This is a genomic window from Ewingella americana ATCC 33852 (assembly GCF_000735345.1).
GTDB classification, from domain to species: domain Bacteria; phylum Pseudomonadota; class Gammaproteobacteria; order Enterobacterales; family Enterobacteriaceae; genus Ewingella; species Ewingella americana.
Genome location: NZ_JMPJ01000017.1, coordinates 115,344 through 230,686, shown reverse-complemented (window position 1 = coordinate 230,686; position 115,343 = coordinate 115,344). Strand labels below are relative to the sequence as shown.

At 52.4% G+C, this 115,343-nt stretch carries 97 protein-coding genes, 4 tRNA genes and 1 other annotated feature (2 of these 102 cut by a window edge); of the genes, 46 read left to right on the top strand and 55 right to left on the bottom strand.

All coding sequences use genetic code 11. The features are described 5' to 3' along the window. The 5 genes from fkpB to GEAM_RS23525 all read right to left on the bottom strand — a co-directional run. Positions 1–248, bottom strand: the 5' portion of a protein-coding gene (gene fkpB / locus GEAM_RS01120) for an FKBP-type peptidyl-prolyl cis-trans isomerase (RefSeq protein WP_034787062.1). It extends 223 nt beyond the left edge of the window; only the first 248 of its 471 coding nucleotides appear in the window; the start codon lies at positions 246–248; its stop codon lies beyond the left edge, outside the window. Between the two features lie 3 nt (positions 249–251). Next, positions 252–758 (bottom strand): signal peptidase II, encoded by a 507-nt coding sequence (lspA, locus tag GEAM_RS01115; protein WP_034787059.1) that lies wholly within the window; start codon positions 756–758, stop codon positions 252–254. Further along, the gene (gene ileS, locus GEAM_RS01110) at positions 758–3,574 is read right to left on the bottom strand and encodes an isoleucine--tRNA ligase (protein WP_034787056.1); all 2,817 of its coding nucleotides are present in this window, start codon (positions 3,572–3,574) and stop codon (positions 758–760) included. Before ileS ends, lspA begins: the two co-directional genes overlap by 1 nt. Positions 3,575–3,645: 71 nt before the next feature. Further along, complete coding sequence (gene ribF, locus GEAM_RS01105; protein WP_034787054.1) at positions 3,646–4,584, bottom strand: bifunctional riboflavin kinase/FAD synthetase; 939 nt, start codon at positions 4,582–4,584, stop codon at positions 3,646–3,648. A gap of 83 nt (positions 4,585–4,667) precedes the next feature. Further along, positions 4,668–4,790: a hypothetical protein gene (locus GEAM_RS23525; RefSeq protein WP_256594635.1), complete on the bottom strand. Its 123-nt coding sequence runs from the start codon at positions 4,788–4,790 to the stop codon at positions 4,668–4,670. A gap of 303 nt (positions 4,791–5,093) precedes the next feature. Between GEAM_RS23525 and rpsT the strand changes: the two genes are divergently transcribed. Then, positions 5,094–5,357: a 30S ribosomal protein S20 gene (gene rpsT / locus GEAM_RS01100; protein WP_034787052.1), complete on the top strand. Its 264-nt coding sequence runs from the start codon at positions 5,094–5,096 to the stop codon at positions 5,355–5,357. A gap of 110 nt (positions 5,358–5,467) precedes the next feature. Here the strand turns inward: rpsT and nhaR are convergent, their stop codons facing one another. The 4 genes from nhaR to dnaK all read right to left on the bottom strand — a co-directional run bounded on the left by nhaR (position 5,468) and on the right by dnaK (position 10,978). After that, positions 5,468–6,358: a transcriptional activator NhaR gene (gene nhaR / locus GEAM_RS01095; protein ID WP_034787049.1), complete on the bottom strand. Its 891-nt coding sequence runs from the start codon at positions 6,356–6,358 to the stop codon at positions 5,468–5,470. Between the two features lie 64 nt (positions 6,359–6,422). Next, positions 6,423–7,604, bottom strand: a complete 1,182-nt coding sequence (nhaA, locus tag GEAM_RS01090; protein WP_034787047.1) for a Na+/H+ antiporter NhaA — start codon at positions 7,602–7,604, stop codon at positions 6,423–6,425. Positions 7,605–7,829: 225 nt separating this feature from the next. After that, on the bottom strand, positions 7,830–8,963 hold the full coding sequence (dnaJ, locus tag GEAM_RS01085) for a molecular chaperone DnaJ (protein WP_034787045.1): 1,134 nt from the start codon (positions 8,961–8,963) through the stop codon (positions 7,830–7,832). A 113-nt stretch (positions 8,964–9,076) separates the two neighbouring features. Next, positions 9,077–10,978: a molecular chaperone DnaK gene (dnaK, locus tag GEAM_RS01080; RefSeq protein ID WP_034787042.1), complete on the bottom strand. Its 1,902-nt coding sequence runs from the start codon at positions 10,976–10,978 to the stop codon at positions 9,077–9,079. A 318-nt stretch (positions 10,979–11,296) separates the two neighbouring features. Between dnaK and satP the strand changes: the two genes are divergently transcribed. Then, positions 11,297–11,869, top strand: a complete 573-nt coding sequence (gene satP / locus GEAM_RS01075; protein ID WP_034787038.1) for an acetate uptake transporter — start codon at positions 11,297–11,299, stop codon at positions 11,867–11,869. A gap of 82 nt (positions 11,870–11,951) precedes the next feature. On the opposite strand, the gene GEAM_RS01070 is transcribed toward satP, so the two are convergent. From GEAM_RS01070 to tal, 3 genes are all read right to left on the bottom strand, one after another. Further along, positions 11,952–13,268: an MFS transporter gene (locus GEAM_RS01070; RefSeq protein ID WP_034787035.1), complete on the bottom strand. Its 1,317-nt coding sequence runs from the start codon at positions 13,266–13,268 to the stop codon at positions 11,952–11,954. A gap of 128 nt (positions 13,269–13,396) precedes the next feature. Next, complete coding sequence (gene mog, locus GEAM_RS01065; RefSeq protein WP_034787032.1) at positions 13,397–13,984, bottom strand: molybdopterin adenylyltransferase; 588 nt, start codon at positions 13,982–13,984, stop codon at positions 13,397–13,399. 147 nt (positions 13,985–14,131) lie between these two features. After that, entirely contained in the window at positions 14,132–15,085 is a 954-nt protein-coding gene (tal, locus tag GEAM_RS01060; protein WP_034787030.1) for a transaldolase, read from the bottom strand. 282 nt (positions 15,086–15,367) lie between these two features. Here tal and GEAM_RS01055 point away from each other — a divergent pair, with 282 nt between their 5' ends. Then, a complete protein-coding gene (locus GEAM_RS01055; RefSeq protein WP_034787028.1) occupies positions 15,368–16,813 on the top strand; it encodes an alanine/glycine:cation symporter family protein in 1,446 nt (481 codons plus the stop codon). A gap of 137 nt (positions 16,814–16,950) precedes the next feature. After that, entirely contained in the window at positions 16,951–17,724 is a 774-nt protein-coding gene (yaaA, locus tag GEAM_RS01050) for a peroxide stress protein YaaA (RefSeq protein ID WP_034787019.1), read from the top strand. A gap of 68 nt (positions 17,725–17,792) precedes the next feature. Here yaaA and thrC read toward each other — a convergent pair whose 3' ends face one another. From thrC to GEAM_RS01030, 5 genes are all read right to left on the bottom strand, one after another. After that, entirely contained in the window at positions 17,793–19,082 is a 1,290-nt protein-coding gene (thrC, locus tag GEAM_RS01045; protein WP_034787312.1) for a threonine synthase, read from the bottom strand. A 3-nt stretch (positions 19,083–19,085) separates the two neighbouring features. Then, complete coding sequence (gene thrB, locus GEAM_RS01040; protein ID WP_034787017.1) at positions 19,086–20,015, bottom strand: homoserine kinase; 930 nt, start codon at positions 20,013–20,015, stop codon at positions 19,086–19,088. A gap of 1 nt (position 20,016) precedes the next feature. Continuing rightward, positions 20,017–22,476 (bottom strand): bifunctional aspartate kinase/homoserine dehydrogenase I, encoded by a 2,460-nt coding sequence (thrA, locus tag GEAM_RS01035; RefSeq protein ID WP_034787012.1) that lies wholly within the window; start codon positions 22,474–22,476, stop codon positions 20,017–20,019. A gap of 55 nt (positions 22,477–22,531) precedes the next feature. Continuing rightward, positions 22,532–22,649: a sequence feature (Thr leader region), on the bottom strand. Beyond that, complete coding sequence (gene thrL, locus GEAM_RS22480; protein ID WP_229333726.1) at positions 22,588–22,650, bottom strand: thr operon leader peptide; 63 nt, start codon at positions 22,648–22,650, stop codon at positions 22,588–22,590. It overlaps the preceding feature by 62 nt. A 232-nt stretch (positions 22,651–22,882) precedes the next feature. Further along, the gene (locus GEAM_RS01030) at positions 22,883–23,569 is read right to left on the bottom strand and encodes a tRNA/rRNA methyltransferase (RefSeq protein WP_034787010.1); all 687 of its coding nucleotides are present in this window, start codon (positions 23,567–23,569) and stop codon (positions 22,883–22,885) included. 665 nt (positions 23,570–24,234) lie between these two features. On the opposite strand from GEAM_RS01030, the gene arcA reads away from it, so the two are divergent. Next, entirely contained in the window at positions 24,235–24,951 is a 717-nt protein-coding gene (arcA, locus tag GEAM_RS01025) for a two-component system response regulator ArcA (RefSeq protein ID WP_034787008.1), read from the top strand. 89 nt (positions 24,952–25,040) lie between these two features. On the opposite strand, the gene creA is transcribed toward arcA, so the two are convergent. After that, a complete protein-coding gene (creA, locus tag GEAM_RS01020; protein WP_034787005.1) occupies positions 25,041–25,517 on the bottom strand; it encodes a protein CreA in 477 nt (158 codons plus the stop codon). Positions 25,518–25,728: 211 nt separating this feature from the next. On the opposite strand from creA, the gene robA reads away from it, so the two are divergent. After that, the gene (robA, locus tag GEAM_RS01015; protein WP_034787003.1) at positions 25,729–26,595 is read left to right on the top strand and encodes an MDR efflux pump AcrAB transcriptional activator RobA; all 867 of its coding nucleotides are present in this window, start codon (positions 25,729–25,731) and stop codon (positions 26,593–26,595) included. A gap of 22 nt (positions 26,596–26,617) precedes the next feature. Here robA and gpmB read toward each other — a convergent pair whose 3' ends face one another. Then, on the bottom strand, positions 26,618–27,265 hold the full coding sequence (gene gpmB / locus GEAM_RS01010; RefSeq protein WP_034787000.1) for a 2,3-diphosphoglycerate-dependent phosphoglycerate mutase GpmB: 648 nt from the start codon (positions 27,263–27,265) through the stop codon (positions 26,618–26,620). A 51-nt stretch (positions 27,266–27,316) separates the two neighbouring features. Here gpmB and yjjX point away from each other — a divergent pair, with 51 nt between their 5' ends. Beyond that, positions 27,317–27,850: an inosine/xanthosine triphosphatase gene (gene yjjX / locus GEAM_RS01005; protein WP_034786997.1), complete on the top strand. Its 534-nt coding sequence runs from the start codon at positions 27,317–27,319 to the stop codon at positions 27,848–27,850. Between the two features lie 8 nt (positions 27,851–27,858). Here yjjX and trpR read toward each other — a convergent pair whose 3' ends face one another. Together trpR and sltY are read right to left on the bottom strand one after the other, a co-directional pair. Continuing rightward, positions 27,859–28,203 carry a trp operon repressor gene (gene trpR, locus GEAM_RS01000; protein WP_034786996.1) on the bottom strand — a complete coding sequence of 115 codons (345 nt, stop codon included), beginning with the start codon at positions 28,201–28,203 and terminating at the stop codon, positions 27,859–27,861. Positions 28,204–28,258: 55 nt separating this feature from the next. Next, complete coding sequence (gene sltY, locus GEAM_RS00995) at positions 28,259–30,187, bottom strand: murein transglycosylase (RefSeq protein WP_034786993.1); 1,929 nt, start codon at positions 30,185–30,187, stop codon at positions 28,259–28,261. A gap of 420 nt (positions 30,188–30,607) precedes the next feature. Here sltY and ettA point away from each other — a divergent pair, with 420 nt between their 5' ends. After that, entirely contained in the window at positions 30,608–32,275 is a 1,668-nt protein-coding gene (gene ettA, locus GEAM_RS00990) for an energy-dependent translational throttle protein EttA (RefSeq protein ID WP_072009841.1), read from the top strand. Between the two features lie 44 nt (positions 32,276–32,319). Here ettA and GEAM_RS00985 read toward each other — a convergent pair whose 3' ends face one another. Beyond that, positions 32,320–33,240: a LysR family transcriptional regulator gene (locus tag GEAM_RS00985; protein ID WP_034786989.1), complete on the bottom strand. Its 921-nt coding sequence runs from the start codon at positions 33,238–33,240 to the stop codon at positions 32,320–32,322. A gap of 100 nt (positions 33,241–33,340) precedes the next feature. Between GEAM_RS00985 and GEAM_RS00980 the strand changes: the two genes are divergently transcribed. Then, positions 33,341–34,342 carry a zinc-binding alcohol dehydrogenase family protein gene (locus GEAM_RS00980; protein ID WP_034786986.1) on the top strand — a complete coding sequence of 334 codons (1,002 nt, stop codon included), beginning with the start codon at positions 33,341–33,343 and terminating at the stop codon, positions 34,340–34,342. A gap of 66 nt (positions 34,343–34,408) precedes the next feature. On the opposite strand, the gene nadR is transcribed toward GEAM_RS00980, so the two are convergent. From nadR to serB, 3 genes are all read right to left on the bottom strand, one after another. Then, a complete protein-coding gene (nadR, locus tag GEAM_RS00975; RefSeq protein ID WP_034786984.1) occupies positions 34,409–35,668 on the bottom strand; it encodes a multifunctional transcriptional regulator/nicotinamide-nucleotide adenylyltransferase/ribosylnicotinamide kinase NadR in 1,260 nt (419 codons plus the stop codon). A gap of 77 nt (positions 35,669–35,745) precedes the next feature. Then, the gene (gene radA / locus GEAM_RS00970) at positions 35,746–37,128 is read right to left on the bottom strand and encodes a DNA repair protein RadA (RefSeq protein ID WP_034786981.1); all 1,383 of its coding nucleotides are present in this window, start codon (positions 37,126–37,128) and stop codon (positions 35,746–35,748) included. A gap of 29 nt (positions 37,129–37,157) precedes the next feature. Beyond that, complete coding sequence (gene serB, locus GEAM_RS00965; protein WP_034786979.1) at positions 37,158–38,123, bottom strand: phosphoserine phosphatase; 966 nt, start codon at positions 38,121–38,123, stop codon at positions 37,158–37,160. 251 nt (positions 38,124–38,374) lie between these two features. Between serB and GEAM_RS00960 the strand changes: the two genes are divergently transcribed. Beyond that, positions 38,375–39,172 (top strand): YtjB family periplasmic protein, encoded by a 798-nt coding sequence (locus tag GEAM_RS00960; RefSeq protein ID WP_034786976.1) that lies wholly within the window; start codon positions 38,375–38,377, stop codon positions 39,170–39,172. On the opposite strand, the gene yjjJ is transcribed toward GEAM_RS00960, so the two are convergent. The 14 genes from yjjJ to GEAM_RS00895 all read right to left on the bottom strand — a co-directional run bounded on the left by yjjJ (position 39,169) and on the right by GEAM_RS00895 (position 53,742). Then, a complete protein-coding gene (yjjJ, locus tag GEAM_RS00955; RefSeq protein ID WP_034786974.1) occupies positions 39,169–40,515 on the bottom strand; it encodes a type II toxin-antitoxin system HipA family toxin YjjJ in 1,347 nt (448 codons plus the stop codon). The genes GEAM_RS00960 and yjjJ overlap by 4 nt on opposite strands. Positions 40,516–40,776: 261 nt before the next feature. Next, the gene (gene deoD / locus GEAM_RS00950; RefSeq protein WP_034786972.1) at positions 40,777–41,496 is read right to left on the bottom strand and encodes a purine-nucleoside phosphorylase; all 720 of its coding nucleotides are present in this window, start codon (positions 41,494–41,496) and stop codon (positions 40,777–40,779) included. A 99-nt stretch (positions 41,497–41,595) separates the two neighbouring features. Beyond that, complete coding sequence (deoB, locus tag GEAM_RS00945; protein WP_034786970.1) at positions 41,596–42,819, bottom strand: phosphopentomutase; 1,224 nt, start codon at positions 42,817–42,819, stop codon at positions 41,596–41,598. 108 nt (positions 42,820–42,927) lie between these two features. Next, positions 42,928–44,247, bottom strand: a complete 1,320-nt coding sequence (gene deoA, locus GEAM_RS00940; protein ID WP_034786967.1) for a thymidine phosphorylase — start codon at positions 44,245–44,247, stop codon at positions 42,928–42,930. A gap of 113 nt (positions 44,248–44,360) precedes the next feature. Beyond that, on the bottom strand, positions 44,361–45,140 hold the full coding sequence (gene deoC, locus GEAM_RS00935; protein ID WP_034786962.1) for a deoxyribose-phosphate aldolase: 780 nt from the start codon (positions 45,138–45,140) through the stop codon (positions 44,361–44,363). 567 nt (positions 45,141–45,707) lie between these two features. Then, positions 45,708–46,487, bottom strand: coding sequence for a TatD family hydrolase (locus GEAM_RS00930; RefSeq protein WP_034786958.1), 780 nt, complete (start codon positions 46,485–46,487; stop codon positions 45,708–45,710). Then, entirely contained in the window at positions 46,487–47,698 is a 1,212-nt protein-coding gene (locus GEAM_RS00925; RefSeq protein ID WP_034786955.1) for a patatin-like phospholipase family protein, read from the bottom strand. Before GEAM_RS00925 ends, GEAM_RS00930 begins: the two co-directional genes overlap by 1 nt. Before the next feature lie 213 nt (positions 47,699–47,911). Then, entirely contained in the window at positions 47,912–48,073 is a 162-nt protein-coding gene (locus GEAM_RS22475) for a DUF1328 domain-containing protein (protein WP_013577105.1), read from the bottom strand. Between the two features lie 283 nt (positions 48,074–48,356). Beyond that, entirely contained in the window at positions 48,357–48,947 is a 591-nt protein-coding gene (gene osmY / locus GEAM_RS00920) for a molecular chaperone OsmY (RefSeq protein ID WP_034786952.1), read from the bottom strand. Between the two features lie 480 nt (positions 48,948–49,427). Further along, the gene (gene prfC, locus GEAM_RS00915) at positions 49,428–51,017 is read right to left on the bottom strand and encodes a peptide chain release factor 3 (RefSeq protein ID WP_034786949.1); all 1,590 of its coding nucleotides are present in this window, start codon (positions 51,015–51,017) and stop codon (positions 49,428–49,430) included. A 157-nt stretch (positions 51,018–51,174) separates the two neighbouring features. After that, complete coding sequence (locus GEAM_RS00910) at positions 51,175–52,434, bottom strand: type II toxin-antitoxin system HipA family toxin (protein WP_034786946.1); 1,260 nt, start codon at positions 52,432–52,434, stop codon at positions 51,175–51,177. Between the two features lie 2 nt (positions 52,435–52,436). Beyond that, positions 52,437–52,745, bottom strand: coding sequence for a helix-turn-helix domain-containing protein (locus tag GEAM_RS00905; protein WP_034786942.1), 309 nt, complete (start codon positions 52,743–52,745; stop codon positions 52,437–52,439). Between the two features lie 171 nt (positions 52,746–52,916). Continuing rightward, positions 52,917–53,360, bottom strand: coding sequence for a ribosomal protein S18-alanine N-acetyltransferase (gene rimI, locus GEAM_RS00900; RefSeq protein WP_034786939.1), 444 nt, complete (start codon positions 53,358–53,360; stop codon positions 52,917–52,919). Continuing rightward, on the bottom strand, positions 53,329–53,742 hold the full coding sequence (locus GEAM_RS00895; protein ID WP_034786937.1) for a DNA polymerase III subunit psi: 414 nt from the start codon (positions 53,740–53,742) through the stop codon (positions 53,329–53,331). Before GEAM_RS00895 ends, rimI begins: the two co-directional genes overlap by 32 nt. 115 nt (positions 53,743–53,857) lie before the next feature. Between GEAM_RS00895 and rsmC the strand changes: the two genes are divergently transcribed. The 4 genes from rsmC to GEAM_RS00875 all read left to right on the top strand — a co-directional run bounded on the left by rsmC (position 53,858) and on the right by GEAM_RS00875 (position 55,558). Then, positions 53,858–54,916, top strand: a complete 1,059-nt coding sequence (gene rsmC / locus GEAM_RS00890) for a 16S rRNA (guanine(1207)-N(2))-methyltransferase RsmC (RefSeq protein WP_034786935.1) — start codon at positions 53,858–53,860, stop codon at positions 54,914–54,916. A gap of 278 nt (positions 54,917–55,194) precedes the next feature. Beyond that, positions 55,195–55,280 (top strand) — tRNA-Leu (locus GEAM_RS00885). A gap of 57 nt (positions 55,281–55,337) precedes the next feature. Continuing rightward, positions 55,338–55,423 (top strand) — tRNA-Leu (locus GEAM_RS00880). 49 nt (positions 55,424–55,472) lie between these two features. Further along, positions 55,473–55,558 (top strand) — tRNA-Leu (locus tag GEAM_RS00875). Between the two features lie 138 nt (positions 55,559–55,696). Here GEAM_RS00875 and GEAM_RS00870 read toward each other — a convergent pair. Beyond that, positions 55,697–55,981: a DUF1435 domain-containing protein gene (locus tag GEAM_RS00870; protein ID WP_034786933.1), complete on the bottom strand. Its 285-nt coding sequence runs from the start codon at positions 55,979–55,981 to the stop codon at positions 55,697–55,699. Between the two features lie 264 nt (positions 55,982–56,245). On the opposite strand from GEAM_RS00870, the gene GEAM_RS00865 reads away from it, so the two are divergent. Both GEAM_RS00865 and GEAM_RS00860 read left to right on the top strand, forming a co-directional pair. Continuing rightward, positions 56,246–57,337 carry a GGDEF domain-containing protein gene (locus tag GEAM_RS00865; protein WP_034786930.1) on the top strand — a complete coding sequence of 364 codons (1,092 nt, stop codon included), beginning with the start codon at positions 56,246–56,248 and terminating at the stop codon, positions 57,335–57,337. A gap of 898 nt (positions 57,338–58,235) precedes the next feature. Continuing rightward, complete coding sequence (locus tag GEAM_RS00860) at positions 58,236–59,717, top strand: SulP family inorganic anion transporter (RefSeq protein WP_034786926.1); 1,482 nt, start codon at positions 58,236–58,238, stop codon at positions 59,715–59,717. A gap of 78 nt (positions 59,718–59,795) precedes the next feature. On the opposite strand, the gene GEAM_RS00855 is transcribed toward GEAM_RS00860, so the two are convergent. The 6 genes from GEAM_RS00855 to GEAM_RS00830 all read right to left on the bottom strand — a co-directional run bounded on the left by GEAM_RS00855 (position 59,796) and on the right by GEAM_RS00830 (position 68,459). Then, complete coding sequence (locus tag GEAM_RS00855; RefSeq protein ID WP_034786922.1) at positions 59,796–61,448, bottom strand: dihydroxyacetone kinase subunit DhaK; 1,653 nt, start codon at positions 61,446–61,448, stop codon at positions 59,796–59,798. Positions 61,449–61,580: 132 nt separating this feature from the next. Continuing rightward, positions 61,581–62,948: an L-serine ammonia-lyase gene (locus GEAM_RS00850; RefSeq protein ID WP_034786918.1), complete on the bottom strand. Its 1,368-nt coding sequence runs from the start codon at positions 62,946–62,948 to the stop codon at positions 61,581–61,583. Positions 62,949–63,057: 109 nt separating this feature from the next. Beyond that, positions 63,058–64,341, bottom strand: a complete 1,284-nt coding sequence (locus GEAM_RS00845) for an HAAAP family serine/threonine permease (protein WP_034786915.1) — start codon at positions 64,339–64,341, stop codon at positions 63,058–63,060. A gap of 546 nt (positions 64,342–64,887) precedes the next feature. Beyond that, entirely contained in the window at positions 64,888–65,721 is an 834-nt protein-coding gene (locus GEAM_RS00840; RefSeq protein WP_034786912.1) for an HNH endonuclease, read from the bottom strand. A gap of 166 nt (positions 65,722–65,887) precedes the next feature. Then, the gene (locus GEAM_RS00835) at positions 65,888–67,027 is read right to left on the bottom strand and encodes a porin (RefSeq protein WP_034786909.1); all 1,140 of its coding nucleotides are present in this window, start codon (positions 67,025–67,027) and stop codon (positions 65,888–65,890) included. A 514-nt stretch (positions 67,028–67,541) separates the two neighbouring features. After that, complete coding sequence (locus tag GEAM_RS00830) at positions 67,542–68,459, bottom strand: LysR family transcriptional regulator (RefSeq protein WP_034786907.1); 918 nt, start codon at positions 68,457–68,459, stop codon at positions 67,542–67,544. 145 nt (positions 68,460–68,604) lie between these two features. On the opposite strand from GEAM_RS00830, the gene GEAM_RS00825 reads away from it, so the two are divergent. The 7 genes from GEAM_RS00825 to chbG all read left to right on the top strand — a co-directional run bounded on the left by GEAM_RS00825 (position 68,605) and on the right by chbG (position 75,452). Next, positions 68,605–69,837: an MFS transporter gene (locus GEAM_RS00825; protein ID WP_244956633.1), complete on the top strand. Its 1,233-nt coding sequence runs from the start codon at positions 68,605–68,607 to the stop codon at positions 69,835–69,837. A 314-nt stretch (positions 69,838–70,151) separates the two neighbouring features. After that, entirely contained in the window at positions 70,152–70,484 is a 333-nt protein-coding gene (locus tag GEAM_RS00820; protein ID WP_034786905.1) for a PTS sugar transporter subunit IIB, read from the top strand. 103 nt (positions 70,485–70,587) lie between these two features. Next, complete coding sequence (chbC, locus tag GEAM_RS00815) at positions 70,588–71,946, top strand: PTS N,N'-diacetylchitobiose transporter subunit IIC (RefSeq protein ID WP_034786902.1); 1,359 nt, start codon at positions 70,588–70,590, stop codon at positions 71,944–71,946. A 65-nt stretch (positions 71,947–72,011) separates the two neighbouring features. Beyond that, positions 72,012–72,359, top strand: coding sequence for a PTS N,N'-diacetylchitobiose transporter subunit IIA (chbA, locus tag GEAM_RS00810; protein ID WP_034786899.1), 348 nt, complete (start codon positions 72,012–72,014; stop codon positions 72,357–72,359). A gap of 14 nt (positions 72,360–72,373) precedes the next feature. Beyond that, entirely contained in the window at positions 72,374–73,210 is an 837-nt protein-coding gene (gene chbR / locus GEAM_RS00805) for a transcriptional regulator ChbR (RefSeq protein WP_100938123.1), read from the top strand. A 93-nt stretch (positions 73,211–73,303) separates the two neighbouring features. After that, the gene (locus tag GEAM_RS00800; RefSeq protein WP_034786892.1) at positions 73,304–74,647 is read left to right on the top strand and encodes a 6-phospho-beta-glucosidase; all 1,344 of its coding nucleotides are present in this window, start codon (positions 73,304–73,306) and stop codon (positions 74,645–74,647) included. 43 nt (positions 74,648–74,690) lie between these two features. Beyond that, on the top strand, positions 74,691–75,452 hold the full coding sequence (gene chbG, locus GEAM_RS00795) for a chitin disaccharide deacetylase (protein ID WP_034786888.1): 762 nt from the start codon (positions 74,691–74,693) through the stop codon (positions 75,450–75,452). A gap of 74 nt (positions 75,453–75,526) precedes the next feature. Here chbG and fic read toward each other — a convergent pair whose 3' ends face one another. Beyond that, a complete protein-coding gene (fic, locus tag GEAM_RS00790; protein WP_034786885.1) occupies positions 75,527–76,603 on the bottom strand; it encodes a protein adenylyltransferase Fic in 1,077 nt (358 codons plus the stop codon). 1,082 nt (positions 76,604–77,685) lie between these two features. Between fic and GEAM_RS00785 the strand changes: the two genes are divergently transcribed. After that, positions 77,686–78,255 carry a hypothetical protein gene (locus GEAM_RS00785; protein WP_034787309.1) on the top strand — a complete coding sequence of 190 codons (570 nt, stop codon included), beginning with the start codon at positions 77,686–77,688 and terminating at the stop codon, positions 78,253–78,255. A gap of 5 nt (positions 78,256–78,260) precedes the next feature. Next, on the top strand, positions 78,261–78,659 hold the full coding sequence (locus GEAM_RS00780; protein ID WP_150385440.1) for a hypothetical protein: 399 nt from the start codon (positions 78,261–78,263) through the stop codon (positions 78,657–78,659). Positions 78,660–78,957: 298 nt separating this feature from the next. Here GEAM_RS00780 and GEAM_RS00775 read toward each other — a convergent pair whose 3' ends face one another. After that, complete coding sequence (locus GEAM_RS00775; protein ID WP_034786879.1) at positions 78,958–79,872, bottom strand: restriction endonuclease; 915 nt, start codon at positions 79,870–79,872, stop codon at positions 78,958–78,960. 513 nt (positions 79,873–80,385) lie between these two features. Between GEAM_RS00775 and GEAM_RS00770 the strand changes: the two genes are divergently transcribed. The 4 genes from GEAM_RS00770 (at position 80,386) to GEAM_RS00755 (ending at position 88,194) form a co-directional block, all read left to right on the top strand. Then, the gene (locus GEAM_RS00770; protein ID WP_034786876.1) at positions 80,386–82,977 is read left to right on the top strand and encodes a type I restriction-modification system subunit M; all 2,592 of its coding nucleotides are present in this window, start codon (positions 80,386–80,388) and stop codon (positions 82,975–82,977) included. 1 nt (position 82,978) lies between these two features. After that, on the top strand, positions 82,979–84,199 hold the full coding sequence (locus GEAM_RS00765) for a restriction endonuclease subunit S (RefSeq protein WP_034786873.1): 1,221 nt from the start codon (positions 82,979–82,981) through the stop codon (positions 84,197–84,199). A gap of 14 nt (positions 84,200–84,213) precedes the next feature. Then, positions 84,214–87,432, top strand: coding sequence for a type I restriction endonuclease subunit R, EcoR124 family (locus GEAM_RS00760; protein ID WP_034786870.1), 3,219 nt, complete (start codon positions 84,214–84,216; stop codon positions 87,430–87,432). A gap of 441 nt (positions 87,433–87,873) precedes the next feature. Then, entirely contained in the window at positions 87,874–88,194 is a 321-nt protein-coding gene (locus tag GEAM_RS00755) for a hypothetical protein (RefSeq protein WP_419471231.1), read from the top strand. Positions 88,195–88,279: 85 nt separating this feature from the next. Here GEAM_RS00755 and GEAM_RS00750 read toward each other — a convergent pair. Together GEAM_RS00750 and allS are read right to left on the bottom strand one after the other, a co-directional pair. Next, a tRNA-Leu gene (locus tag GEAM_RS00750) sits at positions 88,280–88,364 on the bottom strand. A gap of 127 nt (positions 88,365–88,491) precedes the next feature. After that, positions 88,492–89,418 carry an HTH-type transcriptional activator AllS gene (gene allS, locus GEAM_RS00745; protein ID WP_034786867.1) on the bottom strand — a complete coding sequence of 309 codons (927 nt, stop codon included), beginning with the start codon at positions 89,416–89,418 and terminating at the stop codon, positions 88,492–88,494. Between the two features lie 220 nt (positions 89,419–89,638). On the opposite strand from allS, the gene allR reads away from it, so the two are divergent. The 4 genes from allR (at position 89,639) to GEAM_RS00725 (ending at position 94,700) form a co-directional block, all read left to right on the top strand. Then, a complete protein-coding gene (gene allR, locus GEAM_RS00740) occupies positions 89,639–90,451 on the top strand; it encodes an HTH-type transcriptional repressor AllR (protein WP_034786864.1) in 813 nt (270 codons plus the stop codon). A 139-nt stretch (positions 90,452–90,590) separates the two neighbouring features. Further along, positions 90,591–92,387, top strand: coding sequence for a glyoxylate carboligase (gene gcl / locus GEAM_RS00735; protein ID WP_034786861.1), 1,797 nt, complete (start codon positions 90,591–90,593; stop codon positions 92,385–92,387). Then, a complete protein-coding gene (hyi, locus tag GEAM_RS00730; RefSeq protein WP_034786859.1) occupies positions 92,384–93,163 on the top strand; it encodes a hydroxypyruvate isomerase in 780 nt (259 codons plus the stop codon). The genes gcl and hyi overlap by 4 nt, the downstream gene beginning before the upstream one ends. 268 nt (positions 93,164–93,431) lie before the next feature. Beyond that, complete coding sequence (locus GEAM_RS00725) at positions 93,432–94,700, top strand: MFS transporter (RefSeq protein WP_244956634.1); 1,269 nt, start codon at positions 93,432–93,434, stop codon at positions 94,698–94,700. 100 nt (positions 94,701–94,800) lie between these two features. On the opposite strand, the gene allE is transcribed toward GEAM_RS00725, so the two are convergent. The 4 genes from allE to allD form a co-directional block, all read right to left on the bottom strand. After that, complete coding sequence (allE, locus tag GEAM_RS00720) at positions 94,801–95,589, bottom strand: (S)-ureidoglycine aminohydrolase (protein WP_034786852.1); 789 nt, start codon at positions 95,587–95,589, stop codon at positions 94,801–94,803. A gap of 53 nt (positions 95,590–95,642) precedes the next feature. Further along, on the bottom strand, positions 95,643–96,923 hold the full coding sequence (locus tag GEAM_RS00715; RefSeq protein WP_051899363.1) for an MFS transporter: 1,281 nt from the start codon (positions 96,921–96,923) through the stop codon (positions 95,643–95,645). Continuing rightward, entirely contained in the window at positions 96,920–98,167 is a 1,248-nt protein-coding gene (gene allC / locus GEAM_RS00710) for an allantoate deiminase (RefSeq protein WP_034786850.1), read from the bottom strand. The genes GEAM_RS00715 and allC overlap by 4 nt, the downstream gene beginning before the upstream one ends. Positions 98,168–98,330: 163 nt before the next feature. Further along, positions 98,331–99,380: an ureidoglycolate dehydrogenase gene (allD, locus tag GEAM_RS00705; RefSeq protein WP_034786845.1), complete on the bottom strand. Its 1,050-nt coding sequence runs from the start codon at positions 99,378–99,380 to the stop codon at positions 98,331–98,333. Between the two features lie 368 nt (positions 99,381–99,748). Here allD and fdrA point away from each other — a divergent pair, with 368 nt between their 5' ends. From fdrA to ampH, 6 genes are all read left to right on the top strand, one after another. Further along, positions 99,749–101,416: an acyl-CoA synthetase FdrA gene (fdrA, locus tag GEAM_RS00700; RefSeq protein WP_034786843.1), complete on the top strand. Its 1,668-nt coding sequence runs from the start codon at positions 99,749–99,751 to the stop codon at positions 101,414–101,416. An 8-nt stretch (positions 101,417–101,424) separates the two neighbouring features. Then, positions 101,425–102,690, top strand: coding sequence for a YlbE family protein (locus GEAM_RS00695; protein ID WP_034786841.1), 1,266 nt, complete (start codon positions 101,425–101,427; stop codon positions 102,688–102,690). A gap of 50 nt (positions 102,691–102,740) precedes the next feature. Next, entirely contained in the window at positions 102,741–103,592 is an 852-nt protein-coding gene (locus GEAM_RS00690; protein ID WP_051899362.1) for an oxamate carbamoyltransferase subunit AllH family protein, read from the top strand. 44 nt (positions 103,593–103,636) lie between these two features. After that, entirely contained in the window at positions 103,637–104,545 is a 909-nt protein-coding gene (locus GEAM_RS00685; RefSeq protein WP_034786837.1) for a carbamate kinase, read from the top strand. Positions 104,546–104,658: 113 nt separating this feature from the next. Continuing rightward, positions 104,659–105,888: an MFS transporter gene (locus tag GEAM_RS00680; RefSeq protein ID WP_034786834.1), complete on the top strand. Its 1,230-nt coding sequence runs from the start codon at positions 104,659–104,661 to the stop codon at positions 105,886–105,888. 112 nt (positions 105,889–106,000) lie between these two features. Then, the gene (ampH, locus tag GEAM_RS00675) at positions 106,001–107,146 is read left to right on the top strand and encodes a D-alanyl-D-alanine-carboxypeptidase/endopeptidase AmpH (RefSeq protein ID WP_034786832.1); all 1,146 of its coding nucleotides are present in this window, start codon (positions 106,001–106,003) and stop codon (positions 107,144–107,146) included. Between the two features lie 99 nt (positions 107,147–107,245). Here the strand turns inward: ampH and rraB are convergent, their stop codons facing one another. Continuing rightward, positions 107,246–107,674: a ribonuclease E inhibitor RraB gene (gene rraB, locus GEAM_RS00670; protein WP_034786830.1), complete on the bottom strand. Its 429-nt coding sequence runs from the start codon at positions 107,672–107,674 to the stop codon at positions 107,246–107,248. A 163-nt stretch (positions 107,675–107,837) separates the two neighbouring features. On the opposite strand from rraB, the gene argF reads away from it, so the two are divergent. From argF to GEAM_RS00635, 7 genes are all read left to right on the top strand, one after another. After that, the gene (gene argF / locus GEAM_RS00665; protein ID WP_034786828.1) at positions 107,838–108,845 is read left to right on the top strand and encodes an ornithine carbamoyltransferase; all 1,008 of its coding nucleotides are present in this window, start codon (positions 107,838–107,840) and stop codon (positions 108,843–108,845) included. A gap of 190 nt (positions 108,846–109,035) precedes the next feature. After that, a complete protein-coding gene (locus GEAM_RS00660; RefSeq protein WP_051899361.1) occupies positions 109,036–110,799 on the top strand; it encodes a sugar phosphorylase in 1,764 nt (587 codons plus the stop codon). Between the two features lie 281 nt (positions 110,800–111,080). Beyond that, the gene (gene pyrB / locus GEAM_RS00655) at positions 111,081–112,016 is read left to right on the top strand and encodes an aspartate carbamoyltransferase (protein WP_034786826.1); all 936 of its coding nucleotides are present in this window, start codon (positions 111,081–111,083) and stop codon (positions 112,014–112,016) included. A gap of 18 nt (positions 112,017–112,034) precedes the next feature. After that, entirely contained in the window at positions 112,035–112,502 is a 468-nt protein-coding gene (gene pyrI / locus GEAM_RS00650; RefSeq protein ID WP_034786823.1) for an aspartate carbamoyltransferase regulatory subunit, read from the top strand. A 92-nt stretch (positions 112,503–112,594) separates the two neighbouring features. Beyond that, positions 112,595–112,981 carry a 2-iminobutanoate/2-iminopropanoate deaminase gene (ridA, locus tag GEAM_RS00645; protein WP_034786820.1) on the top strand — a complete coding sequence of 129 codons (387 nt, stop codon included), beginning with the start codon at positions 112,595–112,597 and terminating at the stop codon, positions 112,979–112,981. Positions 112,982–113,393: 412 nt separating this feature from the next. After that, a complete protein-coding gene (locus GEAM_RS00640; RefSeq protein WP_034786816.1) occupies positions 113,394–114,860 on the top strand; it encodes a circularly permuted type 2 ATP-grasp protein in 1,467 nt (488 codons plus the stop codon). Then, on the top strand, positions 114,854–115,343 hold the 5' portion of the coding sequence (locus GEAM_RS00635) for an alpha-E domain-containing protein (RefSeq protein ID WP_034786811.1). 455 nt of this gene lie beyond the right edge of the window; 490 of the gene's 945 nt are visible here — the first part of the coding sequence; the start codon lies at positions 114,854–114,856; the stop codon falls past the right edge of the window. Before GEAM_RS00640 ends, GEAM_RS00635 begins: the two co-directional genes overlap by 7 nt.

Sequence of the window (115,343 nt, the reverse complement as noted above, 5' to 3'; positions counted from 1 at the left end):
GAGAAGTACTGCACCAAGTCCGGACTTTTCGAGCCGAAAGCAGATTCAGGTGCCAGCGTAAACGCGTGCTTGTCGCCCACTTTCAAACCGAGCAGTTCATTCTCCAGCGCGTCAGACAGGCTGCCGTCACCCAGTCGAAACAGGGCCGGTTTGCCATTGCCACGGGTGGATTCCGCCGTTGAGCCGTCTTCCAGCTTCAGGGTGAAATGCACCAGCACCGCGCTGTCGTGTTTTACCTGTTCAGACATGTTCTATCCTTTGCTCTTCGCGGCAGCATTGGGTTTGGCTAAGAAGCCTTCCAGCACCACCAGCACGGCACCCACACAGATAAAGCTGTCTGCCAGATTGAAGATAGGGTAATGCCAGTCGTTGACGTAGAAGTCGATAAAGTCGATGACAAAACCGTGCACCATGCGATCGAATAAGTTGCCCAGCGCGCCGCCGATAATCATCGCAAACGCGATGTTATTGAGGCGTTGAGCCGCGTTGCTGCGGTACATCAGCACCAGCAGGATGATCACGATAGCCAGTGCAATCAGGGCAAAGAACCAGCGCTGCCAGCCGCCTTTATCCGCCAGGAAGCTAAACGCCGCCCCCGGATTATGCGCATAAGTCAGGTTAAAGAACGGGATCAGCGGCATGGATTCGCCAAGCTGAAAATGCCCCATGACCAAGAACTTGCTGCCGAGATCAAGGATGACAACCAAAACCGCCAGCCAAAGCCAGCGGAGTCCGGTAGAACAAATAGGTTTACTCATTATGCAAACTTACGCTCTTCGCCGTCACCGGCAATGTTAGTCACACAACGGCCACAGATTTCGCTGTGTTCCGCGTTCTGGCCGACGTCAGTAGTGTAGTGCCAGCAGCGTGGGCACTTGTCACCTTCTGCTTTTTCCAGACCGACTTTCAGGCCTTTGAGCAATTCACTGGCTTGCGCACTGTCATCAGCATCCGCCAATGGCGCCACGCGAGCACCGGAAGTCAGTAACACAAAGCGTAGCTCGTTGCCCAGAGAACGCAGGTCAGCAGCCAGTTTATCGTCAGCGTACAGCGTGACCGCCGCTTCCAACGAACCACCCACGCGCTTATCAGCACGCGCTTGCTCGATAACCTTGTTCACTTCGCCACGCACTTTCAGCAGCTCGTCCCAGAAGTCATCATTCATCGATTCGTCGGCAGCCAGACCAAACAGGCCGTCGTACCACTCTTCGGTGAAGACAAACTTCTCGCGGGAACCCGGCAGGAAGGCCCAGATTTCGTCCGCGGTGAAGGACATGATTGGCGCCATCCAGCGCACCAGCGCTTCAGAGATGTAATACAGCGCGGTCTGGCAGCTGCGGCGAGCGACGCTGTCGCTTTTCGCGGTGTACTGGCGGTCTTTGATGATGTCGAGATAGAACGACCCCATTTCAACCGAGCAGAACTGCATCAGGCGCTGCACCACTTCGTGGAAGTCATAACGCTCGTAAGCGGCAATGATCTCTTCTTGAGCTGCTTTGGCACGGCCCACGGCCCAGCGATCCAGCACCACCATCTCTTCCGGTTTCACGCAGTGCAGCGCAGGATCAAACCCATTCAGGTTAGCCAGCAGGAAGCGCGCGGTGTTACGGATACGACGGTAAGAGTCGGCAGAACGCTTGAGGATCTCGTCTGACACGGCAATTTCGCCGGTGTAATCAGTCGACGCAACCCACAGACGCAGAATGTCGCCGCCCAGCTTGTTCATCACGTCCTGTGGACTGACGGTGTTGCCGATGGACTTGGACATTTTGCGGCCCTGACCATCGACGGTGAAGCCGTGAGTCAGCACTTGTTTGTAAGGCGCTTTGCCTTTCATGGCAGTTGAGATCATCAGAGATGACATGAACCAGCCACGGTGTTGGTCGGAGCCTTCCAGATACATGTCAGCTTCGTGGCCGTTGAACTCAGGGCGCACGGCAACAACCGAGGCGCTGGTAGAACCAGAGTCGAACCACACGTCCAGCGTGTCAGGCACTTTCACGTAGTCTGCGGCGTCCGCACCCAGAATGTCGGCGGGATCCAGATCCCACCAAGCCTGAATGCCGTCAGCTTCAACGCGTTTCGCCACTTCTTCCATCAATTCAAGAGTGCGCGGATGCAGCTGTTCAGTGTCTTTGTGCACGAACAGAGACATCGGCACGCCCCAAGTACGCTGACGGGAGATACACCAGTCAGGACGGTTAGCGACCATGTTTTCGATACGCGCCTGACCCCAATCTGGGATCCACTGCACGCCTTTGATCTCTTCCAGAGATTTCGCGCGCAGGCCTTTTTGGTCCATGCTGACGAACCACTGCGGCGTGGCGCGGAAGATGATTGGCGTTTTGTGACGCCAGCAGCACGGATAGCTGTGGTTCAGCTTCTCAACGTGCAGCAGTGCGCCTTTCTCGCGCAGCAGTTCAACGATCAGGTCGTTGGCTTTGAAGACAAATTTACCATCCAGTGAAGGATAGGTGCCCGGCAGATAGCAGCCGTTCGGGCCAACCGGGTTAGCCACTTCCAGACCGTATTTCTGGCCGATAACAAAGTCATCTGGGCCGTGGCCCGGCGCGGTATGAACTGCACCAGTACCGGCGTCCAGCGTGACGTGGTCGCCAAGAATTGCTGGCACGTCGAAGTCGAGGAACGGATGCTTGAAGCGCAGCAGCTCGAGATCAGCGCCTTTGCACTCACCCAGCACGGTCCACTCAGCGATACCCGCGCGCTTCATCACGCTTTCAACCAAGTCAGTTGCCAGAATCAGGCACTGGCCTTCAACCTGCACCAGCTGATAAGCAAACTCGGCGTTCAGTGAGATCGCGCGGTTAGCTGGCATGGTCCACGGCGTGGTGGTCCAAATAACCAGAGAAACCGGGCCATTGAAGGCGGTCGCGCCAAATTTCGCAGCCACGGCAGCGGCATCGACGGCGTTAAAGGCCACGTCGATGGACGGCGACACTTTGTCGTAATACTCAACTTCGGCTTCAGCCAGAGAAGAGCCGCAGTCCGCACACCAGTGCACAGGTTTAGCACCTTTATGCAGATGGCCGTTGCCGATGATTTTGCCCAAAGCACGGATGATGTTGGCTTCGGTTTTGAAATCCATGGTCAGGTATGGGTGGTCCCAATCGCCCAATACGCCAAGGCGGATGAAGTCTTTCTTCTGACCTTCAACCTGCTCTGCGGCGTATTTGCGACATGCTGCGCGGAATTCAGCAGCGGACACTTTCTCACCCGGCTTGCCGATCAGCTGTTCTACTTTCAGCTCGATTGGCAGACCGTGGCAGTCCCAGCCCGGCACATAAGGCGAGTCGAAACCGGCCATGCCCTTGGACTTAACAATAATGTCTTTGAGAATTTTGTTAACTGAGTGACCAATATGAATGCTGCCGTTCGCATACGGAGGGCCGTCATGCAAAATAAAGGACTTTTTGCCCTTTTTGGCTGCGCGAATAATCCCGTACAGATCCTGTTCATACCAGTTTTTCAGCATGTCAGGTTCTCGCTTGGCCAAATCGCCACGCATCGGGAACCCTGTTTCCGGCAAGTTCAGGGTGTTCTTATAGTCACTCATTAGATTCTCGGTTCCGTTTTTCTGCTGGATGTCAGGCCCACGGCGGCTGCCAGTAAACCTGTCATAAATAATTAGCGTGGTGCTGGTAGCCCAAAGAACTCCCGGGCGGTCACCTCATCGTTCGCAATTTGTTGCTTTAAGGCATCAAGCGACGAAAAACGCTGTTCGTTGCGCAATTTCGCGCGTAGCACCACGTCTATGTGGCGCCCATATAAATTGATATTGGTATCGAGCAGGTGCACTTCAAGCTGCTTGCGCACGCCGCCGACCGTCGGGCGAATACCAATATTGGCAATGCCTGGAATAGGCTCATCGCCCAGCCCCAGCACGTCCACGGCATACACGCCGCGCACCGGAGAGACCAAACGCTTCAACGGCACGTTGGCCGTCGGAAAGCCGATGGTGCGGCCTAGCTTGTCGCCGTGAACCACGCGCCCAGAGATACTGAACGGGTGACCAAGCAGCGTTTCGGCTAATGCCAAGTCGTCATCACGCAGCGCGTCACGAATCGCCGTGCTGCTGATACGACTGCCGCCTTCGCGGAAAGTCTGAGTGCTTATGACTTCAAAACCATATTCCGCACCGGCTTTCTGCAGCAATTCGAAATCGCCCAGACGACCAGCACCAAAGCGAAAATCATCGCCCACGGTCAGGAATTTGACGCCTAATTTCTCCACCAAGAGCTGGGAGATAAATGCCTGAGCAATGTTAGCCGCGAAACGCGGTTCAAAGCGCACGCACAGCAAGTAATCAACGCCACACTCGGCAAGATACTTGGCTTTATCTCGCAAACTGGTCAGTCGAGCAGGCGCTTTATCGCCCGCAAACAGCTCAAGAGGTTGCGGTTCAAAAATCATCACCATTACCGGAACGCCAAGCTTCTGCCCTTCCAGCTTTAGTTGTTCAATCAGTGCTTGATGGCCGCGATGCACGCCATCAAAATTACCAATAGTAAGGACGCAGCCATGATGGCGCGCCCGAATATTGTGTATCCCGCGAATTAGCTCCATAGCTGGCTCAAATCCATAGCTGACTCATAACGGTGGAAATCGGCGGATTATACCTTGTACAGCCTCCAAGGTTAACCAGCGATTCACTGGATCAGCGCAATCTCTTTGCCATACGGCAGATCTGACGGCGCAATTACCGCCTTGCCGAGGAAAATCTTACTTTCGGCGCGGCATAGTGCGCGTTGCAGGCGCGTGCGCTGCAACATGAATTATTTTGGCTATAAATGTACTCAAAGCGTGACTTTTCGTAGAAACAAAGCGTTAATGCCCCCCGTTGGCTAAATAACCACTCCCCTGTCGAATTTTCTTGCGAAAGACTGTATTCCAAGGTGGGAAGCTGTTAAAATCCTGCGCCATCACAACGTAACAAGCGCCGATTGTAGTTTGAATCCGTTTTGAATATAGAAACGGCGCTTATTTGCACAAATCCATTGACAAAAGAAGACCGAAAAGGCATATTCCTCGGCCTTCGAATTGTCCTCAATAGAAAAATATTTGGGAGTTGGACCTTGGCTAATATCAAATCAGCTAAGAAACGCGCCGTACAGTCAGAGAAACGTCGTAAGCATAACGCGAGCCGTCGTTCTATGGTGCGTACCTTTATCAAGAAGGTATACGCGGCTATTGCAGCAGGCGACAAAGCTGCTGCACAAAATGCATTTAACGAAATGCAACCAATTGTGGACCGTCAGTCTTGCAAAGGCCTGATCCACAAAAACAAAGCAGCGCGTCATAAGTCAAACCTGACTGCGCAAATCAACGCAATGCAATAATCGCATTTCGTTGTCTGCTTGATAAAAAAACCGGCTTCTGCCGGTTTTTTTATATCTGCGTTTTGAGCTTCACGCGCTCTGCCCTTCACAACTACCTTCGAAAACTTCCCTCAGCCCGTAAACAGCCCCGAGAAGTCGGTGTTACACACCCGCTGTACCGAAGGGTGTTGAATCATCCGCTCGGCGAAAATCACGTAGTACTCTTCCTGTATGCCTTCTACCCGCCCTACTTCAACAATGTCATCCCCTTGAAACACCTCGGTCAGATACACCGACGGGGCGACGAAAATCGCATTGTGGTTCTGAGCAAAAGCCTTCATCAGCGCGGCATCGTCAAACTCGCCCAAGATTTTCACCTTCAGTCCTTGGGTGTTAAACCAGTTGAGCAGCTTGCGGCCAAGCATTGAGCGCCGTCCGGGGATCAGCAAGGGGCGCTTCTCCAAGCACTCGGGGAAAGACTCACTTTCCGCCGGCTGGCGGCAGTAAAAGCTGATGGGACTTTCTCCCAGCTTGACCGAAAACAGCCCCTCCTGCTGAGTGGAATCCACCGGGCAATCGGACAGAATGATATCCAGCTTGTGCTGACTCAGCTGCTCGAGCAGCATCTCGTGGGTCGATTCAAAGCAGCGCAGGTGGATATCTTGGTTATCCACCACGGCGGCATCCAGCACCCGGCTGACCAATCTTTTCGACAACGCATCGGCCACGCCCACGTCAAACAGCAGGCTGGACTCTTTGCGATAGTTGACGATATCCAGCATCTCTTGGCTCATGGCAAACATCTTGTCGGCATAGCGAAAGACCAGTTGCCCCAGCTCAGAAGGCACCAGTCCGCGCCCTTGACGCTTAAACAGCTTGCCGCCGAGACGCTCTTCCAATGACTTAATCTGCCCGGTGATGGTCTGCGGCGTCAGAAACAGAGCTTCTGCCGCGCCGACCATCGAGCCGGTTTTGCAAACCTGCCAAAAGTAGTACAGGTGGTTGAAATTGATATGTGACATACCTGCTCCTTCTGGCGGTTCGAGATTACTTCAATTCAGCGCATGGGCTTATCAGCGCATAAGCTTACGCGCCGTGGCGCGGAGCCTTCTTAGGCAATAGCTTATTCAGCAATAGATAACCTAAAACAGCCGAGACGGTGGAGCCGAGCAAAATACCGATTTTCGAGTAAGTCAGCAGCTCTGGGTCGGCTTTAACAAAGGCCAGCGAGGCGATGAAAATCGACATCGTGAACCCAATACCGCAGAGCACGGATACCCCAGCAATCTGTTTAAAATTAATACCTTCCGGCAAACGAGCAATGCCAAGTTTTACCGCAATGCCGCTGAAAATCATGATACCAATTGGCTTGCCGAGTAACAGACCGGCCGCGATACCCATCGGCAGCAGCGAGAATACGCTCTCAGCCGACACGCCCTGTAGCGAGACTCCGGCGTTAGCAAAGGCGAATACCGGCAGGATAAACCACGCCACGTAAGGGTGGATGCCATGCTCTAAACGGCGGGCCGGAGAAACTTTCTGCTTGGTTTCCAATGGGATGAAGAAGCCGAGGATCACGCCCGCCAAGGTGGCATGGATACCCGATTTCAACACGCAGACCCACAGCACCGCGCCGACTAACAGGTAAGGCGTGAGTTTGCCGACGCCGCGCCAGTTCAGCCACGCTAAGACCGCGATAGACAACGCCGCCAGACCCAAAGCTACGCCAGAAATATCGTGGCTATAGAACAGCGCGATGATCACGATAGCGCCAAGGTCATCAATAATCGCCAGCGCCAGCAGGAACACTTTAAGGCCGGTCGGCACGCGTGAACCCAGCAGGGCCATGACGCCCAGCGCGAAAGCGATGTCAGTCGCCGCCGGAATCGCCCAGCCTTGGCGCGCGACCTCGTCGGCACCGTTAAACATCAGGTAGATAACCGCAGGAGCAACCATACCGCCCACCGCCGCAATGGCCGGGAACAGCGCCTGCTCGCGGTTTGCCAGATTGCCTTCGCGCAGTTCGCGCTTCACCTCAAGGCCAATCATCAGGAAGAACACCGCCATTAGGCCGTCGTTTATCCACAGCAGCAGCGGCTTATCAATCAATAGGTCGGCAAAGCGCAGGGTGACCGGGATATCGAGAAATGCTTGGTAAAGCCCCTGCATTGGCGTGTTGGCCATAACCAGCGCGATGATTGCCGCAACAATCAGCACGATGCCACCCGCGGCTTCCATACGTAAAAACTGACGAATAATATTCGACACTTTCAGACTCCTGTTAAATGGGGTTGCGCAGCCACGTGCTGCACAGTTGTGGCGAATTATAGCCAACAGCAAAGCTCGGAAAAAATCGATTATTGCTGCTTCATAGCTCGGTTTAACCGAATTATAGGTTAAGTTGCACTTTTGCAGCGCCATAAAAAAATCCCCGCCGCCTGAACAGGCTGACGGGGATTTAAAGCGTTTACTAAGGTCTTGAAACTGTGCGAATTAACGCGTCAGGTCATCAAAGAACTTTTTCACGCCATCTAAGAAGCTTTTAGAGCGCGGGCTGTTTTTCTCACCCGATGCGCCGCCAAAGCTCTCTTCCAGATCACGCAGCAACTGCTTCTGTTTCTCGTTGAGGCTAACCGGCGTCTCAACCACTACGCGGCACAGCAGGTCGCCCTGAGCACCACCGCGCACGGATTTCACACCGCGGCCGCGCATGCGGAACAGCTTGCCGGTCTGCGTCTCTGCTGGCACTTTCAGCTTCACGCGGCCATCAAGAGTTGGCACTTCAATCTCGCCACCCAGAGCCGCCATCGCGAAGTTGATTGGCACTTCGCAGTACAGGTTGTTGCCTTCGCGCTCAAAGATTTTGTGCGCTTTGACTTGAACCTGAACGTACAGGTCACCCGCCGGAGCACCGTGCTCGCCCGCCTCGCCTTCACCTTCCAGACGGATACGGTCGCCGGTGTCGACACCCGCAGGGATTTTCACTGACAGGGTTTTCGAACGCTCTACGCGGCCATGACCGTGACATTTGTTGCACGGATCTTTAATGATTTTGCCGCGACCCTGACAGGTTGGACACGCCTGCTGCACAGTGAAGAAGCCTTGACGCATCTGCACTTGGCCAGCGCCGTGACAGGTCGGACAGGTGACCGGAGAGCTTCCGGCTTTCGCGCCGCTGCCGTGGCAAACGTCACACTCGGCCAGTGTCGGGATGCGGATCTCTTTGGTGACACCACGAACGGCCTCTTCCAAAGTCAGATCCATGTTGTAGCGCAGATCTGAACCTCGGCTGGCGCGCTGACGGCGTCCACCACCGAAGATGTCGCCAAAGACGTCACCAAAGATGTCGCTGAAGTCTGCACCGCCGCCGCCGTAGCCGCCACCACCGCCCATTCCGCCTTGCTCGAAGGCAGCATGACCATATTGGTCGTAGGCAGCACGTTTCTGTGCGTCAGTCAGAATTTCGTAAGCTTCTTTGATTTCTTTAAATTTGGTTTCGGACTCTTTATCACCCTGATTTCTATCAGGATGGTGCTTCATCGCTAGCCGCTTATAGGCTTTTTTGATTTCGCGCTCGTCGGCCGTTTTGGAAACGCCCAACAGCTCGTAATAATCTTGCTTCGCCATGCTTTTTCCTGCCCTCAACATGCGTGCACGGGCGCAGAGTTTCCTCGACGCCCGTGCTGGTTTTCAATAAAAGGTCTTAGTTAAGAACTCTTACTGTGCCCGCTTAAGGGCGATTATTTCTTGTCTTTAACTTCTTCGAATTCAGCGTCTACAACGTCGTCATCTTTCTTCGCGCTGTCGTCGCCGCCTTCAGCCTGGCCTTGTTGCTGTGCCATTTCTGCTAACTTGCCAGAAACCTGCACCAGCGCTTGCAGCTTAGCTTCGATATCCGCTTTGTCTTCGCCTTTAGCAGAAACTTCCAGTGCTTTCAGCGCTTCTTCGATGGCGGTTTTATCTTCAGCTGGCAGCTTGTCGCCAGACTCTTCCAGTTGCTTATGCGTACCGTGGATCAGGTGATCCGCTTGGTTACGGGTCTGGACCAGCTCTTCGAACTTACGGTCAGACTCGGCGTTAGCTTCGGCATCGTTCACCATTTTCTGGATTTCTTCTTCGCTCAGACCAGAAGAAGCCTTGATGGTGATTTTCTGCTCGCGACCGGTGTTTTTGTCTTTGGCAGAAACGTGCAAGATACCATCCGCATCCAGGTCGAAGGTAACTTCGATCTGCGCCATACCGCGAGGTGCAGCTTGGATGCCGTCCAGGTTGAACTGACCCAGAGACTTGTTATCGCTAGAACGTTTACGCTCACCCTGCACCACGTGGATGGTTACCGCAGACTGGTTGTCTTCAGCGGTAGAGAACACCTGGCTGTGCTTGGTTGGGATGGTGGTGTTCTTGGTGATCAGTGGAGTCATCACACCGCCCATGGTTTCGATACCCAGAGACAGTGGAGTAACGTCCAGCAACAGAACGTCTTTAACATCACCAGACAACACGCCGCCCTGAACCGCAGCACCGATAGCTACTGCTTCGTCCGGGTTAACGTCTTTACGTGGTTCTTTACCGAAGAAGTCAGCAACTTTCTTCTGAACCATTGGCATACGGGTCTGACCGCCTACCAAGATAACGTCTTGAATGTCAGAAACTGACAGGCCAGCATCTTTCAGAGCAACTTTCAGTGGCTCGATAGAACGGCTTACCAAGTCTTCAACCAAAGATTCCAGTTTTGCACGGGTCACTTTGATGTTCATGTGTTTTGGACCTGTCGCATCAGCAGTGATGTACGGCAGGTTAACGTCTGTCTGTTGTGCAGAAGAAAGTTCGATCTTCGCTTTCTCAGCCGCTTCTTTCAGACGTTGCATAGCCAGCGGGTCGTTACGCAGGTCCATGCCTTGTTCTTTCTTGAACTCTTCAACCAGATAGTTGATCAGACGGCTATCGAAGTCTTCACCACCGAGGTGGGTATCACCGTTGGTTGCCAGAACTTCGAAGGTTTTCTCGCCATCAACTTCATCGATTTCGATGATAGAGATATCGAAGGTACCACCACCCAAGTCGTATACCGCGATAGTGCGGTTGCCAACTTCACGATCCAGACCGTATGCCAGAGCAGCAGCGGTTGGTTCGTTGATGATACGTTTTACTTCCAGACCTGCGATACGACCGGCGTCTTTGGTTGCCTGACGCTGAGCATCGTTAAAGTAAGCAGGTACAGTGATAACCGCTTCAGTAACTGGTTCGCCCAGATAATCTTCAGCCGTTTTCTTCATTTTCTTCAACACTTCAGCAGAAATCTGCGGAGGTGCGATTTTCTGGCCTTTAACGTCGATCCATGCGTCGCCGTTGTCTGCGCCAACGATCTGGTAAGGCATGATGCCTTTGTCACGCTGTACTTCTTCGTCCTGGAAGCGACGGCCAATCAGGCGCTTGATCGCAAACAGGGTGTTTTGCGGGTTAGTGACAGCCTGACGCTTAGCTGGTGAGCCCACCAGAGTTTCGCCATCTGCTGCATAAGCGATGATGGAAGGAGTGGTGCGATCACCCTCTGCGTTCTCCAGCACACGTGCAGTTGTGCCATCCATAATAGCCACACAAGAGTTGGTGGTACCCAGGTCGATCCCAATAATTTTACCCATCTAAAACGTCTCCACTAAAAATTCATATTCGGTCAGGTTGTTACTGTATATGTGGACGAATTGTGTAATTTCAACTGCCCAATATTGCCTTTTACCGGCGGTAACAACTGCGGTTGAGAATAAGATGGGGCCATGCGAGCCAGCATCAAGGGGTTCAATGAAAAAAAATCTTCAACTGCGGTTACGCCAGATCAATGTTTGCTCGCTGACACCTCCTTATGATGCCGCGCGCTGGTGACGATATGTGGCCTTTTTGCCCCTTTCACAAGTGAATCTAGCCCGGTTATTTATTCGCGACATTTATAGTCCAGAGGAATTATGCAAAGCAAAATGATGGCCAACCCCTGCCCGTTGGGTCTGATGGGATTTGGCATGACAACTATCTTGTTGAATTTACACAATGCCGGTTTCTTCCCTCTGACGGCGGTTATTGTCAGCATGGGGATTTTCTATGGTGGCCTGATTCAGATATTGGCGGGCGTCATGGAGTTTAAAAAGGGCAATACTTTTGGCACCACGGCCTTCACCTCTTATGGCGCATTCTGGCTGAGCTTGGTAGGCATTCTGATGCTGCCACGCATGGGCCTTGCCGATGCCAGCAGTGAAAGCTTCTTGGGAGCTTATCTTGGCTTGTGGGGCGTTTTCACCCTTTTCATGTTTTTCGGCACCTTGAAAGCAAACCGAGGATTACAGGTGGTTTTTGGCAGCCTGACGGTATTGTTCGCCTTGCTGGCCGTGGGCAATATCACGGGTAACGCAGACGTGCTGCGTTTCGCCGGGTTCGAAGGGATCTTCTGCGGCGCGAGTGCTATCTATTTGGCGATGGCCGAAGTGCTGAACGAGCAGTATGGCAGAACCGTGCTGCCGATTGGCGAGATGCAAAAAGCCTGATTTATTTGCTTTTATAGATTCCAAAAAAACAAAGCCCCGGCATCTTCGCCGGGGCTTTTTACTTTCACACTATCTTGTTCGCTTAACGGCCTGAGGCCGCCGGGCGGGTAAACTCACTCTTCTCATCGCTATTCAAATCACGGGTTAAGTAGAAGCCCATCAGCACGCCCACCACCGCCATCGCGAGAATATAATAGGCCGGAGCCATTGGCGTGACGTGAGTGATAAAGGAGATGAAGATTGGCGTCAGCCCGCCGAAAATGGCGTAGGAGACGTTATAAGAGAAAGAGATGCCGGTGAAACGCACTTCCGCCGGGAAGGCGCGCACCATGACATAAGGCACTGTACCTACCAGACCGACGCTAAAGCCCGCCAGCGCGTACATCACCATCAGCTTAGACGGGTCGGTGGCCACCACGTGGTAGAAGGCCCAAGTACAAACGCCCAAGAACAGACTGCCGAAGATAAACATTTTGCTGGCGCCGATGCGGTCGATTATCCAACCCGCCACGATGCAGCCGAAGGTCAAAGCAATGGTCGCCATGCTGTTAGCCTGCAACGCCTCTGCCGCCGGGATAGCAAACTGCTTTTGCAAATAGGTCGGCGTCATCAGGATCACCACCACCAGACAGGCTGACAGCAGCCAAGTCATCAGCATTGAAATCACGATTTCTTTCTTGTGATTGACCACCACTGACTTCAGCGGCAGCTCTTCCGCCAAGGTTTTCTTGGCTTTCATCTCAAGGAAAATCGGCGTCTCTTGCAGCCAGCGGCGCAGGTACATGGCGATCAGGCCGAAAATCCCGCCGATAAAGAAGGGAATGCGCCAGCCGTAGTCACGCACGGCCTCTGCCGACAAGGTGCTATGCAGCACGGTCGCCACCAGCGAGCCGAGCAAGATACCGACGGTAAGGCCCGCCGTCAGCGTACCGCAGGCAAAACCAATGTGCTTGCGCGGCACGTGTTCAGCGACAAAGACCCAAGCGCCCGGCACTTCCCCGCCAACCGCCGCACCTTGCAACAGGCGCATTAGCAGCAGTAACAGAGGTGCAGCAATGCCAATAGAGGAATAGGTCGGCAGCAGGCCCATCGCCAGCGTAGGTAGCGCCATCAGCAGAATACTGAAACTAAACATTCGCTTACGGCCAATCAGATCGCCAAAGTGCGCCATGATGACGCCACCCAGCGGGCGCGCCAAATAGCCCGCAGCGAAAATCCCGAAGGTTTGCACCTGACGAACCCAGTCAGGCATATCCGCCGGGAAGAACAGATCGCCAATGACTGCGGCAAAGAAAACAAAAATGATGAAGTCGTAGAACTCGAGGGCGCCGCCTAATGCAGCAAGGGACAGTGTCTTGAAATCTTGCCGGTTAAGTCGGCGATTATTAGCCTGTTGCATAAGATACCGTATAGCACAAAGTGGAAGATGTAAAAAAACGAGCCGCTACCTGTAAAGGAATGATTACTATAACGGCAAACGTTTTAGGCACCAGATGGGCTGAATCTTATGTCAGAAATAGTCTAACTTTAGCTTTTTGTATCGCGGCGGGCACTTTTGGGACGAAAAGCTGCTACCACGTCCTCGTGCGTTTCAATATAAGGGCCGTCGAGCAGTTGAATACAGTAAGGCACGCTGGCAAAAATCCCCGAAACAATCACCTTCCCGGCTTCATCCTTCAAGCCTTCCAGTGTTTCCTGAATCGACTTTGGCTGGCCTGGCAGATTCAAAATCAGCGCCTGTTTACGGATAACGCCCACCTGACGCGAGAGAATAGCCGTTGGCACGAAGTGCAGGCTGATTTGACGCATCTGCTCGCCAAAGCCCGGCATCTCTCGGTCGGCAACGGCCAAGGTGGCATCAGGGGTGACGTCGCGACGCGCCGGACCTGTGCCGCCGGTGGTCAGTACCAAATGGCAGCCACATTCATCCACTAACTCGCTAATCGCCTGCTCAATCAGCGGCTGCTCGTCGGGGATCAATCGCTTCTCAACCTTAAAAGGCGTGATCAGCGCTTTTTCCAACCAAGCTTCTAATGCCGGAATGCCTTTATCCTGATAAATGCCGTTTGAAGCGCGGTCCGAAACCGACACCAAACCAATTCGTAAGTTATCCATGCTTTTCTTCTCCCCAAGCATTTGTTCGGCAACCCAGCCGTGAATGGGATAAAGGATAAGTATATCGGTAAGTCGGGGCGAGATTTTTTTCTTCAGACATTAAAAAAGGCGACTCAATGAGTCGCCTTCTGATACTGAGAGCCGTGATTACAGCAGGTCAGCGATCATTTTTTCCAGTTTACCCTGGTCGATAGCAAACTTACGGATACCGTCCGCCAGTTTGTCGATAGCCATTGGGTCTTGGCTGTGATCCCAGTAGAACTGAGCTTCAGTCAATGGCTCTGGACGTGCTTTAGTTTCGCCAGTGTAAGACAGTTTACGCTCCAGCGGACCTTCGCTTTCTGCCAGTTCTTTCAACAGTGCAGGCGCGATAGTCAGACGGTCACAACCAGCCAGCTCGATGATTTCACCGATGTTACGGAAGCTTGCGCCCATAACCACAGTCTCGTAGCCGTGCTGTTTGTAGTATTCGTAGATTTCGGTCACAGAGATAACGCCTGGATCTTCGTGCGGCGCGAACTCTTTTTTGTCGCCGTTAGCTTTGTACCAGTCGAGGATACGGCCAACGAATGGAGAAATCAGGTAAACGCCAGCTTCAGCACAAGCACGAGCTTGAGCGAAGGAGAACAGCAGAGTCAGGTTACAGTTGATGCCTTCTTTTTCCAGACGCTCTGCGGCACGGATACCCTGCCAGGTTGAAGCCAGTTTGATCAGGATACGGTCGTTGCTGATGCCCGCATCGTTATAAAGTTTGATCAGACGATGGGCCTTAGCCACGCTCGCTTCGGTATCATAAGACAGACGCGCATCAACTTCGGTAGAGATACGACCTGGGACCAGTTTCAGGATCTCCAGACCAATGTTTACCGCCAGTTTGTCAGCCGCGTCAGCAACCTGCTGGTCACGATCGCTGCTTTGATCTTTAGCCCATGCAATGGCTTCGTCGATCAATTTACGGTATTCAGGAATTTGTGCAGCGTTGAGGATCAGAGACGGGTTGGTCGTAGCATCTTGCGGCTGGTACAGTTTCATTGCCGCAATATCCCCGGTGTCTGCAACAACTTTAGTCAGTTGGCGTAGGGAAGTCAGTTTATCGGTCATTTGGCATATCTCATCGTTTGTACATTTTCGTTGAGGCATTTTCATGCCTTGCCTTTGCCTGATGATAACATGCAAAAAGCCACGCGCAAGGCAGATATGGCGGTGCGATAGGCATGATAAAAATGGGTTTATCTTCTACAGAATCTTAATTTTTCAGTCAAAATGACAGTGTCCCCACGCGGACAAAAAGGCTATGTTAACCGGCACTCAGCACAAAATGGCTAAAATACAATCACCCATGCAGGGGTCTATCATCACTAAATTGAACAACAAAGGCTTCCAATGAGCGAAATGCTGGATTTTTTCGACAACATTCTTTGGGGCTCAATTCTAATCTACCTACTGCTAGGGACGGGCATCTACTTTAGCCTGCGCACCCGCTTTATCCAGTTCCGCCTGTTTGGCCATATTTTCTCCTCCCATATCCATAAAAACAGTAGCAATCCACGCGGTATTTCCACTTTTCAGGCGCTGTGCATCAGCCTTGCGGCCCGTATCGGCACCGGCAATGTAGCGGGCGTGGCCTTGGCTATCACCGCAGGCGGGCCGGGCGCTATTTTCTGGATGTGGGTCATTGCTCTGATCAGCATGGTGACCGCGCTGTTTGAAAACACGCTGGCGCAGCTGTTTAAGGGGCGAGACTTAAAGGGGAATTATCGCGGCGGCCCGGCAGATTATATGGAGAAGGGTCTTGGCATGCGCTGGATGGGCATCCTGTTTTCCATCATGCTGGTGATCTCTTTTGGTTTGATTTTCAACGCACTACAGGCCAATGCCATTGCTCAGGCGGCCTCTGTCTCCTTTGACAGCAACCCTTATTACGTCGCCGCCGGTCTGGTGGTGCTCACCGCCCTGACTCTGTTCGGCGGGCTAAAACGCTTTTCTAAACTGACCCAGTGGCTGGTGCCGTTCATGGCCGTGGGCTACCTGCTGATGGCTATCTGGGTGATTGGGCATAATGTCGAACGCCTGCCACAGGTGTTTGTTTTAATAGTTAAAAGTGCCTTTGGATTGCAGGAGGTCGCCGCGGGCGCGGTAGGTTTTGCGATTACTCAGGCCCTGACTCAAGGGGTGCAGCGCGGGCTGTTTTCCAACGAGGCGGGTATGGGCTCTTCCCCTAACGCCGCCGCCCTCGCCGCCCCGACGCCAGCCCACCCGGCGGCAGTTGGCTTCTCACAAATGCTCGGCGTGTTCATCGACACCATTGTGATTTGCAGCGCCACGGCGCTGATTATTCTCAGTTCCGGCTTGCTAGACGCCCCGGACCAGCAACTCACGGGCATCGCACTGATTCAGCAAGCCGTCGCGGCCGCTACCGGCAATGCTTTGAGCCATTATCTGGTGTCTGGCTTCGTGTTTATTTTCGCCTTCTCATCTATCTCTGCGAACTATGTTTATGCTGAAAACAATCTGGTATTCCTGCGCAGCGGCGAGAAAGCAAAACTCTATGTTTTCCGCCTGTTAGTCCTTGGCATGGTGGCTTTCGGCTGTCTGGTCAAGCTGCCAACCGTGTGGAAAATGGCTGATATCAGCATGGCGCTGATGACCATCATCAACCTCACGGCCCTGATGCTGCTTTCTAGCATTGCCCTGAAAGTGATTAAGGATTACGAGCGTCAGCGCCGAATGGGCAAAACGCCGGTGTTCAACCCCGACCACTTCCCCGAGTTCCGCGAGCAGCTTACTCCCGACGTATGGCAGAAAACCCCTTCTCAAGCGAAACATTAAGTTTTTCCTATCGCAGAAATTTCTCTTCTGCCCGACCTTCGCGCCATTTTTTTGGCCGGTTTAGGGCAGATTTTTGCTAAAATAGGGCCGAAACCAAGATCTCACGATGAACCGATAGCCGACCAACGGATGCGACTATGCTGACCATTATTTCTCCTGCTAAAACGCTCGACTACGAAAGCCCACTCGCCACAAAACGCTTTACCCAGCCTGAATTACTGGATAAGTCGAGCCAGTTAATCAGCGTGGCGCGTAAGCTGACGCCAGCCCAGATCTCCAGCCTGATGGGCATCAGCGACAAGCTGGCGCTGCTCAACGCGGAACGCTTTAACGACTGGCAGCCTGATTTCAACCCGGACAATGCGCGTCAGGCAATCTTGGCATTTAAAGGTGATGTCTATACCGGTTTGCAGGCGGAAGATTTCAGCGAGAAAGATTTCGACTTCGCCCAAGGCCACCTGCGCATGCTTTCTGGCCTGTATGGCCTGCTGCGCCCGCTGGACTTGATGATGCCTTATCGTCTGGAGATGGGTATCCGCTTGGAGAACCCGCAGGGCGCGAATCTGTACGCTTTCTGGGGTGATTTACTGACCGAGAAACTTAATAAGTTATTGGCTGAGCAGGGCGATAAAGTATTGATTAATCTGGCGTCAGACGAGTATTTCAAAGCCGTTAAACCGGCCAAGCTCGATGGCGAAATCATCAAGCCGGTGTTCCTTGACCAGAAAAATGGCAACTACAAAGTCATCAGTTTCTACGCCAAAAAGGCCCGTGGCCTGATGAGCCGTTTCATCATTAAAGAGCGCCTGAGCAAGGTCAGCCAGCTGCAAGATTTCAATCTGGAAGGTTATGAATATGACCCGGCCCGCTCCGCAGGTAATGAGCTGGTGTTCACCCGCCCGGAGCAATAAGCCGTGCCTGAAGCCATAAAAAAAGCCCTCGCAAGAGGGCTTTTTACTGTCTGAAACTCAGCTAGCCGTTACTTTGGCAGCGCCATCAGGAAACGACGCATTTCGCTGAAATCAGCCGGTAAGTCGTGCGACAGCAGCGGAAGATCCGCGCGCTCCGCCAGCTCTTTCGGCAAATCGATTTCTTGGCTCAGAATCGCTTCCACGCTCTCTTTGAACTTGGCCGGATGCGCAGTGCCGATGAACAGGCCGAATTCGCCCGGTTGCAGCTGATCGCGCAACACGCGGTAGGCAATGGCGGCGTGAGGTTCAGAGATGTAACCAATGTCCGCCAGTTCGCGCATCGCGTCCTCCGTGGTGTCATCGCTCACCGCGCCGAAGCCCAAATCTTTCAGCTTCCAAATTTTACGGCGATACAGTTCTTCTACGCGCGGCCAGTTGTTTGGCTGGCTGACGTCCATCGCGTTCGACAAAGTCGCTACCGTGGTTTTCGGTGCCCATTCGCCATTGGCGAGGAAGCGCGGCACGGTGTCGTTGGCGTTGGTTGCCGCGATAAAGCGTTTGACCGGCAGGCCCAATGATTTCGCCAGCAGGCCAGCCGTCAGGTCACCAAAGTTGCCGCTCGGCACAGAGATAACCAGCTGATTGCGCGCTTCCTGTGGCAATTGCGCCACGGCTTCAAAGTAGTAGCAGATTTGCGCCAGCAAACGGCTGATGTTAATCGAGTTTGCCGAGTTCAGCTTCAGCTCGTGCTTCAGCTCTTCATCATCAAACGCCTGCTTCACCAGTGCCTGACACTGGTCGAAGTCGCCGTCGATCGCCACGGTGTGGATGTTGTCACCCAGCGTACAGAACAACTTTTCCTGCAACGGGCTGATTTTGCCTTTCGGATAGAGGATAACGACGCGCACGTTTTTCATGCCATGGAAGGCGTGAGCCACCGCCGCGCCGGTGTCACCCGACGTTGCAGTCAAAATAGTCACCGGCTGGTCGCCAGAAACCTGAGTCAGCACCTGTGCCATGAAACGGCCGCCGAAGTCTTTGAAGGCCAGAGTTGGGCCGTGGAACAGCTCCAGACAGGCAATATCGTCAGACACTTTGGCAACCGGCGCCGGGAAAGCAAAGGCGCTTTTCACACGCTGGAAAAGCTGGTCTTCTGGAATTTCATCACCGATGAACGCGGACAGAATGCGGCTGCTGCGGGTTACAAAGTCTTGCTCCAGCAGGCCATCGATGTCACTCAGCGCAAACTCAGGCAGTTCGAGAGGGAAGAACAGCCCCTGCTGCTTCCCTAAACCTTGCTTAACGGCCTGAGCAAAGCTGACCTGCTCGTTGTGATCCTTCAGGTTATACAGTTTCATCATTTATCCCAATAGTCTCGCGCCTGCGGTATCCAGACGACAAATATGAACAAAGCCTTCATCATTTTGCAGATAGTGATTCTGCAACCAGTCCGCCATACGTTTGGCGGTTGCGCTGTCATTGCACACGGCAAACAGCGTCGGGCCGGAGCCTGAAATACCACAAGCCAGAGCGCCAATTTCTTCAGCGGCGGTGCGCGCTTCGGCAAAGCCCGGAAGCAGGCGCGTGCGATAAGGCTCGGCAATTACGTCTTTCATTAATTTAGCAGCCAGCGCCGGTTGTTGCGTATGGCAGGCGTGAATGAAGCCAGCGAGGTAGCGACCGTGGCTGATGCAGTCCTGACGGCGGTACTGGGCCGGTAGAATCGCGCGCGCTTCGGCGGTCGACACTTTAATGCCCGGATAAGCCATCACCCACAGCCAATCATCAAAGCTCGGCACGTTTTGGCTGATCACGCCCAACTCTTCCAGCATCAGCTGAATGCCGCCGAGATAGCACGGCGCGACGTTGTCGAAATGCACGCTGCCGGAGATACGCCCTTCCAGCTCGCCCATCAGGGAAAGCATGGTGTTTTCATCCAGCGGCTTGCCGCAGAACTCGTTCATCGCCACCAGCCCGGCAACCACCGAGCAGGCGCTAGAACCTAGCCCAGAGCCAATCGGCATGTTCTTTTCCAGCGTCATGGCGACTGGGATCTCTTTGCCGATTTCCTGACAGAAACGCTGCCAGCACTGGAAGACGATATTGTCTTCCATGCGATCCGGTAACTTGGAGACGAAGCGGCCTTCGCTCTTCAAACTGAATTCTGTCGCTGCCTCTACGCTAACGCAGTCGCCGAGCAGCGTGCCGTCAACCGGAGAAACAGCCGCGCCCAACACGTCAAAACCTACGCTGACATTGCCAATTGAGGCAGGGGCATACACCTTAACCATATTAAACTCCTAACTTCCATGACAGCGTTCGCAAAAGATCGGCAAATACGCCGGCAGCAGTAACGTCATTGCCCGCGCCATAACCGCGTAAGACTAATGGCAGAGGCTGATAATAACGGCTGTAGAACGCCAAGGCATTCTCGCCATTTTTCACTTTATACAGCGGGTCGTTGCCGTCGACGGCCGCGATTTTCACTATGCAGCGGCCTTCTTCGATAGAACCCACGTAGCGTAAAACCTTGCCTTGCGCCGTCGCGTCAGCCACGCGCTGGGCGAAATCGCCGTCCAGCGTTGGCAGTCGGCTGACAAAGTCGGTCACGCTACCTTCAGAGTCGAAGGATAACGGCAGAACGGATTCAACTTCAATGTCAGAGAGTTCCAGTTTGTAACCGGCTTCACGGGCCAGAATCAACAGCTTGCGAGCGACGTCCATGCCCGACAGGTCATCACGCGGGTCTGGCTCGGTATAACCCATATCGCGCGCCTGAAGCGTGGCCTCGGACAGCGACATCCCTTCATCCAACTTGCCGAAAATGTAGGACAGCGAGCCAGAAAGGATGCCGGAGAAGCGCACCAGCTCGTCACCCGCATTGAGCAGGTTTTGCAGGTTTTCAATCACCGGCAGGCCCGCGCCGACGTTGGTGTCGTAGAGGAATTTGCGGCGTGAATGCTCCGCCGCTTTACGCAACTGGTAGTAATAGTTCATCGACGAAGTGTTGGCTTTCTTGTTTGGCGTCACGACGTGGAAGCCGTCGGCTAAGAAGTCCGCATACTGGTCAGCCACTTCTTGGCTGGAGGTACAGTCAACAATCACCGGGTTAAGCAGGTGGTACTCTTTCACCAAACGGATCAGGCGGCCAAGGTTGAACGGCTCTTTCGCCGCGCCCAGCTCGTCACGCCAGTTGTCCAAAGAGATGCCGTGAATGTTGGTCAGCATGGCGCGAGAGTTGGCGATGCCGCACACCCGCAGCTCGATATGCTTGGCTTTAAGCCACGCCTGCTGGCGACGAACCTGCTCGATGAGCGCCCCGCCTACGCCGCCAACGCCAATCAGAAACACTTCGATAACCTGATCGGTGTTGAACAGCATCTGATGGCTCACGCGAACGCCAGTGGTGGCATCGTCATTGTTCACCACGACTGAGATTGAGCGCTCGGAGGAGCCTTGAGCGATAGCCACGATATTGATGTTAGCGCGGGCCAGCGCGGAGAAGAACTTGGCTGAAATGCCGCGCAGCGTGCGCATGCCATCGCCGACGACCGAGATAACCGCCAGCTTCTCCATTACGTCCAGCGGCTCGAGCAGGCCGTCTTTCAGCTCCAGATAGAATTCATCTTCAAGTGCGCGACGCGCGCGCTCCAGCTCGCCTTGAGGCACGCAGAAGCTGATGCTGTATTCAGAGGAGGACTGGGTGATCAGCACCACCGAGATGCCGGTGCGCGACATTACGGCAAACACGCGCGCCGCCATGCCGACCATGCCTTTCATGCCCGGCCCGGAGACATTAATCATCGCCATGTTGTTCAGGTTGGTGATGCCTTTGACCGGCGTGTTGTCGTCAAGGCTTTCGCTGCCAATCAGGGTGCCCGGAGCCTGCGGGTTGGTGGTGTTTTTAATCAAGCAAGGGATTTGGAATTGGGCGATGGGCAGGATGGTGCGAGGGTGAAGAACTTTGGCGCCGAAGTAAGAAAGCTCCATTGCCTCTTGGTAGGACATCGATTTCAGCAAGCGAGCATCGGGCACAGTGCGCGGGTCGCAGGTATAAACGCCATCGACGTCAGTCCAGATTTCGCAACAGTCGGCGCGCAGACAGGCGGCTAAAACGGCGGCTGAGTAGTCGGAGCCGTTACGGCCCAGCACCACCAGCTCGCCGCGGTCGTTACCGGCGGTGAAGCCCGCCATTAACACGATATTGTCAGCAGGAATGCCGCTGGCGGCGATTCGCAGCGTGGATTCGTTGATATCCACGGTGGATTCCAGATAGCTGCCCTGAGCCAGCAATTTTTCCACTGGGTTGATAACGGTTACGCCAAAGCCTTTAGCGACAAACACGGCTTCCATGATGGCGATGGAGAGCTTCTCGCCACGGCAGATGATTGAGGCGTTGACGCTATCAGGGCACTGGCCTAACAGGCTGATGCCGTGCAGCAACTGCTTGAGCTGGCCGAACTCTTGCTCGATGAAAGTTTTCACTTTCGGCAGATCAAAGCCCGGAACCTTCTCAGCAAGACCGGTGATTAATTCGGAGAAAATGCGTTCTGCATCGCTCATGATTGGCTGGATCTCTTGCCCAGCAACCGTTCGCTCAATCATTGCGACGAGGTGGTTGGTAATTTTGGCCGGCGCAGAAAGTACCGTGGCAACCTGTCCCTGACGTGCATTGCTTTCCATGATGTCCGCGACGCGCAAGAAGCGTTCCGCGTTTGCTACTGAAGTCCCGCCAAATTTCAACACTCGCATTTCTGGTACTCTCCTGAAGCTCATTCGTAGATGACGATTCGTTAAAAAAGTCGCTAAAAAAAAAGCCCGCACTGTTTAGGTGCGGGCTTTTTTCTGTTTTTCCTGTACGCGTCAGCCCGCCCCGTAACCTGTGGTTTCGGTGGTGGTAATAATTGTTGTGTTCAGGCTGATCATTCGCATTTTTATTTTCTGTCTGTCTGTTTATATGTTGTGTTTTTTACTCTGTCTGCCCCTATTAGCTAAAGCATCAGGCACCACAAGTCAATTTTTTTCTGATTTTGCGCCAAGCGTCACAATGAAATCCAAACAGATTATTCTCTGCTTAAACGGCCTAAATCAGTGAAAAAGCGAGGTCATGAGACCCAGACCCGAGCATTTCCCCATACAAACCACGCTGCGCCTCAGATCACTTTGTCAGTTTTTTTTCGATGTCATGCAGCAAAGTGTGCAACATTGCAGCATCTCTTTGCTGGAAAAGTCCTACACGTTGCTGCACCCAATCCGTCAATTTTTGGTCTTCGCTGGCTTCTACCGCATCCAATAAACGGTTAATTCTTGAGCGCAACGCACACAGTTGTCCGGCATCGGGTTTGGCCACTACAGGTGCTGAAATTTGGTTTAGCGCCGACAGCTGATAGCAGAACACCATCACGGCTTGCCCAAGATTCAGCGAAGGGTAATCCGCCACCATCGGCACGCCGGTGAGGATATCAGCCAAGTCCAGCTCTTCATTGGTCAACCCGGAATCTTCCCGCCCAAAGACCAGCGCGGCGTTGTTTATCCACTCGCGCTTCTCCTCTAACTGCCCGAGAAGCTCCACTGGCGTGCTGTAGTAGTGGAAACGGGCGCGGCTGCGCGCGGTGGTCGCCACGGTGAAATCGATATCGGCCAGCGCCGCCTCGAGAGTGTCGAAATGTTGCGCGTTATGCAGAATTTCATTGGACGCGTGCGCCACCCATCCCGCCTCGGGTTGCAGGTGAGCCTGACTGTCGACAATGCGCAATGACGCGAACCCCATGGTTTTCATTGCTCGTGCCGCAGCGCCGACATTTTCAGGCCGCGCCGGGGAAACCAAAATAATATGAAGTTGCATCAGTCCTCTGAATCTTCGAATTAGAAATATCTGCGGTGGATCTTAAGTGAGCTTTTAATTGAGTAAAAGTGACTTCTCAAATTGCACAATTTTTCACATAAACTTAACAGTCAAATATCCACCGAAAACTAAATTGGATAAAACCTGCGGTTAGCCAGAAAATAGAAATGAACCTTCTCTACATGAGTTATAAAGTAAAATAAACCTTATGAATCATATTGATATTTCGAGCGGATCGAATCAATTCTATCAATATTAAGCATTGAAATTATAACTTGCTGAATCGTGACCAATTTTGGGCAAAATGTGACTTAACCGTGCATTCCTATAAGTGTTTTTCACTAAAGTGTTACCGTGCTACAATTGAATTTGATATATGTCAACAAAGCGTAGTTTTGTTGAGTGGAAATATCGGCACTCGCTGTTATATTGCTGTTAATAGGGTTAGGATAAGCGCCATTACAGCACCCAAGTAGCAAGTCACAAAGTGGCTTCACGGTAGAGCTGGCGACAACGATGGTGTTGGTGTAAAGCGCATCAGAAACGCATTTACGTACTTTAGTCATGTAACGAGTGAGATAGCGCATCCGCTGTCAAAATTCATCGGAATAACAAGGACTTCTGTACTCCTATTTTCAATTTGTTGGCAATCTTAGGTAGCAAACATGCAGACTCCTCATATCCTGATCGTCGAAGACGAGTTAGTGACCCGTAATACGCTAAAGAGCATTTTTGAAGCAGAAGGCTACATGGTGCATGAAGCCAATGATGGTGCAGAAATGCACAACATCTTGTCTGAACATGACATCAATCTGGTCATCATGGATATCAACCTGCCGGGTAAAAATGGCTTGCTGTTGGCCCGTGAACTGCGTGAACAAGCAAGCGTTGCCTTGATGTTCCTGACCGGCCGCGACAATGAAGTCGACAAAATTCTTGGTTTGGAAATTGGTGCTGATGATTACATCACTAAACCTTTCAATCCGCGTGAGCTGACCATCCGCGCACGTAACCTGCTCTCCCGCACCATGAATCTGAGCACCACTGGCGAAGAACGCCGTCTGGTAGAAAGCTACAAATTCAACGGTTGGGAACTGGATATCAATAGCCGTTCGCTGGTAAGCCCTGCGGGCGAGCAGTACAAGTTGCCGCGCAGTGAATTCCGCGCAATGCTGCATTTCTGTGAGAATCCGGGCAAGATCCAAACCCGTGGCGACTTGCTGAAGAAAATGACCGGCCGTGAGCTTAAGCCTCATGACCGTACCGTTGACGTGACTATCCGTCGCATTCGTAAACACTTCGAAGCTACGCCAGATACCCCAGAAATCATCGCCACCATTCATGGTGAAGGCTATCGTTTCTGCGGTGACTTAGAAGACTAAGCAGCAGGTTGCCAACCCTGCGGTAAGGCGTCGTCAATGAAAAAGGCCAGCATATGCTGGCCTTTGCTTTTGGTATCAATCCAAGGCTGTTAGCGAGCACCCCAAGGAATGATTGGCACCGCGCTGAGGGCGTTTTTCGGCGAACCGTCGACCACTTTGTCGGAATAGCTCAGGTAGATAAGCGCGTTACGAGTGGCATCATAGAAGCGCACCACTTGCAGCTTTTTGAACACCAGCGAGGTGCGTTTCTGGAACACCACCGTGCCCTTATCCTTGCCCTGCTTAATCTTATCGCTCAGTTCGATTGGCCCCACCTGCTGGCAAGAGATAGCCGCGTCAGAGGTGTCTTCAGCCAATCCTAAGCCGCCTTTTATCCCGCCAGTTTTTGCCCGACTGATATAACAGGTTACATTTTTAATATCAGGATCATCAAAGGCTTCAACCACAATTTTGTGGTCTGGCCCTAAGAATTTGAACACGGTATCTACCGATCCCACCTGCTCCGCCTGTGCCGAATTCAAACAAATAAAGAACAGTCCAAAAACAAAAATACAACATTTTTTCATTAGGTTACTCCGCAGCACGCTGCTGATGGTGATATCGAGCAAAGACGATATTAATGAATGCCCTTGCTCACAATTTGTAGTAGGAATATTCGGTTAGAGAAGCAAAAAGCACGTTTAGCTAAAAAATTCTTAAGAAGTCTTAAGCAGAAAAAGTTGCTATTATGCGGCGTCATCATTCTGTGCATTTATCTTAGTTCAACGAGGACGATCTATGGATCAAGCAGGAATCATTCGTGATCTTCTCAGCTGGTTAGAAACCCATTTAGACCAGCCGTTATCACTCGACAACGTAGCAGCAAAAGCCGGATATTCGAAATGGCACCTGCAACGTATGTTTAAGGATGTCACGAGTAACGCAATTGGTGCTTACATTCGTGCTCGTCGCCTGTCAAAAGCTGCCGTCGCGCTGCGCCTGACTGGCCGACCAATCTTGGATATTGCCCTGCAATACCGTTTTGATTCTCAGCAGACGTTTACTCGCGCCTTCAAAAAACAGTTCGCACAGACGCCCGCGCTATACCGTCGTTCAGAAGATTGGCACTCCTTCGGGATCTGCCCGCCGATTCGCCTTGGCGCATTCATTTTGCCACAGCCAGAGTTCGTCTCGCTGCCGGAGCAAAATCTGATCGGCATTACGCAGAGCTACTCCTGTACGCTGGAACAGATCACCACTTACCGTAATGAGATGCGCCTGCATTTCTGGCGTCAGTACATTGGTGAAGCCAAAACCTTGCCGCCGGTACTCTACGGTTTGCACCACTCTCGCCCAAGTCAGGAAAAAGATGACGAGCAGGAAGTGTTGTACACCACGGCTATCGAACCGAAGCATCTGCCAGAGAATGTGGAAGGTCAGCCGATTGTGGTGCAGGAAGGTGAGTACGCGATGTTCCACTACAAAGGTTCACCAGAACTGCTTCAGGAGTTCATCCTGACGCTGTACGGAACCTGCCTGCCGTCGCTGAAAATGACGCGCAGAAAGGGACAAGACATTGAGCGATTCTATACCAAACATAAAGTGCCGAGCGCTACGCCGCCGACCGAAATAGAATGCGATTATCTTATCCCTATTCGCCGTTAATTCTGCTGTAAAGCTGCCGCGTTTAACGTTGCAGCTCATCTAATGCGGGCTGATCCAGATGCGAAATATCGCCCGCAGTCTCCACAATCCAGCCAGATGCCAGCCACGCACTTTCCTGATGATCCACGCGCGAAATTGAACAGTTGCGCAGGCGCAGGCGGCGCTCGGCATAAGGCTTAAGCCCTAAAATCGTGCTGATAAGGCAACCCAGCGCGATGCCGTGGCTCACCAGCAGCGGCTTACTGCCCGCCGGTAAATCAAGGCAGCTATCGAGTGCTGAACGCATGCGCTCGGCCAGCTCAATCATGCTCTCGCCCTGTGGAATGCGGCCATCCGGCGTGCCGTCGACCATCTGCTTACGCCACGTTTCTTCGTCCGCACTCAGGCCATCAAGATTACGCGTTTCCAGCACGCCCATGTGCAGCTCGCGCAGGCGCGGCTCCTCGGTGACAGCGCAACCACAGGCATCAGCAATGATTTGCGCCGTGGCGCGAGTGCGCCCAAGGTCGCTGGTGATGACGTGCGTGATGCCTTCGCGGCGCACGCGCTCGGCCACCTGCTGTGCCTGGAAGATGCCCTTTTGGGTTAACGGGCTGTCTGATTGTCCCTGAATCTTGCGTGCTGCATTCCATTCGGTTTCGCCATGACGGACGAGATATACCTGTAACATGAGTGTTTTCCGTTATACTGCGTGAAATTTGCTAAAGGATGCTAAAACTCTATGTACCACGTTGTCGCTGCAACCACTAACCCGGCAAAAATTAAAGCTATTGCTCTGGCATTTGAGGACATTTTTGGCACTGACTCGTTCCGTATCGAAGGCGTCGATGTCGACAGCGGCGTGTCTAACCAACCTATTGGCAGCAGCGAAACCCGTACTGGTGCCCGACACCGCGTCATCAGCGCACGACAAGTGCGTCCCGAAGCGGATTTTTGGGTTGGCATTGAAGCCGGAATTGAAGACAACATGACCTTCGCCTGGATGGTCATCGAAAACATGCATCAACGCGGCGAATCCCGTTCAGCCAGCCTGATGCTGCCTGAAATTATATTACAAGAGATCAACCAAGGCAGTGAATTGGGCGATGAAATGGAAAAATTGACGGGAATTGCCGAAGTTAAACGCAAAGGCGGGGCGATTGGCATTTTTACCGCCGGTAAACTGACCCGTACCAGCGTGTATCATCAGGCGCTGGTATTGGCGCTAGCGCCCTTCCACAACGCGGTGTATCAAGTCAGAGTGCAAACGCACTGACGCCTGCGTCAGACGTCTTTACTGACTTCGTCAGGACCTAATAATTGCGTGCCGAGCCAAGCTTTCAGCGTGGCCGGTGCGTTCTTCAAACCGTTAGACCCTCGGGTGATCGTTGCAATCCCTGCCCCCAATTGATTCTTCAACTCTCGCTGGCTGAGTTCGCCACGCATCAACTCCTGAACAATTCTGACACGTGTGCCTAAGGCAGCCCTTTCATCAGGCGTCAGTAGCAATTGCAGCAGTTCGTGGTGGAGATTTTCAGCGAAAGATTGCTGTAACAGCGCCATAAAGCACTGCCAGTCCTCATTGCCTTGTTGGGAAAGAGCGGGATCGTTTACCGGAGTTTGGGTCATGTCATGGCTGCCATACTATTAAACTAGTACGGCAGCATAACATAGCTGTTAAAAATCAGTAACGCCTCTGCCATTCGGCATCGGTCAAAACTTTTGCCGGCTGATGCAAAAAGTAGCGATAAAACGCGTCGTACGCCAACACATTTTTAACATATCGCCGAGTTTCGGAGAAAGGGATACTTTCGATAAAGGCCACGGCGTCGATTTGGCCCGCGCTGTTGCCCAACCACGTATTCACGCGCGATGGGCCGGCGTTATAGGCGGCACTGGACAGAATACGGTTGCGGCCAAACTGCTGATAAACATATTCCAGATAGTTGGTGCCAATCAGGATATTGGTCTGCGGGTCGAACAGCTGGCTTGGGCTGGTATAGCCCGGCAGGTTAAACATCTGCACCGTGTGCTGCGCCGTGGCAGGCATCACCTGCATCAGGCCAGAAGCGCCAACCGGCGAGCGAGCCTCTGGGTTCCACGCACTTTCCTGACGCGCAATGGCCATCGCGTAGCTCTGTGTAATGCCTTTATCGTCCGTCGCCTGCTTAAATTCAGGCGCCCACGCCAGTGGGAAGCGCTCCTCGAGGTAATCCCACAGCTTACCGGCAATGGTCGCCTGCACGCTGAGATCGGCCCAGTTGCGCTCGAAGGCGTAACGCGCCAGCGCCGACTGCTGATCTTTGCTGCGGCTCAGCACCAAATAGGTCCATTCGGTGCGCGCCAGATTGTCCATGTGCCAGTACATCAGCTCACGCACGCGGGCGATTTCAGGCAGCGAGGCAAAGCTGGCGTCAGGCTTGGTGGCGACTGACACCTGCATCGGGTAAGGCACGCCAAGCTTTTGCGCAGCGGCCATTGGGTAGAAGCCACGACCCTGCATCAGCGTGCGCAGAATGGTCTCACCCTGCTGGCGTTTACCTTGGTCAATCAGCACCGAGGCTTCCCAGTAGCGCCATTCATCTTCCTGTTGCGCATCCGCAGGCAGGCGATCCATCCACTGACTCAGCCCTTGGCGGTCCCCGGCGGCCAGCGCCATGCGAATTCGGCGCTCCACCAGCGAGGTCGAATGGCTGCGCAGGATAACGCTATCGCGCCATTTGGCCTGCTCAGGCGTCGCGGTGCTGCCCATCAGCTGCCACGCCACGGCCTCTTCTAGCTCGAGGCGGTCGCTGTCGCTCATCTTCTGCAAGCGAGCCAAGATTGGCAGCATCGAGCGGGCGTTTTCCACATCTTCACGGGCAATACGGGTGAAGGCGATCGCCACGGCATTGCGGGTGAAGTCGGTCGGGCCGACGCTGCGGGCGAAGCTTTCAATGCTGTTCGGATCGCTTTGCAACTTCAGCAAGGCGTCACGCATGGTCTGGTAGTCGTCAGGCAGCTGCTTGGCGAGGAAATTCACCAGATTGCTGTTGCCCTGCTTCATCGCCAAACCAATGCGTTGCAGGGTGACCAGCGCCGTCTGATTGCCCCCCTGCTGCCACACGCTAAACAGCTTGTCGCAGGCGTTCGGCAGCGAGGTGCCGGTCAGCCAGATGTCTTTCGCGGCGTTCAGCGCGGTTTTCTGATCGCCGGTCGACCATTTGGCGTAATAGTAGTTACAGCGCGCGGCCACCGGCTTTGGCGGCTGCGGGCTGAAGGTCAGCAAACCGGTCCAGTCTTGACGATTGGCCAACTCATTGACGAAGCGTGAAGGCAGAGAACGCGCCGGAGGCAAAGTAGGATGAGATTGCACGAAGCTGCTGATCTGCTGCGGCGTCGCCAGACTCAAGTCTTGCGTCAGCTGACGGTATTCCAGATAAGGATAAAGCGGATAATCCTTCAGGGTCGGCATCAGCTGATTAACCACGTCCATCTGGTTATTGTCCCAAGCCTGCTTGATTTGCATATAACGCTGGCGCTGACCGTCTAAAGAGTCCGCTTTGGCGACTCCAGAAACGGCGACCAACAACATGCCTGCTGCCAAAAGATACCCTTTGTCCACCTTGACCATACTTGCCTTTATCCTCGCTGGTTGTATTGCTGACTGCCAAACAGGGTGCAGCCTTCGTCGCTCATCAATGACGAATCCGGGCCGCAATGCGTAGACAACGCCTACGCTAATGCATTCATTTTTAAAATTGAAGTCATGCGTTCACAGCATCACAAACTTTACACAGTGTGGTGCAAGCGGCGCGCAGATACCAGACGACAGCAGGCCGATTTCTCTGCCGCGCGATCATTTTTCATCTTTAAAGGAGATTATTGGCGTCCTGTGAGGTTCGATGGTTGGGAAGCGTAGCGAAACAGGCTAAACTTCGCAGTCGGAACACTTATCAGTCATGCCGTTTACGGCGGGGCTGACTTTAATCCGCCGCAGCGCCTGCTTGTTGCAGACAGCGCGCGGCTCGCATAGAAAGAGGCTCAAAACAACGTGGCTCAATACGTATACTCAATGCATCGCCTCGGCAAAGTGGTTCCGCCGAAGCGTCACATTCTTAAAAACATCTCCCTGAGTTTCTTCCCGGGCGCCAAAATCGGCGTATTGGGTCTTAACGGTTCTGGTAAATCCACCTTACTGCGCATCATGGCCGGTATTGATACCGACATCGAAGGCGAAGCTCGCCCGCAGCCAGACCTGAAAATCGGCTACCTGCCTCAGGAGCCGCAGCTCAACATGGAGCACACCGTCCGCGAGTCGGTGGAAGAAGCCGTTGCAGAAGTGGTTGGCGCATTAAAACGTCTAGATGAAGTCTATGCCCTCTACGCTGACCCGGATGCAGATTTCGACAAACTGGCTGCCGAGCAGGGCAAGCTGGAAGAGATCATTCAGGCGCACGACGGCCACAACCTGAACACTCAGCTGGAGCGCGCGGCTGATGCCCTGCGTCTGCCAGACTGGGATGCCAAAGTCGCTAACCTCTCCGGTGGTGAGCGCCGCCGCGTGGCGCTGTGTCGCCTGCTGCTTGAAAAGCCAGAGATGCTGCTGCTCGATGAACCCACCAACCACTTGGACGCCGAGTCCGTTGCTTGGCTGGAACGCTTCCTGCACGACTTCGAAGGTACCGTTGTGGCGATCACCCACGACCGTTACTTCCTCGACAACGTTGCCGGTTGGATTCTGGAGCTTGACCGTGGTGAAGGTATTCCATGGGAAGGCAACTACTCCACTTGGCTGGAGCAGAAAGATGAACGTCTGGCGCAGGAAGCTTCTTCTGAAGCGGCGCGTCGTAAATCTATCGAGAAAGAGCTGGAGTGGGTGCGTCAGGGCGCGAAAGGCCGCCAGTCTAAGGGCAAAGCCCGTCTGGCACGCTTCGAAGAGCTGAACAGCACTGAATACCAGAAACGTAACGAAACCAACGAATTGTTCATTCCAGCTGGCCCACGCTTAGGCGACAAAGTGGTCGAAGTGAAGAACCTGAGCAAATCCTACGGTGACCGCGTTCTGATTGACGACCTCTCCTTCTCCGTACCAAAAGGCGCGATCGTCGGTATTATCGGTCCAAACGGCGCGGGTAAATCTACCCTGTTCCGCATGATGTCTGGTCAAGAGCAACCAAACGGCGGCACCATTGAACTGGGCGACACAGTGAAACTGGCCTCTGTCGATCAGTTCCGTGACTCGATGGACAACAGCAAAACCGTGTGGGAAGAAGTGTCTGGCGGTCAGGACATCATGCGCATCGGCAACACCGAAATGCCAAGCCGCGCCTATGTGGGCCGCTTCAACTTCAAAGGTGTTGATCAGGGCAAACGCGTTGGCGAGCTGTCCGGTGGTGAGCGTGGTCGTCTGCACTTGGCGAAACTGCTGCAAGTCGGCGGCAACATGCTGCTGCTCGATGAGCCAACCAACGACCTCGACATCGAAACCCTGCGCGCACTGGAAAACGCCCTGTTGGAATTCCCAGGCTGCGCCATGGTCATTTCCCACGACCGTTGGTTCCTCGACCGTATCGCGACGCACATCCTTGATTATCAGGATGAAGGCAAAGTTGAATTCTTCGAAGGTAACTTCACCGAATACGAAGAGTACAAAAAACGCACTCTGGGTGCCGATGCACTGGAACCTAAGCGTATTAAATACAAGAAGATGATCAAATAAGTCTCGATCGTTTACTTGATGAAAGGCTCGGAAACGGGCCTTTTTTATGGCTCAGATTTAACCGCCAGCGCCTCACTGTAGCTCTTCGCAAAGTCATACTCTTCCAGCATAAAATCGATAAAACAGGCCAGCGCTGGTGAATTCAGTTTGCGGCTCGGGTAGACCAGATAGAGGTCATTGCCCTCGGCTTCCCACTCGGGCAGAACCCGCACCAGCAGGCCTTTCGCCACTTCGTCATGACATAAAAACGCCGGTAGCAGGGTGATCCCCGCCCCTTCCACCGCGCATTCGCGGGCATAGAGCAGGTTGTCAGTGGAGTGCGCCCCCGGCAGCAGCCAGCGATGATAAGTCTCCCCGCGATGCAGCACCCACTCGGCCCACGCGCGGTGCGCGATACAGTTGTGCGAAGCCAATTGCTGCGGATGGGTCAGCGGCGAGTGCGTCGCCAGATAGGCCGGAGAGGCGAGTAAGTAGCGCGGGCTGTGGCCCAACTCGCGGCCAATCAGCGACGAGTCCTGCGGCTTGCCGGTGCGCAGCGCCAAGTCGAAGCCCTCCTGCACCAGATCTACCATGGCGTCCGAGACCGACACTTCCAGCGATACCTCGGGGTAGCGCTTCTGGAACTCCGCGTTCATCCGCGCCAGCAGCGTGGCTCCCAAACCCGCCGGGCTGGTGATACGCAGGCGGCCGCTGGGGTTATCACGCAGGCGGCGGATAGCCAGCTCGGCGCGTTCGCTCGCCAGCATCATCTCTTGGCAATGGATCAAATAGCGTTCACCGGCGAAGGTCAGGTTGAGCTGCCGCGTGGTGCGATTGAGTAAGCGAATGCCCACGGACTTCTCCAGCTGGCTTACACGCTGGCTGACGCTCGACTTGGGCAACCCCGCGCGCTCGGCGGCGGCGGTAAAGCTGCCGCACTCGGCAACCAAGGCAAACAGCGCCATATCCTGCAATTGTTTGAACATGATTGTTCACCTCAGACGAACACTTTGTTAGTTATTGTCCATCTTATCAGCTTAGCCCATGGCGACTACACTCTGTGTAACCCTAAATGGAGGAACCCACATGTCCATCAACGCTATTGCCGTAAACCCGAAGAACCCTGCGCACTTTATTGCGATTGAACTGCCACAGCCTGAAGTCGGCGAATTTGACCTGCTGGTTGAAGTGAAAGCCGTCTCCGTTAACCCGGTCGATACCAAGGTACACAAAGGCGCACAGAAAAATGGTCTGGATGCCCCGCGCGTGCTGGGCTGGGATGCCAGCGGCGTGGTGAAAGCCGTCGGCAGCGCGGTGAAAAACTTTAAAGCGGGCGACGAAGTTTGGTACGCCGGTGACATCACCCGTTCAGGCAGCAACGCCACCGAGCAGCTGATTGACTCACGCATCGTGGCGCGCAAACCTAGCTCACTCAACTGGGCCGAAGCCGCCGCCATGCCGTTGACCGCGCTGACCGCGTGGGAAGCCCTGTTCGAACACCTGCACATCCAAAACGCCGGTGAAGAGAAAACCCTGTTGATCATCGGCGGTGCCGGTGGCGTTGGCTCGCTGGCAATTCCTTTCGCCGCGCTGCGCAGCAAAGTGAAAGTGATCGCCACCGCCTCACGCCCGGAATCAGCCCAATGGTGTTTGGATCGCGGCGCGGACCTGACCGTGAACTACAAAGATTTGAAAGGTGAGCTGGCGAAACACGACATCAAACAGGTCGATTTCATCCTCTGCCTGAATGACACCGACGGCCACTGGGCCGCCATCAGCGACCTGATCGCGCCAATGGGCCACATCTGTACCATCGTTGAGAATGAGCATCCGCTGGATCAGAGCAGCCTGAAAGTGAAAAGCGCCGCGCTGCACTGGGAGCTGATGTTCACCCGCAGCATGTTCAACACGCCGGACATCGCACAGCAGGGTGAAATCCTCAAGCAGGTGGCTGAGTTAGTGGACGCGGGCAAAGTGAAAACGACGCTGAGCGACACCTTGCACGGCCTGACGGTGGAAAGCATCGAAGCCGCCCACGCCAAAGTGCTCGACGGCCATATGCAAGGCAAAGTGGTTATCGCCTTCTAAGCCGTAGCCTTTGCATAAAAAAAGCCCTCGATTTGTGAGAATCGAGGGCTTTTTCATAACGACGAGTTACTCTTTCGGCAGCGCGCTCACTCGGCTGGTGTCCGCCGCCAGCATGATCTGCACCAGCTCCACGCACTCGAGGAAACGCTCGTCATAGTCCGAGGATTTCACGTGCACGTAGTCAATGTTGTTTTGCTGCAACATCTCGATTAACAGGTTCTGGAAGGAAGAACGGTCAGTGGTGCTGCCCAAGCTGCGCAGCCCGTCCGCCACCCACGGCGTGTTGTTCTCCAGCAGGATCACCAAATCAAACCGATATTCATCCATCAAGGCTTGAACAAAGGGATGCTCGCGGCCTTCGTACTTTTTGCAAAATGCCTGCGTGGTCAGGAAATCGGTGTCGATGAAAGCCACCTTGTTGGCGTATTTCACCGCGAAATCAATGTACTGAGCCTGCCCGAGGGCGATTTTGTCATAGTCGGAATATTGCAGCGCCATCTCGTCGCCGCCGAGGTGCGAGAAGACATAATCGCGGCCATATTCCCAGGCACTGGTGGTGTTGAAGATGTTGGCTAACTTATTGACCAGCGTGGACTTTCCGCTCGACTCGCCGCCCAGCACCGCCACGGTTCGCACGAAGAACGGCTTTACTTCGGTCGGGATATAATCCCAGTAGCGGAAAGGGTCGCGGCGAATTTGCGATCCGCTGATATTCATAAACGAGCGTTTGGGATCGATAAGCACGGTTTCGATCCCCAGATGCTCGCGGTAGCGCGGCGCATCGTTCTCTTCGCTCGAATAGATGGTGTTCGGCACGATCCCCTGCTTGTTCATAAAGTCGGTGATCCCCTTACTCCACACGTCCCAGCCGTGCGGATAAGGCTCCATTCCCTCTTCGTTAAACGAATGAATATGGATATTCTTCTGATACTTAAAGGTTTGCAGCAGCCAACGCAGGCGGTCGCTCACCGTGGGTTGCTGAGACATGGAGCTGTTCTCGAACAGGCTCAGGTCGCGAGGCTCGTCGTAGCCCATGATGATGTGCAGTTCATCAACCTGACTACAGGCGCGCTGGATTAAATAGATGTGTCCGGTATGCAGGGGATAAAATTTACCAAACACCACGCCGATGTTTTTCTCCCGGCGGGGGAATTCAAGATCGAGGAAACGGTGCAGTGCTTCCAGCTTTTGCGCACTCGGGCTTTTGATTTTGGCATTCAGCAGTTGGCTAAGATAGCCCTTGGTCATGCCGCTGGCATCCGCCACCTGCTGTAACGTACATCCCTGTTTCTTAATTGCCGTCTTCAGATAATCAAACTGTGACATACCTTGTCCTCTACCCTGCGTTTAATTTACTAAACAAAAATAGCACAACTGGCGGGTAGAGGAATACTCAGAAAATGTTACAGATCGTCGAGGATCGCCAGCGCGTCCGCCAGCTTCTTCACGCCAAACACCTGCATCCCGGCAGGCACCTTTTTCGGCACATTGGCATGAGGCACGATGGCGCGTTTAAAGCCGTGCTTGGCGGCTTCGGTAATTCGCTCCTGACCACTCGGCACCGGGCGAATCTCCCCTGCCAGCCCCACTTCGCCGAACACCACGAGGTCTTGTGGCAGCGGGCGGTCGCGCAAACTGGAAACCAGCGACAGCAGCAATGCGAGGTCAGCACTGGTTTCCGTGACTTTTACGCCACCAACCACGTTGACGAATACGTCCTGATCCGCCATCTGCAAGCCGCCGTGACGGTGCAATACCGCCAGCAGGATCGCCAGTCGGTTCTGCTCAAGGCCTACCGCCACGCGGCGCGGGTTGCCCATCATCGAGTGGTCCACCAGCGCCTGAATCTCCACCAGCAGAGGCCGGGTCCCTTCCCACAGCACCATCACCGAGCTGCCGGACGTTATCTCATCACCACGGCTCAGGAAGATGGCCGACGGGTTGCTCACTTCGCGCAAGCCCTGCTCGGTCATGGCGAACACGCCCAATTCATTCACTGCGCCGAAACGGTTTTTATGGCTACGCAGGGTGCGGAAGCGGGAGTCGGCGTCGCCGTCCAGCAGCACCGAGCAGTCGATACAGTGCTCGAGCACCTTCGGCCCGGCCAGAGAACCGTCTTTGGTCACGTGGCCCACCATCACAATCGCCACGCCGCGCGTCTTGGCGAAGCGCGTCAGGTAGGCGGCGGTTTCACGCACCTGCGCTACCGTGCCCGGCGACGACTGGATGTCCGCCATGTGCATCACCTGAATGGAGTCGATCACCATCAGCTTCGGCTTCTCCTGATCGGCAATCAGGCAGATTTGTTCAATACTGGTTTCCGACAGCATGTTCATGTTGGCGGTCGGCAGCCCGAGGCGATGGGCGCGCATTGCCACCTGCTGGAGTGACTCCTCGCCGGTGACATACAGGGTTTTCATGCTTTCGCCGAGGTTACAGAGGATCTGCAACAGCAGCGTACTTTTGCCCGCTCCCGGATTACCACCAATCAGGATCGCACTGCCCGGCACCACGCCGCCGCCCAGCACGCGGTCAAACTCTTTGAATCCGGTACTGAAACGCGGCAGTTCGTCGAGGCTGATTTCAGACAGCTTCTGCACGCGGCTAACGCCCGCATCACCGGCATAACCACTTAAACGCTCGTTGCGGGCCACGGTTGGCGAGGCAGACAAACGGATTTCGGTAATGGAGTTCCAGGCCTGACAGGCACTGCATTGCCCCTGCCAGCGCGGATAATCTGCGCCGCATTCATTACACACAAATGCTCGTTTTGCTGCTTTTGCCACAACTTACCTCGAAATATTTGATTTAAAACTTAGGCTAAGCTTCCGCTTAAAATACAGAGAACGCCAATTAAGTCGGCGTGACGGATACAGACTTCCGCCTGCTCGTAGACCTTTGGCTTGGCGTGATAGGCAATGCCCATCCCCGCAACGGCCATCATCTTCAGGTCGTTCGCGCCGTCGCCGATAGCCACGGTTTGCTCTTTCGGGATCTCCAGCCGCTCTGCCAGCTTGAGTAACGTGTCGGCTTTATATTGTGCATCGACAATCGGACCAATCACGCGCCCGGTCAGCTTGCCGTCGCGGATTTCCAGCTCGTTGGCCGCCACGTCAATCAGGTTCAGCTTGTCGCGCAGGTACTCGGCGTAATAAGTAAAACCGCCGGAGGCGATGGCCACGTGCCAGCCCAGCTCTTGCAGGCGCTGCACCATCTTGGTCAGGCCCGGCATCAGAGGCAGGGTTTCGCGCACTTGTTGCAGAATGCTGGCATCAGCATCTTGTAAGGTGGCGACGCGTTGACGCAGGCTGGCCGAAAAATCCAGCTCGCCGCGCATCGCGCGTTCGGTCACTTCAGCCACCTGCTCGCCGACGCCCGCCAGTTTGGCAATTTCGTCGATGCATTCAATCTCAATCGCGGTAGAATCCATGTCCATCACCAGCAGCCCCGGCGTGCGCATGTGCGGCACTTTGCCAAGCTGGGTGACATCAAGCTCGAAGGACTCGGCCAACGCTTCTATGTCCGCGGTCAATGCACCGGCCAGACGAATAACCTGATAATCATCAACGGTCCAGGCACTGACAATCACCAGAGCGCGACCCAGACGGCGTTGGAAGTTCGTAATGCTTGTTTTATCCAGTTTCCTGCCGTACAGCAGCCAGCCAGTATGCCCAGCACGGTAGTCCAACGGCATCACTTCGTCACCGCTGAGTGAAAGGGGAAGTCCCGGCCATTGGTGGATCTCCGCTGGAAGATCGCAATAGGTCAGACTGTTTGGCATGATCACTCCTGTCGAGCAGTTAGGCGTAGAAAAACAAGAATTGCGTAAAATATTACCCAAAATCATTCACGTTGCGTCAAGGCGGCAACTGAGTGAAACCCAGGAGCATACATCAGTATGTGACTGGGATTCGCGAAGGCAGCCAACGCAGAAGCAGCTTGAAGGATGAAGGGCATAAATGAGGCAACAAGCTACCCTATAGCCCGCGCTTCTGGCAACATTAAAGTCGTCGAAAATCTTAAGGAAACAGAATGGCAAAGGCCAAACTGAAATTTCGCCTGCATCGCACAGCTATCGTGATGATTTGTTTGGCTTTATTGGTAATTCTGATGCAAGGAGCTTCCTACTTTAGCTTGGGGCATCAGCTTGCCCGTTCCCAGCAGGTGGAACAACTTGCCCAGACGCTGGCGAAACAAGTGGCTTTTAGTCTGGCTCCGCTGATGGACAGCGAGAATGATGGCGCGGATATCGCCCAGATTTCCACTATTTTGAATCAACTTACCGACAACAGTCGCATTCTTGATGCCAGCGTCTATCAGATGGATGGCTCACTGATTGCCCACGCCGGTGAAAAGGTGCCGGTTCGCGACCGGCTGGCGCTCGACGGCAAACGCGCGGGCAGCTACTTCAACCACCAAATCGTTCAGCCCATTGAAGATAAAGACGGCCCGAGCGGCTTTCTGCGCCTGACCCTCGACACCCACGTGCTGGCGACCGAATCCAAACAAGTGGATAACACCACCAACCTGCTGCGCCTGATGATGCTCGCTGCGCTCGGCGTCGGTATTATCCTTGCCCGCACCCTGTTGCAGGGCCGCCGTAGTCGCTGGCAGCAATCACCTTTCCTGCTGACCGCCAGCACGCCGGTCAAAGAGGATGATGAGCCAGAGGAAGAAGAAGCCGACGAGTTCGGCCCGCCGCCGACGCTGAACATGACCGAGCCCGACGCGGAGGTGGCTCCCGCCAAACCCGCCACCGAGCAACAAACCAAAGAAGCCGCTCAGGCCGCCTACCGCAGCCTGAAACGCAGCCGCGAAAAGCGGGATTAAGCCAGCCGCCGAATATTGGCGGTGAGCTGTGCAACCTGAGCCAGCATCTGGCTGGCTATCAGGCGGAATTCAGGGCTGATTTGCTCGTCCTGCTCCACCTTCTGCCAAAAATCTGACGCCCAGCGCTGAGCCCGCAGCCACTGGCTTTTCGCCACGCTGGGGTCTAAAACGATATTGATTGCCTGCCGTTTCATGTTGCCGCTTCTGTCCGGCGCGAAGCTCATTGGCAGCATGTCATAAACCGGCGATAGCTCGAAGGCGAACTTGTTCGGCAACAGCGGTGGGTCGATAAAAGACAGGTTCCCCTGATGCATATCACCATTGGCGATCAGTTTGCCAAAGGCGTAAAGCTCGCCAATGCGCGCCAGCGTGCTCTGCGAAATCAGTTTCTCCTGCTGCAATTTTTCCGCGATGGCGACCCAGCTACCGTGGCTGCCCGTGAATTCAGCGGCGACGGCCTCCAGCGATGCCAAACCGCGCCGCCCGCGCTCGCCAAGGCGATCAAAGCGTTCGACCTCTAAGAACACCTCACCATGGCTTCCGCTGTACACCTCCGCCCGTGCCGCCGCAATGCCTGCCTGTTGCAACACGGCCAGCGCGTGAGCCTCCGCGCGAAGCAAATCGCCCCAGCGCCGGGTGTTTTCATTGCCATCTCGCGGGGAGAATTTGACTAAAACGTGGGAAGCTGGCTTCTGCGGATGCTCGACAAAAACGCTAAACTTTGGCTGTTCCCCCCCTGCCGAAGAGCCCACCTCTTGCCCCGCGAGGCTTTTTTGCGCCAGATCTTCGAACGCTGAGATCTTACCTCGCCAAGCCACGGCTGACTCATCCGGCTTTAACGCCCACTGCTGATAGGCAGCCTGCCCCACAATCAGGTTGCCCACGGTTTCATTGCCATGTCGGCTAAGGGCCAGCAGGGTTTGCGACTCATTCCACAGCTTAATATCTTCAGGTAGTGCCAATAGCGCGCTGACATCCCGCCCCCACGCGCGGCCCAAAAATCCCTGCGGGCGCATGTCGGTAATAAACCACGGCAGCCCGTCGAACAGCGCGCACTGCCCGTCAGCGGTTTCAAACGCGCAGCTCTCCGCAGGCCATATCGACACAATGCTGCCGATTTGCTCGGCGTGCCCCTGAGTATCAATTCGGTAGAGCGGAAACTCACTCTCTCCACCAACCGGCCGCAGCAAGGCGTAGCGCGTTGACTTCCCCCGGCCTATCTTGCGCACATCACTCTGCTCAGCAAGCCGACGGGAAAGCGTTGCCTGACTTACCCCAATTTGGGCCATGATCTCTTTCGCCGTCAAGCTGCCCTGACGCAGTAAATCAGCCAACTCACTCATTATTGAATCAATCCCTGCATAGCAAGATGAATAGAAAGGTGAATAGAAAACCTTAATTATTTATAGAGCAAAGATGAGAGCCAAGCGAGGGAAAAATCAATAAAAAGAAAAATATAGAGAAAAAATAGGAAAGAAGAGAGATTGAAAAGGTCAAAAAAAGGCAAAAAACCGCGATTTGGTGAATAGAAAAGCTGAAAAATATGAATAGAAACGGGGACTTTTAACGTCCCCGTTTTGCTGTCTGCGGTCTGGCTACAGAACTTACTCTTTATCGCCCAGCAGAACGGATTCCAGTGCGATTTCGATCATGTCGTTGAAGGTGGTCTGGCGTTCTTCAGCGGTGGTTTGCTCGTGAGTACGGATGTGGTCGGAAACGGTACAGATAGTCAGTGCTTTCGCGCCGAACTCTGCTGCCACGCCGTAGATACCGGCGGCTTCCATTTCCACACCCAGAATGCCGTATTTTTCCATCACGTCGAACATTTGCGGGTCCGGCGAGTAGAACAGGTCAGCAGAGAAGATGTTACCCACGCGCGCGTTGATGCCTTTGGCTTTCGCCGCGTCAGAGGCGTTACGCACCATGTCGAAGTCAGCGATAGCCGCGTAGTCATGGTCTTTGAAACGCAGACGGTTCACTTTGGAATCCGTACATGCGCCCATGCCGATAACGATGTCACGCAGCTTGATGTCTGGACGAACTGCGCCGCAAGAACCCACACGGATGATTTTCTTCACGCCGAATTCGGTGATCAGCTCTTTGGCATAGATTGAGCAAGAAGGGATGCCCATGCCGTGGCCCATTACAGAAATTTTGCGGCCTTTATAAGTACCGGTGAAGCCCAACATGCCACGCACGTCGTTCACTTGTTTCACGTCTTGCAGGAAAGTCTCAGCAATGTGCTTAGCGCGCAGCGGGTCTCCCGGCATCAGCACTACGTCAGCAAAGTCGCCCATCTCGGCATTAATGTGTGGAGTTGCCATTGTTATCGTCCTTTAGATTCTTATTAATATAATTTCGTATACAAACTTGAGGAATTTCAAGCCGTAACCAGATGGGATACAGCTTGAATACGCGAAGTTTTACAGCATGGATTTACCGTAATCCATCGGCGACAGGTCAAAATACTTCGCCACGGTCTGGCCGATATCCGCGAAGGTGTCGCGGTAACCTAATGAACCAGGTTTCACTTTCGGGCCGTAGATTAACACTGGAATGTGCTCGCGGGTATGGTCGGTGCCACGCCACGTTGGGTCACAACCGTGGTCAGCGGTGAAGATGATGATGTCATCTTCTTTCACCAGTTCCAGCAGCTCTGGCATACGACGGTCGAACAGCTCTAACGCCGCTGCGTAGCCCGGCACGTCACGGCGGTGGCCGTAAGCGGAGTCGAAGTCTACGAAGTTGGTGAAGACGATAGTTTTGTCGCCAGCCAGTTTCATCTCTTGAATGGTTGCGTCAAACAGCGCGTCCAGACCAGTAGCTTTCACTTTTTTGGTGATACCCACCTGAGCATAGATGTCGGCGATTTTACCCACAGACACCACGTTACCGTTTTTCTCATCAACCAGCTTTTTCAGAATGGTAGGTGCTGGCGGCTCTACGGCTAAGTCATGGCGGTTACCAGTACGCTCGAAGTGACCTTTCTTGTCACCAATGAACGGACGGGCGATTACGCGACCAATGTTGTAGCCGCCTTCGGTCAGCTCTTCACGGGCAATTTCACACAGCTCGTAGAGGCGATCTAAGCCGAAAGTCTCTTCGTGGCAGGCAATCTGGAACACGGAGTCAGCAGAGGTGTAGAAAATCGGCTTGCCGGTTTTCATGTGCTCTTCGCCCAAGTCGTCTAGCACCACGGTACCGGAAGAGTGGCAGTTGCCCAGATAGCCCGGCAGGTTGGCGCGTTTCACCAGCTTATCCAGCAGTTCCTGCGGGAAGCTGTTGGTGGTGTCGCTGAAGTAACCCCAGTCGAATAAGACCGGAACACCGGCGATTTCCCAGTGACCAGACGGGGTGTCTTTACCGGAAGAAAGCTCGCTGGCATAAGCGTAAGCGCCGGTTATCTCAGCGTTACCGTCCATACCGTCAGGGATCTTGCCGGTAGACGCTTCGGCAGCTTTCGCCAAACCTAAACGGGTCAGGTTAGGCAGATTCAGTGGGCCTTGGCGTCCAACGTTGGCGTCGCCACGTGCACAGGCAGCAGCAATATGGCCCAATGTGTCAGAACCTGCATCACCGAATTTTTCAGCATCTTTACTGGCACCAATACCGAATGAGTCCAGTACCATGATAAACGTACGTTTCATCTTGCACTCCTATGCTCAATTATTCGTTGCGTGCATCGGTTCAGGCCGACACACAGATCATATTGAATTGGGGGCGTAGCTAGGCTTTTTCAACCCCCAAATATCCGATTATTTAATTCTGCGATAAACCACCGGCGTGGTTTCCGGCGCCTTGTCACTGAGGACGATGGCGGCGCGAACTTCATCAGCGGCGCTCTGCCACGCTTCTTCATTGCTGGCGTGGATCATCGCTAATGGCTGCTGGGTATCGACCTGCTGGCCCAAGTGCGCCATGTTGGTCAGACCCACGCTGTAGTCGATTGGGTCGCTGGCGCGGCGACGGCCGCCACCCAGTGATACCACCGCCATGCCCAGCGCACGGGTGTCCATAGCACTGACAATCCCGGCTTTCTCTGAGTAGACCGGCTTGCTGAGAGTCGCCTGCGGCAAGTAGCTGGCGTAACGCTCGATGAAATCGGTCGGCCCTTTTTGCGCCGCGACCATGCGGCCGAAGATCTCTGCCGCCTTGCCGTTGTCGAGCACGGCTTGCAGCTGGCGGCGCGCGTCGGCGTCGTCGCTGGCCAAACCGCCGGAAATCAGCATCTCGACGCACAGCGCCATAGTGACTTCCAGCAAGCGTGGGTTGCGATATTCGCCCGTCAGGAAGCGCACGGCTTCGCGTACTTCCACCGCGTTACCCGCGCTGGAAGCCAACACCTGATTCATGTCGGTCAGCAGCGCGGTGGTTTTGCAGCCCGCGCCGTTAGCCACGTCAACAATTGCCTGCGCCAAGTCTTCTGACAGCTGGTAGGTCGGCATAAATGCGCCAGAGCCGACTTTGACGTCCATCACCAGCGCGTCCAGCCCTTCCGCCAGTTTCTTGGCGAGAATGGAGCCGGTGATCAGCGGGATAGAGTCGACGGTCGCCGTGATATCACGGGTGGCGTAGAAGCGTTTGTCCGCCGGAGCCAAAGAGCTGGTCTGGCCGATGATAGCCACGCCGACGTCTTTGATAATGCTGCGGAAACGGTTGTCATCCGGGAAGATATCGAAGCCCGGAATGGCTTCCAGTTTGTCCAGCGTGCCGCCGGTATGGCCCAGACCGCGCCCGGAGATCATTGGCACGTAGCCGCCACAGGCCGCCACCATAGGGCCAAGCATCAGCGAAGTCACGTCGCCCACGCCGCCGGTGGAGTGTTTGTCGACAATCGGCCCATTAAGGTTGAGGCTGTTCCAGTTCAATACGGTGCCTGAGTCGCGCATCGCCATGGTCAGCGCCACGCGCTCTTTCATGTTCATGTCATTGAAATAGATGGTCATCGCCAGAGCAGCAATCTGCCCTTCCGACACCTGACTGTCACGGATCCCATTGATGAAAAAGCGAATTTCCTCTTCGCTTAGCGGCTGTCCGTCACGTTTTTTTCGAATAATTTCTTGTGCGAGAAACACGGAGTGCTCCTGAATGACTAGGAATGTAGAGAGGAAGTTATTGATGTTCTATGGCAGAGGCCCGGCGAGCCGGACCCCGTAACGCCGAAAGCGTTAGCTCAGCGCCTTAACCATCAATAGCTGCTGGTAGACTTTTGGTCAGCGTGGCCCAGCGTGGTCAGCAGGCTGGCCAACAGGCTTGATGCGCCGAAACGGAAATGACGTGAGTCAGCCCATTCGCGGCCCAGTAGGCGGTCTGCCAATGCCAGATACTGCGCAGCGTCTTCAGCCGTTTTCACGCCACCCGCTGGCTTGAAGCCCACGGCTTTGCCTACGCCCATCTCTGCAATTACCGTCATCATCAACTCTGCGCTGTGCAGGGTCGCGTTGACCGGAACCTTGCCGGTTGAGGTTTTGATGAAGTCAGCCCCGGCTTTGATAGCGATTTCAGACGCTTTGCGGATCAGCGAATCTTGCTTCAGTTCACCGGTTTCGATGATCACTTTCAGCAGCACATTGGCGGCAGCACAGGCTTCTTTACACTGTTTCACCAACTCGAAACCGACCTGCTCGTTGCCCGCAATCAGCGCGCGGTAAGGGAATACGACGTCAACTTCGTCTGCGCCATAGGCAATAGCCGCGCGGGTTTCAGCCACGGCGATCTCAATGTCATCGTTGCCGTGTGGGAAGTTAGTGACGGTCGCGATACGGATGTCTGGCGTACCTTGCTCACGCAGGGCTTTGCGCGCAACCGGAATGAATCGTGGATAGATGCAGATAGCAGCGGTGTTGCCCGCCGGGCTTTTGGCCTGATGACACAGGGCGATCACTTTGGCGTCAGTGTCGTCGTCATTCAGGGTGGTTAAATCCATCAGGTTCAGTGCGCGTTGTGCTGCGGCGGTTAAATCGGTCATAAAACTCTCCAACAATTTTCAATTCCAGCGACCAGCCAGAACTGAGCATACAGTCATGAATTCGGAAAAGTTGCCGAACTCTGCACGGTTGGCGAGCGGACTTGGTTCCTTGAAGACAGCGAACAGAGGCGAATTCGCGCCCTGCTGGCAGATGAGATCCTTCTCACCGCACCTGATTGGCATCAGCCAATGCGTTGTGACTATTTGAACACGCCGTGTCAGGTTGCTCTGTGCAGTATTTCACAAATTATGAAAACCGCTTGCAACGTTACTTGCACAAATGAGATTCAAATCACATTTAAGCCGCAACAATTCTGAGAATGGCGCAATTATGCTCAATATCCGACCCTAATAAGAGTGTATACCCGATTCATGACAACTGATGGCGGGTTACCCACTCTGTGATCACCGACCGGTGATCCTGAGATGAATGTTATAATAATAACATTTAAAGAAGAAGCACTGGTTTGGAAATGCGCACTAAAAGCTATAGCTTGGTATTAAGTGAATTTAAAATGTTATTTAAATAACAAAATCACTTTTTGGAGGGGCAACGAGTCACAAAATTCAGGCCGGTAGCGCGAAAACGCGGCGGGTGTTCTCAAGCAAGGCGTCAGCAATTTGCTCAGGAGATTCTTCACGAAGTTCGCACAGCACGTCGAACACCGTGGCGGCGCGCTCTGGGCGATTGGGCTGCCCCTGAAAACCTTGCAGCGGCATATCCGGCGCGTCGGTTTCCAATAGCAAGCTGGAGAGAGGGAGCTGAGCCATGACATTGCGGGTTTTCTGCGCTCGCTCATAGCTGATGGTGCCACCAACGCCGATGGCAAAGCCTAATTTAACAAAGGCTTGTGCCTGAGAAAGGCTGCCCGCAAAGCCGTGAACCACGCCCGTCGCCGGCAGTTTGGCCTGACGCAGCATTGCCGCCAGCTGATCGTGACTGCGGCGAGAGTGCAGGATAACCGGCAGATTTTCGCGTTTCGCCAAGGCAAATTGCGATTTCAGCAGCCGCTGTTGGCGTGCAAACTGCGGCTCTTCCATATAGAGATCCAAACCAATCTCCCCTACCGCCACCAGCTTACTATCTCGCTGAGCCAGAAAACGGTCCAACAGCTCAATGTCAGCATCATGGTGCTGGGCAATGTACAGCGGATGTAGGCCCAGCGCGGCGTACAGCTGGGGATGCTGTTTGGCGAGCCGCACAATGCCCTGAAAACGGTCCGACGTGACGGCGGGAACGATGATTTGGCGAACCCCCGCCTGTTCCGCCATCGACAGGCTCTCGGCCTCGGCGCCGGTAAAAGGCGGGAAATCGAAATGGCAGTGGGTATCAACAAAATGCGCCATTACAGGTTTTCACCATCGCTGCGTTTGTCCTCGGCTTTAGCCGGAGCTTCAGGCTTAGGCGCGCTGCTTTTGGCGGGATATGGGCTCTCATCGTTGAAGGCCGCCGCGCGCACCATGCCGCCGTCGGCCACGATGTCAGTAAGCACGGCGGGATCGAGAATGATCTGCTCCACCGGCCCGGCTTCCGCCGCGATCGGCACCACGTTTTCTGGATTCTCTTCCGGCACCACCACGCGTTTTGGTCGCGTGGTGCGCGGCACGATATAAGGCAGCGGCTTATCTTTTTCACGCGGGATCAGCCAGTGCGACGCGGCAGACAGGAAGTAGCGCGCGCAGCGACGGCCAAGGTGGTAATCCTGATTCAACGCCGGTAAACGGCTGCCCAACGCGTGGCTGGCCAGCGGTTTTGGCGGGAAGATCTCGAAGATGCGCAGATCCCCCGGCGGATTTTCGATGAATTGCTGAATGCGGTGATAGCTGCTCTCGTGGTGCTGCATCATGCGCACCAGCTGTTGCAGGCTACTTTCGCTCAGCCACTGCTCCATGCGCTTCATCCACTGCGGGGTGTAGAACATGGCGGACGGCACGGTGCGGATCACCACGATCGTGTCCGCGCCACGGCGATAAGCCTCTTCCACCGGAATGGCGTCGCTGATGCCGCCGTCTTGGTAGCTCACGCCGTCTAGCTCCACGCCCATGCGATAGAAGCCAGGAATGGCGCTGGAGGCTTTGATCACCGGCAGCCAATTCTCACGCGTCGGCGCGAAGTAGTTGGCGGTGTAATCATCGCTGCGGCAGGCGCACATCAGAAACTCGCGGCCTTCCAGCAGCAGCTTTTCGGCGGTATCCATCGCCAGCGGCATGTTTTTCGAGGTTTCTTCCACCAGCCAATCGAGGTCGATCAAGTGGCCGCCACGCACAAAGCGCAGAGGATTGAAGAAGTGGGGACTGGTGGTGTAGCGCGTGATAACGCGTCGGGCATAACCCGGCTGGCCGCAGACGAAAGCGGAGAGATTTTGTGCCCCGGCAGAGGTGCCGATATACAGGTCGAACGGATTAAACCCCGCACGCTGGAACTCATCCAGCACGCCCGCGGTGAAAATACCCCGTTGCCCGCCGCCTTCACACACCAGCGCTATCTTGCCTGGTTTGTAGGGTTTGTACGCCAGCGGTTCAATGTTGCCGAGCGTGACAGGTATTCTGTATCCCAACGCCTTTCCCTCAGTATTTCGGCCTCACAAATGGCGGGCCTCAACTAAGAGCATACATTGTCTTTCTAATATGGGTAATCAACAGACAAAATACCGGGGATTAAATCGTTACTTTCTGTTAACCAAACTCTCTAATGTCGAGAAGTTGGTCCTCAGTGTAAGATTTAATCCCCGGCAGGATTCTACTTGCTACTTAATCTTTCCGACTTGGTGTCAGAGTCGTTTACGTCCAGTAAACAGGCTCACCAAGAACAGGATGATACCGACGACGAAGACGATTTTCGCAGCCCAGGCAGCTGTACCAGCCAGACCACCGAAACCAAGAGCCGCCGCGATAAGCGCGATGATTAGAAATATAATGCCCCAACGAAACATAAGCTTCTCCTTACCCTATTTAACTTTTACCCAAATCAATGTGGTACCCAATATTCCGGGCCTCAGTTCAGCTTTAAACATTTCTTTTCGGCTGCTTCAAAAGTGCTTTTCACCTGTTGAAAGAAAAATGCTTACCTTTTAAAGATAGTCGTAAAAATGAAACTGTTAGAAAAACTGACTGTTTTCTGGCGCGAAAGGTCCCATGAGTTCTGTTTTATGGTGTTAACGCTTACTGCTGAAGAGCAGATTGCCTGCCAAAACAGGCAATCTTTGGTCGAAAATCTTATGGTGCGATTTTCAGATCATTTTTGACGCTTTTTACACCGTCAACGGTTTTAGCCACGCTTTCAGCACGATCGGCCTGCGCCTGATCTTTTACTGAACCGGAAAGTTGAACAACACCGTCGGTGGTTTCAACTTTAACCATGCGTGATGGAACGATGTCGTCAGCCAGCAGCTTCGCTTTCACCGAGGTGGTGGTGGCGGTGTCGCCAGCGTAGCCTTTCGCAGACTGCTCTTTGCTGTCTTTGGTGTGCAATTTATCGCTGACGGACTTCACGCCTTCAACTTTGGTCGCCACGGCTACGGCTTGCTCGCCTTCAGCCTGTGAACCGACAAAACCACTCAGCGTCACGACGCCGTTGTCAGTTTTGACGGAGATATCATTGCTCTTGATCGCTTTGTCATCGATCAGTGCGCTTTTAACTTTTGCTGTAACGGCGCTGTCGCCCATGTAGCTATCAACTTTCTTCATGGAGCTATCGATTTTTGCACCCGCGCTATCAGTGGTGGTTGCAGCCAATGCGCTCCCGCTCATTACAGCGGTGCTCAAAACAACGGCCAGCATGGAATAGGCAAAGTTAGACTTTTTCATCGATTTCTTCCTTTCAGTTTATGAGTCCAAAATGGCGGACTCTTTACGTCACATGGTCGTGACGGTTTTGTGCAATATCGAACCAGACTTAAGGTCTGTAACTTGGTTAAAAACCTTTCTCTTATTGCATGTGCAGTAGAGTCATTCGTCAAAGGGTGAGATTTGTCACCTTTACCCTATAACACTCTGCTTTATTAATCGGAACCAGTGATTTCACCCACCGTTCGCTGCACACAGATTTAATATAGCTGAGAAATCGAAGAGCGGGAGAAAGAATGCCAAATCGACGCCAAATGCAGACAAGTCCGATCAAAACGCGACATTATTGCCCAATAAATCAACGAAAACCGCAAAAGTAGTTGCGCAGCGGAAACAATAAATCAGCAGATTTGGGCAAGCAGAAAGAGAAAAGGCGACATGATCGTCGCCTTTTGAAGTGGATGAGTTAACCCGTGAATCAGGTTAACTGAGCAGTGAAAATTAATGCTCGCGGGTTTTGCGGAACGTCACTTCTGGATAACGCTCTGACGCCAGATTCAGGTTCACCATGGTCGGCGCGATGTAAGTCAGGTTATCACCGCCGTCCAGCGCGAGGTTAACTTCGTTCTTACGCTTGAACTCTTCGAACTTCTTCACGTCGCTGCATTCAACCCAGCGCGCGGTGCTGACGTTGACGGATTCGTAAATCGCTTCAACGTTGTACTCGCTCTTCAGACGCGCGACCACCACTTCAAACTGCAGCACGCCGACCGCGCCGACGATAAGGTCGTTGTTGGCGATTGGGCGGAATACCTGTACTGCGCCCTCTTCCGACAGCTGAACCAGCCCTTTCAGCAGCTGTTTCTGCTTCAGCGGATCACGCAGACGAATACGACGGAACATTTCTGGGGCGAAGTTCGGAATGCCGGTGAACTTCATGTTCTCGCCCTGAGTGAAGGTGTCACCAATCTGAATGGTGCCGTGGTTGTGCAAGCCGATGATATCGCCGGGATAGGCTTCTTCCACGTGCGAACGGTCGCCCGCCATAAAGGTTAGGGCGTCAGAAATCACCACGTCTTTGCCGGTACGCACTTGGCGCAGCTTCATGCCTTTCTCATATTTGCCGGACACCACGCGCATGAAAGCCACGCGGTCACGGTGTTTCGGGTCCATGTTGGCCTGAATCTTAAAGACGAATCCGGTGAACTTCTCGTCGCTGGCTTTCACTTCACGCAGGTCGGTGTTGCGTGGCATCGGAGCTGGCGCCCACTCAACCAAGCCGTCCAGCATATGATCAACGCCGAAGTTACCCAATGCGGTCCCGAAGAACACTGGCGTCAGTTCGCCACTGAGGAAAGCTTCTTGCTCGAACTCGTGGGACGCGCCCTGCACCAGCTCCAGCTCTTCACGCAGCTGCTTCGCCAGATCTTCACCCACGGCGGCGTCGAGGTCAGGGTTATTCAACCCTTTAACGATGCGTACTTCCTGAATGGTGTGACCTTTACCGGTCTGATACAGGTAAGTTTCGTCTTTATAGAGGTGGTAAACCCCTTTGAACAGCTTGCCGCAGCCGATAGGCCAAGTGATTGGTGAGCAGGCAATCTTCAGCTCACGCTCAACTTCGTCCATCACTTCCATTGGGTCACGGATGTCACGGTCGAGTTTGTTCATAAAGGTAAGAATTGGCGTATCGCGCAGACGAGTAACTTCCATCAGCTTACGGGTACGGTCTTCTACACCTTTCGCGGCGTCGATCACCATCAGACAGCAGTCAACCGCCGTCAGGGTACGGTAAGTATCTTCAGAGAAGTCTTCGTGCCCCGGGGTGTCGAGCAGGTTAACCAGACAGTGGCGGTACGGGAACTGCATCACGGAGGTAGTGATGGAGATACCACGCTGCTTTTCCATTTCCATCCAGTCGGATTTTGCGTGGTTATTAGAGCCACGGCCTTTTACCGTACCGGCGGTCTGAATCGCGTGTCCGAATAACAACACCTTTTCAGTGATGGTCGTTTTACCCGCATCGGGGTGAGAAATAATAGCGAAGGTACGGCGTTTAGCCACTTCGAGGGCGAATTCACTTGGAGACATGTTTTTCACGTTTCTTCGGTTGGCCGCCCTGCATCATTGTTCATCACGTCACAGGACGTCAGGCAAAGCGGTAATAAAAGTTAATAGCCGGCTATTTTCACTGATTTGAGCTGGATGGGCAATCAATGGTTTTTTAGGCAGGGTTTAAGGAATGGTCTTAGAGGCGGAAGTCGGGTGAGAGTGAGGCCCAATGTTCTCTCAAAACGGTTTTGTGCGCCTCAAGCATTGGCAATTGCTCAAGTAACTCAGGCCAGCTTTCACGCGCCTTTTGCATGACATCTTCGAGGTGAACTTTAACGGCTAACCAAGACACGCCAACACGCTCGGCCCAGCGTTCGAAAGTTTGCAGAGAGATAACCTCCCAACGCTTCTCTTTTGCCATATTTAGGGCAACACCTTGCTCATTGGGAATATAAACCTTGGTGCTAACAATGTCGTAGGCTGGCGAAAGCTGACCATTGAGGCCGTCTGGATAAATCATTGACCAGTTTTTCAAATGCGCATCGCCATTGCCCAACAAAATATTAACCAATAGCCGACGCGCCATCTGTTGCACGTCGGCCATGCCTGCCGAGCCTACTCGCGCTAACACAGCAGCAATATGTTCATAATTAAATCGCACATATTTTTCGCGAGCAAAAACAGCAAATATTTGAGCGAAATCTTCGGTTTGAACTCGCCCATTAAAACCGCGATCAAAACGTTTTATGCTAAAGGCATAAGGCTCGTCCGGCAGGCGAATATCTGGCAAGTTTTCAATGTCAGCCAGGCGGATAAGCTTAATTTCAGGAATTTCTACCCCCACCGATGCAGCCAGCGTCATGGAAGTAAACTCGTTTTCGGCAAGCCCCGGGTGCACGACTGATGGCGTTTTAATGATCCAACTATCGCCACCCACCTCTGTGCTAATGTTGAACCGCCCACCCAGTCTTAATGCCGAGAATTTCAACTGTACCCCGGCTAACGAGAATTTATCGGCCTGCCGGCTTACCTCTATTTGCACCGGCTCCAGACGATCTCCACGGGAGGCTTTGGCCCATACAGGCATCTCTCCCAGCGCAATAGCTTTCACCAATAGCGCGCCCGGAAGGTTATTTCCCGTGTAAGCCAATAAAGGAAATTCAGAATCACGATGGGTTTTCAGCGCCTGTGCCATCCACTCGCGTAACGCCCCTTCAGGCAGCAAATTGGACAACACTGGAGGCAAGCTAATGGCAGAAACTAAGGGTTGGTGTAGATAATCGGGATGTGTTTTTTGAGTCAGCGTGAAAATGGGGCGCGCGCTCTCGGGCAAAGCAATATAGGCGGGATCGAAAGTCAGAATGTTTCGGCTCCCCGCATAGTGCGCTAACACACCTATTCGCTGCTCGCCAAGATACAGTGACAACGCCTCAACGGTTTCAGTTTGCTTGCTCAAATTTAATCCTCTAAATCGCCCAGTATGTCTTTCCAATGGTCAGGGGGATTTTCATTTAAAGTGAGGCTTGTTGGGCTGCCCGCCAGTAACTCTTCTACTTCCGTTACCCGTTTGCGCGGAACTAGCATCAGCTCGAGATCCATCCCTTCCAGAACACGTAGAAGCGTTGAAAGACGCGGATCTCCACCCGCCTCAATTCGCTGATATTGCTGCTGAGACATACCTATTCTCATCAACATATCTTTTTGGTTGAGATCTAACTGCAACCGACGATGTTTCAGAAGCTCGGGAAGTTGTTTAAGTGCTCTCATCCTGCTGTTCCAATCGCTGCATTTAACAACACTCTAGTTGTTACTTCTCGCTATAACAACTTAATGATTGTTATTATGAATAAAAACAACTCATGAGATGTTTTATAAATTAGAAACACCTTATGAGATGTATTTTTAGGAGAATTACAAGCAATGAGGTGTATTCGCGAATTAACCCAAAATCAGCGCCATCATGATGGCGTCTTCGCGGCCTTGCGCGGCGGGGTAATAGTTGCGGCGAACGGAAACTTCATTAAAGCCGAGGCTTTCATACAGCGCGATGGCTTTGCTGTTGGAGGCGCGGACTTCCAGCCACAGGGTGACGACTTCGCGCTGCTCGAGCTTTTCGATGACATCTTCAAGCAGCTTGCGACCTAAGCCTTGGCGCTGGAATGCGGGATCGATGGCGATGTTGAACAGCGTCGCTTCGTCGAGGACTATCTGGGTGATGGCGAAACCGGCGACCTGCTCGCCCTGCATGATTTTGAGATTGAGGTAACGCTCGCCCTGATTGCTGGCTAAGGTTTTCTCGGTCCACGGGAAGGCGTGGCTGGCGTTTTCAATTTGCAGAGCACGGGGTAAATCAGCGGGCGTCAGAATAGAAATGTTGTTCATTTTCACAAATCTGCTGCCAGAGCGCACGTTTGGCTGCGGCATTTTGATAAAGCTCGGCCAGTGCCGGGCTGGATAACTGCGTGCCTTCAACCGCTAAGGGTGCGTTGATGCCCAGTCGCCATGTATTACAATGCGTGCCTTCGGGGAGCATGCTCACCTGTTCTGGCGTCAGGCGGTAAACCTGTTGAGCGGCCAGCGCCAGGCTGCGCACCACATCATTTACCAGCGGATCATCTTCAGCAGGCGGCACATCGGCGACGATCAGCAGGCGAGTATTTTCCGGCAGGCTAACTGCCACTTCACCTTGTAAAACAGCGGGTTTGCGCAATGTCCACTGCGTGATACCCATCTGTTGTAACAGCCAGTCTCGTCTTGATGCCATACCTGTTCCCTGCCTGTTGAACACCCGAAATGCCGCGCTATGCTAGCAAACACATCGAACGCGCGCCAATAAACCTCTATAATCACCGGTCATATTCCTGAGGAGCCACAACCTGATGTCTGCATTAACCCCGGCAAGTGAAGTAATACTGCGCCACAGTGACGAATTTACAGGGCGCCGCGTGCTGTTTGCCGGTGACTTACAAGATGATTTACCCGCAATTTTCGTAGATGAGTGCGAGGCCGAAGAGGTTCGCGTTCACACCAATCAATATCACCACTGGCAGATGCTGCGTGGCGCATTGCAAGACAATGTGCAATTTGGCCTGTTAGCCGATGCCGAATTTATCAAGCCTGCTGACCTGCTGGTCTACTACTGGCCGAAGAGCAAGCAGGAAGCAAAATTCCAGCTGTTCAACCTGTTGTCGCAGTTGCCAGTCGGCATCGACATCTTTGTGGTCGGCGAGAACCGCAGCGGCGTTCGCAGCGTGGAAACCGTGCTTGAAGAGCTGTGCGCCGTCAGCAAAATCGACAGCGCACGCCGTTGTGGCTTGTACCACGGGCGTTTGGAAAAGCAGCCTGAGTTCGACGCCGAAGAGTGGTGGGACACCTATATGGTGGAAGAAGTCGCCATCAAAACCTTGCCGGGCGTATTCAGCCGTGAAGGTCTGGACAGCGGCAGCCTGTTGTTAATCAACAGCTTCGAAGAGCCGGTGAAAGGCAAAGTGTTGGATATCGCCTGCGGCTCCGGCGTGCTGGCTGCGGTATTGGCAACCTATTCGCCAAAAATGAAAATCACCCTCAGCGATGTGAGCGCTGCGGCTATCGAAGCCAGTCGCGCGACGCTGGCAGCTAACGACCTGCCGGGCGAAGTCATCGCCAGTAATGTCTATTCAGACATCGCGGGCCGCTTCGATATGATCATTTCCAACCCGCCGTTCCACGAAGGCTTACAGACCAGCCTGCATGCGGCTGAACAGCTGATTCGCGGCGCAGCAAAACACCTGAATATCGGCGGGCACCTGCGCATCGTGGCTAACGCCTTCCTGCCATACGCCGCCTTGCTGGACGCTACTTTCGGCAGCCACGAAGTGTTGGCGCAGAATGGCCGCTTTAAGGTGTATCAGGCCACGCTAGGCCGCACGCCACGTGACCCGAAAAAGAAAAAGCGCTAGACCCAACTCGCCGTAGCTATAAGGCTGCGGCACCTAATATCGCCGCGGCCTTGGCTTCACTCAGGGAGACATCAAACGCGGCGATCCTTCCCTCAAGTCATCGTATTTGGCTATTGGTATCAGTTAAACAGCCCTATTCCCCATGAATATGCTGCTTTTTGCGCCAAACGTCCGCATTGGGGGAAATAAGTATTGACGGCGGGGCGGAAATCTCTAGAATTCGGCCCCGTAGTTGTATTACTCGCAGAGTCAATTCTGATGAATTTTCTGCTGAGAATGCGATGGTGGCGGAATTGGTAGACGCGCTAGCTTCAGGTGTTAGTGTCCTTTGGATGTGAGGGTTCGAGTCCCTCCCTTCGCACCAATACAACTACTTAGTGAGTTATCAGCAGTAAACTGTATTTATATTGCACGGCACGATGCGATGGTGGCGGAATTGGTAGACGCGCTAGCTTCAGGTGTTAGTGTCCTTTGGATGTGAGGGTTCGAGTCCCTCCCTTCGCACCACTCCGGTGATATAAATCAGGCAGTAATATATAAAGAAGAAATCATCTGTGCGATGGTGGCGGAATTGGTAGACGCGCTAGCTTCAGGTGTTAGTGTCCTTAGGATGTGAGGGTTCGAGTCCCTCCCTTCGCACCACATGATTCTCTTCAAATATCAGTACCGCCCCCTCTCGCAATCCTCTGACTTTTATCCAAAAATCTCTGCCTTTCAGGCACCAAACTTTCACTAAAAACCTCAAACCATTTATAGCGATTTGCCTTTTAGTGACGGTTATTAAAGCAGATTGAAGTTCACCGAGAAGGCTGTCAGCCCGCCCGCCAGTGCGACAAACGATGGCAAAAGCAGGTAGTGGCGAAGCGTTTTATGCAGCAGCATCACCAGCGTGGCTAACATGGCGATGACGACCATCACGCGCAGATGATCTAAAGAAATATTCGCCAGAGCAAAAACCGGCAGTAGCACGCAAGGCAGCAGAACGCCCCAGCCGCTGGTCAGCCTTTTACCCAGATACCAACTCACTCCCCAGAGTCCACACGCCGCTACCATCGCTGCAATCATGATTTTTGCCACACAGTGATAATGAGAACCAATAGCATATAGCAATTTTTCTCATCGCGCATCATTTTGCCCGCCACGCGCCCGTTAGGGTGACACTGGTTGCCAAAAGTGATAGTTTTGAGTTCGGTATTAATTAGCCTATCGATTTAAAATAATCACCCTTCTCGATTATTAGAATTTTATTTATTTGAACTCAGCTATTTACTGCATATATTGCAGCATTGATCTATTCAGAAGGCCGGACACTAAATAGAGTGAATCTTAATGATATTTCATGCCTATGATGAATTGCTAAAAAGCAAACATCGTCTTTCGCTATTGTTATTCTTTTTCTTAAATAGTGCATCGGCCCTATTTGCAATGATTAACCCAGCGGTAAAGATGGCTAAATCCACGCTGCCCTTAATAATTATTGGGGTGGTATGCGTGCTGGGATTAATATTCATTTATTTGAACAAAAAAACCGAGCTATTCCGTTTAAGTATCTGCTCCATCGTGGTTGGCAGTTTATGGGCATGGCATATCATTTTACAGTTCGATAAATTCGGAGATTATGACAAGAGTTACTTGTTGGTGAGCTTGCTCAGTATATTCTTTATTAGCGTTATTGCTTTATCGGATAATTTTCTGGCATTTTGCCTGCACGTAGCACCTTCTACTGGAACTGTTATTTATTTAGACGGTTTTACTCACATCTCCAAGATACTTTTCACCGTCGCGCTGCCCCTGATTGGGCTGTATCTGCACCATATGATGCTAAAGCGTAGCGATGCTTTCACCCGCCGAATGCTGACCAATCTCTATAGCGAAAGGCAGAAATTCAGCGATCTCAGCATGATTGATCCCCTGACCGGTTTGTACAATCGGCGTGGCTTACAGAACAAACTTGAGACGGTGTTTAGTCAGGATAAATCCAGTCATTACGTGATGTTGCTCGATATTGACCACTTCAAAGCCTACAACGATAACTATGGTCACAGCATGGGCGATCAGGCGTTGGTGCGCGTTTCAGCTGCCATACGCGATGCCGTGCGCTCTCGCGACGTGGTGGTTCGCTACGGAGGTGAAGAGTTCCTAGTCGTGATGTCGAATGTGACTCAAGACTACGCGGTGCGCATGGCCGAACGCATTCAAAATAAGGTGCTGAGTTTAAATATTCCACACAGCTTTAATGCCGATGTTTCGACCCACGTCACCGTCAGCGCGGGGCTTTCTACTCTCCACGATGGCGATTTCCCTTCCGCATTAACCGTGGCGGACCAGCTGCTTTATAACGCCAAAAATAGCGGCAGAAATAAAATCCTTTATTCATGGGAAGCTATCCCAGACGGCGAAAAAACGCATATTGCGCTGTAAAGCACGGCGCTTTTAATGTTTAAAACATTAATAAAAGAGAAGAGTTATTGCGCAAAGAGAGTCAGTTTTATACTTTATTGCATGGCGCTTTTATTTCATTATTATGACAATCTTGACTACCAACAAAGGCTGTTGAATAAAACATCAGTACCACTCTCCAAATGTTACACCACGCGGTTACAGCGCCGACTTCTCTTTTTAGGAGGAATAAAATCGATTTATTAATTTCTAAAGATTATTACGGTCTTAACCAAGCCAAATAAAATACCCCCGCCGCTATTTTTTAGTCTCCCTCATCCAGTAGTAAGCCGTTCGTTTGGCCTTCGTTGGTTGATACAAAAACATGTCTCCACGCCAAACCGACTCACACCCTCTCCCTAGCAGAGCAGCCGTTCTTCTATGTAGTGAAACAGCGTTATAAATAAGAAAAACTTATATTAAATCTTACTTTTGGTAGGAAAAGCTCACCAAACAAGCTTCGAAAACAGCGGCTCTGTCGGCAGAACACCAAGGCTCACCGCCTCTTTCCATTAATCCCTTCAGCCTGTAAAGGCCATTTTTACTGGCATAAAACTCATCACTCTAAGATTTTCCTTATGCGGAATTGCCGACTAACATGTTAGAAACTGTATCTGTAAGCTTCAATTCGTAATTAAAGAATTCTTATCTTTTGACGTTAATGGCCCTGGTCAGGCGGGTTAAACCTGCTTGCCCCACAGACCGAGAGAAGCAAAAGTGACCACGATAAATCCCCTCCTTGCACGCAATCGAAGCCGGACGCAGAAACCGCGCCAACCTGATCTCCACTCTTACTCATCCACTGTTCAACCACATAAGCCACTTAGGCCGTGGATTGGCCATCCTGACCAGTACAGCTCACTCGACGGGAGAACTGAGCATGGATAAATCACTCAACCTTACTAGCCTGCGCTATGACATTCCGGCCGGCATTGTGGTGTTTTTGGTGGCACTTCCCCTCAGCTTGGGTATTGCACAAGCCAGCGGAATGCCGCCGTTTGTCGGTTTACTGACTGGCGTGATTGGCGGCATAGTGGTCACTTTACTCAGCCCGTCGCGCTTTGCCGTCAGCGGGCCTGCCGCCGGGCTGGTCACTATTGTGGTTGGCGCGATGCAAACCCTTGGTTCGTTCTCCACCTTGCTGCTGGCGATTATGCTGGCGGGCGTGCTGCAATGCGTTTTCTACCTGATTAAAGCGGGGCGTTTTGTCTCTCTGGTGCCAAGCTCGGTGATTCAGGGGATGCTAGCCGCCATCGGTATTCTGCTTATCTTGCAGCAAATCCCCGTGGCCTTGGGCTATGAGGGCGAAGATGGGCTGAAAGGCCTGTTTAGCGATCCGGCTCAGGCGATTTCTCCGTCGTCACTCGTGGTCGCAGGCGTCGCACTGGCTATTCTATGGCTGTGGGCCACCAAGCCCTTTCGGCGAATCAAACTGATGACTTATATTCCCGGCCCGCTGATCGCCGTTTTATGGGGAAGTCTGGCAGTTATCTTTGGCGACCGTATTCTGCCGGACGCCATGCACTCCCTGCCGCGCATTGCCTTGCCTAAGTTCGACAGCGCCGACGAAGTCACCTCGCAGTTGGAAAGACCCAACTGGAGCGCGTGGAATAATCCGCAGGTGTATGTCATCGCCGCGACGCTGGCGCTGGTCGCCAGCCTTGAAACCTTGCTCAGCCAAGAGGCGCTGAAAAAGCTCAAGGAGCAGACTCCGCCCCCTTCCCCCAATAAAGAGATGCGGGCGCAGGGCATTGGCAACTTACTTAGCGGTTTTCTCGGCGGCCTGCCGATCACGGCGGTCATTGTGCGCAGCTCGGTGAATGTTAACGCCGGGGCGCGCAGCAAGGTTTCTATCCTGCTTCATGGGGTATTGTTACTGCTATGCGGCATGTTTTTCAGCGACTTACTGAATACTATCCCCCTCGCCTGTCTGGCCGCAGTGCTGCTTTATACCGGCTACAAGCTGGCGGCTCCGGCCCTGTTCATCGCCCAGTGGCGGCTCGGCTTGGCCCAGTTTCTGCCTTTTGTTGCCACGGTGGCGGGGATTTTAATCTTCGGCATGCTGGCGGGTATTGGCATTGGTTTGCTGGCTCAATTGCTGTCGAGCACTTATAAAAGCCATCACAACGCCATGCATTTGAGCAATGATGACAACCATTATGTGGTGCGTTTTCAGCAGAACCTCACCTTCCTGCATAACCCGCGCCTGCAAAGCATTCTGGCGGAAATCCCGGATAACGCCGTGGTGCGCGTGGAGCAAGAGAACGCCGACTACATCGACCCGGATGTGAAAGCCGTGCTGACGGAGTTTGGTGAAAAGGCGTCGGGTCGCGGCATTAAACTCGACCGCTGGCCGCACTAACCTGTGATTGACTGATGATGAATAGAAAACGGCCTGTGAGGGAAACCGCACAGGCCGTTTTATTTCAGCTCTTACAGATTATTTGGCGAGAGCCTCAAACACTTTTTCGACCGCCACCGCGCCCGGATCTTTTACCCCTTTCAGACTGTTGCTGCTGAGGTAAGAAGAGCGGCCCGCGTTGGCCTTCTTCATGGTTGAAGTGTCTCTCGCGCCTTTTGCGGCGGCCTTGGCGGCGGCTTTCAGGTCGCCTTTTTTACCCAAGGCTTCCAAAGCGGGCTGCAAGGCATCAATCATCGTGCGGTCGCCCAAGTCAGCCCCGCCGTAGTGCTTCATGCGCTCCAAACCGAACAGCAGCGCCTCGTTGATTTTCTTCCCATCAGCCACTTTTTGCCCTGCGGCGGTGAAGAAAATCGACATCAACACGCCACTCGAGCCGCCCATGACGGTCGCCAAGCGATCGCCCACCACGGTTAAGAGTGCAGAAAGGTCATTCAGTGGCAGCTTTTTGCCTTTGTTTTGCTCTTGAATATCACGCGCGCCCGAGGCGAAGGTTGACCCAGTGTCGCCATCGCCGACTTTGGCATCCAGCTTGTTCAGTTCATCTTCCAGCCCGGAAAGTGTCTCAGTGATCACCTCGACAATCTTGCCCACTTCGGCATTGACCGAGGCTTTGACTTTAGATTTCTGCCCCAGCTTTTTGGCTTTCTGCGTTGGCAGTTTTTCAAGTTTCACCAGCGGCTGCCAGCCTGCGGCTTCAACATTCGCCAACAGCGCTTTTTCAGTTTCATCATCGAGCACGATGGTGGAAAGCGAGAAGCCTTTCATATCTAACGCGCTGACCAGCGCCGCAGGACCAATCAGATAACGAATCGACTTGCCGAGCGGCGAATGCACCAGCTCTTTGGTCAGCTGATTCATCTCCAGTGGAGAGACGCCACCGAGGTTGTTAATCAGCACCGCCAGCTTGTCACTTTTCTTCACCTGCGCCTGCAGCTTCTCGACCAGCGTCGCGATAACTTTTTCACTGTTTTGGGTTTTGATTTTCGACACGCCCGGCTCGCCGTGGATGCCTAGACCCAGCTCCACCTGCCCGGCAGGAATGCGGCTCTCTTCCTCTTCTTTGCCGCTGTCGCCCGGCAAACTGCAGCCGGTCATCGCCACGCCAATGCTTGAGGTGGCATCAATGGCCTTTTGCGCTGCGGCGGTTACTGCCTTGAGTGACTTACCTTTTTCCGCCGCGTAGCCCGCGATTTTGTGTACCAGCACGGTGCCGGCAATGCCGCGAGGCTGCTTGTTATCCGGCAGGGAGATGTCGTCAGACACCATCACCAAATCGACTTTGTAGCCCAGATTTTTGGCTTTTTCAGCCGCCAGCCCGAAGTTGAGACGGTCGCCGGTGTAGTTCTTCACAATCAGCAAACAGCCCGCTTCGCCGGTGACGGCAACAATGGCGCTGAGCACCGCGTCCACGCTAGGAGAAGCAAAAACGTCGCCACAGACGGCGGCGGTTAACATGCCTTTGCCGATAAAGCCGACGTGCGCGGGCTCATGGCCGGAGCCGCCGCCGGAGATCAGCGCGACCTTCTTTTTGTCCCAGTCGCTGCGAACCACAACGCGGATTGCCGGATCAATGTCCAGCTTGGCGAGATTTTTGTAGGGGGAAGTGAGAATTGCGCCTTCAATTACGTCGTTAATCAGATTCTTGCGGTCATTCATGAAAAATGTCGACATGCCGATTCGTCCCTTTAACTGTTATTGAGTATGGTCAGATTTGTGAATAACTCTAGACCAACATAGCACAGTGCAGCAGGAGATTTGGGGCAGAAAGGCGGTTTCCCGCCTTAGAGAAAACAGATTATTTGACTAATCGCACGCCACGACGGTGATTGCCAACCCACCGCGCGAGGTTTCGCGGTACTTGGCATTCATGTCTTTGCCGGTTTCGTACATGGTTTCAATGACTTTATCGAGGCAGACGCGAGGCTCGCTGGTGCGGCGTAACGCCATGCGCGACGCATTCACCGCCTTCACGGCTGAGATGGCATTGCGCTCGATGCACGGCACTTGTACCTGCCCGGCCAGTGGATCGCAGGTCAAACCGAGATGGTGTTCCATGGCGATTTCCGCCGCCATAAATACCTGCGCCGTGCTGCCGCCCAGCAGTTCGGTAAGCCCGGCAGCCGCCATTGAACAGGCCACGCCGACTTCCCCCTGACACCCCACTTCGGCACCCGAGATAGAGGCGTTCATTTTGAACAGAATGCCGACCGCGCCAGCGGCTAAGAAAAAGCGGCTGTAAGAGTCCGGGCTGACGGGGCGAATAAACTGATCGTAGTAAGTCAGCACGGCGGGAATAATGCCGCAGGCGCCGTTGGTTGGCGCAGTCACCACGCGGCCACCGGCGGCGTTCTCTTCATTTACCGCCATGGCGTACATGTTTATCCAGTCGACGACGCCCATCGGGTCTACATTATTCTTGTCCTGCGTCACCAGTATTCGGCGCAAAGCGGCGGCGCGGCGGTTAATTTTCATCGGCCCCGGTAGCAGACCTTCGGTATGAATTCCGCGAGTAATGCCCTCACTCATCACATCCCAGATAGCCGCGAAGTGCTCGGCAATCTCGGCCTTGCTGTGCCCGGCCAGCTCGTTTTGCATCATCACGCCGGATAATGACAGGCCGGTGTTATTGCAGTGCTGCTGCAAATCATGCGCGGAGTTGAACGGGAATGGCATGGTAACCGCGCTCTCTTCCTGCATACCAAAACGACTGGCTTCGACGATAAACCCGCCGCCAATCGAGTAATAGGTTTGGCTATAAAGCAGCTGCTCGCCGTCGAAGGCGCTCAGGGTCATGCCATTTTCATGCAGAGGCAGATTGGTGGAATGGAAGTTCATGCCGCCCTCAAGAGGGAACTCCACCTCTTTGGCACCATTGGCCAGCATCAGCTTGCCCGTGCTTTCGACATCACGGATAAAATCGGGGATCGCATCGATATTTACGCTGTCGGGTAAATTACCGGCAAGTCCCATGATTATGGCTAAATCCGTGTGGTGGCCTTTACCGGTTAAAGATAAAGAACCATAAACATCCACCACGACGCGAGAAGTATTATTAATATGGCCGAGGGCGATAAGCTCATCGCTAAATATTTTCCCGGCTTTCATTGGCCCGACGGTGTGAGAACTCGAAGGTCCAATACCAATTTTGAAAATATCGAAGATGCTAATCACGTTAGACTCCATGGCAATAAAATGTCAGAAAAATCAGGAAGGAAGGTTTTTAGTATTTGAAATAGAGGGGCAGAGTATTTCCGCCCCTTCTTTATTATTAATTTAGAGATTAACCCAGAAGAGTATAAACAATCGCAGACATAGCAATTAAGCCCATAATAACCACGAACACGTTACTAATATGGCCACTGTATTTTCTCATTGCCGGGACTTTGCGAATCGCATACATCGGCATCAGGAATAACAGCATTGCAATGATTGGCCCGCCGATATTTTCAATCATACCCAAAATGCTTGGGTTTAATGTTGCCACAGCCCAAGTGGTTAACAGCATGAAAATAGCGGTGTAGCGGTTCAGTGTCGGCAGAGAGATATTTTTACCTTTGCTGCGCAGTGACTTAATCACCATGCCGTTAAAGCCTTCACGAGCACCTAAATAGTGGCCGAGGAAAGATTTAGTGATCGCGATAAAGGCAATAAATGGCGCGATATATTCAATCAGTGGGTTTGAGAAGTGGTTAGCCAGATAAGACAAAATAGAGATGTTCTGGGTTTTCGCTTCCATCAGGTCAGCCGGAGAGAGGCTGAGCACGCAGCTGAACACGAAGAACATCACGGTCAGCACCATCATGATGTGGCTGTAAGCCAGGATGCGCGAACACTTCTTCTCAGCGCCTTCGCCATACTCTTTACGCTTCGCCACCGCGAAAGAAGAGATGATCGGCGAGTGGTTGAAGGAGAACACCATCACCGGAATGACCAGCCACAGGGTCATCAGCATGCCGCTGCCCACGCCATTGCCGGACATTGAGACGTTTTCAAATACCGAAGTATTCCAGTTCGGGATGAGATAAAACGCCAGCGCCATCAGCACGGCAACAAAAGGGAACACCAGAATACTCATCGCTTTAACGATTAAGTCCTGCCCAAAATGAACGATTGCCATCAGGCCAAGAATCAATATCAGAGACAGTAATGCACGCGGCGGAGCCGTCCAGTGCATCTGATGAGTAATAAAGCTTTCGACCGTATTGGTTATCGCCACGCTATAAACCAACAAGATAGGATAAATAGCAAAGAAATATAAAAGAGTAATTAACTTACCGGCTGAAATACCAAAATGCTCTTCAACAACTTCAGTAATATCTTCACCGGCGTTTTTACCTGATAATACAAAACGCGTCAGGCCTCGGTGAGCAAAAAAGGTCATTGGGAAAGCCAGCACAACCATAATAAGCAGCGGAATTAAACCACCAATCCCGGCATTAATAGGTAAGAACAGAACGCCTGCACCAATTGCTGTACCATACAGACCCAGCATCCACATGGTATCGGTTTTACGCCAGGTACTGGTTGAGACATTTACCTGCGTATCAATATGTGTATTGTCCATAATCCCTCGGTATAAAAAACAATCTGTCATTTATAATTGATTTTTTTACTACGTGTTAATACCACCAGCGCGCCGTTAAAAAACCAATGAATCGTTTAAAACATATCATTAATGGCGGGATGATACCTATCAGCAGCATAAAAAGCTGTCATTTCGCTCTGCTTTGAGATCAAAGTCACGATTAATAGCTGGTACTCGATAATAAGTCTTAAAAAACACCTTTTATTAACATAATTGCTCTTCGGATGATCCCAATTTAGGACATTCAGTAACAAATTATATTTCTAGCCCCCGCCTGATGCCTGCACGTTATTTGCGCAGATCGCACAAAAATAAAACCAGTTGATGATTATTTTGGCAATTTTGTTATTGGGGTGATTTAGAGGATGTGAATAGTTACGGTTTAAAACTAATTGTAGTGTAGATACTTCCTTTATCTATAGCACGATAAATAATCATGCGTAGGTCATGCGCGGTAGTCAGATTGATCACCGCGCTTTGAGAACCATAGGTAAACAGGTTTGCCTACAAAAAGTAGCTGAAGGGCTAAATGGCCTTCTTATTATTGATAGCAATCATCACCTTCAGTTCTTCAATACTGAGCGTCCGGTCTTTCTTACGGTGGATTATGCTATGGCAATTGGCACAGACCGGTACTAGATCCGTCTTGGGATCGACCCTTTTCGATTTACCAAACAGTGAGACAGGCAATACGTGATGTATGTGGATAAAGTCCTGCCCGTATTCTCCATAAAATTCGCCAAAATTGAACCCACAGGCAAAACAGGTTGTGCCATGGAGTGCTTTAGCTTGTTGTTTTAGCTTAGGATTCCTTTCATATACAGTTACGTACTTCGATGACTTTTTCCCCTCTTCATAAGAGACAAGGGATTCTTCATCCTTTTCGTTCTCCTTTTCATCCTGTTTGGGAAATGCATCATTTAATGAAAGAGGCGCAGAGGTGATCGCATTAAGAACAATATTATCGAAAACGCTTTTAGAGATCTTACGAACACTTACACGCCAATAATTAGATTTTTTAGATTCCGGAATTTCTTCAAGATAATTGCCATCATTTTTTGCCAGTACGGCTTCCCCGAACGCTTGGAAATCACTAAGCGTTGCGATCAAATGCCCTGCTTTATCAGGCTGAACATCAACGATTCGGCCAATACCGAAGTAATGTGGACTCTTAGATAAACGTTGGCCTTCAAAAGCCTTATTCTCAGGTTTTAATCTGCCTTTATAGTAGACAAACTGCATACCTGGTTTTATCGATTTACTGTATTGCTTAGGAAAATGATAACGTTCGCCCGTTTTATCGTCCCACTGTGAAACATCATTTTCAGTCAGTACAACATACTGTTCTTCATCAGACATTTACCGATACCCGTTATTGAAATCACTAACGAGAAGTATAAAGCGACAGGGAATGCATACAATCCTTGAGACAATATTTCATACTGCCTATAAGCAACAAAAAAGCCAGCACCTCTCGGCACTGGCTTTGGCTGTTTACGCGGCGTATTGCCGGGCAGGACAGAGATTAGAAGTCGTAGAACACGGTGACCCAAGTAGAGTCAGGAACTTCGTTGTTGGTTGAGGTTGCCAGAGTACGTTCTACGTACACAGACAGGCCGTGGCCAATAACGGTGCCCGCACCGAAGTACACGTTGTTCTGATGGTAATCTTCGTCGCCTTTCAATTGCAGGGAATCCGCTGCAACGTATGGCTGGATAGATTTCAGGAACGGCTGGTCGATGTTGAAGGTGTAACCAACGAACCCTTCTACGCCGTAACCACTGCCCGCGAAGTAACGGTCAACAGACTGTTCATGCGTGCTTGGTACGAAGTTTTTGTAGTAGCTCGCAGTACCGACGATATACCAGTTGTTCGGCTGCCAAGTTAAAGCAGTACCGGAGATTTCCTGATGGTAATCTTTTTCGTTTTCTGGCGTTTCTTTAATAGTGGCATTGTTGGCACTATATGCAGCGCTGAAGACTAAATCTTTGGTGATTTTATAATCTGCACCAATACCTGCGCCGTTATTACGACGATAATCTAAATTGCCACCGGCAGTGGTTTGATCTTCAGGTAATAAGTAGTTGGCATATAAAGTCACTGGGCCGAAATCATTAGTATATTTCAGGCTATTCTTCGGTTTATTAGCACCGTCGAAATCACCATTTACACCAATACCGGTTGCGCCTGCGTGACCATCGTTATCCCATACGTCACTTTTAATACCAACGACGGAATAATAGATGCCGTACTGGTGGCCGTAAGTGAAAGTACCGTAACGGTCATCTTTAATACCCGCGTACAACTGGCGTTGCTTGTCGCGACGGCCATCTTCGTTGTAGTGGTCATCCCAGCTCAGCGCGTGTGCCAGGTCTACACCTAACTCGTAATAACCAATGATTGAGGTATCTTGGCTCAGGGCATAATCAGTGCTGAAACGGAAACGCGTACCGCCGTCGTGACCATTTTTATAATAACCTGGCTCTGGGCCGTTATTAAAAATCCACTCTGGACGAATACTACCGCCAACCTTAACGCTTAATGGCGCGAGCAAAGCATCGCTTTGCTTATTCTTTTCTAAAACGGTGATCTCAGCTTGTGCGCTGGCAGATAATACCGACAGAACGACGCCGCCAATAATCATTGGCTTAATAAATTTGCTCATAAATTACCCTGTCTGATCAATTTCTATTGTTATGTGTTTGCTGTGGTTTTGCGCCACGAACAAATAATTAACATAGGTGATGAGGGTCACAAAGAACAAAATGAGAAAGTTCCCAATGGGATTTCTTTAAAATTAGATCATTAATTAAGCAGCAATGTATGCAGTTGTTAGCTTATGAAACATTGAATACTTTACTGCTCATTTTGATTTCAAATTGCGGGATATACACTCAATACGGGCAGGCTTTTTAGACTGTGTCGACATATTTGATAACAAATCACTCTGTAACAGAGCACGTCTGAACAAAACAATTTTCACGATTAAGAGACGGTAATTTACGTATTATGTTTAATCTTTAATCAACTGCTGATGAAAGAGTCTATTTGCTTCTTACTCTATTAAGGAAAGCAGCGTAACTCAGGCCTAAGTTAGCGCGAATAGATGACAGAAAATCGATTGTCGTGAAGTAAATCGCGTCAGTATTTCCTTCACATGCTTCTGGTTACAGCTTCTATTAGCCTTTCTCCCCCACCAGCCCGGTGACAAAATCCAGCAGTGCGCGGGTTTTAGCGGGGGCGTGGTGGCGTGACGGGTAGTAGGCGTAGAGCGGGAAACGCTGATCTGGCCAGTCGGGGAACAGCGGGATTAGCTGATTGGAGGCAATGTAGGTGTCGGCCCCCAGTTCCAGCAGCTGGGCAATGCCCAGCCCGGCCAGACACATGCTGTAGACCGTGCCGGAATCATTGACGGTCAGCGAGCCGTGCGGCTTGACGCTGATTTTCTTGCGCCCGCGGTGAAAGTCCCAAGGAAATGGCCTGCCGGTTATCGGCTCGCGGAAGAAGATGCAGCGATGCTGATCGGTGGCGAGTTCGTTGGGGTCCTGCGGCATACCGAATCGCTCAATATATGCCGGAGATGCCACGGCGAATACCCGCGTGTCGAGTATTTTGCGGGCAACCAATGAAGATGAAACCGGATGGCCGAAACGCAGCGCCACGTCGAAGCCGTCGGCAATCAAATCCCCTAAGTCTTCCCGGCTGTGCAGCTCAATATCCAACTCGGGGTGGCTGTCGATAAAAGGCCCCAGACGCGGGCCGAGCACCAACCGCGCAAACAGCGGATCGACATTGATACGCAGCCGCCCTCTGACTGTGCGCGCATTACCCGCCGCGTTGCTGGTCGCCTCGGACAGTTCGGCAATCAGCGGCATCACCTGCTCGTAGAACTCACGCCCTTCGTCGGTCAGCCGGACGGATCGCGTGGTGCGCTCGAAAACCCGAATACCCAGCCGTTTCTCCAGCCGCGCCACCGCCCTGCTTACGCCAGACTGCGACATATCCAGCATTTCGGCGGCCGCGCCAAAACTCTTGGTGTCCACCACGGCGGCCATGACATCGACCCCTTCCAGCAATTGAGAATTGAATACGCTCATTCGTGACTCCGACGCATAAATCATATGCTTTTCATGCTATCGCAATTACTCGGCAAAAATCTCAGAATTTCTCCAACGCAGAGACATCCCCTTCTGTCCCACCCGCAACACGTGTGTTAATCAACATCTCTATGAGGAGTGATTCTTGAACTCAAACGTTTCACAATCCGGCGCTATGGTCGATGCGACCGGCGCAAAAACCAATGTCGCCGAGCTTTCCAAGGTGCGCCGCGCTATTGCCGTTCTGGCACTGAGCCTCGGCTGTTTCTCTTTCGTCAGCACCGAGCTGATGCCCGTCGGCGTTCTGCCTTCGATGGCGGCAGGCCTTAATGTCTCGCTGGGCGCGGCGGGTTATCTGGTGACCTGCTTCGCGTTTCTGGTGGCGCTGACCGCCACGCCGCTGACCAGCCTGTTTGGTCATATTAATAGAAAGGCATTGATGGCGGCGCTGCTGGCGGTGTGCTGCGTCGGCAACTTGGTCACCTATGTCGCACCTAACTACGCCATTGTGCTGGTTGGCCGCGTGATGGTGGCGGCGGCGATTGGCGTGTTCTGGTCAACGGCGGTGGTCACGGCGGTGCATCTGGTTTCGGCGCGCAACGCTATTCGCGCCACGTCTATTGTCTTTGGCGGCGTGTCTCTGGCGACGGTTCTTGGCGTGCCTGCCGGAACCATTTTGGGAGAGCACGAGGGCTGGCGCGCGGTGTTCGCCGCCCTCGCGGTGCTGAGTCTGCTGGTGTTCGTGGCTATCGCCTGGTCCGTTCCGGCAGTGCGTATTACGAATGCTTCTATTGGCGGCGCGATGTCCCGCGTCCTAAAAAGTGGGCGATTGATGGCTATTTTTGTCACCACCGCGTTTATCGTGATGGGCAACTTTTTGGCTTACACCTATATCGCGCCCTATCTGGAACAGATTGCCCATCAGACGGCCAGCCAGACCAGCGTCATGCTGCTTATCTATGGCGGCGCGGGGGTTATCAGCAACTTCGCCATCGGGCCGTTTGCCGCTCGTTCGCTGCGCGGCTGCTTGATCACCATTACCCTGATGCTCGCCATCAGTCTGATTATCATGAATACCGCGGCAGTCAGTTATCACTCCATGGTAGTGGCTTTCGCGATTTGGGGAGCAGCCTATGGTGCGCTGCCGGTGTTGCTGCAAACCAGCGTCTTTAAACACGCTTCAGTAATAGAAGGTGGCGCTGATGCGGCAACCTCAATCAATGTCGCAGTATTTAATGCCGGAATTGGTCTAGGCGCGCTGATTGGCGGACTTATCATCAACCACGCCGGGCCGCACATTATTCCTGCGGCATCGGCCGGATTTGTTATCCTCGGGCTGATAGTGATTCTCGTTACGGGGGAACGCAGAGCGCGCTAGGCATCACGCGAATTTCCTAGGCCGTGGGTTAATTTCCCGCGGCCTTTTTTTTATGGCGAAAATAACAAAATAGTCTTTAATTCTATAGATATAACGAATGGCTTAATCGCCCATTCATTCCCACTTCAAATACCTTCTTGCTGATTAATTCCCCAAAATGTGAAGGGAGTCATAACGGTTGGTCAAGGAGAGACAATTTTATCAGCAGATGAATTATCGTCCGTCGAGCTTGCTGGATTATACTGACTGCAAGCAGAGACAATCAGGACGAATCATTCTGCCCTGTTATTTCTCAGAAAAACGAGGATTACGTTATGGAAAAGAAAGTCATTTATTTGTTCTGTTCGGCGGGTATGTCCACTTCATTGCTGGTCAATAAAATGAACGCTGTCGCTGAAAAACACGAAGTTCCAGTCATTATCCAAGCCTTCTCCGAGTCACTGGCGGCAGAAAAAGGCGGTGAAGCGGATTTAGTCTTGCTCGGCCCGCAAATCGCTTACAAGTTAGATGAGATCAGAAGATTACTACCGGGTAAAACTGTCGAAGTGATTGATTCAATCCACTACGGCAAGGTTGATGGGTTAAAAGTTCTACAATCAGCAGTCGCTTTAATTAAAGCATCAAGTCAGCAATCTGTGAGTCATTAATTAATTTTTAATTTTGCATTACTTTAAAGTCAAAGAGTCAGCAGTCAAAGAGCGAATTTCATACCCTGGCCGTCTAAAAGGCGGCATTAAAGGAAAATAAAAAATGAGTAAAGCCATTGATTCACTTGAAAAGGTGCTTCTACCTTTTGCTGTAAGAATAGGTAGACAGCCCCATATTAACGCTATTAAAAATGGTTTCATCCGATTAATGCCGCTGACCCTCGCAGGGGCGATGTTCGTTTTAATTAATAACGTATTTTTGAGTTTCGGCGAGGGTTCTTTCTTTTATTCTCTCGGCATTCGTTTAGACGCTTCCACTATTGAGACGCTGGCCAGTTTAAAAACCATTGGTGCCAACGTTTATAACGGGACATTAGGGATAATGTCGCTCATGGCGCCGTTCTTTATCGGGATGGCATTAGCCGAAGAGCGCAAAGTGGATCCTTTGGCCGCCGGCCTGCTCTCCGTGGCAGCCTTTATGACCGTTACCCCTTATAGCGTGGGCGAAGCTTACGCCGTCGGGGCCAACTGGCTAGGTGGCGCGAACATTATTTCCGGCATGGTGATCGGCTTAGTCGTCGCCGAGATGTTTACCTTTGTTATCCGCCGCAACTGGGTTATCACCCTGCCAGACAGCGTACCGACCTCCGTCTCCCGCTCCTTCTCCGCACTGATCCCGGGCTTCATTATCCTGTGTATCTTCGGGGTTATCTCTTGGCTGCTGGGGCTGTACGGCAACAACTTCCACCAGATCATTATGGATTCCATCTCCAAACCTCTGGCATCGATGGGAAGCGTGGTGGGCTGGGCTTACGTGATTTTCAACTCCCTGTTGTGGTTCTTTGGTGTTCACGGCTCCCTCGCGTTAACCGCGCTGGACAGCGGCATCATGACCCCGTGGGCGCTGGAGAACATCGCCATTTACAACCAGTATGGTTCAGTACAAGCCGCACTGGATGCAGGACAGACCTTCCACTTCTGGGCAAAACCAATGCTCGACTCCTACATCCTGCTAGGTGGTTCTGGGGCAACGCTTGGCCTGATCATCGCCATCTTTATCGCATCACGTCGTGCAGACCACCGTCAGGTCGCCAAACTGGCACTGCCATCTGGCATCTTCCAGATTAACGAACCTATCCTGTTCGGTCTGCCGATTATCATGAACCCGGTGATGTTTATCCCGTTCGTTCTGGTGCAACCGATTCTGGCCATTATCACGCTGACGGCGTACACCATGGGGATTATCCCGCCGGTGACCAACCTCGCGCCGTGGACCATGCCTACCGGGCTGGGGGCCTTCTTCAACAGTAACGGCAGCATTGCGGCGCTGTTAGTCGCCCTGTTCAACCTCGGTATTGCCACGCTGGTCTACATGCCATTCGTCATCTTGTCGAACAAGGCGCAGGCGATTATCGAAGAAGAAGAGAGCGAAGAAGACATTGCTGCATCACTAAAATTCTAATCTAGGGCAAGCTGGGGAGAGGAGATTCTCCCCAGTATCCAACGAGTTAACTCAGGGAGATAACCATGTTTGATTTAGACAATATCGAAGACAGTGAAGAAGAGTTAGACAGTCTGGAAGAAGTGGTGATGGGCCTCATCATCAACTCCGGGCAGGCGCGCAGTCTGGCTTATGAAGCACTGAAGGTCGCTAAACAAGGCGATTTCACCAAGGCTTGGGAGCTGATGGCCAAGTCGCGCGAGTCACTGCATGAAGCCCATCTGGTGCAGACCAAGCTGATTGAAGGCGACGCCGGTGAAGGTAAAACCAAGGTTAGTCTGGTGCTGGTTCACGCCCAAGACCACCTGATGACCTCCATGTTGGCCCGCGAGTTAGTGACAGAGATCATTGAGCTTCACGAGAAAATAAAATAGCGTTAGGGGTCATCATGCAGCCACAGTTACTGAGTATGGACATTAAGACAGCACGCGAAGATCAACTATTCGACGGTCAAAATTTCCACATGTTTATCTACAACAAGGTAGAGAGCATCTCAGGGCTGCACGAACACGACTACTACGAGTTCACCATCGTGCTCACTGGCCGCTACTACCAGCAGATCAACGGCAAGCAAGTACTGCTCGAGCGTGGCGATTTCGCCTTTATCCCGCTGGGCTCCAACCATCAGAGTTTCTATGAGTTTGGCCCAACCCGGATATTAAACGTCGGCATCAGTAAAGCCTTCTTCGAACAGCACTATTTGGACTTGCTGCCGACCTGCTTCGTGGCCTCGCAGGTGTATAAAATTAAGAGTGAGTTTCTTAACTTTATCGAGTCGATGGTGGCGTCTCTCAACTTCAAAAACGGCGAGTTTAACGAGTTTCTTGAGATGGTGACCTTCTACGCCATCAACCGTATTCGTCATCATCGCGAGTCTGATATCGCGCCTGACGTGCCGGTGTGGCTCAAAGAGACCATTGAGAAGATGCACGATAAAACCCAGTTCGGCGATAAAGCTTTGTCGACCATGGTGCAGCACTCGGGAAAATCGCAGGAGTATTTAACGCGCGCCACTCAGCGCCATTATGGCAAAACGCCAATGCAGATTATTAATGAGATCCGCGTTGATTTCGCCAAAAAACAATTAGAGATAACTAATTATTCTATTACTGATATTGCATATGATTCGGGATATAGCAGCCCTAGCATGTTCATTAAGAACTTTAAAAAAATAACCACCTTTACGCCAAAGCATTATCGCAAGGAGTTATTTAATAATAGCTGACTGTATATGAATTAATGCGGACTCAATAATAGTCTTCACTCATTCCTATATTTACCTTTGTTTAAAGTGCATTCATATTGCACGGGAGCCCCTATGTCTAAAAAACTTAAAGTAGTCACCATTGGCGGTGGCAGCAGCTATACCCCGGAACTACTCGAAGGCTTTATTAAACGTTATGAAGAGTTGCCGATCAGTGAATTATGGTTAGTTGACGTCGAAGCCGGTAAAGAGAAGCAGGATATTATTTTCGACCTCTGCCAGCGCATGATAAAACGCGCGGGCGTACCCATCAGTTTGCATAAAACATTAAATCGCCGTGAGGCATTAAAAGACGCCGACTTTGTCACTACCCAGCTGCGCGTCGGCCAGTTAAAAGCCCGTGAGCTGGATGAACGCATCCCGCTGAGCCACGGCTATTTGGGTCAGGAGACTAACGGCGCGGGCGGCCTGTTCAAAGGCCTGCGCACCATTCCAGTAATTTTCGACATCATCAAAGATGTGGAAGAGATCTGCCCGGACGCCTGGGTTATCAACTTCACCAACCCGGCAGGCATGGTCACGGAAGCCGTGGTTCGCCACACCAACTTCAAGAAGTTTATCGGCGTGTGCAACATTCCGGTCGGCATGAAGATGTTCATTCAGGACGTACTGAAGATTAGCCCGCAGGATGAGCTGTCGATTGACCTGTTCGGCCTCAATCATCTGGTGTTTATCAAAGACGTCATCGTCAACGGCGAGTCGCGCTTTGCCGAGCTGCTGGACGGCGTGGCCTCCGGCACCCTGACCGCCGGTTCGGTGAAAAACATCTTCGACCTGCCATTCAGCGAAGGACTGATCCGCTCGCTCAACCTGCTGCCGTGCTCCTACTTGCTGTACTACTTCAAACCCAAAGAGATGCTGGCCATCGAGATGGGAGAGTTCTACAAAGGCGGCGCGCGCGCCACCGTGGTACAAAAAGTGGAGAAACAGCTGTTCGAGCTTTATAAAGACCCCGAGCTGAACGTAAAACCAAAAGAGCTGGAGCTGCGCGGCGGGGCTTATTACTCCGACGCGGCGTGCGAAGTGATCAGCGCCATCTACAATGACAAGCAGACCGAGCAATACGTCAACTTCGCCCACCACGGGCATATTGATAATATTCCGGCTGACTGGGCGGTCGAGATGACCTGCACCATCGGGCGCAATGGCGCGACGCCAACTCCGCGCATTACCCATTTCGATGAGAAAGTGCTGGGCCTGATTTACACCATCAAAGGCTTTGAGATTGCGGCGAGCGAAGCGGCTCTGAGCGGCAAACTGAATGATGTGCTGCTGGCGCTGAACCTCAGCCCGCTGATTCATTCCGACAAAGACGCCGAGAAGCTGGCCCGCGACATGCTGCTGGCGCACGAAGCGCTGCTGCCGAACTTTGCGAAAGCCATCGCTGAACTAAAATAACCTATGCGCCCTCCTTCGCGGGAGGGCAGCCAAAGGGCAATTTATGGATAAATTACTGATAGTTAATGCCGACGACTTCGGGCTTTGCAAAGCACAGAACTACGGCATTATCGACGCCTTCACCCACGGCGTGGTCAGCTCCACCACGGCGATGGTCAACCAGCCGGGTGCCGAGCACGCCGCCCAACTCAGCGCCGCCAACCCACAGTTGCCGGTCGGCATGCACTTCGTGCTCACCCTAGGTAAACCTCTCACCGAGATGCCGGGCTTAGTGCGCGATAACGGCGAGCTGGGTAAATGGATCTGGGAGATGGCCGAAGCCGACACCCTGCCCCTCGACCAGATAAAACAAGAGCTTGCCGCCCAGTTCGCCCGCTTTGTCGAACTGTTTGGCCGCAAACCGACGCACATCGACAGCCACCACCACGTGCATATGATCCCGCAGATCTTCCCTATCGTCGAAGCCTTCGCCCAACAGCAAGACGTCGCGATGCGCATCGACCGGGATGCCATCCAGCAGCACAACATCCCCCTGTGCGGCGCGCGCAGCACGGCGGCTTTCGACAGCACCTTCTACGGCGACAGCATCACCGAGGAGTTGTTCCTCAGCATCCTCGACCACGCCAACCAGCGCGGCGACCACTCCCTGGAAATCATGTGCCACCCGTCATTCATCGATAACACCATCCTCGGCAGCAAGTATTGCTACCCAAGATTGGCGGAGTTGGATGTGTTGACTTCGGTTGGAGTGAAGGCTGGGGTTGGTGAGCTTGGATTTAAACTAGGTGGATTTGGAGAGTTGTAGGACTGAGTAGGCGTGTTGTGGTCTTGATGCCCTCTCCTCTCGGAGAAGGCATCATTTTACTTAGCGACTACCACTTACTGATTCAATTCCCGCAGCAATCTGGTGTTCATATACAGCTTTTCACGGCCAACGCTCATCTCCTCCAGCACACCAATTTCAACCAACTGCTTGAGGTAGAGTGATGCCGTTTGACGCTTAGCCACGCCGCGTTCAACCAGATTCTCGATCCGACAATAAGGCTGTGCAAAAAGCGCTTGGACCAGTTCATGGGTATAAATTTTAGGTAGCTTGTCACGAACATACGCCGAGGTTTCAGCCATCAAGGCCCGCACAATCGAGATTTTCTCAGTAGTCCATCGGGAGGTACTTTCTACCGCCTCCAGCATAAATAATATCCACGACTCCCAATCCCCCTCCTCTGTCACTCCGCGCAGGAGACTGTAGTAATCGTCACGCCTCTCCAAGATAAAACGAGACAGATACAGGATGGGAAGTGAAAGCAGTTCGCTCTGGATCAGATAGAGAATGTTCAGGATACGGCCCGTTCTCCCGTTCCCATCCGGGAAGGGGTGGATGCACTCAAACTGATAGTGCGCAATAGCCATTTTTACCAAGGGATCTAAATCATCATCACCATGGATAAACCGCTCCCAGTTCGCCATCAAGTTACGAATGGCGTCTTCACCCACCGGCGGCGTATAAACCACGTTATTATTCTGGTCACGCAATACCGTGCCCGGCGTTTTCCTGATATCAGTTTGAACTGCGCGCAATTTGGTACAGATAGCTATCGCTGTGTTTGTGCAGAGTGGATAGTCTTCAAGGTGCGTATAGCCATCAAAAAGCGCGGTGCGATAGCGCAACGCTTCTTTCGTCGCCGGATCGGCCCCCTCTGTACGGTCAACATACTGAAAGAGCTGATCGCTGGTCGTTACGATGTTCTCTATGCGGGATGAGTCCTTCGCTTCGAGCATCGGCAGGATATTGATCAGCAACCCTTGGTCGGGGATCAACTCACCGGAAGTTTTCAACTCAGCGATTGCAGAGCGCGCACTGATGCAGGCTTTGAGTACGCTGCGCGTTTCAATCTGCTCCAAGTCAGGCGGCAGTATCGGCAACGCGTTGTAAGGCGTTTCAGGATCCCAGCTCATATGTTTATAAAAACCGTTTTAATCGACATATAGCCATAATATGTCGATGCCATAAACATGTCACGCCCTCATGTTTATAAAATCGCGTTTTATCGACATATAGCTAAAACGTGTCGATGGTATAAACATATCTGGGGGATATGTTTAGGAAAAGGGGTTTTGTGGGCATGTTTCGGGGGGATGTGGGTTGGCTGGATGGTGCAAAAGCCCAGTTACTGAAGGTGACTGGGCTTTTCGTCGTAGTGACGGTTGTTTCTTAAAGACCCAACTTTTGGAATTACTATTCCGATATTATCAACAGAGGTTGGTATCACCTTGAATAGTTTTACTGAGCAATAGTTGAATTACATATTTTTTGCGAGCAAGATCTCAACAACTTCAACCTGTTAACCTGAGTCAAACATGCGGTCAGTTCCGGGAAGATGTCTTTATCCGCATACGCATCTATCCGCGGTGTAGATACGGCGCCAGCCTAACGCTGGCTATCCTAATAAAACTGGTTCCCCTTCCGCGATTTACGGAATGTACGCTACTATTAGGCGACAACATAGCGTTAGGACCTAAGGAGGATATTCAGGCTGAAATACCTGAGCAGGTTAAGATAAATTTGGATAGATTAGGAGAAATAGTAAACTGCAGGAACGCGAGAAAAAAACCAACTAATTATCATTAATTACTAGACATTAAGGAAGGCAGATTGCTATTCTGGAATGGACAAGCGAATAGGGCATTCGGACACTGATTCAAAAAGTTGAGTCATTGGGCAATAATCAAATCAATGTATCAATTTTTACTTCCCGCTTATCAAGATTGTCTATAATAAAGCGAGGGATAGTATTCTCGAAAAGCTTACCCAGTACAGAGAATATTTTGGATGATTTAAGGGCGATGCTTAGACTTACGACCATCATAGCACTTAATATTATAAGCGCGCTTTATATAGTTCGAGTGTTTACCGAAAACTTACCCTAAGTAATTAAATACCAATGTCGTGTTGAGATAGCTAGCATAAGTTTTGTGTCTGACAACATGGTGTCATAATAAATATGGCTTTAAATGCTAACCTAAAAAGGAAGATAATCTTGCAAGTTACAATCACTCTCAATTTTACCCCCGATGAAGAAACAGAGGTTGCAGCCATTCTTGGATGCAATATTGCTGATCTCAATAATCAGCTAAATACCTGCGCAACAGCCTCACTAAATGAATACCTGACTATGTTTAGAGGACAAAAAGTATTCAAACGTGGAAGCGACATGCTTGAATATCGATTACTATTATTGATTGAAAATACATTCAATGGCGAGATTCCTGATGAACGGACAGTGAGCAGTCTGTTCCAAACCACTCTGACTGAAAGTCGCTCGCTGATTAAATCCGTAATTTCGAAGTTTCAATATCAACTTCGCCCCCATATCGAAAATACTCTTAAAGCAACTTTGCAACGAGCAAATCGTCAGAACAATACACAAGATTACACTGTTGTTATAAATAGCCAAAATGTAGTGAATGAACTAAATAAAACGTTAGCCGATATTGATGGAAGCCTTACTGCAATAACAAAGAAGAAAGGCAGTGTATCTACATTTGAAATCCCTCCTTCTTCTTACAATAAACTTTGTGCCAACTTTAAAATTCAGCCTAATCCATAAATAAAATGAGCGATTTACTCTCTGCTTCAAGCTTACTCATGGCAATCGCTGCTATCCTTTTCAGCCTCTGGTATTTAGAGATCACGAAAGCTCTCGAAATAATCCCTAAAGCACATAAAGAGGATAACGTCGCTGCACGTGCGACAGTAACCAGTGTCTTGTTATCCAAAGCCCTACCCGTTGCAGTAATGGCTCTCATAATTGCCGCAATATTTCTACCCGATACAATTAAGCTAATTAGGGATTCTCTAAAAACATACCATGATTCGGGACTCTCAGCGATTAACAATTATAATGCAGTAAAAACCGCCTATTGTTTTGTAACAATTGTTTCACTGACTCTGGCTTTGTATATGTGGGTATTAATAATAAAGCTATGTAAGTTAAGAAAAGAATTGAGTTAGGTTAGGTGACTTACAGTCATAATTTTCCCATTTTCCTGAGCTTTACCCTATAGTGTTGTGATGTCACTCCCGAATTAAGGCGATCAGTAAAAGTATGGTACTGAACAACTTAGGAAAGGGCGTCCATCACATCACTGCTAAACCTAACCAACGACTCCTGAGGGCTAAAGTTCAACATAGAGGTATTAGTCCCGAACCTACTATCAGTAAAGTATACAAATAGTACGAAGAGCTGCCCTCAAAGAGAAATTTCTCCGAGTAAATAACCGGAGCCAGAGTTCCGGTTTAAATTAAATAATTATTCAAAGTAATCCATATCTAACTTGGGAACTTTAACCAAACGGGAGGAAACACCGACTTCGTTTTCAATCATAAGATGAACCAAACGTTCTCCATCAACAAGCACCATGCCCTCTACGGAAACGGCAAAATCCCGAGCCTGTGAAGTAAAACCGGAGGTTGTGATAAACACGCCACGTTTAGCTTTTTGACCGGCTAAAGCGCCATAAAAAGCTTGAAGCTCCGGGCGGCCAACCGTATTCTGCCAGCGTTTAGCCTGTACATAAACTTTTTCGAGTCCCAGTTTATCAAGCGAGATAATCCCGTCTATACCACCATCACCGGTGCCACCCACGCGTTGTAGATCATCCCGGTGCCCGCCATATCCCAGACGATGAAGAACATCCAGGACGATAACCTCAAAACGTGCCGGTGAGACTTGCAACAGATTTTCCAACAACTCACCAGCAACCGTGTCCCGTAACTCTATTAACGCCTGATCAAGGCGATCATCCGGGCTGCTTTTTGCCAGCTCTTCCTTGTTCAGTACCGATGGTTTCGGATCAAGATCGACAGCATCTGGCTGCTGTTTAAGCTTCACGTTCATGAAATCAAACGCCAGATGGTTCACTTCCCCGTCTGTGAGTGGCAGGGTATGGGCATGTACCCAATTAACTCCTTCTTGCGTCAAGCACCACTTTCCTCTAGATACGCTTTGCGATAAACCGGCTCGCTTCAGGCGATCGTGTGCCCAACCAGCCCGATTCTTATAAACTAACTGACCGCTAGCTATAACTTCTGCTCGCTGATTATCATCAAGATTAAGTGCATCAGCAGCAGCTTCATGTGTATCACGAGCAGGTACGCCATCGGGTTTATCAGCCAGAAAACGGAGAATTGGCTCAATAAATTTATCGTAGGTAGGTACGGCCATAGAAACATCCCTGATAAAGTTTTTAGTAGATTGGTTAGCGACCAAGTGTACCTCCAACTCGTTATGAGCATGTACCCCACTGTTATAATTTTAACTGATTGAGGTAAAACCTCATCTCTACATCATAAATCGGAAAAAATACCTTCGCTATTCTGCCTAATAACTCACTGGTCTACTTTCAGTCCAGCATGATGAGCCCCTTGCGCCGGTAGAAGTTTTCACTAAAGTTATGCTCGTCCATCGAATCCAAAGAGTGATGTATGCAAGCCGCTTACCCCCTAATTCAAAACATCAATCAACATCCCACCGAGATGGAGGAATACTCGCGCTGTTGGAAGCAACATGGAAGCTGTCTCAGATGAAGATGGCTGTCTTGGTAGGAATCGAGACTGCAGACCACCCACTGGCACAGACTCGTAGAGTCTTGCCGCTAGAAAGCAGCTCCCATCAGACGTACAATCACAAACCTAAAATAGCCTTTTCAAAAAAGAATTGCTTTCAACAGGACTTATAGTGAATAAACAGCAGCTTGCGGCAAAAATCTGGGAATCCGCCAACCAGATGCGTTCTAAAATTGAAGCCAACGAATACAAAGATTACATACTCGGTTTCATCTTCTACAAGTACCTAAGCGACCAGCTGGTGCAGTTTGTCACCAGACAGGGTATGACCCCCGCAGACATCAAAGCTCTCAATGAAAAAGACGCCGACGCCGTTAAATTCGTGCAAGACAACTTGGGCTACTTTATTGCCTACGATAATCTGTTTTCTACATGGGTTGATCCAACATCCGGATTTGATGAATCAAACGTGCGCGATGCGCTCTCTGCATTTAGCCGTTTGATTTCGCCAACTTACAAAAAACTGTTTGAAGGCATTTTTACCACCTTAGAAACAGGTCTAAGTAAATTGGGTGAAAGTGCTGGAAAACGCACCAAAGCCATCAGCGACTTACTGTACCTGATCAAAGGTATCCCGATGAATGGTAATCAAGGGTATGACGTACTGGGCTACATTTACGAATACCTGCTTGAGAAATTTGCCGCCAATGCCGGTAAAAAAGCCGGTGAGTTTTACACGCCTCATGAAGTCTCAGTACTGATGTCGAACATCATAGCCCACGAGTTAAAGCACAAAGACACCATCAAAATTTATGATCCTACTTCTGGCTCTGGTTCGTTGCTGATCAATATCGGAGAGGCGTTCGAGCAGTACGCTAAAAACAAAGACAGCATCACCTATTTCGCCCAAGAGTTAAAAGCCAATACCTACAACCTAACCCGTATGAACCTCATCATGCGCGGTATCAAAGCCAGCAACATTAAAACCCGTAATGCCGACACGCTCGAAGAGGATTGGCCGTATTTTGATGATAGCGATCCTCAAGGCTCATACTACGCCTTGCATGTCGATGCTGTGGTGTCCAACCCGCCTTACTCACAAAATTGGGACCCAAGCTTTAAAGATAGCGATCCTCGCTATTCACGTTTTGGTCTGGCGCCTAAAACCAAAGCCGATTTTGCCTTTTTGCTGCATGACCTCTACCACCTAAAACCCGATGGCATTATGGCTATCGTCCTGCCTCATGGTGTCTTGTTCCGTGGTGGTGAAGAAGGTCAAATTCGCAAGCAACTCATTGAGCAGAACCATATTGATACTGTTATCGGTTTACCGGCCAATATCTTTTTTGGCACCGGCATTCCCACGGTGATTTTGGTCCTCAAGCAAAAACGTCAAAACACCGATGTATTGGTGGTCGATGCCTCTAAACACTTTATGAAAGAAGGCAAAAACAACAAACTACAAGCCAGTGACATCAAGCGCATTACTGATGCGGTGATTAACCGAGAAAGTATCGACAAGTTCTCGCAACTGGTGAGCAAACAAACCCTGTGCGACAACGGTTACAACCTCAACATACCGCGCTATGTTGATTCATCTGCAACTGCACAAAGCTGGGATTTACACGCCACCATGCTCGGCGGGATTCCCAACAGCGAAATTGCCGAGCTACACAATTTTTGGCAAGCCTTCCCGCAATTGCACGATACTCTGTTTACGCCAAAATCCGCTGCTTACAGTGAGCTGACGATTGTCAAACAAGACGTCAACGCCAGCATTAGTGGGCACCCGCAAGTGTTGGAGTTTATCAGTGCCTACAACCAAGCCTTTAATGGCTTTGATGACCACCTAAACTCCCAATTAATACAAACCTGGGAAAGCGTAAAGCGTAACCAACAAGAGGCGGTATTAAGTGCCGAACTATTTACTCGCTTAGCCCCGATTGCCTTAATCGACAAATACCAGGCTTACCAATTTCTGAACAACCAATGGCAACTCATCAGCGCCGATTTAGAGATGATGCAAACCGAAGGCTTTGCCGCTACCAAACAAGTTGACCCGAATATCGTCATCAAGAAGAAAGACGGCAAAGACACTGAAGTACAAGACGGCTGGAAAGGCCACATACTGCCGTTTGATTTAGTGCAACAAACTTACTTGAGTGATGACTTACAAGCCCTGGCCGCTAAAGAAGCCCGTCTGGCAGAAATCGCCAGCACGCTGGAAGAAATTTTAGAATCTCTGACCGAAGAAGAAAAAGAACAAGATACGGTAAAAGAAAGTAAAGACGGTTTTGCCAATACCGAAGTAGGCAAAGCTGCCAAAGCCTTCTTGAAAGAACAAAAAGACATCAAAGCTAAATTCGCAGATGAAAGCTATGAAGCCAAAATCATTTGTGCGAATAAACTCATCGATGAAGAAAAAGCTCTGAAAAAAACGGTCAAAGATGCCGCCGCGGCCCTGCACTTAAAAACCAAAACGACCATCGAAACATTAACTGATGAACAGGTGAACAACCTGCTGCATCTAAAATGGATTGCGCCATTAACCACCGAACTCGCTGCTATGCCAAACTCAGTGATTAGCCAACTTACCAGCCAGGTACAAGCCCTTGCTGATAAATACGCCGTCACCTATTCGCAAGTGGCAAATGAGATAAAAACCACAGAGCAAGAACTGGCGGATATTATGGGCGAGCTCACAGGTAATGAGTTTGATATGCAGGGCTTGACTGAACTCACCAGCTTACTAAAGGGCAAATAAGATGAGTGTGGATAGTAAGATTCCAGAGATTCGCTTTGAAGTGTTTAGTGGGGAATGGGAGGAGAAGGTATTAGGTGAATTAGCTGAAATTGTTCGTGGCGCCAGTCCTCGCCCGATTGAAGATCCTAAATGGTTCGATAGCCAATCAAGTGTTGGTTGGTTACGTATTAGAGATGTGACAGAGCAAGATGGCAGGATTCACTATTTAGAGCAGAGAATTTCAAAACTTGGCCAAGAAAAAACTCGTGTATTACATGAGAAACACCTGCTGTTAAGCATAGCAGCGAGTGTTGGTAAACCTGTAGTTAACTATGTTGAAACAGGGGTTCACGATGGTTTCTTAATATTCAAAAAACCACTTTTTGAACTTGAGTTTATGTATCAATGGTTAAAATCCTTTGAAGCAAAGTGGCAACAATTTGGCCAGCCCGGAAGCCAGGTTAACCTTAATTCCGATATTGTTAAAAGCCAGGTCGTAGCAATTCCTACAAATGAAGAACAAACTGCCATCGGCAACTACTTCCAAAAACTAGATGTCCTGATCAACCAACACCAACAAAAGCATGACAAGCTCTGCAACATTAAAAAAGCCATGCTGGAAAAAATGTTCCCCAAACAAGGCGAAACCATTCCAGAAATCCGCTTTAAAGGATTTAGTGGGAAGTGGGAAGAGAAAGTTCTAAACAACGAAGTTGAACTTTTTAGTGGTCTGACATATTCGCCGAGTGATATTAGAAAATCAGGCACATTAGTGCTTCGTTCATCCAATGTAAAAAATGGCCAACTTATTGAAGCTGATAACATATACGTTAATTCTGAAGTAGTTAATTGCAGCAATGTGGTGGAGGGAGACATTATTGTTGTCGTCCGTAACGGCTCAAGATCCTTAATTGGAAAACATGCGCAAGTAACTTCACGCATGAATAATACTGTTATTGGTGCTTTTATGACTGGCATCAGAAGTAAGCAGCCTGCATTTATAAATGCATTGTTGGATACAAACATGTTTACATCTGAAGTTGAGAAAAATCTAGGTGCGACAATTAACCAGATTACCAATGGCTCTTTTAAGAGTATGGTTTTTATGTTTCCAACAGAAGATGAACAACAAGAAATCGGCAACTATTTCCAAAAACTCGATAACTTGATCAACCAACACCAACAACAAATCACCAAACTCAATAACATCAAGCAGGCCTGCTTAAGTAAAATGTTTGTCTAACAGGGAGCGCCATAATGACCACGTTTAAAACAGAAGCACAATTTGAGCAGGCCTTTATTGAGGTACTCACCAACAAAGGTTGGGAACCGAAGATACTCAAAAACAAAACCGAAGCCGATTTACTGCAAAACTGGGCAAGCATTTTGTTTGAAAACAATCGCCAGCGGGATCGCTTAAACGATGTTCCGCTTACTGTGACTGAAATGCAGCAAATTATTGAGCAAATCAAAGAGCTTAAAACTCCGCTCAAGCTCAACGGTTTAATTAACGGCAAAACCGTGGCGATTAAACGCGATAACCCAGCCGATACCTTGCATATGGGCAAAGAAGTCAGCTTAAAAATATACGATCGCCAGGAAATCGCCGCAGGCCAAAGTCGTTACCAAATTGTGCAACAGCCTAAATTTGAACGCGGCAGCCCTTTGCGTAACGACCGGCGCGGCGATGTGCTCCTACTGATCAACGGTATGCCGGTGATCCATGTAGAGCTTAAGCGCAGTGGCATTCCGGTAAGCCAGGCAGTAAATCAAATTGAAAAGTACAGCAAAGAGGGCGCATTTAGCGGTCTTTTTTCGCTTATACAGTTGTTTGTGGCTATGGAGCCAAACGAGTCCAAGTACTTTGCCAACCCCGGATTAGACGGCAATTTTAACCCAGACTATCAATTTAACTGGGCCGATTTTAATAACGAACCCATCAACCACTGGAAAGACATCGCCTCGACCTTGCTTTCCATTCCTATGGCACACCAGTTGATTGGTTTTTATACCGTTGCCGACGATACCGATGGCGTGCTGAAAGTGATGCGCAGCTATCAGTATTACGCAGCCAACGCGATATCTGACAAAGTGGCCAAAACCAACTGGCAGCAACTGGGTAGCGCGGCCAATAACCCCGATCGCCTTGGTGGTTATGTGTGGCATACCACGGGTTCGGGTAAAACCATGACTAGCTTTAAATCGGCGCAATTGATCGCACAATCCAGAGATGCCGATAAAGTAATTTTCTTAATGGATCGCATAGAGCTGGGTACCCAATCGCTCACCGAATACCGTAATTTTGCTGGCGATGGTGAAGACGTTCAAGCCACCGAAAATACTCATGTACTGATTACCAAATTAAAAAGCACCGATCCCGCCGATACCTTAATTGTTAGCTCTATTCAAAAGATGAGTAATATTTTTGAAGCAGTAGACGATGAAGGCGTGGCCACAAACTCTGCGGATATTGAAAAAATTCGCGCTAAGCGTTTGGTGTTTATTGTCGATGAGGCGCACCGTTCAACCATGAGCGGCGGTAAAGATAATAAGGACGGAATGTTAATTACGGTCAAAAAGACATTTCCTGCCGCGTTGTTTTTTGGTTTTACGGGTACACCTATCCATGATGAAAACCATGTTAACAACAACACCACCGCTGATGTTTTTGGAAACGAATTACATCGTTACAGCATTGCCGACGGTATTCGTGACGGCAATGTTTTAGGCTTTGATCCTTACAAAGTCGGTACCTTTAAAGATAAAGAGCTACGTCAGGTCGTCGCCCTTGGACAGGCTAAGGCCGATTCGGTTACAGATGCAATGTCTACGGCTGCCAAAAAGAAAAAATTTAGTTATTTTATGTATGATGTGCTAATGGCTGGCCATAAAGATGCAACAGGTAGGTATATAAAAGGTATAGAAGATTATGTGCCAAAAGAGCAATATCTCACTGCAGACCATCAAGAAAAGGTGGTAGAAGATATCCTGGCCGAGTGGGATGTACTCAGCCAAGCCAATAAATTTCACGCCATTTTAGCCACGAGCAGCATTGCTGAAGCCATTGACTATTACCGCCGTTTAAAAGCCGCCAAGCCTGAGCTTAAAATATCGGCTTTATTTGACCCGCACATTGATAACGATGGTAGTAGCGATCGTGGCCCTACTTTTAAGGGTGATGGTCTGGAAGAAATTATGGCCGACTATAACGCGCGTTATGGCCAGGATTTTGATTTTGCCCGCCATGGAGCCTTCAAAAAAGATCTAGCGGCACGCCTTGCCCATAAAAAGCCCTACGAGCGCATTCATACTGAGCCTTCGAAACAATTAGATTTATTGATCGTTGTAGATCAAATGCTTACTGGCTTTGACTCTAAATGGCTTAATACTTTGTATTTAGACAAGGTGATTAGATACCAAAACATTATTCAAGCGTTCTCACGCACCAATCGTCTATTTGGCCCCGATAAGCCCCATGGCATCATCCGTTATTACCGCTATCCACACACCATGGAGCAGCATATTAATGACGCGGTAAAACTCTATTCCGGCGACAGACCTATCGGATTATTTGTTGATAGGTTAGAAAGCAATATTAAAGCCATGAATGAATTGGTGGCTGACATCACAGAGCTATTTATCAGTGCCGGTGTGGAGAATTTTGAAAAACTGCCAGACGATATTGAAGCCTGTGCCCAATTTGCCAAGTTATTTAACACCTTTAGCAAGCATCTGGAAGCGGCTAAAGTACAAGGTTTGCATTGGGAACAGCCGGAACATTCCTGTATTAAAAATAATGTAAAACATGAAATAACGCTGAGCATAGGAAAACAAACTTACTTGACCTTGGTCCTGCGTTATAAAGAGTTAGCAGGGAAAAGTGATAACACTAGCTCTGGTGGCGGCGATGTGCCTTTTGATATCAGTGGTTATTTAACTGAAATAGATACCGGAAAAATCGATGCCGATTACATGAACAGCCGCTTTGATAAATATCTAAAAGAGCTAAACAAACACCAAGACTGCGCGAGCATTGAAAATACATTAAATGAGCTGCACAAGTCGTTTGCATCGCTTAATCAAACTGAGCAAAAGTACGCCAAACTATTCTTGCACGATTTGCAGCGCGGCGATGCACAGTTACTTGAAGGCCATACTTTTAGAGACTACATCAACACTTATAAAGATAATGCTGAAAACGCACAGTTAAACGCTGTCGTTAATGCTCTTGGTTTAGATAAAAGACTGCTCACAACATTAATGGCTGATAATGTTAATGATAAAAATCTCAACGAATTTGGTCGTTTCGATGCATTAAAAGAATCGGTAGATAAAGCTAAAGCCAAAATCTATTTCGAAAAACAAGATGGCGTAATAATGCCTCTATTTAAGCTTAATATTCGTATTGATCAGTTTTTAAAGCAATTTATCTTTGCACGAGCGGATGATTTTTTAAGTCAAACTGATGTGATGTGATGCCCCTCCCTCAGCATAAGTACTACCATACTTATGCTGAGTGTTCTTTTTTCATAAATAGTGTTAACAATAGCAATATAATTACAAAACCCTAATATCCAATCCCCTAAACGCTCCCCCATTTCCTGCGATCCACATTCCAAATTCACATACAAATCCCTGTAAATGCATCCAGCACATTTCTTTGTGTTGATGCTGGGAATACACTCTCTTCGCTGCGGCAAAATCCGTAGCCGGAATTAGCGTTCTGCCTAAACATATGATGTGGCACTGTGTAATAATGCCTCACGCTTTTGCTCACCCAAATTATGGTGGCTCAGGCAGAGGCTTCGCAAGAAGCGCCGGTTTTCCCATATGTTCCGGTAACGCTAACTCTGTCTGAGCTGCCACCCAAGGTTAGCGTCTTGGGCGGTCATCTAAATTTTAAAATATGGGATTAAAATGATGACTCACACCGAAACCGCAGAAAACTCTATCACCGTCTTCCGTTCACTGATTGCCGGGCTGGATTTCAGCCACTTGGAAGACACCCAGCTTTATGACCTGAGTGCATTAGCCTCCGAGTCTGCCGAAGGGCTTTGTCATGGCTTGCTGTGTCTTAGCGAAGGGCTGGAGAACAGTGAGATTGTGCCGCCAGAGGGGGTGCCTCAAATCAGTGCTTATCTAAAAGCCGTGGCGCATCTTGTACCACTATTGTTTGAGTTGAATGAGTGTGCGAGTGACAGACTGGGAAGTCGAAGAAACGGACCATTAACTGTCTGAATTTGAAACTTAATCCTTTGGGTTAAGCCAAATCGCAGACATAAAAAAAGCCACCCGAGGGTGACTTAATTTTCATACATACTAATGGTGCCGAAGGCCGGACTCGAACCGGCACACCTTGCGGCGGTTGATTTTGAATCAACTGCGTCTACCGATTTCGCCACTTCGGCACTGAAAGTAGTATGCGGAAAACGGGTGCATTATACCTTTCCGAAGACCTCACGCAATACTTATCCTGACGGGTTTTGACTGAGTGCCGAAAAAAACGGCAAAACCGCGTCTTTCTGGCTGTTTTTACTACAAATCGAGGGTCTGAAGGGGTGAATAAAAGCCTTGAATCAGTGGGTCGCGTCGCTCGAACATCGCCACCAACTCTTTTACCACCTCTCCGCCGCGTTCGTGTGACCACGCCAGTGACAATGGCGAACTTTGGCGGTGGTTGACCAGCGTTCTGGCGACCAGTTCGCCGCTGTCTAGATACGGCTGGCATAGCGTACGGGGCAGAAAGCCAATGCCGACGCCGCGCAGGTGGCATTGCAGCTTGGTGTTCATGTCCGCCACTTTAATCTCCTGCTGGCCCGGCAGCAGCCAGGCGACGCGTTTGGCGAGATGCACCGCCGTGTCCTCGATATTGACCGCCGGATACCAGCGCAGCTGCTCTTCGCTCAGCGTCTCCCCGCCCTGTGCCAGCGGGTGCTGCGGCGCAACCACAAACACCCACTCGACTTTGCCGAGGGGCAGAATGCTGATGCTGTTCTCCAGCGACTCCCTGCCCGACACGCCAATCGCCAGATGGCAATCGCCATTGAGCAAGGTGTCCCACACGCCCATATACACCTGCCGGGTGATGTGGAAAGTGGTGAAGGGATAACGCACGTTTAAATGCGCCAGCAGGTCGGCAACGCTGTCGCCGTTATACAGCAAGTTATTGATAACAATATCAACCCGTGGCTCAACGCCCTGATTGATCTGCTTGAGTTCGCCGGGCATCGAGTCCAGCCAGCTCAGCCACTGGCGGCAGCGTTCGAGCAAATAGCTGCCCGCCGGAGTCAGCGTCACGCTACGGGTGGTGCGCAGGAATAGCTGGGTGCCAATCCCCTCTTCGAGCACTTTGATGCGATAACTGATGGTGGCCGAGGTCTTGTGCAGCGACTCGGCGGCGCGGGAAAAGCTACAGCACTCGGCAACTTTTACAAATGAACGGATTGTCTCGTGGTCCAGCATTGGCGCTCCTTGCAGGTTTGTCTCAACTCACTATGCCGCCTATTGAGCCTAAAATCCTCCCCATCTCCCCTGACCTTCATCACAAAAATGGTTTTAATTGCAGAGATAGGGAAAGCGTGCGCGAAATACAATTATGGAAATATATTCCATTTATCACTTTTAATTGAAAATTCCCTTGCTACAGTAGGGATCGAATCGACGCGATAAGAGAAAGGATGTAATGACTGAATTACGGAGAAGAGGTCGGCCTGCTCAGGAAGGCACCTCTGCGACCAAGGGCGCGCAGGCGCTGGATCGTGGGCTGGAGATCTTGCAGTTTTTGGCACAATCGGGAGGGAGTTCTTCCGTGTCGGTGCTGTCGGAAAAACTGGATCTGCCGCTTTCCACCACCTTCCGCCTGCTGAAAGTGCTTGAAAAATCAGAGTTTGTGTTTCAAGACCCGCAGCTGGGTTGGTGGCACATTGGTATTCAGTCGTTCACCGTCGGGTCGACCTATATGAACGATCGCGACGTGGTATCGGTCGCCGGGCCCTTTATGCGCCGCCTGATGCTGCTCTCCGGAGAGACCGCCAATCTGGCGATCCGCAACAATATGGACGCCGTGCTGATCCGCCAGTGCGAGTGTCAGGCGATGGTGCGCATGTGCGCCCCGCTCGGCAGCCGCCTACCGCTGCACGCCTCCGGCGCGGGCAAGGCGCTGCTCTACGCACTGGATGAAGAAGAGATGTTGGATCTGATTGTGCGATCCGGTTTGCAGACTTTTACTCCGCACACGCTCAATAGCCTGATCCCATTGAAGAAGGATCTGGCGACCTCGGCCCAGCGCGGCTATGCGGTGGACCACGAGGAGCACGCGCTGGGGCTGAACTGCCTCGCGTCGGCAATTTTTGATAAGAATAATCAGCCGATTGCCGCCATCTCTATCTCGGGGCCAAGCTCGCGGATGGAACCGGCGCGCTTTGCCGAACTCGGTGAGCTGGTACGCGACGCCGCGCGCGACATCAGCACCGCGCTGGGTGACCCGCACAGCTAGAATCTCAAGGCCTGACGTCAGCGATGGCGTCAGGCCGCACGGTCTGCCAATCACAAAGCTCAGTGCTTTTTTTTGGCATAAAGTTAAGTTGGAAAAACTTTCCAATAAATGGATTTATCGACGATAAGGAATGTAAACCATGGCTAAGATGAGAGCAGTTGATGCAGCAATGTGGGTGCTGGAGAAAGAGGGGGTGACCACCGCCTTTGGCGTGCCCGGCGCGGCGATTAACCCGTTTTACGATGCAATGCGCAGGCACGGCGGTATTCGGCATATCCTTGCACGCCATGTGGAAGGCGCGTCGCATATGGCCGAGGGCTATACCCGTGCCAAGGCGGGCAATATCGGCGTCTGTCTGGGCACCTCGGGACCGGCGGGCACGGACATGATCACCGCGCTCTACTCGGCCTCGGCGGACTCCATTCCTATCCTGTGCATTACCGGGCAGGCCCCGCGCGCCCGTTTGCATAAAGAGGATTTTCAGGCAGTGGATATTGAGTCGATTGCCAAGCCGGTGACCAAGATGGCGGTGACCGTGCAGGAACCCGCGTTGGTGCCGCGCATGCTGCAAAAAGCCTTTCATCTGATGCGTTCTGGCCGCCCCGGTCCGGTGTTGATCGACCTGCCTTTTGATGTGCAGATGGCGGAGATTGAGTTTGATCCTGAAACTTATTCGCCGCTGGTGCCTTACAAGCCTTGCGCCACGCAGGCGCAGATCGACAAGGCGCTGGGGATGCTGTGTCAGGCGGAGCGCCCGCTGATTATTGCCGGGGGTGGCGTGATCAACGCCGACGCGGCGGATCTGCTGCAAGAGCTGGCGGAGATCTGTAATACCCCGGTGATCCCAACCCTGATGGGCTGGGGTTCGATCCCCGACGATCACCCGCTGATGGCGGGCATGGTCGGGCTGCAAACCTCTCATCGCTACGGCAATGCCACCCTGCTGGCGTCGGATCTGCTGTTCGGCATTGGCAATCGCTGGGCCAATCGCCATACCGGATCGGTGGAGAAATACGTCGCGGATCGCAAAGTGGTGCACATTGACATTGAAGCCACGCAGATTGGTCGGGTGATCTGCCCCGATCTGGGCATAGTGTCAGACGCCCGCGAAGCCTTGCTGATGCTGGTTGAATCCGCCAAACGCCTGTTCGCCAAGGGTGATTTGCCAAACCGCGACGGCTGGGTCGCAGAGTGCAACCAGCGCAAAGCCACCCTGCTGCGCAAAACCCATTTCGACGAGGTGCCGGTCAAACCGCACCGGGTATATGAAGAGATGAACCGCGTGTTTGGTGCCGACGCCTGCTACGTGACCACCATCGGCCTGTCGCAAATCGCGGCGGCGCAGACCCTGCACGTGTTCAAACCACGGCACTGGATTAACTGCGGACAGGCTGGCCCGCTGGGCTGGACCCTGCCTGCGGCGCTGGGCGTTCGCGCCGCAGACCCTGCTCGCAAGGTGGTGGCGCTGTCCGGCGATTACGATTTTCAGTTCTTGATTGAGGAGCTGGCGGTCGGCGCACAGTTCAAACTCCCCTACATTCACGTGTTAGTCAACAACGCCTATCTGGGGCTGATTCGTCAGGCACAGCGCGGCTTCGACATGGATTATTGCGTTCAGCTTTCTTTCGAAAATATCAATAGCAGCGAGCTGGGTGAATACGGCGTTGACCATGTGAAGGTGGTTGAAGGGCTGGGCTGTAAGGCCATTCGGGTGTTCAAACCGGAAGAGATTGCCCCGGCGTTTAGGCAGGCTGAAAAGCTAATGAAAGAACATCAGGTGCCGGTTGTGGTAGAAATTATCCTCGAGCGCGTGACCAATATTGCGATGGGTACCGAGCTGGATAATGTCACTGAATTTGAGCCGACCACGGAGCTACAGGCTGAAGCCCCGACCGCCGTGGCGTTTTACGATTACCGCCAAGGAGAGAACTCATGAGTCGCTTTGCCGCCAACCTTTCCATGCTGTTCATCGACGTCGATTTTTTGGCTCGATTCGCTCAGGCCAAGGCCTGCGGGTTCAGCGCCGTGGAGTATATCTCTCCTTATGAGTATCCGGCCGAGGTAATACAGGCCGAGCTGGCCGAGCACGGTTTATCTCAGGTGCTGTTCAATTTGCCGGTAGGGAACTGGGCCGAGGGCGAGCGCGGCATTGCCTGCTTGCCGGGCAGAGTGGACGAGTTCCGCCAAGGGGTCAGTCAGGCGATTCGCTATGCCAAAGCCCTGAACTGCCCGCAGGTGAACTGTCTGGCCGGTAAAGTCCCGGCGGGCAGTGACCAGCAACTAATAGAAAATACGCTGGTGACTAATCTGCGTTTTGCCGCCGACGCGCTGGCAAAAGAGAACATTCGGCTACTGATTGAGCCGATCAACAACCTTGATATGCCTGGGTTTTATCTCAATACCAGCCGTCAGGCGCTGGCGCTGATTGAACAGGTCGGCAGCAAGAATCTCTGGTTGCAGTATGACATTTACCATATGCAAAGGATGGAAGGCGAGCTGATCCAGACCCTGCGCAACCACCTGTCGCAGATCGCGCACATTCAGGTGGCGGACAATCCGGGGCGGCACGAACCGGGAACCGGTGAGATCAATTTCGACAACATTTTTAGCGCGCTGGATCAGATGGGCTATAGCGGCTGGATCGGCTGTGAATATAACCCGCAGGGCGACACGGCGGCCGGATTATCTTGGCTAAATCATCGACAACGTTAATCAACTCACAAAGGAAGTCACGGGAAAAATATAATATGGCGTTCTGATAGACTTTTAATCGGAACCGGGAATGATAATTACCTCTCTCCGCTCAGGGTTATTAACCACCCTGAGCGGGAACTCTACAAATAAGACCAGCCTTCATAAAAAATTATCAGGATCTTAATCCAAGGAGATAGGTATGGCTGTTTCAGAAACAATCAATGGATCATCAATTTCACAACAAATTAATAAATCAAAATTGTATCGAAAAGTTGCATGGCGAATCATGCCCATTCTATTAATCAGTTATATTGTGGGTTATTTAGATCGCGTCGGCATCTCCTTCTCTAAATTCCAAATGATGCCGGACATTTTAAATGGCAACATGGCGCTGGCGGAATCGGTATATGGTCTGGGCGCCGGAGTGTTTTTCATCGGCTATATTATTGCCGGCGTGCCGAGCAATATGGTGTTGAGTAAGTACGGCGCGCGAAAAATCATTGCGCTACTGATGGTGATTTGGGGCGGCATCTCGATACTCAGCGTGTTTATCACCTCACCCACCCAGTTCTATATTGCCCGGTTTTTCCTCGGGATTGCCGAAGCGGGCTTCTACCCCGGCGTCATTCTTTACCTCACGTTGTGGTTCCCCTCCGGCCAGCGCGCCAAGATGACCGCCCTGTTTGTCTGCGGTATACCCATCAGTAATATCATCGGCGGCCCGCTGTGCGGCTGGATCATAGAGCACATGAATGGCCTGATGCAGATGTCCGGCTGGCAGTGGCTGTTCTTTATCAGCGGCCCGCGCGCGTTGCTGATTGCGCTGGTGATCTTCTTCTTCCTCGACAACACCTATCAAAACGCTAAGTGGCTGACAGATGAGGAGAAAGAGATGATCCACGAGGATATGGATCAGGCCAATCAGCAGCGATTGTTAAACGCTAAAAACGGCATTGTCGCTCACGAATGGACGATGAAAACCATGCTGAAATCCTCGGCGTTCACCAAAATGTGGCTGATCTGCTTCTGTACCGTGATGGGCCAAGGCGGGCTGGCGTTCTGGGTGCCGACCATTATCAAAGATACCGGCGTGAAGTCCGTTTTTGACGTCGGCCTGCTCAGCATGGTGCCTTATATGCTGGCGGTGGTGGCGATGCTGCTGGCGGCGCGCAGCTCCGATAAGCACCGCGAGCGCCGCTGGCACATCGTGGTTCCCTTCTGCATTGCCGCCGTAGCGATGGTGAGCATTGGCGTATTTCAGGACAACAAAAGCATCGTGATGTTCTCACTGTGCATCGCCGTGGCCGCCAGTCTGGTGCCTTCGCCGCTGTTCTGGAGCCTGCCGAATGCCATCTTTACCGGCACCTGCGCGGCGGCGGGCATTGCGCTGATCAACTCTATCGCCAATATCGGCGGGTTTATCTCGCCTTATATCATCGGCTACTTTAAGAATACGACGAACAGTAATCTGGTGGCAATGTGCGTGCTGGCGTCGATGATGCTCCTCGGCGCGATACTCACGCTAACGGTACCCGCCAAGATGGTGAATAAGTAGTAACTGATTGTCTTAGAAGAGAAAGTGAGAAGCATTAAAAAAGCGCCAGAGGAGAGATCCTCAGGCGCTTTTAGCTATTTAGGTAAGACGAAATGCGTGATTAAAGCTCGGCGTCGCGATGGCAATCTTTAGAGTAGATGTAGCTGAACACCTCGTCTTTTCCCACCGCATAGCCCGCCTGCGGGCAGTACGCGCCCATAAAGATGTAGTCGCCTTTCTTTACCGGCACCCAGTCGTTGTCGAGGTTGTACATGCCCGCGCCGCTAAGAATGTAAGCGCCGTGCTCCTGCACGTGAGTCTCAATGTAGCCGTGGCTCGCGCCTGGATTGAAGGACAGAATGTGCATGTTCATGTCAAAACCCAGCTCTTTCGGCAGGAAGTCTTGCAAGATAACGTCACTCATTCCTTCATACTCAATACGCTCGAGCTGGCTGACGTTGCCGCTCACCACATAGGCTTTATGGCCCGCCAAAGGCTGATATTTGCGTTTGTAGAGGAACAGTTTGCTTGGTTTACCTTCGCTATTATTATCGAGATACAGCTTAACGCCTGCCGGGCAATATAAATATCCGCCGGTTTTCAGCGCGTAAGATTTATCATCCGCCGCCGCCATAATCTCGCCATCAATAACATAAATGAATGTTTCAATATCGCCGCCGCCGAAACCTTGATGATTACGGCCGCCGTCTAATAAGGTCACCAGATAATCGACAAAGGTCGCGCCTAACTTTGGCGTAGACAGAATAGTAATATCGCAATTCTCAAAGCCGGGAATAACGTTTTTAACTAAACCGTCCGGCTCAATTAAGGCGTAGTTGTGACGCTTAATAATAGAACGTGAAGATAAGACGTCGCCGCGGTAGCCGGTTTGTTGATTAATATAGCCCATGATTTTTCCTTATATATTCCACAGGCCGATAATTCATATCGACCTATATAAATTTATTGAGATAAAGCCGGTTTTGTAGCCTGCTGTTTTTTCATTAATACGTTGACGGTGAAGAACATGATGGTGCCGATAACCAAAATGGCCGCCGAGATATAGAAGCCCATGACCTTCGAGCCGGTATGGTCGGAGATCATCCCGGTCACCAGCGGCGCAATCACCGATGAAGACATGCCGAAGAAGTTGAAGACGCCGAAGCTGGTGCCGTAACCCTTTTTCGGCGCATTGTCGGCGACGAAGGAGATCATGATCGGATCGACCGCCAGCTTGCCGAGCAGGCCGTAGAGGATCAGGCTAATCAGCAGCATGGTGGAGTCCGGCGACAGCACGGTGCAGGTAAGCATCACCGCCGCGCAGATCTCGAGGAAGATGATCAGACTGACTTTCTTATTGCGGAAACGGTCGGACATGCGGCTGAAGAACAGCGCGCCCGGCACCGAGGCAAAGGCCACCAGCGCCGAGGAGAAGCCAATGGCCACGCCCTCGAAACCGCGCTCCTGCTGCAAGAATGACGGCAGCCAGGTGACAATCATGTAGTAGCCGTAACAGGTGGCGAAATACATCACGTAGGCGGAAATCATCTTCAGGCTGAACAAGCCGCCGGGGTTCTGATTCACCTCTTCCACTTCCGGCGCGGCGGTCACGGCTTGCGCCGCTGCCTGCTGTTTCGGAGCACTTTTGATAACGAAGAAGAACACTAGCGTCATGATAACCAGCAAGAAGGTGATCATGAATAGCAACAGTTGCCAGTTCATGCCGACGCTTTTCACCAGCAGGCTGGAGGCAATCAGGCCAATCCCCATCCCCAGCGCGGAGCCGCTGTTGATGATGGCGGTGGATAACCCGCGTTTCTCCAGCGGAATGCTTTCCGAGGAGAGCGAGTACGCCGAGCCATAGTAGGAACCACAGCCCGCACCGGCGAGCAGGCTACCGGCGTAGATCATATGCAAGCTGGTGGCGTTACCAATCAGCAGCGTGGCGATGATAAACAGGCAGAAGCCGGGGATCAGCACAATCTTCTTGCCGAACTTATCCACCAAGATCCCGGCGGGGATCTGCATGCCTGTGTAGGCGAAGAAGTAGAAGCTGGCGATCAGCCCCATTTCGGTGTCGGACTGCGCGCCAATCGTGGCCTGAATTTCAGGGAAGATCGGCGTCAGGACGGTGCGGTAGATCCAGATAACCGCCCAGCCGAGGCAGAGCACGACGACGATTTTCTTCCAGTACAGCGGATCAATGCCGCCGCTGGCGGGTGATGAGGCAGTGCGAGTGGTCATACTGCGCCCCCGTTTTCTTGGTAAGCCAGCTGATACAGCACGTGGGCCAGTGCGCGAACGCCTTCGGCCAAGTCGCTCAATTCAGTTTTTTCAGCCGGGTTGTGGCTGATACCGGCGATGCTCGGCACAAACAGCATGACGGTCGGCACCCGTGGCGCGAAGATTTGTGAGTCATGCCCCGCCCCGCTGTGCATCAGGCGATAGTTCATTTTCTGCGTTTCACACACTGCTGCGACCTGTTTCACCAGCTGCGGGTCCATCGGGATTGGCGCTTCGTCCATCCACAGGTTGATCTCCACCTCAATGCCCATCTCGCCGCAAATGCGCTTCATGTCAGCCTCAATCTCTTGAGTGAAACGCAGCAGCGCCTGTTGGTCGGTGTGGCGACAGTCCATGGTGAAGTGGGTAAAGCCCGGCACCACGTTGACGGTATTGGGTTTTGGCTCCACTTTGCCGAAGGTCAGCACCAGCGGGTCGCCCTCTTTGCGCGCCTTCTCAATGGACTCGTAGCAGATGCGGCTAAAGGCGTGCACGGTGTCACGGCGGTAGCCCATCGGCGTGGTGCCCGCGTGGTTGGACTCGCCGGTTAGGCGAATGTCGTAGCGGCGCTGGCCGACAATGCTGGTGACGACGCCGACGGTTTTGCCCTCGGTTTCCAGCACTTTGCCCTGCTCGATGTGCAACTCGACAAAAGCCCGCAGGTCCTGACGCACCGGCGTGTTTTCCGGGCGGAAGTCGAAACCGGCCTGATGCATGGCATCCACAAAGCCCACGCCCTTGGCGTCTTGGACCTGATGCATGTCGGCGTTATTCGCCAAGCCAAAGATGTTTTTGCTGCCCCAGAAGACAAACGGGAAGCGGCTGCCCTCTTCTTCCGCCATCGACAGCACTTCTAAAGTGCGCAGTGGCTGGCCGTAAGTCTCTTTCAGGTAGTTGATTGCCAGAAAAGCGGCTTCGATACCAAACTGGCCGTCGAGGTTACCGCCGTTCACCACGGTGTCGATGTGTGAGCCTGACATGATGGTCTGCTCGGGGTAATGGCTGCCTTCGAGGCGCGCCGACAGGTTGCCGACGTGGTCGAAATGGGTCTTCAGCCCGGCACTTTCAAATTTTTCCTGTAGCGCGCGCTGGGCGGCACACCACTCGGGGGTATAGAGAAGACGCGTCATGCCTCCGGTCGGGTCTGCGCCGATCTGCGAAAGCCACGCGGAAATGTCTTGTATCTGGCGAGGGAAGTTCTGCATATTCCGGTCCTTATTTAATTTCCATATTGAAGGTCATTAATCACGAGGAGGTAGAAATAGAACCGCGAATTACTGGCAGGTTATTAGCCAATAATCCGCGCAAAAGCATTTATTCATTCAAGTGATGTATTTCACTTATTTATAAATAATTAGAATCTATTAATTAACTGGCGAACGGGTCTTTATGGTCGTAAGAGCGTAAATAGATTTCATCGGAGACGAGGTAGTTGTAAATTTCATCAACAATTTCGATGCCATTGATTTCACTATTACGCTCATTGTTCTCGCTGTTTTGCCCCGGATACATTACCTGACTCACGCCCGGCGCAGGTTTAATGCCATTGAGGTCACTCATCACCTGATTAATATTTTTGCGGAAGCTGTCGATATTAGTAAAGGCGGCAGGATCGATAACAATATGCAGCTGGCCGAGGTTACGGCCTTCGGTCAGGTCGTGATACATCGAGCTAACATTGCGACCAAACGGCAGGCCGAGCATGATGCCCGCCAGCACGTCCACCATCAGCATCAGGCCATAGCCTTTCGGCCCGGCAATTGGCAGCAGGCCGCTGACGGCGAAAGGATCGGTAGTGTGTTCGCCGTTGGAATCCACGGCCCAGGTGTCAGGGATTTTGGCATTGCGCGAGCGGGCATCTAGCACTTTGCCCCACGCCTGCACCGTGGTTGCCATGTCGAAAGTGATCATATGGCCGTCTTCGCCCGGTGCGGCAAAGGCTATTGGGTTGGTGCCGTAATAGACTTCCGCACCGCCGTAGGGCACAACCATTGGGTCGGACTGGCAGAGAGAAATGCCGATAAGCCCTTGTTTAGCCGCCTGTTGTACAAAGTAAGAGAGCGCGCCGCTGTGGCCAATGCGGCGGATGCCCACCACCGCCACGCCGTTGTCTTTGGCGATGTCGATGGCGTGCTCCATGGCGATTTTGGCCGCCACGTGTCCCGCGCCGTTATCGCCGTCAAATACGCCGCTGCAAGGTCCGGTTTTCTCAAATCTAAAGTCCGGGTTGTTGTTGGTCCCGCCTTTGCTGATACGTTCTGAGTAGTACTCCACCCGAACGGCACCGTGAGAATGTACGCCCCTTGCATCGGCATGAACCAGAACATCCGCCACAATATTGGCCTGTTCTCTTGGCAGTCCCGCCTTGTTGATCTTATTGCTAATTAAAGTGTGGAGCTGTTCCCGGGTGACTTTCATAGATAATCCTTTTGGCTAACCACTGATAGAACCTATTTATGGTCACAATCTATAACCCTCAGACTTTAAAAATGTGATCGGCGACGTTTTTAAACTATTAAATTAAAATTTCATTTACTCCCTGCCGAATTATAAAAATTATTTTGATAAAGCCACGCAGCATTGATTGAGCGATTTTAATAAAGCCTGCGCTTTACCATGAATATTTCTAACAATCCGCGAAGTGTGATTCACCTCTCCTTGTGATACCCCAGATGTTTGTAATTTCCAGCCAGCCATTAAGGGAAATTTTAAAATGAAATTCTTTATCAGGCTTTTCACGAACCGCTTCTCACCAAGCATGAGAAAAAAAGCAAAAGGAAACAGTCATGGTCCACGCTTTTATTAAGAAAGGGAGTTTTCAGGACTCGGTAAGCCTGATGTTGATCTCCCGAAAGCTCAGCGAATTTCCACAAGTAGATGAAATTTCGGTGATGATGGGCACCCCCGCCAATAAATCCCTGCTGGAAGCCACCGGCTTTTGGCACGCCCAGTTCAACGACGCCACGCCGAACGACATTTGTGTCGCCATCAAGGCCGACAGCCAAGACCCAGAGATAACCCAGTTCATCAGCGACGCGCTGGAAGAGGCGCTGAAAGCCATTGCGCAGGGACAGCAAGGGGGCAAACGCCTTCCGGTCGCCCGCAGCTGGCAGACGGCTCGCCAAAAAGCGCCGGACGCCAATCTGCTGCTGATCTCCATTGCCGGTGAATACGCCGCCGGTCTGGCCGATCAGGCACTCGACAACGACTGCAACGTGATGATGTTTTCCGACAACGTCTCGCTGGAGCAGGAGATTGCGCTGAAGAAGAAAGCCAGCAGCAAAAAGCTGATTGTGATGGGGCCGGACTGCGGCACCGCGAATATCGCAGGAGGACCTTTGGCTTTTGCCAACGTTGCGCCCAAAGGCGTCATCGGGATTATCGGCGCGTCAGGCACTGGCATTCAGGAGCTGACTTCGCAAATTACGCTGGCTGGTCAGGGTGTCTCTCACGCCATTGGCCTCGGCGGGCGCGACCTCTCGGCTGAAGTCGGCGGCATCAGCGCCCTGACGGCGCTGGCGATGCTGGCCAATGACAGCAAAACGCAGGTCATTGCCTTCGTGTCGAAGCCTCCCGCTGAAGCCGTGCGCCAGCGCGTGATGGCTGAAATGCAGGGCATCAATAAGCCGATTGTCGCGCTGTTCCTCGGCACCAAACCTGCCAGCCCGCGTCTGGGCAATGTGTGGCTTGCCAGCACGCTGGACGAAGCCGCGCGCCTCGCCGCCATGTTGGCCAATGTGCAGCAGCAGATAGCCTCCCTGCCCGCCGTGCATGGTAAGAAAATCGCCGGATATTACGCCGGAGGCACCTTGGCCGCCGAAGTCGCCATGCTGCTGGCCGAACACTTGCAGGTCGCCCCTGACAGCCAGCATCACCACGGCAGCATGCTCGACGCCGAGGGCCATCGAATCATTGATATGGGTGATGACTTCTACACCCAAGGCAAACCCCATCCGATGATTGACCCGTCAACCCGCAACCAGACTATCGCCCAACTAGCTAATCAGCTTGAAACCGGCGTGCTGCTGATTGACGTGGTGATTGGCTTTGGTGCGCAAAATGATCCGGCAACCTCGCTGGCCGACACGATCCACGCACTCAAGCAGCATCGCGACGCGGCTCACCCGCTGGTGGTGATCGCCACCGTGACCGGCACCGAGCAGGACCCGCAACAGCGCAGTCGGCAAATCGACACGCTCACCGCCGCGGGCATCGTGGTGATGAACACCCTGCCGGAAGCCGTGCTGCTGGCCCATCAACTTATTAGCCCGCCGACCGAAACCGGGCCATTGACGCCTTACCACTTGCTGGATGGCGTCTCTGTTATCAACGCCGGTCTGCGCAGTTTCGCCACTGATTTACAAAGCAATCAGGTTCCCGTGGTGCATTACCAATGGGCACCGGTCGCGGGTGGAAATCAGCGTTTAGCCGCCATTCTGAAAAAATTGCACTGAGGGATCACATGACTACAACTATTAATGAAGCCAATGCAGCCGTAATTGCGCGGATCCGCGAAGCCCGTCCACACTGGTGTGACGTCAAACTGGCGCAGGAAGTGGTGCCGGTATTACAACAAGGTCGCAAGCTACTGCACGCCGGTCCGCCGGTGGTCTGGCAGGACATGAGTGGCCCGGTGCGCGGGGCCTGTATTGGTTGTTGCCTGTTTGAAGGCTGGGCCGAAAATGAACAGCAGGCGCTGGCCTTGCTGGAAAACGGCGAAATTGAATTTATTCCGTGCCACAGCGTGCGCGCCGTTGGCCCGATGGGCGGCATCACCTCGGCCCATATGCCCATGCTGGTGGTGGAGAACCACACCCACGGCAACCTGGCGTTCTGCAATATGAATGAAGGGATTGGCAAAGTGATGCGTTTCGGCGCGTATGGCCCGGACGTGCAGGAGCGCCTACGCTGGATGCGCGATACCTTGGCTCCGGTGCTGAAAGAGGTATTGAGCCACGTGGATGGCGGCATCGACCTGACCGCCGTGATGGCGCAGGCTATCACCATGGGGGATGAATTCCACCAGCGCAATATCGCCGCCTCCGCGCTGTTAATGCGCCAGCTGGCACCGAAAATCGCCCAGTTAGATCGTCCACAAAGCGAATTGACCAGCGTGCTCTCCTTCCTCGCCATTACCGATCAGTTCTTCCTCAATCTGGCGATGGCCTACTGCAAAGCCGCCATGGACGCCGGGGCCGAAATCAAACAAGGCACCATCGTCACTGCCATGACCCGCAATGGCAAAGATTTTGGTATCAAAATCAGCGGCATGGGCGACCAGTGGTTCACCGCGCCGGTCAACACGCCGGAAGGTCTGTTCTTCTCCGGCTACAGCCAAGCCGACGCCAACCCTGACATCGGCGACAGCGCCATCACTGAAACCTTTGGTATCGGCGGCGCGGCCATGGTCGCAGCACCGGGCGTGACGCGCTTTGTCGGCGCGGCGGGCGGTATGGGGGCAGCGCTGGACGTCTCCGAAGAGATGGCGGAGATCTTCCTCGAACGCAACATGATGCTGCAAATCCCGACGTGGGACTTCCAAGGCGCTTGTTTAGGTCTGGACGCCCGCCGCGTGGTGGAAACCGGCATAACGCCGCTGATCAACACCGGGATAGCTCACCGCTCTCCGGGCGTCGGTCAGATTGGCGCGGGGACAGTTTGCCCGCCGCTTGCCTGCTTCGAAAAAGCCATTGAAGCCTTAGCCGAGAAGCTTGGTATCAGCGCGTAACCCTTCACGCCACTTTGCCCGGCGCAGCCGTCGGGCAATCAGGAGCCACCATGGTTTGCATCGTTCTCTCTTCCAGCGCTCACGCCACCTGTGACTATGGTCCGTTGCGCCGCGCCGGTTTGTTTAACAACGCGATGAACTTTCTTACTCCGCGCCATCAGTTGCTGACGTTGCACCGCAGCGGGCACGGCCTCAGCCCGATGGGATGGGTGGTGGATGAAACGGATTTCGACCTGATTGCCGACCAGCTGCAAGGGGCCGAGCAGCTTCATTTTGATGCCGAAGGCTTATTGATTGATGGCCTGCGGGTGAAAAACATCGGCCCGCAGCGCGGCTTAACCTTAGGCCAGCAGGGGCTGGTGACCACGCAAACATTGCGCCAGACCCTGCGCTGTTCGCCAGCGCAAACTGGCCTGTTTGGCGGGTTAGACACACTGGTTGCTTCACCCGTCGTCGGCGAATTACAGCAAATGCAGCGCCAGTTTGCGGACTGGCTGCTGGGCGGCGAAGTGGACTGGACGGCGTTTATCGGCAAGGGGCCGGGCCTCACGCCAAGCAACGACGACACGCTGGTCGGCATGCTGCTGGTCGCCTACTGCGACAGCCGCGTTAATCCCAGCCAGCTGGCACCTTTTTTTGCGCACAGCAAGCCACTGGCCGGGCTGACCACGTTAGTGAGTCATCACTATCTGGCCTATGCCGCACGGGGGATTTTCTCCTCGCCGCTGCTGGCTATCGCCCACGGGCTATTGGCTCCACAGACCTTACTCCCCGCCGTGCGCGACCTGCTGAATGTCGGCCACTACTCGGGCGCGGACGCGCTGCTGGGCATCTGGCTGGCGGCGCAAACCATTAATCAACTTCACTCAGTCAGCACCTCGCCGCACTTTGCGACCTGCTGAAAGCGTGGTTTTTACTTGTGATTCAACACACTAGAGAACTGAACATGGAAACTTTGGTTATCGCTTTAGGCGGGAATGCCCTGTTGCAACGCGGCGCGGTTCTTTCTGCTGAAAATCAATATAAGAGTATTGCGCTGATTGCCGATGCGATTGGCGAACTAGCCAAGAAATACCGCATTGCCATTGTCCACGGCAACGGCCCGCAGGTCGGGCTGCTGGCCTTGCAAAACCTCAACTATCGCGACGTGCCGCCTTATCCGCTGGACATTCTGGTGGCGGAAACCCAAGGGATGATTGGCTATATGCTGGCGCAGAAGCTCTCCGCGTCTCACCCCGAGCAGGCAGTTTCAACCCTGATGACCCGCATTCTGGTGGACGGCGATGACCAAGCCTTCCAGCAGCCAACCAAGTTTATCGGCCCGGTCTATGCGCCGAAGGAAGAGTCACACCTGCGCCAGCAGTATGGCTGGACTATGAAAATGGACGGCGAGCATCTGCGCCGCGTGGTGCCTTCCCCTGAGCCGAAGCAGATCTTGGACATAGAAGCCGTTCACGCGCTGCTGGCGAAAAATCAGGTGGTGATTTGCAGCGGCGGCGGCGGCATTCCGATGGTGGCGACCGAGCAGGGGTTACAAGGCGTTGAGGCAGTGATTGATAAAGATCTCGCCGCGGCGCTGCTGGCCGAGGCGCTGGATGCTGACCATCTGGTTATCTTGACCGACGCCGACGCGGTGTATACCGGCTGGGGCACGCCAAGCCAGCAGGCCATTCGCAGCGCCACGCCGCAACAGTTGGCTCCGCTGGCGGTGCCGGACGGCTCAATGGGGCCGAAGATCATGGCGGTCAGCCGCTTTGTCGAACGCTCAGGTAAAGAGGCGCACATTGGCGCGCTCAAAGACATTGATGCCGTGTTGAACGGCAGCGCGGGAACACTGATCCACCCCGCCCGCTGATCCACCCAAAACACTGAAGCAGGCTGGTTACAGCCACAAAAATCAGGCCGGTGGAGAGCGATTTCTCACCGGCCTTTCAACGTTGAAGCATTTGAACTTTTGAGGCACACATCATGGAAAAAAACGCGCACGCCAGCCGGTTCCCCTACTGGATCCAGTTGGTCATTATCTTCTTCTTCGGCTGGGTGGTTATCTACGCCGGACGCTCGGTTCTCAGCCCGCTAATGCCAATGATTCAGGACGAATACGGGCTGAATCAGGCCGAGCTGGGCATTATTAGTAGCCTGTTCTTCTTGGCCTACACCCTGCTACAGGTTCCCGCCGGATTGCTCGGCGACCGGCTGGGCCACAAAAAAGTCTTAGTCACCGGCTTTATGCTGTTCGCCGTGTTCATTGCTTCTATCAGCATTTCGCCGGGATTCTTGGGCTTTATCCTGCTTTGGATGCTGACCGGCGCGGCGCAAGGGGTCTATTACGGCCCGCAGTACGCGCTCTCCTCAGAAGCCATTCCGAAGAAATGGCTGACGCTGGGCAGCGCAGTGATTGGCAGCGGCATGTCCTTTGGTATTGCGCTGGGCTATCAGCTATCTAGCGTGTCGGTGAATCATTTCCACACTGGTTGGAAATTGCCCTTTGTGATCATCGCCCTGCCGGTGCTGGTGGTCGCGCTGTTGATGCTGTTTGTTATCCATAAACGCCCGCCGGTTGCCGCGCCCGCCGCGGTACAGGCCGCCGACCAAGAGCCGCCGTTCCGCTTTATGGATTTGCTGAAAAATCGCAACCTGATCCTCGCCTACATCACCATTTTCTGCTCGATTTACGGCTTCTTCGTGATCATCTCTTGGCTGCCTTACTACTTGCAGCAGGAGCGTGGAATGGACATGGCGCGCGCCAGTAATATTGCGTCGATTGTGCCGTGGATTTCGATTCTCGGGACGCTGATTTTCAGCTACGCCTCGGACAAGCTGGGACGCAGAAAGCCGGTGGTGCTGTGCATGCTGCCGCTCTCGCTGCTGGCGCTGTTCGGCATTGTTTATTCGACCTCGGAAACCATGCTGATCGTGGTGCTGGTGCTGTATGGCTTTATCGGCAAAATCAGCCTGAACCCGATTCTGGTGGCGCTGGTCGCGGATAACGCGCCGAAGAAAGCCCTCGGCACCGCCTTCAGCCTGTATAACTTCTTTGGCATGGCGGCATCGATTTTTGCCCCTTACGTGACCGGCTTTATCGCCGACCGGACTGGCTCACTTAACGCTGGTTTCTACTTCGCGGCGATCATCACGCTGGTGGGAATCGGAGCCATGCTGCTGGTGCGCGAAAAACACGTGCCGCAACCGGAATGACCAGATAAAGGAGATTTCTTACAACATTTTGCCAATTGGGCGCTTTTTTCCCATGCCGTTTCAGAAAGTTCGCATTAGTATACAAATTCCGAATAAATACTCTGCCTAGTTGATGGATACCGGTTTGCTGAAAAAAATTTCTCTCTCACTTTTGGCTCTGGCCTTTGCCAGCATGCCGCTGTTGAGCCAGGCGAAAAACGCCCGATTGGCTTCTCAAGTTGTTGATGATTATGCCGAACATATCTTCTACGGCAGCGGCGCGATGGGAATGGCGCTGGTGGTTGTCGATAATAACCAACAAGTTTTCCGCAGCTTTGGCGAAACCCGCCCAGGCTCAGACATTCGTCCACGTGAAGATTCCGTGATTCGAATTGCCTCGCTGACCAAGCTGATGACCAGCGAAGTGCTGGTTAAGCTGTCGCAGCAGGGCACCGTCAAGATTAACGACCCGCTGCGTAAATATTCCGACGGCAAAGCCGTGCCTTCCTACAGCGGCACCACGCCAATCACCCTGCTCAACCTCGCGACTCACACCAGCGGCCTGCCGCGTGAGCAGCCGGGTGGCGCGCCAAATCGCCCGGTATTTACTTGGCCGACCAAGGCCGATCGCTGGGCGTGGCTGCGAGTCGCCAAAATGACCACGCCTCCGGGCGCGCGTGCGGCTTACTCCAACTTAGCTTTTGACCTGCTGGCTGACGCCTTATCCAACGCGGCGCGTAAACCTTACACCCAGCTGCTGCGCGAACAGATAACCCAGCCGCTGGGCATGGTCGACACCACGCTGACGCCAAATGCCAGCCAGTGTGCTCGCCTGATGTCCGGCCTGCGCCCAAGCCCATGTCTGAATACCACGGCGGCGGCGGGTAGCGGCGGGATTTACTCGACCCCGGCCGACATGGCGCGCTGGATGCGTCAGTTCCTGCCTTCACCTCTCGGCAAGCCAACCCTGACCGCCGAAATGGCGCAGAAGATGTACTTCAAGCGTACTGATTTGGTGTCGCTGAAAGGCATGGACGTACCGGGCATGGCCGACTCTTTGGGGATGGGCTGGGTGACGATGGCGCCGACGCCGTTGTTACCGCGCATTATTCAGAAAACCGGCGGTGGCGGTGGCTTTATCACTTACGTGGCGATGGTGCCTCAGCGCGGCGTAGGCGTGTTCGTGGTAGTGACGCGCAGCGAGTTAACCAAGTTTAAAAACATGAGTGACGGCGTGAACGATCTGGTTGCGGAGTTAGTGCGTAATAACGAGATTTAAGGCGCGGAATTATTTAAAGCACGGAATTGCAAGCTAGGCTTATCCTCCCCTTAGTTCAAGGGGAGGATCAAAACCCTATCTGATTGATAGGGTTAGTCATTAATGACGTTTGCCGTCATCATCTTCATCAACCAAATCTTCTTCATCACCTTCTTCGCCGTCCTCATCTTCGTCGTCGCCTTCGAAGTAAGTGCCCCAACCGTCGTAATCAACGCCGTGGGCTTCGGCCAGGTCCATCAACTGCTCAACCTGTTTATCAATCAGTTCGGCGTTCAGCGCAATTTCGCTGATCACGTCACAGCACATCACGGTTGAACCGTCTTCTAATTCCAACTCTTCTGCGTCATTAACTTCATAACCCAGTTTGAAAGCGGCAACCGCGGCTTTCTCCAAATCTTCAAACTTATCAGAAGATAAGTGATGTTCGATGGTGTAAAGCGCGTCTGGATCGCTGCCATCATCCAGCAGCTCTTCGATGATTAAGCGGGTCTCTTCACTCTGTTCTTCTAGCAATTCACGATTTGCCATGCCTCTGTCCTCAATCAATGTGACGTTTCTCTAGACCATTTTCACACAGCGCGGGGCCGGCCTCCACTATAAAGTTTTAACGACGGGGTTGTAATTGCATATTCATACATATAAATTGAATTTTAATTCACTACAGAATGCAAAAGCATTGGAGAGGAACACCATGAGTCTGTTGAGTAAACGTCATTTTCTCAGGTTACTGGATTTTACCCCGTCGGAGATTTCCTCCCTTCTCCAGCTCTCCGCCGAGCTGAAAGCCGCTAAGAAAAACGGTATCGAAAAAGCCCATCTGCAAGGGAAAAACATCGCGCTCATCTTCGAAAAAGACTCAACCCGCACCCGATGCTCTTTCGAAGTTGCCGCCTATGATCAGGGTGCTAATGTCACCTACCTCGGCCCAAGTGGCAGCCAAATTGGTCACAAAGAGTCGATGAAAGACACCGCCCGCGTGCTGGGCAGAATGTATGACGGTATTCAATATCGCGGTTTTGGTCAGGACAAAGTTGAGACGCTGGCGGAGTTCTCCGGCGTGCCGGTGTGGAATGGCCTGACGACGGAATTCCACCCGACTCAGCTGCTAGCCGACCTGCTGACCATGCAAGAGCATTTGCCGAGCAAATCGCTGTCGCAAATGACGCTGGCCTATCTCGGCGACGCGCGCAACAACATGGGCAACACCCTGCTGGAAGCCGCCGCGCTCTGCGGTTTGGACCTGCGTCTGGTCGCGCCAACGGCCTGCTGGCCTGAAGCAGAGCTGGTGGAAACCTGTAAGAAGCTGGCGCAGGAAAACGGCGGCAACATCACCCTGACCGAAGACATTGCGGCGGGCGTGAAAGGCGCGGATTTCCTTTATACCGACGTTTGGGTGTCAATGGGCGAGCCAAAAGAGACATGGAAACAACGTATTAGCCTGCTGCGTGACTATCAGGTGAATAGCGCCATGTTGGCCCTGACCGGCAACCCGCAGGTGAAATTCCTTCACTGCCTGCCTGCTTTCCATGATGACCAGACCACCCTTGGCCGCCAGATGGCGGAAGAGTACAACCTGCACGGCGGGATGGAAGTGACCGATGAAGTGTTCGAGTCGGCGCACAGCGTGGTGTTCGATCAGGCTGAAAACCGCCTGCACACCATCAAAGCGGTGATGGTCGCCACCCTTGGTTCACTCTGATTCGCCTTCGGCCTGACGCGACAATCCTCGCGCGTCAGGTTATTTCCTCCAGCTTCGCACATACCCTTTTACACAACATTGCAGTTTTTCACGGCCAATCCCCGCCTGAACACCCCATTTTCAACTAACCTTTTCATTATGCGCCGCTTCTTTTGCCATCTTTTGGAGTGATAAAGAAAAGGGAAACGATATGAAATCAGTCAATTTGGAATATGTCTTGCGACTGGAAAGTTTACTGAGCCGGATCTATCCCAGAGAACACATTGCCGATTTACTGAAACAGATCCTGCAACTGGCCGAAAAGTGGAATTACGGCAAACATCGCACTCAGGATTGGGTCGATGGCACCAACATTTACCTCATCACCTATGGCGACAATATCAGCCACGGCGAGCAGAAACCGCTGGCGACGTTGAACCATTTCGCCGACAAGTATCTGCGTGAAATCATCAGCGATATCCACATCTTACCGATGTATCCCTACAGCTCGGATGATGGTTTCAGCGTCATTGATTATCGCCGGATTGACGAACATCTTGGCGGTTGGCAGGACATCCACCAGCTCTCTTCTCACTTCAACCTGATGTTTGACTGCGTGATCAACCACATCTCGCGATCCAGCGACTGGATGAAAGGCTATCTGCACGACGATCCTTACTACAAAGATTACTTTATCGACTCCAACCCAGAGCTGGATTACAGCCGCGTGGTGCGCCCCCGTGCTCTGCCGCTGCTGACGCCATTTATCAAAGCCGACGGCACCGAGTTGTATCTGTGGACCACCTTCAGCGAGGATCAGGTCGACATCAATTTCAAAAATCCGCAGGTGCTGCTGGAGAGCATCGACGTGCTGCTGCAATACGCCGCCAGCGGCGGGCAGTCGATTCGCCTCGACGCCATTGGCTACATCTGGAAGGAGGTCGGCACCAGCTGTATCCATATGCCGCAGGCGCACAACATCATCAAGGTGTGGCGCACCATTCTGGATGAAGTGATCCCCGGCACGCGGCTGATCACCGAAACCAACGTGCCGCATCACGAGAACATCAGCTACTTTGGCGAAGGCGACGAAGCCCACATGGTGTACCAGTTCCCGCTGCCGCCGCTGACCCTGCACGCCTTCCTGCGCCAAGACACCACCACGCTAACCCAGTGGGCACAGAGCCTCAACGCCGAGGCGCGCTACCCGGAAACCACCTATTTCAACTTTTTAGCCAGCCACGACGGCATCGGCCTGCGCCCGACCGAAACCTTCCTCAGCGACGATGAACGCAAATACATGGCGCAGGAGACCTTGCGCAAAGAGGGCCGCGTCTCCTACAAAGACAACGGCGACGGCACCCACTCGCCCTACGAGTTGAACATCAACTTCCTCAGCGCCCTGACCGAGCCGGATGACGACGTCGACACCAAAGCGCGCAAATTCCTCGCAGCGCAGGCCCTGCTGCTCTCCTTCATCGGCGTGCCGGCAATCTATATCCACAGCCTGCTGGGCAGCGAAAACGACCTCGACGGCATGCACCAGTCGGGGCTGAATCGCCGCATTAATCGCAAGAAGCTCAAGCTGGACCAAGTGGAGGCCGGGCTGGAAAAAACCAACAGCCTAAGCTCGAAGGTGTTTTACGGGCTGAGTAATCTTATCAAGCACCGTCGCGCCCATCCGGCCTTCTCGCCACAGGCCGGACAGCGGGTGTTCGACATGGGGAAATCGCTATTTGCCATGGAGCGCTATGACCCGCTGACGGAAGACAAAATCACCTGCGTGTTCAATATCAGCAACCAAACGCAGGTGGTCAAACTGGCGATTGAAGGCAAGGATTTGATTGCCGATGTGCCTTTCGACGGCCAGACGCGTCTCCAGCCGTGGCAGGTGGTGTGGATCAAGCACAAGCTGAAGGCGCCGGAGCGTCTGGGGCGCATGCGTCGCTGGAGAATGAAAATCTTCAAACGGTAAGTGGGCTGCCAATCGTTTGCTTTTTTGCTTCGATTCAGGCCGATTTTCGCTTGCAGCATGAAAATCTGCGCGTATAATGCGCCACAATTTGCCGGGAGAACCCATGAACAATTGTCAGGTTTGTGATGTTAAAAAACATACTCAACACGCCGTACCTGAAGGCAGCCCGCTGCCGTTGTTCTTCCGTTGCATCACTGAATTATTGAAAGCCCCTCATTGAAGGGGCTTTTTTTTGTCCAGAATTTGAGGTTTAAGAACCGTAACTGCTGAGGAAATACGTCATGGCTAATCCGCTGTACCAAAAACACATCATCTCGATCAACGATCTCAGTCGTGAAGAGTTAGAACTGGTGCTCGACACCGCGGCCAGCCTGAAAGCCAATCCACAGCCCGAACTGTTGAAGCATAAGGTGATTGCCAGCTGCTTCTTCGAAGCCTCGACCCGCACGCGCTTATCGTTCGAAACCTCAATCCACCGTCTTGGCGCTTCAGTAGTTGGCTTTGCCGACGGCTCCAACACCTCGCTTGGCAAGAAAGGCGAAACGCTGGCCGACACCATTTCAGTGATTGGCACCTACGTGGACGCCATCGTCATGCGCCACCCGCAGGAAGGGGCGGCGCGCTTAGCCACTGAATTCTCCGGTGGTATTCCCATTCTTAATGCCGGGGACGGTGCCAACCAGCACCCGACGCAGACCCTGCTCGACCTGTTTACCATTCGCGAGACTCAGGGCCGTCTCGACAACATCAAGATAGCCATGGTCGGTGACCTGAAATATGGCCGCACCGTCCACTCGCTGGCGCAGGCGCTGGCGAAATTCAAAGGCAACCGCTTCTACTTTATCGCCCCGGACGCGCTGGCGATGCCGGGCTACATTCTCTCCCTGCTGGAAGAGAAAGGCATTGAGTACAGCCTGCATCAGAGCATCGACGAGGTGGTGCCGGAGCTGGATATTCTCTACATGACCCGCGTGCAGAAAGAGCGTCTGGACCCGTCGGAGTACGCCAACGTCAAAGCCCAGTTCATCCTGCGCGCCAATGACCTGCAGAGTGCCCAGCCGCACCTGAAAGTGCTGCACCCGCTGCCGCGCATCGACGAAATCACCACCGACGTCGATAAAACCCCTTACGCCTGGTACTTCCAGCAAGCAGGTAACGGCATTTATGCCCGCCAAGCCTTGCTGGCACTGGTTCTTAACGCCGACACTGCCCACTAAACTTGAGGAGAAAACAGCATGACTCACGATAATAAACTTCAGGTTGAAGCCATCAAATGCGGCACCGTCATCGACCATATTCCGGCTCAGGTAGGCTTCAAGCTGCTGTCGCTGTTTAAGCTGACTGAAACCGACCAGCGCATCACCATCGGTCTGAATCTGCCGTCGAACGAGCTGGGCCGCAAAGACATCATTAAAATCGAAAACACCTTCCTGACCGAGCAGCAGGTCAACCAGCTGGCGGTCTACGCGCCGAAAGCCACGGTGAACCGCATCGACGATTACGAAGTGGTGAAGAAGCTGACCCCAAGCCTGCCGGACCGTATCGACGGCGTGCTGCACTGCCCGAACAGCAACTGCATCAGCCGCTCTGAGCCGGTGGCCTCGAGCTTTAGCGTCAAGCAGCGCCAGAGCGAAGTGCACCTGCAATGCAAATATTGCGAGAAAGAGTTCGAGCATCAGGTGGTGATGAGCAGCGAAGAATAAGCCGTGACGTGATCGGGCGTAATGACTTTTCATCTGCGCCCTTTATACTGTCGGCAAGCTATCCTTCCTTATCACTTAAATCAGGAGACACTATGTCCCGCGAAATTAGCACTGAAAATGCACCAGCAGCTATCGGTCCTTACGTTCAGGGCGTTGATCTGGGCAGCATGATCATCACTTCCGGCCAGATCCCGGTTGATCCAAAAACTGGCGCAGTTGCCGATGACATCGCAGCCCAAGCGCGTCAGTCTCTGGTCAACGTTCAGGCGATCGTTGAAGCCGCTGGCCTGAAAGTCTCAGACATCGTGAAAACCACCGTTTTCGTGAAAGATTTGAATGACTTCGCCACCGTTAACGCCACTTACGAAGCTTTCTTCACCGAGCACAACGCGCCATTCCCGGCCCGTTCTTGCGTTGAAGTGGCTCGTCTGCCGAAAGACGTGAAAATCGAAATCGAAGCCATCGCCGTTCGTCGTTAATTCGACCTTCGCGCCGTGCAATAGCCAGCCTGCGGGCTGGCTTTTTTATGCCTTTTTCCGCCCCACTCCCCGCCACATTGTCATTGCCTCATCAGCGACCATACTTAAGACATCTGCCCGTTTTCTGCCCTGTATTCAGGCAGCCGCCTTATCTGGCGCACTGAAATAGCGCGAAATAGCCTCTTTTACTCACGTTTTTATGCACTAACCCGAAATCATTCGAGCTATATCGAGGCGGCAAAGTCATGAATCCCTAGGAGCTTACTCAAGTAAGTGACTGGGGTGAATGAGTGCAGCCAACAAAGAGATAGTGCGAATGATGAAGGGTTTTTGCACGCTGGCATGGTTTATGCCTGATCCATGGTGTGTATCTAAAAACAATGAAGCAGCCTGTCCTGTCAGTGAGGTGAATATGATTAATATCGAGCTTTCTGATTCACCCTTTTTTGATGAAATGCTAATGGCGCAGGGGCAACACCGCGACCATTATCAAGCTTACTGGCAATGGTTACAGCAGGCCGATCAACAGGCCGTACAGCGCAAAAAAGAGGAAGCCGCGCTGCTGTTTCACCGGGTGGGGATTACCTTTAATGTTTATGGCGAGGATGACGGCGCGGAGCGGCTGATTCCGTTTGACAGCGTGCCGCGCATCATTCCGGCCAATGAGTGGAAGATGTTAGATCTCGGCATTCGCCAGCGCGTTGAGGCACTTAACGCCTTTCTACATGACATCTATCATGACCAGAAGATACTCAAAGCAGGCATCGTGCCTGCCGAGCAGGTGCTCGCCAACGAGCAGTACCAGCCTTGCATGCAGGGGGTAGATCTGCATCGCAACACCTATGCGCACATCGCCGGAACCGACATGGTGCGCGGCGGCGATGGCGAATATTACGTGCTGGAAGACAACCTGCGCACGCCGTCCGGCGTCTCTTATATGATGGAAAACCGCAAAATGATGATGCGGCTCTATCCTGAACTGTTCGCCGAGCAGCGCATCGCGCCGGTGTCGCGCTACCCTTCCCACCTGCTGCAAACCCTGCGCGAGAGCACGCCGGTCAATGACCCGACCGTGGTGGTGCTGACGCCAGGGCGTTTCAACAGCGCCTATTTCGAGCACAGCTTCCTCGCCCAGCAGATGGGTGTCGAGCTGGTGGAAAGCGTTGATTTATTTGTCAAAGATGGCGCAGTGTTTATGCGTACCACCTCCGGCCCGTGCAAAATAGACGTGATTTACCGCCGCATTGATGACGCCTTCCTCGACCCGCTGGCCTTCCGCGCTGACTCCATGCTCGGCGTGCCGGGGCTACTTTCGGTCTATCGCGCCGGTGGCGTGGTGCTGGCGAACGCCATCGGCACCGGCGTCGCCGATGACAAGTCCATCTACCCTTATGTGCCGGAGATGATTCGCTTCTATCTGGCGGAAGATCCGATCCTCAATAATGTGCCGACGTGGCAGTGCCGCGACGAAAAAGCCCTGAGCTTCGTGCTAGCGAATCTGGAAAAAATGGTGGTGAAGGAGGTTCACGGCGCTGGCGGCTACGGCATGTTGATTGGGCCGACCGCCAGCAAAGCGGAGATCGAGCGTTTCCGCGAACTGCTCAAAGCCCGCCCACAGAACTACATCGCGCAGGAAACGCTGGCGCTCTCCACCTGCCCGACCTTTGTCGGCAACGGGCTGGCCCCGCGCCATATCGACCTGCGCCCCTTTGCGCTCACCGGCGCGGAGGTGCGTCTGGTGCCCGGCGGCTTAACCCGCGTGGCGCTGGCCGAAGGTTCGCTAGTGGTCAACTCGTCGCAGGGCGGCGGGACCAAAGATACTTGGGTGTTAGAGGATGAGCCGGTCAACGGCCAAGTTGCGGAGGATGACGCATGCTAAGCAGAACCGCCAGCGAGCTGTACTGGATGGCGCGCTATCTGGAGCGCGCCGAGAACATTGCCCGCCTGCTCGACGTCACCAACAAGCTGTCGATGATGTCTATTCGCGACAAATCCCAGCTGGAAGATGAGCAGAACGATTTACTGGTGCCGCTGACCCTCACCGGCACCCGCCAGCTGTTCAGCGACAACTATCCGCAGGTCAGCATGAGCAATCTGCTCAACTTCTTCGCGCTGGACAGCCTTAACCACAGCAGCATTTTCAGCTGCATGCAGATGGCGTGGAACAACGCCCACGCGGTGCGCGGCAGCCTGTCGTCGGAAGTGTGGGAGAGCATTAACGCCTCGTGGATTGAGATGAAGCAGATCCGCCGCCAAGGCGTGGCGTCGGTCGGCGCAGACGCCTTTTTCGACTGGGTAAAGGAGCGTTCGCACCTGTTCCGCGGCGCCATGTTCGGCACCCTGCTGCGCAGCGACGCGCTCT

Bases quoted from the DNA above. Each gene is read 5' to 3' on its own strand.
- lspA (WP_034787059.1), bottom strand. From the start codon at position 758: ATGAGTAAACCTATTTGTTCTACCGGACTCCGCTGGCTTTGGCTGGCG.
- ileS (WP_034787056.1), bottom strand. From the start codon at position 3,574: ATGAGTGACTATAAGAACACCCTGAACTTGCCGGAAACAGGGTTCCCG.
- ribF (WP_034787054.1), bottom strand. From the start codon at position 4,584: ATGGAGCTAATTCGCGGGATACACAATATTCGGGCGCGCCATCATGGC.
- GEAM_RS23525 (WP_256594635.1), bottom strand. From the start codon at position 4,790: ATGTTGCAGCGCACGCGCCTGCAACGCGCACTATGCCGCGCCGAAAGT.
- nhaR (WP_034787049.1), bottom strand. From the start codon at position 6,358: ATGTCACATATCAATTTCAACCACCTGTACTACTTTTGGCAGGTTTGC.
- dnaJ (WP_034787045.1), bottom strand. From the start codon at position 8,963: ATGGCGAAGCAAGATTATTACGAGCTGTTGGGCGTTTCCAAAACGGCC.
- dnaK (WP_034787042.1), bottom strand. From the start codon at position 10,978: ATGGGTAAAATTATTGGGATCGACCTGGGTACCACCAACTCTTGTGTG.
- satP (WP_034787038.1), top strand. From the start codon at position 11,297: ATGCAAAGCAAAATGATGGCCAACCCCTGCCCGTTGGGTCTGATGGGA.
- GEAM_RS01070 (WP_034787035.1), bottom strand. From the start codon at position 13,268: ATGCAACAGGCTAATAATCGCCGACTTAACCGGCAAGATTTCAAGACA.
- mog (WP_034787032.1), bottom strand. From the start codon at position 13,984: ATGGATAACTTACGAATTGGTTTGGTGTCGGTTTCGGACCGCGCTTCA.
- tal (WP_034787030.1), bottom strand. From the start codon at position 15,085: ATGACCGATAAACTGACTTCCCTACGCCAACTGACTAAAGTTGTTGCA.
- GEAM_RS01055 (WP_034787028.1), top strand. From the start codon at position 15,368: ATGAGCGAAATGCTGGATTTTTTCGACAACATTCTTTGGGGCTCAATT.
- yaaA (WP_034787019.1), top strand. From the start codon at position 16,951: ATGCTGACCATTATTTCTCCTGCTAAAACGCTCGACTACGAAAGCCCA.
- thrC (WP_034787312.1), bottom strand. From the start codon at position 19,082: ATGAAACTGTATAACCTGAAGGATCACAACGAGCAGGTCAGCTTTGCT.
- thrB (WP_034787017.1), bottom strand. From the start codon at position 20,015: ATGGTTAAGGTGTATGCCCCTGCCTCAATTGGCAATGTCAGCGTAGGT.
- thrA (WP_034787012.1), bottom strand. From the start codon at position 22,476: ATGCGAGTGTTGAAATTTGGCGGGACTTCAGTAGCAAACGCGGAACGC.
- GEAM_RS01030 (WP_034787010.1), bottom strand. From the start codon at position 23,569: ATGCAACTTCATATTATTTTGGTTTCCCCGGCGCGGCCTGAAAATGTC.
- arcA (WP_034787008.1), top strand. From the start codon at position 24,235: ATGCAGACTCCTCATATCCTGATCGTCGAAGACGAGTTAGTGACCCGT.
- creA (WP_034787005.1), bottom strand. From the start codon at position 25,517: ATGAAAAAATGTTGTATTTTTGTTTTTGGACTGTTCTTTATTTGTTTG.
- robA (WP_034787003.1), top strand. From the start codon at position 25,729: ATGGATCAAGCAGGAATCATTCGTGATCTTCTCAGCTGGTTAGAAACC.
- gpmB (WP_034787000.1), bottom strand. From the start codon at position 27,265: ATGTTACAGGTATATCTCGTCCGTCATGGCGAAACCGAATGGAATGCA.
- yjjX (WP_034786997.1), top strand. From the start codon at position 27,317: ATGTACCACGTTGTCGCTGCAACCACTAACCCGGCAAAAATTAAAGCT.
- trpR (WP_034786996.1), bottom strand. From the start codon at position 28,203: ATGACCCAAACTCCGGTAAACGATCCCGCTCTTTCCCAACAAGGCAAT.
- sltY (WP_034786993.1), bottom strand. From the start codon at position 30,187: ATGGTCAAGGTGGACAAAGGGTATCTTTTGGCAGCAGGCATGTTGTTG.
- GEAM_RS00985 (WP_034786989.1), bottom strand. From the start codon at position 33,240: ATGTTCAAACAATTGCAGGATATGGCGCTGTTTGCCTTGGTTGCCGAG.
- GEAM_RS00980 (WP_034786986.1), top strand. From the start codon at position 33,341: ATGTCCATCAACGCTATTGCCGTAAACCCGAAGAACCCTGCGCACTTT.
- nadR (WP_034786984.1), bottom strand. From the start codon at position 35,668: ATGTCACAGTTTGATTATCTGAAGACGGCAATTAAGAAACAGGGATGT.
- serB (WP_034786979.1), bottom strand. From the start codon at position 38,123: ATGCCAAACAGTCTGACCTATTGCGATCTTCCAGCGGAGATCCACCAA.
- GEAM_RS00960 (WP_034786976.1), top strand. From the start codon at position 38,375: ATGGCAAAGGCCAAACTGAAATTTCGCCTGCATCGCACAGCTATCGTG.
- yjjJ (WP_034786974.1), bottom strand. From the start codon at position 40,515: ATGAGTGAGTTGGCTGATTTACTGCGTCAGGGCAGCTTGACGGCGAAA.
- deoD (WP_034786972.1), bottom strand. From the start codon at position 41,496: ATGGCAACTCCACACATTAATGCCGAGATGGGCGACTTTGCTGACGTA.
- deoB (WP_034786970.1), bottom strand. From the start codon at position 42,819: ATGAAACGTACGTTTATCATGGTACTGGACTCATTCGGTATTGGTGCC.
- deoC (WP_034786962.1), bottom strand. From the start codon at position 45,140: ATGACCGATTTAACCGCCGCAGCACAACGCGCACTGAACCTGATGGAT.
- GEAM_RS00930 (WP_034786958.1), bottom strand. From the start codon at position 46,487: ATGGCGCATTTTGTTGATACCCACTGCCATTTCGATTTCCCGCCTTTT.
- GEAM_RS22475 (WP_013577105.1), bottom strand. From the start codon at position 48,073: ATGTTTCGTTGGGGCATTATATTTCTAATCATCGCGCTTATCGCGGCG.
- osmY (WP_034786952.1), bottom strand. From the start codon at position 48,947: ATGAAAAAGTCTAACTTTGCCTATTCCATGCTGGCCGTTGTTTTGAGC.
- prfC (WP_034786949.1), bottom strand. From the start codon at position 51,017: ATGTCTCCAAGTGAATTCGCCCTCGAAGTGGCTAAACGCCGTACCTTC.
- GEAM_RS00905 (WP_034786942.1), bottom strand. From the start codon at position 52,745: ATGAGAGCACTTAAACAACTTCCCGAGCTTCTGAAACATCGTCGGTTG.
- rimI (WP_034786939.1), bottom strand. From the start codon at position 53,360: ATGAACAACATTTCTATTCTGACGCCCGCTGATTTACCCCGTGCTCTG.
- GEAM_RS00895 (WP_034786937.1), bottom strand. From the start codon at position 53,742: ATGGCATCAAGACGAGACTGGCTGTTACAACAGATGGGTATCACGCAG.
- rsmC (WP_034786935.1), top strand. From the start codon at position 53,858: ATGTCTGCATTAACCCCGGCAAGTGAAGTAATACTGCGCCACAGTGAC.
- GEAM_RS00870 (WP_034786933.1), bottom strand. From the start codon at position 55,981: ATGATTGCAGCGATGGTAGCGGCGTGTGGACTCTGGGGAGTGAGTTGG.
- GEAM_RS00865 (WP_034786930.1), top strand. From the start codon at position 56,246: ATGATATTTCATGCCTATGATGAATTGCTAAAAAGCAAACATCGTCTT.
- GEAM_RS00860 (WP_034786926.1), top strand. From the start codon at position 58,236: ATGGATAAATCACTCAACCTTACTAGCCTGCGCTATGACATTCCGGCC.
- GEAM_RS00855 (WP_034786922.1), bottom strand. From the start codon at position 61,448: ATGTCGACATTTTTCATGAATGACCGCAAGAATCTGATTAACGACGTA.
- GEAM_RS00845 (WP_034786915.1), bottom strand. From the start codon at position 64,341: ATGGACAATACACATATTGATACGCAGGTAAATGTCTCAACCAGTACC.
- GEAM_RS00840 (WP_034786912.1), bottom strand. From the start codon at position 65,721: ATGTCTGATGAAGAACAGTATGTTGTACTGACTGAAAATGATGTTTCA.
- GEAM_RS00835 (WP_034786909.1), bottom strand. From the start codon at position 67,027: ATGAGCAAATTTATTAAGCCAATGATTATTGGCGGCGTCGTTCTGTCG.
- GEAM_RS00830 (WP_034786907.1), bottom strand. From the start codon at position 68,459: ATGAGCGTATTCAATTCTCAATTGCTGGAAGGGGTCGATGTCATGGCC.
- GEAM_RS00820 (WP_034786905.1), top strand. From the start codon at position 70,152: ATGGAAAAGAAAGTCATTTATTTGTTCTGTTCGGCGGGTATGTCCACT.
- chbC (WP_034786902.1), top strand. From the start codon at position 70,588: ATGAGTAAAGCCATTGATTCACTTGAAAAGGTGCTTCTACCTTTTGCT.
- chbA (WP_034786899.1), top strand. From the start codon at position 72,012: ATGTTTGATTTAGACAATATCGAAGACAGTGAAGAAGAGTTAGACAGT.
- chbR (WP_100938123.1), top strand. From the start codon at position 72,374: ATGCAGCCACAGTTACTGAGTATGGACATTAAGACAGCACGCGAAGAT.
- GEAM_RS00800 (WP_034786892.1), top strand. From the start codon at position 73,304: ATGTCTAAAAAACTTAAAGTAGTCACCATTGGCGGTGGCAGCAGCTAT.
- chbG (WP_034786888.1), top strand. From the start codon at position 74,691: ATGGATAAATTACTGATAGTTAATGCCGACGACTTCGGGCTTTGCAAA.
- fic (WP_034786885.1), bottom strand. From the start codon at position 76,603: ATGAGCTGGGATCCTGAAACGCCTTACAACGCGTTGCCGATACTGCCG.
- GEAM_RS00780 (WP_150385440.1), top strand. From the start codon at position 78,261: ATGAGCGATTTACTCTCTGCTTCAAGCTTACTCATGGCAATCGCTGCT.
- GEAM_RS00775 (WP_034786879.1), bottom strand. From the start codon at position 79,872: ATGGCCGTACCTACCTACGATAAATTTATTGAGCCAATTCTCCGTTTT.
- GEAM_RS00765 (WP_034786873.1), top strand. From the start codon at position 82,979: ATGAGTGTGGATAGTAAGATTCCAGAGATTCGCTTTGAAGTGTTTAGT.
- GEAM_RS00760 (WP_034786870.1), top strand. From the start codon at position 84,214: ATGACCACGTTTAAAACAGAAGCACAATTTGAGCAGGCCTTTATTGAG.
- GEAM_RS00755 (WP_419471231.1), top strand. From the start codon at position 87,874: ATGATGACTCACACCGAAACCGCAGAAAACTCTATCACCGTCTTCCGT.
- allS (WP_034786867.1), bottom strand. From the start codon at position 89,418: ATGCTGGACCACGAGACAATCCGTTCATTTGTAAAAGTTGCCGAGTGC.
- allR (WP_034786864.1), top strand. From the start codon at position 89,639: ATGACTGAATTACGGAGAAGAGGTCGGCCTGCTCAGGAAGGCACCTCT.
- gcl (WP_034786861.1), top strand. From the start codon at position 90,591: ATGGCTAAGATGAGAGCAGTTGATGCAGCAATGTGGGTGCTGGAGAAA.
- hyi (WP_034786859.1), top strand. From the start codon at position 92,384: ATGAGTCGCTTTGCCGCCAACCTTTCCATGCTGTTCATCGACGTCGAT.
- GEAM_RS00725 (WP_244956634.1), top strand. From the start codon at position 93,432: ATGCCCATTCTATTAATCAGTTATATTGTGGGTTATTTAGATCGCGTC.
- allE (WP_034786852.1), bottom strand. From the start codon at position 95,589: ATGGGCTATATTAATCAACAAACCGGCTACCGCGGCGACGTCTTATCT.
- GEAM_RS00715 (WP_051899363.1), bottom strand. From the start codon at position 96,923: ATGACCACTCGCACTGCCTCATCACCCGCCAGCGGCGGCATTGATCCG.
- allC (WP_034786850.1), bottom strand. From the start codon at position 98,167: ATGCAGAACTTCCCTCGCCAGATACAAGACATTTCCGCGTGGCTTTCG.
- allD (WP_034786845.1), bottom strand. From the start codon at position 99,380: ATGAAAGTCACCCGGGAACAGCTCCACACTTTAATTAGCAATAAGATC.
- fdrA (WP_034786843.1), top strand. From the start codon at position 99,749: ATGGTCCACGCTTTTATTAAGAAAGGGAGTTTTCAGGACTCGGTAAGC.
- GEAM_RS00695 (WP_034786841.1), top strand. From the start codon at position 101,425: ATGACTACAACTATTAATGAAGCCAATGCAGCCGTAATTGCGCGGATC.
- GEAM_RS00690 (WP_051899362.1), top strand. From the start codon at position 102,741: ATGGTTTGCATCGTTCTCTCTTCCAGCGCTCACGCCACCTGTGACTAT.
- GEAM_RS00685 (WP_034786837.1), top strand. From the start codon at position 103,637: ATGGAAACTTTGGTTATCGCTTTAGGCGGGAATGCCCTGTTGCAACGC.
- GEAM_RS00680 (WP_034786834.1), top strand. From the start codon at position 104,659: ATGGAAAAAAACGCGCACGCCAGCCGGTTCCCCTACTGGATCCAGTTG.
- ampH (WP_034786832.1), top strand. From the start codon at position 106,001: ATGGATACCGGTTTGCTGAAAAAAATTTCTCTCTCACTTTTGGCTCTG.
- rraB (WP_034786830.1), bottom strand. From the start codon at position 107,674: ATGGCAAATCGTGAATTGCTAGAAGAACAGAGTGAAGAGACCCGCTTA.
- argF (WP_034786828.1), top strand. From the start codon at position 107,838: ATGAGTCTGTTGAGTAAACGTCATTTTCTCAGGTTACTGGATTTTACC.
- GEAM_RS00660 (WP_051899361.1), top strand. From the start codon at position 109,036: ATGAAATCAGTCAATTTGGAATATGTCTTGCGACTGGAAAGTTTACTG.
- pyrB (WP_034786826.1), top strand. From the start codon at position 111,081: ATGGCTAATCCGCTGTACCAAAAACACATCATCTCGATCAACGATCTC.
- pyrI (WP_034786823.1), top strand. From the start codon at position 112,035: ATGACTCACGATAATAAACTTCAGGTTGAAGCCATCAAATGCGGCACC.
- ridA (WP_034786820.1), top strand. From the start codon at position 112,595: ATGTCCCGCGAAATTAGCACTGAAAATGCACCAGCAGCTATCGGTCCT.
- GEAM_RS00640 (WP_034786816.1), top strand. From the start codon at position 113,394: ATGATTAATATCGAGCTTTCTGATTCACCCTTTTTTGATGAAATGCTA.